Raw genomic sequence first — 113,391 nt, forward strand, 5'->3', positions numbered from 1 at the left:
GGGCCGGAGTTGTCCGCGGCCGACGCCGACCGGATCGCCGACCGCCTCGACGACGTGCCGATGGCCCTCGACCTGGCGGCCGCCGTCCGGGACGCCACCGGCCGGAGCGCCGCCGCCTACCTGTCCGACTTTGATCGCCGCGCCGCCGAAGCCACCCCGATCCGGGTGGCCTGGGGGCTGGCCGCCGAGGCGCTCGGCGCCGGTGTCCCGGGCGACCGGATGCTGCTGGAGCTGTGCACCTTCCTGGCCAGCGCGCCGATCTCCTGGCGGCTGCTGTGGGCGGCCCGCACCCTGCCGCTGGAGCCGGAGCTGGCCGGCATCGTCCGGGTGGAGCGCCGGCTGCGAGCCGCGATGCGCCGGATCAGCCGGTACGGCCTGGCCGAGCTCGACCCGGCCGGGGAGCGGCTCACCGTGCACCCGCTGATCCGGGGCATGTTCGGCCAGGAGCTCAGCCCGGAGCGGCACGAGGCGCTCCAGCGTACGGTCCGGGGCATGCTGGCGGCCGCCGATCCGGGCGACCCCGACGACCCGGCCGGCTGGTACCGGTACGCCGAGCTGGCCCCGCACCTGATCCAGTCCGACCTGCTCGGCGGCGACGCCGAGGAGGTCCGCCAGCTGGTGGTCAACTGCGTCCGGTACCACTTCGCCCGCGGCGACTACGACTCCAGCCGGGATCTGGCCGGCTCGGCCGCGGCCCGCTGGCGCGACGCGCTGGGCGAATCCGCCGAGCAGACCCTGTTGGCCTCGTTCCACCTGGCCAACGCGCTGCGGGCGGTCGGGCGCACGGCCGACGCGCGGAACCTGAACCTGCAAACCCTGCGCACCCAGCGGGAGGTGGCCGGCGCCGACGACGAGGCCACCCTGACCACCGCCAACAGCGTCGGCGGCGACCTGCGGATCCAGGGCCACTTCGGGCAGGCCCGGCAGCTGGACGCGGACAATCTGGTCCGCTACCGCCGGCTGTTCGGCGAGGGCTACCCGACCGCGCTGCGCTGCGCCAACAACCTCGCCGCCGACCTGCGGCTGCTCGGCGACTTCCGGGGCGCCCGGGTGCTGGACGAGCAGGTGCTGCGGCACCGGCAGGCGATCTTCGTGGACGGCCATCCGGAGATCGTGGCGACCCGGGCCGGGCTGGCCTTCGACCTGTTCGGCCTCGGCGACTACGCGGGCGCCGCCGAGGTGCTGGCCGCCCGTGGCGCGGACCTGCCGGAGGACCACATCTTCGCGCTGTGGGCCGGCCGGGCCGCCGCGATGGTCGCCCGCCGCCGCGGCGACCCGTCGGCCCGCGCCCTGGCCGAGGCCAACCTGCGGGTCTGCCGGCAGCGGTTCGGTGAGCTGAGCGTCGACACCCTGGCCGCCGCCGTGTCGGCGGCACACTGCGCCCGCGCGGACGGCGACCTCGATCATGCCCACGAGCTGCTGGAACGCGCCGTCACCCGATATCACGCCGTGCTCGGCGACGAACATCCGTTCACGCTCGCCGCGTCGGCCGGGCTGGCCGGGATGATCCGGGCCGCGGGCCGGCACGCCGAGGCGCGGACCATCGGCGAGGAGGTTCTCGGCGGGCTGCGGCGCAGCGTCGGGGCCGATCATCCGTTCGCGCTGGGCTGCGCGAACGGGCTGGCCGCCGATCTCGCCGCGGTGGGCCGGGCGCAGCAGGCCCGGGAACTGGCCGCCGACACGCTGCGCCGCTCCCGGGCGGTCCGCGGGCCGGATCATCCGGACACCGTGGCCTGCTCGTGGAACCTGGCGCTCACCGGCGGCGACGACGCGGCTCGGCAGCAGGCGCTCGACGCGTTCACCAAGGCGTACGGCGACGGCCACCCGGTGTTCCGGGTGACCGCCGCCGGTCATGCCGTGGAGACGGAGATCGATCTGCCGCCGCTATAGGATCTCCGCCGACTGCTTGTCGAGCAGGTCCGTCACCTCGACGGCCGGCATCGGCCGGGCGAAGTGGAAGCCCTGGGCCCGGCCGCAGGCCAGCTCGCGCAGCCGCTCCGCCTGCCCGGCGTCCTCCACGCCCTCGGCCACCGGGTCCAGGTTGAAGGTCCGCGCGATGTGCAGCACCGCCTCGGCCACCGACGCCCCACCGGTCTCCGGCATGGCCTGCACGAACGAGCGGTCGATCTTGACCACGTCCACCGGCAGGGTGCTGAGGTGGCTGAGCGACGAGAAGCCGGTGCCGAAGTCGTCCAGCGCGATCCGTACGCCGAGCGCCTTCAGCGCGCTGAGCACCCGGGCCGACTCGACCAGGTCGGTGAGCGCCACCGACTCGGTCAGCTCCAGCACCAGGTCCTTCGGGGGCAGACCGGTACGGGCGAGCACCTCCCGTACCTCGTCCACGAGCCGCGGGTTGGTCAGCTGGGACGCCGACAGGTTGACGTTCATCTCGAAACCGGGGAACTGGTTCTGCCAGTTCGTCGCCTGCCGGCAGGCCTCCTCCAGAACCCAGCCGCCGAGCCGGGGCACCTGCCCGAGCTGTTCGGCCAGCTCCAGGAAGAGCGCGGGCGGGACCAGGCCCTTCTCCGGGTGCCGCCAGCGGACCAGGGCCTCCACACCGACGGTCATGCCGCCGGCGTTCAGGTCGACGATCGGCTGGTAGTGCACCTCGAACTCGCCGGCCTCCAGACCGCGCATCAGATCCTGCTCGGCCAGCCGCCGCTGCTCCGCCTTCGCGAACAGCACCGGGTCGAACCGCCGGGCCACCCCGCCGCCGTCCCGCTTGGCCCGGATCAGGGCCTGGTCGGCGCGGCGCAGCACACCGTCCAGCATGTCGCCGCTGTCGGAGATGGCGACGCCGGCGCTGGCCCGGATGCTGATCGCCAGCCCGTTCAGCTGCAACGGGCGGTGCAGTTCGGTGAGGACACGCTCGGCCACCCCGACGGCGGCGTGCTCGTCCTCCAGGCCGGACAGCAGCACCACGAACTCGTCGCCGTCCAGGCGGGCCACGGTGTCGTTGGCGCGCACGTTCTCGGCGAGCCGTTCGGCCGCGGCGCGCAGCAGGTCGTCGCCGACCGCGTGCCCGAACATCTCGTTGACGTCCTTCATGCCGTCCAGGTCCACCACGATCACCGCGGTCTTGGTGCGGGCCGGCTCGGCCAGGACGTCCTCGGCGTACTCGACGAACATCCGCCGGTTGCCGAGCCCGGTGAGCGGGTCGCGGAACGCCTGCTGCGCCAGCAGGGCCTGCTGCCGGTTCCGGTCCGGGTCGGCCCGGTGGCTGAGGAACTGCCGCAGCAGCCCGGCCGCCGCGAGCAGCAGCAACAACCAGATCGCGCCCGGGTGCAACCCGCCGGTGAGATGCCGGATGCCTACCGTGGTGAGCGCGGCGGCCACCGTGGCATACCGCAGCAGACCGCGCCGGGTGTCCAGCAGCAGCACGGCCGTGCCCAGGCAGAGCGCCGCGAGCAGCGGCACGATCCGGCCGGTCAGCCCGCCGGGCTGCGCGGGATCGGCCGCCGGCCAGGCCAGCAGAACCAGCGACGCGAGCACCACGGCGTCGTCGACGACGATCCGCACCCGATCCCACAGAGCATTGCGACCCATTTTGCACCTCCGGCGAGGAACATCGGTACCGGCGGGGCCTGGTTGAGTCATCCGCGGCGGGGTTTCCCGAGCCAGTCGGCGAGCACCGCGATCGGGGCCTCCGGGACGGCCTGGGCGACGGCGCGCATCACCTCGGGCCGGGCACGCACGGCCGGGTGCGGGGAGACCAGGGCGAGGCCCGCCCAGGCCGCGTCGTTCCCACGATCAACTTCAAGATCTATTTCGTACGCTCGTCGCGCGCTGCCGTGGGCACCCCGCAAGCAGGCGGCATCCGCGCCATTGCCGCGACCGCCGGGCGGAGCTGCCGACTCACCCTTCAGCAGCGCCTTCACCAGGCGCAACCGGGAACCGTCCGCCAGTTCCCGCCCCGACCACGGCACCTGAAGCGGCGTCACCTCCGGCGCGTCCCGCCCGGACCGCCAGGCCGCCACGAGCCGGGCCGTGTCCACCGGGCCGACGCGCAGGTTCCGTAGCCGCCAGCGCAGCCGGTGGTCGGCGTTGGCCAGGCCGGCCAGGCGTTCCACCTCGGGGTCCACCGGTTCGGCCAGCCACGGGCGCACCTCGTCGAGCAGGGCGGACACGAACCTGTCCCCGGCCGGGGTGAGCGCGCATGAGTCCCGCAACCCGGACGCGGCCTCCGCGACGGCCGTGCGCCAGCGGGCGAACTCGAACCCGGCGTACCGGTCCCGCCGCGCCCGCCCCCGCCAGAACCTGGTCACGGCCAGATACGCGTAGGCGCCGTGCAACACCCCGAAGGCCGGGCGCGGATCGTCCCGCCACGGCGAGTAACCCCTCGTGCCGTCCGGTTCGACCAGGTCGAAGAGCAGGCCGGCGGCGTTCAGGACGCTGTGCTGGGTCTCGTGCAGCAGGCCCACGGCCAGAGCCACCGGATCCGGCGGCGCCGACATGGCCACCGCGCCGAAGGCCTCCGCCGAGGTGGCGCTGATCCCGTCGGCGGTCGGGTCCGGCCGCACCGGGACGATCACCCGCAGCACCCCGGCCAGGGTGGTGGCGGCCGGGCGGTGCTCGCCGGCCAGCAGCGTCCAGGCCCGTTCCAGGCAGGACCGCCAGTGCGCCAGCTCCTCGGGGGTGACCGGGGCGGACGGGACCAGACCCAGGTGGGCGCGGACCGGATCGGTGTCCTCCAGGCGCACCGACAGGGTCAGGCCATCGTGGGAGGCGGTGAGCCGGTGGCCGTTGCGGGGAGCGGGGGCGGGCATCGCCGACGGGCCACGGCGCAGCGCCTCGGCCGCCCACAGGCCGGTCATCGGGTCGGCGATCCAATCCCGGGCGGAACCGGAGTCGCCGGCCGCGCTTTCCGCGTACCAGACAGGGGTTGACGGAAGGCCGCGCCGCACCTCGCGGAGGAGAAGCAGATGGCGGCTGAGCTCCGCGCGGCGCAACGCGCCGAGGGTGTCGCCGGAGGGACGCCCGGCGCCCAGCGCGGCGAAGGCGGCGTCGCCGAGCCGGAACGGTTGTACGGTCATGGGCGGACCGGCGCTCACAGTGCGGAGTTGAACCCGGCGATCGGCTCGCCGGACCGGCCGTCCCCGGTGACCCGGCGCAATGCCCGGGCGAGGGCCGAGTCGTCCTGCCCGGTCAGCTCGACCAAGTCCGCGAGGGAGGAATCGGAGAGGTCGATCATCACGGAGCGCCACTCCGCCGGCCCGCCGTCGTCCTGCCCCTCGTGCACTGTCTTCTCCTCCGCGAGCCGCTTGTGGCGATCGATGCGTTGCCTGAAGGTTACGGCGGTCGCCGGGTCGGGTGAGGGGTGGGCGTCATCGCGGTGGGTGCTCGCGGGGTTTGTACGGCCGTGATCTCATGGGGCATCACCGCAGTAACCAGGTAATGGAGGGCAAAGTGCTGGGTTTCGATGAGGCCGCCGCGCGGACCGGCGACGAGCCGGAGCCGGCCGGGTTCGTGGCCGACGTCGATGAGCCGGTGATGCCGGTTCCGGAGTTCCCGACCTTCCACCACACCCCCACGCTGCCGCATCAGTTGCCGGGCAACGGGTTCGAGAGCGGGCGGGACAGCCGTGCACGGTGAACCCGGGGCGTCACTGCCGCGGCGCGGGCCGGCGCCGGCCGTCGACCGGATGAGCAACGCCGAGTTGGCCCGGATGATCGAGTCCGAGCACCCCTACCGGGGGAGGGCCCTCTTCGAGCTCTGCGACCGGGTCGCGCTCGACGACGACGCGGCGACCAAGGTGGCGATGCTGTCGCGGCTCACGTCCCTGCGCCGGGCGCGGCTCTTCGACCGGGTCTCGCTGGCCTGGTCGGCGATCATCGCGCTGCTGGCGGCGGAGACCACGCACGCGCGGGAGGAGGCGTACGCGGCGTTCTTCGCGCTGGAGCCCGAGGGGCAGCGTGACCTGCTCGACTATCTGGAGGTCGGGAAGATCGAGGAGGCCCACCCCCGTATCACGTGAGCGGGCCTCCGAGGGTGGGTTCAGGCCTCTACTCGGACGTCTCTACGGAACGCCACCCGGTCGCGGACCGCCGAGGCATCCGGTTTCGGATCCGGGAAGAACCACGCGGCGTCCGGCGCGGTCTCGCCGTCCGCCCGGAGCGAGTAGTAGGACGCCCGGCCCTTCCAGGGGCAGACGGTGTGCGTGTCCGACGGGACGAGCACGTCCTCACGAACGCTGGCGAGGGGGAAGTAGTGGTTGCCCTCGAGTACCACCGTGTCGTCGCTCTCGGCGATCACTTCGTCGTTCCAGATGGCCTTCGGCATGCCCCGAACGTAGCGCGCTCGCGGCTTTGTGTCTGATATGTGCGATTTATTCACCTCCCGTGGGTGAATTGCCGCTTCGATTCCGACGTTCTAGAGTCGAGTTTCCGATCTTCAGGAACGGATCCGATGTCTCGTCTTGACCAGCTGCGCGGCTCCGGGCGGGCCAAGCGCCACAACGCGCGGACCATCGCCGCGCTCACCGGCAACCCCGGCTGCAACCGCCGGGCCGTCCTCGACGCGGCCGGCATCGACAAACTCAAGCTCGCCGAACGGGTCGGCTTCCCCGGCGGCTTCGGCCAGTCGCGGTTCGCCCTGACCCGCGGCAACGCCTTCGAGGCCATGCTCAAAGCCGACGACTGCGCGCTGCTGCGGTCCGTGCTGGAGGTCGACCTCGGCGTCGGCTACCAGGACCTGGGTGCGGACGACGACGACACCCTCGGTTCCCGGCACGACCGGACGGCCGGCCTGCTCGCCGGCGCCACGGCCGCCCTCATCGACCATCCGCTGCTCACCCTCGACGTCGCCGGGCAGACCGTCTACCTCGAACCGGACCTGATCGCGTACGCCCACCAGGGCCGCCTCCAGGTCGTCGAGATCAAGTCGTTCGCGATCGTCGACGGGCAGGCGGAGAGCGCCAAGGTGTCCGGCGCCGCCGTACAGGCCGCCGTCTACGTGCTCGCCCTGCGCGCCCTGCTGGAGCGGCTCGGCCTGGACCCGTCGCTGGTCAGCCACGAGGTCGTGCTCGTCTGCCCGGAGAACTTCTCGCTCCGGCCCGTCGCGGTCGTCCTCGACGTGCGCAAACAGCTCTCCACCCTGCGCCGCCAGCTCTCCCGGCTGGCCTCCGTCGACGCGCTGGCCGACGCCCTCCCCGACGACCTCAGCTTCGACCTGGCCCTCGACCCGGCGCTGCTGGTGACCGCCCTCGGGCACATCGAGCCGCGGTACGCGCCCGAATGCCTCTCCGCCTGCGAGCTCTCCGTCTTCTGTCGCAGCGAGGCGGCGGGCAGCACGGCGGCGCTCGGGCGTACGGTCCGGGAGTCGCTCGGCGGCATCGAGACCGTCGAGGAGGTGCTGGCGCTGGCCTCCGGTGAGCGCGAGCCCACCGAGGAACAGGCCGAGGCGGCGGCGATGCTGCGGGCCGCCCTCCGCCTCCGCACCGAGGTCCTGCCTTGACCCACCCTCTTTTCGTCGTGTTTCCGGTGGTGTTTCGGTGAGTACGCTGACCGCGCTCGCGCGGGCGCTGGCCGTCGCGGAAGGGCGGGCGCAGCCCATCGCGACCGTCCGCCACCTGCATGTGCACGACCATCCGCTGATCCTGATCCCGCTGGCCATGGCGGGCGAGGCGAACGCGCCCCTCGCCGCCCTGGTCGGCACCGACCCGGCACGGCCCCGGCTGCTGGCCGTCGCGCAGCCGCGGAACCGGGACGACCGGTTCGCCTTCGCTGCGGAACTCGCCGGAGTGCTGGTCCCGTACCTCGACTCGTTCACGGACCGGACCGAGGACGTCCCGGTAGATCGCGGTAAGGACGTCCGCCAGCGCTACGTCGACGCCCCGCAGATCTGGGTGCCCAACCCCGGCGGCATCGACTTCCTGCGGCTCTTCGGGCGATCCACCCGCTTCCGTACGGTCGACGGCGAGAACCCGGTTCCGGCCGCTGTGCCGCTGCTCGGCCGATGGCTCACCTTCTTCACCAACACCGCCGAGGTGCCCGGCTCATCGCTGCTGGTCAACGCGGTCCAGGCGCTCGGCCTGCACTGGGCGACCGGGCAGAGCGGCGCCGAGGACGCCCAGTTCGGCGCCCAGCTGGCGTGGATCGAGTCCGGCGCGGCGGCCGCCCGGGAAGCCGAGAACGGCCCGGTCGCGGGCCCCGCCACCGATCCCGACTTCGACAACCGGGTGCTGGCCCCGCTCATCGAACGGTCCGCCCCGGAACTCCCGGACGTACTCCGCGACCTGCTGCTCCCCACCTGGGAGCGGATGTGGCGCACGCTCACCCTGCTCCGCCGGCTCCCGGCCGGGGAACGGGTCCGGCTCCGCTGGGACACCGACCGCGACGCCTTCACCGCCTTCACCCAGCACCTGGCCGAAGGCGGTCCACCCCAGCCCCGCCGCGACGGGGCGGTCGCCGCCGCGGCCCGGTTGCAGCGCCTGGAGAACGCCGCCACCCGTTACGCGGTCCAGCGCGCCTTCGACGACCCGCTGGTCCTGGCCGAATACCGCCTCACCGGGACCGCCTTCGCCGGGGTCGTCACCCTGGCCAAAGCCGACCGCATCGACGACAGCGGCAAACGGCCCGTCCTCCGCCCGCGCATCATGGTCCACACCACCGAGCCGGTACGGATGGAACCCGGCACCTCCCTGACCTCGCCCACCCGCCCGTCCCAGAAGGCCCGGGTCGTCTCGGTGACCCCGGCGGCCCCCGAAGGCCACGACGTCCTCCTGGAGCTCTCCGGCGGGATGGGCCGCAAGCTGGTGGCCGAGCCGGGTTCGGTCCCCGCCGTCGGCGAACACCTCATACTCACCACCCTGAGCGAGGCCTACCGCCCGAGTGGCGTCCTGCCCGACCCCGCCGAAACCCCATGGACACACGGCGGCCCGCCAACCCCCACCGACCAGACCCCCACCCCTCAACCGGCACCCACTTCCGCCCCCGCCCCCGCCGCCGCCCCCGCCTCCGCCCCCGCCCCCGCCTCCGACCCCGCCTCCGACCCCGCCTCCGCCCCCGCCCCCGACGCCGCCCCCGACGCCGACCCAGCCCTCGCTACTGCCGCCGACGCAGAGCCCGAGGCCTCCCGGCACGCCGATCACCGCACCTGACAACTTCCAGGTGCCTCCGCGCCGTGGATCTCGTCACAGCTCTCAGGGCTGTTTCAACGGCCTCGAGACAGCGCTGAGAGCCAGCCGCGAAGATCCCCTCCCACGGAACGGTCACGCTGAGCTGGACGGCGGTGCACTCGACGTCCCCCCGCAAAACGCCGCCGGTGTCGAGGCAAGTGATCTCCCGACGCCAGCGGGGTTTGCTGGCGGCGGGAGATCACCTGCCTCGACACCGGTTACAAGGCGTTTTGCCGCGGAGCGAAGCGAAGCCATCAAGCACAGCTAGCCCAACCGGACCAGCAGTAGGGCTATGTCGTCGCTGCGGTGGGGGGCGACCTCCAGCAGGCGGGTGCACAGTTCCTCGCCGGGCCGGCCGGCGTGGGTGCGCAGGACCGCGGACAGGCGGTCGATGCCGTCGTCGAGGAACTGGTCGCGATCCTCGACGAGGCCGTCGGTGTAGAGGAGCAGCGTCGAGCCCGGTGGCACATCGCGATGGTCGGTGCTGCGTGGTTCGCGTGGCGGCAGGCCGAGCAACGGCTCCGGTGGCACCCACCAGACCTGGACCGAGCCGTCCGGCAGGAGCAGCAGCGGCGGTGGGTGGCCGGCGTTGCCGAAGCTGATCGCGTAACCGGTCGCGGACTTGCGGACCCGGGCCAGCACCATGGTGGCGGAGGCCGGGACCCGCAGGCCATGCAGCGTGTTGTCGAGCGCGGTGAGCAGGGCGCCGGGCTCCTCGTCCCGCCCGTAGGCATCTCCCCGGACCAGATTGCGCAGCTGCCCCATGGTCGCGGCGGCCTCGATGTCGTGCCCCGAGACGTCCCCGACCGCGACGATGACGCTGCCGTCGGGCTGGGCGAAGGCGTCATACCAGTCGCCGCCGACCGCCGCGCCGTCCTGCGCGGGAAGATATCGGGCGTGCAGCTCGACGCCGGGGATTTCCGGCAGATCGGTGAGCATGCTGCGCTGGAGCACCTCGGCGACGTGCCGCTGCTCCCGGTAGAGACGGCTGTTCTCCACGGCGAGCCCGGCCCGGCGGCCGATCTCGGCGGCGGTCCACTCCTCGGCGGCCGTGAAGCCCCGCCGCTCGGGGTGGTTGACCAACAGCACCGCGCCGAGCGCGCGCCGCCGCACCGGTGAGGTGATCGGAACGATCAGTGACGCCCCGAACCCGGCCCGGGTGGTGATCTCGGCCAGTTCGGTGTCGGTGATCCGGCTCCGCAGGTCGGCCGCCCCGTCGCCGCTGCGGAACGGCCGCCCGCCCCGCCGGACGGCGAGCAGCATCGAGCGCAGATCGTCGCGGGCGAAGTCGGCGAGTGCGGCGAGGCGGCCCATGTCGGCGGCGCGCTCCGGATCGCGGTGTGTGGCGACGACGGATGCCGGGCCGCCCGGATCGTCGGCGATCGCGACCACGCACCAGTCGGCGAGCCGGCTCGTGACGATGCCGCCGAGGCGGCGCATGGCCTCCTCCACGTCCATGGTGGCGGCCAGCGACTCGGTCAGCTCGGCCAGCAGCTCCAGTTGGTGGTGCGCCGACTCGGCGGTCCGCCGGGCCTCGTCCGCGGCGGCCCGGGCGATCCGCAGGCACACCTCCGAGGAGCAGACCGCGGCCAGCTCGCTGAGCAGGGCGATCTCACTCGGGGTCCAGACGCGGGGCTCGTGGTCGACGGCGCAGAGGGTGCCGACGATCAGCCCGTCCGGGTCGGTGATGGGCGCTCCCGCGTACGCGATGGCGCCGATCTCGGCGATGGCGGGGTTGTCCCGCATCCGCGGGTCGGTGCGCACATCCGACACGACCTGCATCTCTCCGGCGGTCACGACGTGGCGGCTGAAGGAGTGGGTGAGCGGCATCTCGCGGGTCGAGGCCAGCGGGTCCGGAACACCGACCTGACCGGCCAGCACCTGACGGTCCAGGTCGACCAGGCAGACCACGCCCATCGGAGCGTCGACCAGCTTGCGGACCAGCATGGCCACCCGGTCGAAGGCCTCGTCGGGCACCGGGCCACCGATCAGCCGGCGAACCGACCTGAGGCGTAACGGATCGGCGAGCACTCTCCGCTCGGCTTCGCCGATCAGGTCCCACTGAAGCACCATCGCCCCCCGGCCGGTCCGCTGCCAGGCTACCGGCGGGAGATGGGGAGTCGCCCCTCCAGCCCTGACCCGATCATCCGTTTCGCCTCGTCCGAACGGATGACCCGACCCCGCAGCCGGGACGTATCCGCCGGTCAGGCCGCGTGCGGTGGACCGTGCTCGAACGGGTGGCGCCGGCCGGCGGTCAGGCCGGACCGGAGCGTGCCGCGGATCTCCGCCCAGCCGAGCCCGGCGTGCCGCGCGGCCGCGGTCAACTCCCGGCACACCGTCGACTCCGCCAGCAGTCCGGCTCCGACCAGTCGCCCGAGGGCGAAGGCGGCCCGGTTGAGCGTGTCGTTCCGTGAACCGGCGGGGGCGCGGGCGACCCGGCCGGTCTCCGCCTCCAGGGCCGCTTCCGCATATCGCCCGGGATGCGCGACCGGATGCTCCCGCACGGGTGGCGGAGGGCCCGCGATCAGCGTCAGCAGCGTCGCCGGCCCGATCGGCAGGGCCACGGCCGGGCGCCGGATCCAGCGGTAGTCGCCGCCGGCGGCGTGCCTCGACGGCGGGGCCAGGACGTAACCGCCCGCCCCGCGCCAGTCGAGCCCGGGCAGCAGACGGACGCGATTGCCACAGCCGGTCGGGCGGAACCACAGATGACGGCCGCCGCCGCCGGTGCGCACCTGAGGGCCGGGTGGGACGTCGCCGCCGAGGAGGTGACGCAGCCCGTGCCAGCCCTCGGCGGAGTCGACGTCGGCCACGTCCATCACCACGCCGGTCCGCAGGCCCACGTTGGCACGTGGCCAGAACGTCCACCACAGCCTGATCTGATGGGGATCGGTGGACGCCTCGCTGAGGCCGTGCCGGAGACGGGGGTGCTTGCCGGGACTGTCGCATCGCGCTCCTCTGTGGCAGGAACAGACGCCACCCTGGTCAGGCGTGTGCACCGGCAGGACGGGGATGCCGTGCCGTGCGTACGCGAGGGCAGCCGTGAGCGACATTAGAACAACCGTACGACACTTCAGTGTCCCGGCAGAGCCCGCAGAACGTGCGCGATGTGGTGCGAGGTGCTCCACGCGATCCAGCTGGCCGAGCTGCCGGCGCCCCGCGCGGTCCGGGCCCGTTTGGCGATCTCGGCATCGCCCCAGGAGAAGCGCGCGCCCGCCGCCGGCCACTGCGGTGAGGTCACCAGCGTGCGGCAGAGGTCGTGGCACCGGTCGTCGCTACGGCCGCCACGCCGGGCCCAGCGGTAGATCCACCAATCCGACTCGGTGGTGTAGCGCAGGGTCGGCAGCTGCCGGTGATGCTGGACGCCGTGGCGCCGCACCGGTGAGGTGACGCCGTAGTCCGCGTACCCCACGCCGGGCTGGCCGAGCCGGGCCCAGACCCGGGCGTCCAGGCGGCCCACCGCGACCGGCCGGTCGGTCGGCAGGTCGTCGAGGTTGGGCGGCATGGCGCCGGAGGCCACGCTGATCGACCGCCACGGTGTCGCCCGGGCCCAGCGCAGCACCCGGCGGGCACGGTCCTCCACCTCGCTGGCGTGTGCCGAGCAGGCCGTCTCGGCCAGGTCGATGAGCAGGTGCACGTCGTCCGGATCGAGGGTGGAGGCGCGCAGCAGCCGCTCGGTGACGGCGTCGGCCTCGGCCGGGTTGCCGGCGTCGGCGTGCGGCCGTAGCCGGAGCACGGCCCGGCGCCGGTGCATCCGCGCGGCCCGGCCGTGTGCGGCCAGGCGCGGGCCGCTCTCGTCCGGCCGCAGCACCGGGATCAGGCCGAGGCCGAGGTCGGCCAGCCGCCCGGCGAGGTGCTCCGGGGCGTCGATCTCGGGCAACTGCCCGAAGTCGACGGCGATCGTCCCGGTACGCGGGCGGAGCTCCCGGAGCATGGCGAGTAGTCCGCTGTCCGGCTCCAGCTCGACGACCGGGATCACCCGGGCGGCCTCCTCCGCGGAGAGGTGCGCCAGCGCGGTCAGCTCACCCCGGCGGGGACGCAGGATCGGGAGGTAGGCCCCGTCGAACGGCATGCTCCCACGGTAGACGTATCGATGGTTACCGTTGGGTTACGTTCGGTGTAAATGGGCCAGCATCGACTGATTCGCCTCCCATCCGTCCGGGAACTTGACCGGCACGTTGAGATGGACCGGCTCGGTCGACGGGTGAGCGTCGAGCAGCTCGGCGATCCCGGCGCGGGCCACCAGCACGCAGGCGTGCCGGTGCCGTGAGGTCAGCACGCACAGCCGCCCGGACTCCAGGTGGAAGGCGGTGGCGTCGCGCCGGCCGGAGAGCGGGTGCAGCACGACGGTCAGGTCGTACTCCCGGCCCTGTAGACGGTTCGCCGTGTCCACGGTGACCTCGGCTGCCTCCGGTGGCAGCAGGGACCGGATCGCCGCCACCTGGTCGCGATGGGCCGCGCCGATCGCGATCCGCTCCGGCGTGAGCCGCCCGCTCCCGGCCTCGGAGACGGCGATCCCCTCCCGGGTCAGGGCACGTGCGGCCAGCTCGGCACATGCCGCGGCGGCCTCCGCATCGGTACGCACGGTGAAGCGCTCCGGCAACTCGTGCAGCCCCCAGCCGGTGGCCGCCGCGGTGTCCAGCACCGTGTCGAGCGCGTCCCGCGCGGGCTGCTCGAAAGTGAGCGTGCGATCGCCCGGCCCCGTGCCCGAGCGGAAGCCGGTGAACGGGTAGAAGGCGCGGGCCACCACCGGCGCCGCCGACGCGGGCAGTCGCCAGGAGACAGGCAGCCGGTGCACCGGAAGCTCCGGATTGTGCCGCAGCAGGACGGCCACCGCGCTCTGCATCGGGTCCCAGGAGAGGCCGATCCACCGGTCCACCTCGACGGTCGAGAACGGGTCGAGCTGTCCGGGGTCGCCGACGAACAGGGCCCGCTCGAACCGTGGCGCGACCCGCAACAACGCGTCCGAGCGCATCTGGTAGGCCTCGTCGACGATCGCCCACGGCCACCTGCCCTCGGTCACGGTGGCCCATTTCGCCGCCGTGCCGATGGTGACCGGTGGTGAGCCCAGATCGGCCACCTTGGCCGCCACCCGGCACCGCGGATGCGCCCGCACCCGGGCGGTCGGCTCGTAGTCGACCGCGGACAGCCGGCCCACCCCGATCTCCGGCGACCGGGTGCCGAGACGGTCGATCAGATCATCCACCTGCTCGTTGGTCTGCGCCACGATCATCAGTGGCGCGCCGGTGGCGGCCAGCTCGCCGGCCGCCCGGACCACCAGTGTCGACTTGCCGGCGCCCGGTGGGGAGTCGACCACCACCCCACGGTGGGCGCCGCTGAGCAGATCGCCCAGAACGGCGGCGATGACGGTGGCGGCCTCCTCGGCCGGCGTGACGAGCGCGTGCGAACTCACCCCGGCACGGTATCGCCCGCCCCCGACAGAACCACGGTTATCCACAGACCACGGTTGTCCACAGGCCCGTCCCCGGACTCGCGCCGCTCTCGCTACCGTCTGCCGCGAATTCGTCACGCTGGATGAGGAGGCGCCATGTTCGACGGCCGGGATCTGCACGAGGCCGAGCGGTGGATCGACGAGTGGCGGTGCGCCATCGACGAGCGGGCGGACCGGGCCCGCACCCTCTCCGTCCGCCTGGCACAGCTCGCCGAGACCGCCCGCAGTCCCGACGGCCTGGTCACCGTGACGGTCGGTGCGGGCGGCGACATGACGGCGCTCGACATCGGTGAGGGCATCCGCCGGCGGCCCGCGGGCGACACCGCGCGGGAGATCATGGCGACCCTGCGGGCCGCCCGGAGCCGGCTGCTCACGGCCGTGACGGCGGTTACCCAGGAAACGGTGGGCGCGGATTCCGCGACCGGTCGCGCGGTTATCGAGACCTATGCGGCCGGGGTGAACCGAACCGATTAAGCACGGAGCGGGCCGGCCGCACTCCGAAATGGCGTACGAATGGAATTCGTCGACTCGATTTCCGAAGTACTTTCCGGCGCAATTTTCCGGTACGAAATCAAATTACGCCTCGGTAGGTAAGGATCTTGCCTGCTGGGGCGCGGGTGGGGGTGATCGACGGAAAAGGGGAATGGGCGCGGGAAACGGCACGCAGGCGGTCCAGAAATGCGGCGACCGGTGCCGGGTTCGGGTGCGGTGGAAAGCGCTGCAACGTTTCCGCTGGTGACGACCCGTGAAGGGCGGTTCCCGGGCGGCTTAGGTTGCGGTGCGGAAAGCGTCCCGTGGGTGCGGTCCTTGCGTCCGGGAGAGGGGCCGGCTGTGAGCAACATGACAGGTGCCGCGCGTCCGGGTGGAGTCGCGCGCGACGGCCCGGCACATGATCGGCGAGGCGTGACCAGCCTCGTGTCGGAGAGCGTTTCCCGGTCCGCCCGCTCGCTTCATGAGCGAAGTGACGGGTATCCGACAGTTGGCCACCGCCGGTTGACGGTGCCGCCCGTCGATGGTCCGCGCGGGTCACGGCCCGGCGGCCGGGTGGTGAAAAGGGACGCGCGTACTGCAACGCATTTCATCGCTTCGAGGGTGCGCCAGCCGGGCTGCCGAGTGATCGATCAACTCGGGCTGTCGCAGGTCACACGGTATTTGATCACGCTATGTGAAACGATGTTTGCCTGTGTGTCACCACTCGGAAATAACTCTCGGCTTCACTGGCAAGTGTCGGCGAATAGTGAAGCGGGCGTGCAAGTTGCGCGCGCCCTTCATCGCGCAAGTTGCACGTTTCGCGGTTCGCCGCGCCGCCGCTCCATCGTTGTGGCAAAGCGTTGATCGACATGTTCGATTTCATTCAAGGTTGTTTTTGTGATCTCGCCGTTGCCCCTTCCAGTCGATCATTGGAAGTGCAACTCTTCTAGCCAGCAGTGACGTCGGCATCACGGACGGTGGTGGTGGAGAATGCGTCCAGACGTTCTCGTCGGTCCGAGCGATTGGCTGATCGAGCAGTTCGGCGACAAGGTCGCCGACGAGCTGTGGACCCGGGTGCCGGAGGCCTTGAGCACGGCGATCGACCGCGAGGTCCACGCTCACCCAGCCATGACGCAGACCATGGAGCGTGTGCTCGCCAATCCCCGCTGGCCTCTTCCCTACGAGGAGTTGGTCCTCTTCCTGGGCACACTGCCCGGGGCGGAGATCATCAGCGTGCCGCGCTCGGTCTATCAGCTGGTCCTGATCAACGGGCATGTGGTCGTGCCGTGGTGCTACGGCCAATCCGCCCGGATCTCCATGCGGGACGCCGAGGTGGGCCGCTCGTTCGGCCGCCTCGCCCGCGAGCTCCTGCGCCGCTTCGGCCCGCCGTGGCGCCGCTCCCCGGTCGAGGCCCCGCTACCGCTCGACGCCGTCGACGAGCGCGAGGTCGCCAAGATCTGCGCGGCGATCGCCGGCATCGAGCCGAAACCCGAGGTGATCATCGCCGGATACGCGGGAGCGCCCAACCTGGGTCTGCTCCGCGCCTGCCTCGGCGAGATCAAGTCCACCGACAACGGCACCCTCAACTGGAGCCACCTCGACGATCTGCCGCTCCCGCCGCCGGTGATCCCCCGGCCGCGCCGCATGCAGTTCCCCTGACGGTAGGCAGAGGAAGGCCGCGGGCCGCCCCCGGACGGGGAGCGGCCCGCGGCCTTCGTGACGGCCGAACAGCGGCCCGCGGACAGGAAGGGCTGCGGGCCGGCCTGCGTAGCCCGCAGGGGGCCGGGCCGCGGGGTCGCAGGCCGCGGGTGGCAGGGGCCGCGGGTGGCAGGCCGCGGGGTGGCAGGGCTTCGGGGTGGCAAGGGCCGCGGGTGGCAGCGGCCGCGGGGTGGGTGACGGAGGGATCAGGCGGCGGGGTGCTCGGCCTGCGGCGTGAGGTAAGCGGTGGAGAACGGCTCCCGGCGCGCCCGCATGTCCGCATACGCGGTGACCAGCAGCGGTGTGATGTAGATGCCGGCGACCAGGTAGTACAGGCCACTCCACAGGCTGGACACGACCGCACCGGGCGTTCCGCCGATGGTCAGCTCCAGCGCGGCCCCGATCGAGGCCAGCACCATCGAGGCGCCGATGGTGACCGCCCAGATGCTGCCGATCCGGGCCAGGCTGGCGCCGATGTCGGCGTGGAAGAGGGAGAAGCTGCGCCCGATTCCCACACCCCGCTCGATGGTGACCACCACCGGGAGGATCATGAGCGCCGCGCCGACGTACAGGATCGGCAGGAAGCAGGCGAGCAGCGCCAGGACGCCGAGGAAGCCGCCGAGGATCTGCCATCCGATCACCGCCGGGCCGCGGCGCAGCGCGGTGCGGAGCGCCTCGCGCAGGCTGACCGGCTGGCCGGTGGCCGCGAGGACGACGAGCCGGACGGTGGCCGAGGTGACCACCGCGGACACCAGCGCGGCGACCAGGGTGGCGGCCAGGAGCCAGCCGATCGCCGTCATGAACCCGCTCAGTGCCGAGAGGCCCGGCGGATCGGTCTGGTTGAGCGTCGCCGCCTGGAGTTCCCGCTGCTCGGTGGTCAGCATGACGTTGGCGGGCACGGTCAGCGCGAGCAGCGGCAGGAGGGCGACCGCGTTCAGCTTCAGCGCCGGCTTCCAGATCTTCTTCGCCAGTGCTCCGGCCCGCGCCCACCAGCCCTCATAGCTCGGGCTGACCAGCGGGTCATCCGGCATGGCGTAGTACGACGGAGGAATCGCCGGCGGCTGTGCCGGCCAATAGTGACCGTTGCCGTCCAACTCCGCCCACCCCTGATTCACGTGTATCCCCAAGACCATCGATGCAAGATCAGCGGGCGTCACCTTAGCGGTTCCTCATGCCTGCGCGCCGCCCCCGAAACGGCCTGGTACGCACACTCACAGGATCAATCTCACGCCCTAGACTCCCGAGGATGGCCGAGCAGCGCGAATCGCCCTCCACGATCCGGGATCGGGCCGTTGCGGTCGCCGACTATCTGCTCGCCGTCCGGGCCCAGATGGACCGTCCGGCGCGCACCGTTCCGGGTGACGCGCACTGGCTGCACACGCTGCCCCGGCACCCGGAGTGCCAGATCGGCCCGGATGCTGATGGCTCCTCCTGGCTCCGCGTCGGCCGTCCCGAACTGCCCGCCCCGGTGGCGGTCCCGGCCGCGCTGCGCCGGCGCCTGCGCGGTGAGGTGCTCGCGGGCGCGGAGCCGTCCGAGGAGCCGTCCGAGGAGCCGACCGCGGAGGGCGCCGGCGACGACTTCGAGACCTGGCGCGACGAGGTCTGGCGTCCCTGGTCGCTGCTCACCGCGGCCGCCGAGCAGACCCGTGAGCTGCACCGCCGCCTCTTCGACCGGATGCACCAGCTGGACATGGCGACCGCCACCACCGAGCTGGTCTGGGGCCACGGCATCGTGGAGACCGTGATCGACGGCACGCGGGTCCGCTATCCGCTGGTCGCCACCCCGGTGCTGATCGAGTACGACGCCGACCGCGCCCTGGTCACCGTCTCCCCGGCCGGACCGTCCCGCCTCCAGGTGGAGGCTCTCGCCGGGCTGGACGACCGCTACCTGGCCCAGTTGACCGCCCTGACCGGTCCGGGCGGCACCGTCGAGGTCGACCTGTGGAACGACATCGACCGCCGCGAGCTGTTCGAACGCGCCCTCTCCCGGCTGGGTTTCGACCGGGCGATCGTGGACGGCCCGGAGAAGGAGGAACAGAGGGAGCCGGAGAGGAAGGCGTTCGTCCGGGACGTCGCCGTGCTCTTCGCCCGGCCCCGCCAGCGCCACCTACGCGGCTTCCTGGAGAACCTGCGCGACGGCCTGACCGGCGGCGACATGCACCGGGTGGGTGCACTGGCCGCGGTGGTGGCGCACGAGCCGAGCCGCCTGCTGATGCCGGACGACCGCCCGGAGACCTGGGAACGGGTGGGGGAGCGGCTGCTCATGCCGCTGCCGACGAACGAGGCGCAGGAGTCGATCGCGCGCCGTCTCGCCCACCACCGCAACGTCGCGGTGCAGGGCCCGCCCGGCACCGGCAAGACGCACACGATCCGCAATCTGATCTGCCATCTCATGGCGAACGGCAAGCGGGTGCTGGTGGTCGCGCAGAAGGAGGAGCCGCTGCGGGTGCTCCGGGACGGCCTTCCCGAGGAGGTGCAGCCGCTCTGCCTCGCCGTTCTCGGGCGGACCACGGACCAGCTGGTGCAGTTGCAGCTGGCGGCACGCGAGTTGTCCGACCGGGCCGCCACTCTGGACAAGGAGGCCGAGGGGCGCCGGGTGGATCTGTTGACCCGGAACCTGGAGGAGGCGGAGCGGGAGCTGGCGGCGGCCATGGCCGGGTTGCGGCTGATCGCCGAGAGCGAGGCTCAGACGTACCAGATCGGTGGGGTTGCTCTGATGCCCGCCGAGGTGGGCGCGTGGTTGCGTGAGCGCGCCGCCGCGCACGGCGGCATCCCGGATCCGGTCTCCGGTCCGCCGCCGCTGACCATCGAGGAGTTCGCCACCCTGCTGAAGCTGGCCGCCCGGCTGACGCCGGAGGATCGTGCGGCCGCGATGCGCCCGCTTCCGGAGATCTCGGATCTTCCGGACGCCGCTTCCGCGGCTGCAGCCCGGGCGAAGACGGCGGAGACCGAGGAGCGCATGTCGCTCCTGGCGGATCAGGGCGTCGACATGGCAGCGGTACGCGGTGAGCGCCGGACCGGCATGTCGGACCTGCTGGCCGACCTGCGCGAGGCGGTGTCCTGGCTGAAGCGCCGCGAGGGGACCTGGACCGACCGTCTCGGCCGGCTGCTGGACGATCCGCACTGGCGCCTCCTGTGGAACGACCAGGTGGTGACCACCGAGACCCTCTTCGCGGAGCTGGCCACGCTGGCCCGGGAGGTGACCGGGCACCGGATCGCGATCCCCGGCCCGATTCTGGCGGAGCCGAAGCTGCTGCTGTCCCGGCTGGCCGAGGTGCGTCAGCGGTTCGCCGCCGGGAGGAGCCTGAACCGGCTGCTCCAGCCTGGTCTGTTCCGGCTGGCCGACGAGGTCCGGGTCGACGGGGAGCCGCTGCGCACGGTGGCCGACGTCGATCTGGCGACCGCCGGGGTGCGCCGTGAGCAGGCCCGCCGCCGTCTGGGCGACGCCTGGTCGGAGTGGGTGGACCGGTTGCAGGTCCCGGAGCCGCCGGGCGGCTGGGGCGACCCGGAGGTGTGGGCCGGCACGCTGCTCGCCGAGGCGAACCAGTCTCTCGACTTCGATCTGAACCGCTGGCCGCCGCTGGCCCGGCGGATCGCCCCGCTGATGCCGCAGCGGGAGCTGGTCGTGGACGCCGCCGGCCTGGCCGAGGTGGCCGACGCGTGCGAGGCGGCGGCCGAGGTGTTCGGCCTGGAGCAGGCGCGGGCCGTGGAGAATGCGGTCGCCGAGCGGGTGGCGGCCTGGCCGGAGCTGGCCGAGTCGTGGCGCACCCTGGACGACTGGGATGAGGCGATCGGCGAGGTGCGCCGGCTGGTGCTGCTCCAGCCGGACGTGATGCGGTTCGACGCCGCCTTCCACCGGCTGGTGGTGGCCGCGCCGGAGTGGGCCGCGATGATCGCCGGCGGCGAGCACCCGGTGCTCTCCGGTCAGGCGGTCCTGTCGGCGTGGGAGTGGCGGCGCGCCCAGACCTGGTTCGACGGGGTGGTCGGCGAGGTCGATCCGGCGGTGCTGTCCCGCCGGGTGGAGCGGGCCCGGTCCCGGATCCGGAGCCTGACCGCCGAGCTGGTGGTGGCGTCGGCGTGGCTGGAGGTGTCCCGGGCGCTGGACGACCGGCGACGGGCCGCGCTGGCCGACTGGGCCACCGCGCTCCGCAAGATCGGCAAGGGCACCGGGCGGGGCGCCGCGGCCTGGCAGGCGCACGCTCAGCGGGCCATGGAGTCGGCCGTGTCGGCGGTGCCGGTCTGGGTCATGTCGGTGGACCGGGCGATCGAGCAGTTCGCCGGCGGCGCCCGGTTCGACGTGGTGATCGTCGACGAGGCGTCCCAGGCCGACCTCTTCTCCCTGCCGGTGCTCACGCTCGCCGAGCGGGCCGTGGTGGTCGGCGACGACCAGCAGATCGGCCCGCAGCTCGGGTTCGTCGGCCCGGTCACCGGCCTGATCCGGCGGCATCTGGACGGGGTGCCCTCGGCCGAGCACTTCGACCCCGAGTCCTCCCTGTACGACCACGCGGTCCGCCGTTCACCGGAGCGGATCCTGCTGACCGAGCATTTCCGCTGTGTCCCGCAGATCATCGAGTTCTCGTCGCGGCACTACTACGACGGCAGGATCCGGCCGTTGCGGGCGGACCGTCCGTCCCTGCCCCCGATTCAGACGGTGTTCTGCGAGAGCGGGGAGCGCCGGCCGCTGGCCGGGTACGGCGACGTGAACCTCGAGGAGGCCACCGCGCTGGTCGACCGGGTCACCAAGATCGTGGCCGATCCGCGGTACGACGGCCGCACCCTCGGCGTGATCAGCCTGCTCTCCAGCAGTGGGCAGGCCGCCTACCTGCTGGAGCAGCTGCGCGAGGCGATCGGCGAGGACGAGATCCAGGCACGGCGGCTGCGGGTCGGTGACGCGTACACGTTCCAGGGCGACGAACGTGACGTGGTGCTGATCTCCACCGTGGTGTCGGAGCGGGATCCCCGGATCGCGGCGTTCACCAAGCGCGACTACCACCGGCGGATCAACGTGGCCGCCTCCCGGGCCCGGGACCAGCTCTGGATCTTCCACTCGGTGCGGCCCGGGGCGCTGCTCGCCGACGACGCCCGGGGACGGCTCCTGTCGTACGCCGTCGATCTGCCCGCGGAGGCCGCGGCGGCCGATCCGGCCGTGCACTGCGAGACCGATTTCGAGAGGGACGTGCTCAAGCTCCTGGTGGGCCGTGGGTACCGGCCGATTCCGCAGTTCCGGATCGGGGACTACCGGATCGACTTCGTGCTGAACGCGCCGGACGGGCGGCGGCTGGCGATCGAGTGTGACGGCGACGCCTACCGGGGGCCGGAGCAGTGGGAGAGCGACATGCGGCGGCAGTCCGTCCTGGAACGGGTGGGGAATTGCGTCTTCGTCCGCATCCGTGGCAGTGTCTTCGCGCGCGAGCCGGAGGTGGCGATCCGTCCGGTCTGGCAGCGGATCAATGAGCTGGAGATCACCACGGTCGACGGTGACTGATCCGTCACGCACCGCGCGAGCGTCGTCGCGCTGGGTGCATGTTCGGGCCTGGATTCAGGTAGGGAAATGCGGAAGGTTCCACAGCAAATACACGTAGTGACTGTCTGTCATGGATTAGGCGAAGCCATTTCGGTGGAATTGTAAGGGAACGAGGTCGTCCATTCGGTTGTTTCGTTACTCTGGATGGGCGATAATTCCCTGCTCATGGCCTTGCCTGCGGATACGTCAAAACTTTGACGCTTGCGTCCACTGTTACTACGGCCCGGTGACAGGTCGTAATAGGTGAGGGGTCTTGGTGGCTGCGGGAACAGCCGTGCACAAGGGGGGAGGTGGCGGCATATGACGGTGCCCGAAGAACGGGAGCTCTGGACTCCCGCACCGCCGCACACCCTGCCGGAGCCACGGCAGCCCGCCGACGACCGGGCCGCGTGGTTCACGTACACCGCCGCCGGTGACCAGATCGTCTGGTCCGCGGCCCTCTCCGCGATGGTCGGCCGCACCCCCACCGAGAAGGGGATGACCCGGCAGATCCTCGCCCGGCACGTCCACCGCGACGACCACGCCAAGGCCCTGGGCGCCATCACCGAAGCCTGGACCAGCCAGAACACCGTGCTCATCACGGTCCGGCTGATGCGCGCCGACGGCGGCTGGTTCGACGTCGACTGCACTCTCGAACCGATGGCCGGGCCGGACGGCACGGTGCGCGGCATCCGCGGCACGATCCGCGACGTCTCGGCCCGCGAGCGGGCCCGCCGCGAGTCGGCCCGCCTCACCCGGCGCGGCGAGACCGTCCAGGCCTCGCTCGTCGAGCCGGATCCGGCCACCGGTCTACTCACCCGGGCGCGGTTCGCCGACGAGGTCGACCGCGCCCTGCGCGGAGCCGGGGGCGCGCTCCTGGTGCTCCGGATCCAGGCCGGGGAAACCGATGGGGTACGCCCGGAGCACAACGCCGATCTGCTGCACCGCACCGCCCGGCTGCTCGAGGACCGGGTCCGCCCGGAGCACCTGCTCGGGCGGGTCGGCCCCAACGAGATCGCCGTGCTGTTCGCCCGGACCACCTGGCGGGCCGCCCGTGAGCAGGCCCGGGTGCTGGTCGAGGCGCTGCGCGAGCCGGCGTGCGTCTGGGGTGGCCTGGTCCGGTTCGAGCAGGACGCCGAGGCCGGCAGTCACGGCCTGCTGATCGACGCCGAACAGGCCTGGCGGCAGTCCCGGGACGCGGACCGCCCGCTGACCCTGGTGGCGCACCCGGTCCCGGTCCGCGACCGGCAGGGCTCCTACCGCTCCCGGGTCGCCGACGCGCTCGGCACCGACCGGTTCACCCTCTACTCGCAGCCGATCCTGGAGTTGCAGACCAACCGGGTGACCCGGCACGAGCTGCTGCTGCGGGTGATCGACGAGAGCGACGGCCCGCAGTCGCCGATCCAGGTGCTGGACGCCGCCGAGCGGCTCGACGCGGTCTTCGACATCGATCTCTGGGTGGTGGAGCGGGCCATGCGGCTCGCCGCCGAGCAGCCCGGCCTGTGCCTGCAGGTCAACCTGTCCGGCCGGTCGGTCGGTGATCCGCGGCTGACCAACGAGGTGGAGAAGCTGCTGGACCGCTACCGGGTGGATCCGGCGCAGCTCACCTTCGAGATCACCGAGACGGCGCTGATCGGCAACCTGAGCGAGGCCCGCCGGTTCGCCGACCGGGTCCGCGACCTGGGCTGCGGTCTGGCGCTGGACGACTTCGGCTCCGGCTACGCCTCGTTCCGCTACCTGCGGCTCTTCCCGATCGACCTCGTCAAGATCGACGGCGAGTACGTGGTGGACCTGGTCGACAACCCGCAGGACCAGGTGCTGGTCCGGGCCCTGGTGCAGGTCTGCCAGGCGTACGGCATCCACACCGTCGCCGAGTTCGTGCAGGACGAGGCCACCCTGCGGATGCTGCGGGAGCTCGGCGTCGACTACGTGCAGGGCTACCTCATCGGCCGTCCGGAGCCGGTGATTCCGGGCCGATTGCGGAGGGCCTGACCCGGGTAACGTCCGGACATGGAGCACTTCACCATTGCCACTGTCGCTGAGCAGAGCCCCGATTTCCGCCGTGTGCTCTGGACCGGGAAGCACACCCAGCTCGTGATCATGACGGTCCCGCCGGGCGGCGAGATCGGCGAGGAGATCCACGAGGTGGACCAGATCCTGACCTTCGTGAGCGGGATCGGCAAGGCCGTCGTCGGCGGCCGGACCCGCAAGGTCGAGCAGGGAGACCTGGTCGTGGTGCCCGCCGGCACGAAGCACAACTTCGTCAACGACGGCGCGAACCCGCTTGTCCTCTACACCGTCTACGGCCCGCCGGAGCACGCCGACGGGGCGGTGCACAAGACCAAGGAAGAGGCTGACGCGGCTGAGGAGGCCGGCAAGGACGAGCCGCCCGCCGCATAGGAACCCTTAGGCACACGGCGCCGGAACCGGCCGAGGCCCCCCAGCCAGCCGGTTCCGGCGCCGTGTCGGGGTGAAAGTCCCCGGACAGCGTACCCGGCCAGGTTCACGTAAGTCGATCGAATCCAGGGCCGATCCGTAACGCGTTGGCGTGGATCTCGGCTGTCCGGCCACTACCGTAGCCGTCGATCGCCACTAACCTGCCAGCATGGACGAGCCTCGCTGGTTGACCGATGAGCAACAGCAAGCCTGGCGGCAGGTGATCGAAGTCCTCGTCCGGGTGCCGGCGGCGCTGGAGGCCCAACTCCAGCGGGACGCCGGCCTGACCCACATGGGCTACCTGGTCCTGATGACCCTCTCCGAGCGGTCCGATCGCCGTCTGTCGATGAGCAACCTGGCGAAACGGGCCAGCGCCTCGCTGTCCCGGCTCTCCCATGTGGTGGCCCGGCTGGAGGAGAAGGGCTGGGTCCAGCGGGAACGCGACGCCGCGGACGGCCGGGTCCAGATCGCCGTGCTCACCGATGCCGGCTGGGAGAAGGTGGTGGAGTCGGCGCCCGGGCACGCGGAGGCCGTACAGCAATTGATCTTCGATCGGCTCACCCCCGGGCAGGCCCGCCAGCTGGCCAAGGTCGCCGAGGCGCTGCTGGAGACGCCACTGGAGGTTCGTTCCCGTCCCGTTTCCCGGTGAGATCTGCGAGGCTGTCCTGATCGGACCAGCCACCGGTGAAGGGTCGTGGGAAACATGAGTCAGCGGGTGCGGGGCGTGATCGCCCGGGAGAAGGGCAAGCCGGTCGAGGTGGCCACCATCGTGGTGCCCGACCCAGGGCCGGGCGAGGCGGTCGTGAAGATCCAGGCCTGCGGGGTCTGCCACACCGACCTGCACTATCGCGAGGGCGGGATCAACGACGAGTTCCCGTTCCTGCTCGGCCACGAGGCGGCCGGAGTGGTCGAGGCGGTCGGCGCCGGGGTCACCGATGTGGCGCCGGGCGACTTCGTGGTGCTCAACTGGCGGGCCGTCTGCGGCAACTGCCGGGCCTGTCACAAGGGCAAGCCGTGGTACTGCTTCGCCACCCACAACGCGGCCCAGAGGATGACGCTGGAGGACGGCACCGAGCTGTCCCCGGCCCTGGGCATCGGCGCGTTCGTGGAGAAGACGCTGGTGCACGCCGGCCAGTGCACCAAGGTCGACCCGGCGGCCCGGGCCGCCGCGGTCGGTCTGCTCGGCTGCGGCGTGATGGCCGGCATCGGCGCGGCCATCAACACCGGCGGCGTGACCCGTGGCGACTCGGTCGCGGTGATCGGCTGCGGCGGGGTCGGCGACGGCGCGGTGGCCGGGGCGGCCCTGGCCGGCGCGACCACGATCATCGCGATCGACACCGACGACCGGAAACTGGAGTGGGCCCGCGGGTTCGGGGCGACCCACACGATCAACGCGCGCGAGCACGACGTGGTGGAGAAGGTGCGCGAGCTGACCGGCGGGTTCGGCGCCGACGTGGTGGTCGAGGCGGTGGGCCGGCCGGAGACGTACCGGCAGGCCTTCTACGCCCGCGACCTGGCCGGGACCGTGGTGCTGGTCGGCGTGCCGACCCCGGAGATGACCATCGAGCTGCCGCTGCTCGACGTCTTCGGCCGGGGCGGCGCCCTCAAGTCCAGCTGGTACGGCGACTGCCTGCCCACCCGCGACTTCCCGCTGCTCACCGAGCTCTACCGGCAGGGCCGGCTCGACCTGGACGCCTTCGTGACCGAGGAGATCGCGCTGGACGAGGTCGAGCAGGCCTTCGCGAAGATGCACACCGGCGACGTGCTTCGCTCAGTGGTGATCTTCTAAGCGGCCGTTCTCTCAGGCGGCGCGGGCGTAGGCCGGGGCGGACCGGTCGGCCAGCAGGTCCAGGCAGAGGGCGGCGGTCCGGCTGAAGGCGGAGGTGCCGAGGCCACCGCCCTCCTCCGGGTGGAAGCACTCGAAGTGGCCGCTGTGGTGCACCAACCGGACCAGGCGGCGGCGCAGCTCCTCCGCCTCGTCCCGCCGGCCGTGCACCAGCAGGCCCCGGCGCAGCAGCCAGTTCACGTTGATCCAGACCGGGCCGCGCCGGTAGCGGTGGGCGTCGAACTCACGCGCGGTCCGGTCGTGGCTGGGCGCCGGCAGCCCGAACCGTTCCGACCGCAGCTCGGCCAGGATCCCGTCGACCTGGTCCGGCTCCAGATCCGGCAGCATGAGCGGCAGCAGCCCGGAGACGCAGCGTGCCGGGCTGAGCCGCCCGGTCCGGACGTCACGCGCGTGGAAGGTGCGGGTCTCCGGGTTCCACAGCCGCCGCCCGATGGCCGCCGTGACATCGCGCGCCCGCTCCCGGTGCCGGCGCGCCTCGGACGGGCGGCCCAGTACCCCGGCGATCTGCGCGAGAGCCAGCTCGGCGGTGGCCAGCACGGCGTTGAAGCCGGGACATTCGACGACGAAGGCGTGCCGCTCGGCGAGCCCGGTGTCGGAGTAGCCCCCGGCCTGGTAGTCCAGCACGAGACCGGCGTACCGGGCATGGTCCGTGTCGGCCGGAGGGTGAGCCGCGCCGGAGACCGCGCGGTCCAGCAGGCCGGGGTTCGCCGGCACGGCGGCCAGCGCCTCGTCCCAGGCCGGGCTGTCGTCCAGCCCGGACTCCCAGGGGTGCACGATGGACGCCAGCCCACCGCCGCCCGCGTCCCGCCGGTCGCCGAGGTACTCCTGCTGCGCCACCAGCCGTGGGTAGAGCCGGTCGAGTTCGATCCGGGCCTGCTGGACGGCGTCCGCGCCGTGCGCCGCGGCATGCCGGTAGACCTCCCACGCGGCGAGCGCGTGCAGCGGCGGCTGGACCAGGCCGGTGCTGCTCCGGGCGGGCCGCCCGGCGTAGGCGGGCACGTTCCAGAACCGGGGCCCGGGGAAGTGGGCGTCCTCCGGGGTGTCCGGGTCGAAGGCGATGTGCGGCACCCGGCCGTCCGGCCACTGGGCCGCGAAGAGGCTGCCCAGATCCCGCCAGGCACGCGGCTGGTTCACGTAGGCCAGCCCGATCGCCGTGAACGCCGTGTCCCAGCTCCGCTGATGCGGGTGGAGCGTGCGCGACGGCACCGTGTGGTCACCCACCCAGTTGGCGTCGAGCACCCGGACCGCGGAGGTCCACAGCTCCGCGCTCACCTCCGGGATCACCGGCAGGGACGGGGACAGGTCGGGGTGCATCAGACAATTGGCCTTTCCGCTGGGCCGCCCGGTGAGACCCACTCATCGGCCGTCAGCGACCGGCCCGCAGGGAAATGGGCGCACGCATTCTGGCGTCGCCGGCCCTTTTCGATCAAGCGCTGATGTGCCGCCACAACCGGCTGCGACGGCCGGGTAGATAGGGGGAGTCCAGGCGCTTCGCGACGACTCCCGGCAGGCCCTGGTCGCGTGCCGCCTCCCGGGCGAACTCGCCGCCGCCCGGGAAGTACGGCGGCGTCTGCCAGTGGTCGCCGGCCAGGGACAGGCCCTCCAGCAGTTCACGGCGCTCGGCGTACCGGACCACCTCGATCGTCGCGTGCCCCTCCAGCCACAGCAGGTCGTAGAGCAGCAGATGCGCGGGCGTGCGCTCGGCCGCCCGCCGCGCCGCCGCGGAGTCCTTCGGCGCCTCGCGCCGGGCGAGCAGCGCGGGATCGGGCCGGGCGCCGTCGAACGTGACGATCTCCCCGTCCAGCACGGCCTCGACCGGCGCGAGCGCCGGGCCCAACGGCCGGATCTCCGGAAACCACGAGGTCACATCATCGCCGCCGGCTTCGGTGAGACGCACTCTTCCCCCGGAGACGTACGCGAGGACGCGCCGCCCGCCCCACGCCATCTCATAGCCCCAGTCCGGGTCGTCGGACGGGAGCCCGGCGGCCGGGGTGGTCAGCATCGGCCGCAGCGCCTCGGGCATCGGCTCCCAGCCCGGCTCGGCGGGGTCCATCCGGCGCACCATCCAGTCCCGGTCGCCGGTCCGGAAGAAGACGTAACGCCCGCTCGTGCGCTCCCCGTGGAAGGTGACACCGATCTCATCGTCGCGCCACTTGTCGGCCTCGTAGGTGCCGCGGTCGAAGATCGTCATCCGGCCGCCGCCGTACTGGCCGGCCGGGATCTCACCGGCGAAGTCCAGGTATTCCAGCGGGTGGTCCTCGGTGTGCCTGGCCAGGTTGTTGCGGGCCCGGTCGCGGGGCAGCCCGCGCGGCACGGCGAACGAGACCAGCACGCCGTCCCGTTCCAGCCGGACGTCCCAGTGCAGACTGCGGGCGTGGTGCTGCTGGATGACGAACCGGCGCCAGCCGCTCGGCTCGGGGCGGGAGCGGGGCACCGGCTCGGGCGTGCGCCGGGCGTCCCGCTTGCGGCGGTACTCGTCGAGGCGGTCCGTCATACCCGGATTGTCTGCCCCTACCCGGAGCGAAATACACCGGTGTAACTCGATCGGCGGGCGAAACTGTCGTACCCCGGTGGTTTGCTCTCGTCATGCACACCGCACTGCACCGTCACTACCGGCACCGCCGGGCCGTGGCCCTGGCCCGCGCGGGCCGCGCGTTCGCGGTTCTGACCGCAGTGGACGGTCCAGACCGGACGGACAGTGCGGACTGTCCAAGTAGCTTGACTCTGCGTGGCGTGCAACCTCAGGTGCTGTACAAATCGGACCAGATGCTGACCGAGGGTGTTCCCCGGGTCAGTCGCTGCCGGTAGTGTTCTGGCTCCGACGCGTATCCATCGACAGGAAGGCGTTGGTGCGATGACCTTGCGCATCCTCGTGGTGGGCGCCGGCATCGCCGGCCTGGCCGCGGCCCGTGGGCTGCGAGTCGCCGGCTTCCGGCCGGAGGTGGTGGAGGCTCTGCCCGCCACCGTCGTCCCGGGCGCCGGCATCTACCTACCAGGCAATGCCTCCCGCGCGTTGCGCCTGCTCGGGCTCGACGTTCCGTTACGCCCGCTCGGTGACCTGATCTTCCGCCAGGTCTTCCTCGACCAGCGCGGCCGCCAACTGTTCGAGATGGACGTCGCGGGTCTCTGGGCCGGGGTCGGCGAGTCCCGCGCGCTCTCCCGCGCCGACCTCCAGCAGGTCCTGCTCACCGGGGTCGGCGGCGAGGTGCGTTTCGACACCGAGGTGCGCGACCTGCAGGTCGTCGACGGCGCCGCCAAGGTGGAGTTCGCAAGCGGCGGCATCTCGGAGTACGACCTGGTCGTCGGCGCCGACGGCCGGCGGTCGATGATCCGGGGCCGGGTGGGCCTGGGCGGCCCGGCCGTGCCGACCGGGCAGATCGTCTATCGCGCCGTGGTCAGCGGCGGCCCACCGCTCACCGACTGGACAGCGGTGCTCGGCCGGCGGTCGCAGTTCGTGGCCATGCCGATGGGTGGGCGGCGGCTCTACTGCTACGCCGACGAGACCGCGCCGGACACCCCCAACCCGGACGACCCGCGGGCCCGCCTGCGTGAGCTCTTCGAGGGGTTCGGCGGACCCGTCCCGGCCATCCTCGACAAGATCGAGAAGGTGCAGGTCGCCCGCACCGACGAGGTGGTCCTGCCGGCCTGGTCCAAGGGGCCGGTCGTGCTGGTCGGCGACGCGGCGCACGCCACCGCGCCGACTCTGGCCCAGGGCGCCGCGATGTCCTTCGAGGACGGTTACGTGCTCGGGCAGGAGCTGCGGTCGGCCGGTGGCGACATCCCCAAGGCCCTTCGGGCGTACGAGGATCGTCGCCGCCGGCGCTGCGCCGAGGTGCGCGAGCGGACCCGGGAGCGGGACCGGACCCGGGACGTGCCACCCGCCCTGCGCGACCCGATGCTGCGGCGTCGCGGGGTCCGCATCTTCACCGACCACTGCCGGGCGCTGGTGGCTCCGGTCTGACCGGGCGGCGCGGCCGCCGTGTCCGTTGGTCACCCCGCGAAGGCCGAAAGTAGGTGGGGGACTATTCTGCCACCGGAGTACGCCCGATCATCGGGATATCCCGAGAGGGACGAACGAGACAACGGAGGCAATTCGTGACGACCGTTGCGCCGTCGCCGATCGCGACCCGGCCGTATCCGGTGCGGCGACCGGTCAAGGGCTCGGCGTTTGCTCGGATCCTGCGCACGACGGACGCGAAGCAGATCGGGATCATGTACATGATCACGGCCTTCGTGTTCTTCCTGCTGGGTGGCCTGATGGCCCTTCTGATGCGCGCCGAACTGGCCCGGCCGGGCATGCAGGTGCTCTCGCCGGAGCAGTTCAACCAGCTCTTCACCATGCACGGCACGATCATGCTGCTGTTCTTCGCGACGCCGATCGTGTTCGCGTTCGGCAACTACGTCGTGCCCATCCAGATCGGCGCGCCGGACGTGTCGTTCCCGCGGCTGAACGCCTTCGCCTACTGGCTGTACCTGTTCGGCGGTCTGATCACCATCGGCGGGTTCCTCACGCCGGGTGGCGCCGCCGACTTCGGCTGGTTCGCGTACACGCCGCTGAGCAACTCGCTGCACTCGCCGGGCATCGGCGGCAACATGTGGGTGGTCGGCCTGGCCATCTCGGGTCTGGGCACGATCCTCGGCTCGGTCAACCTGATCACCACGATCCTGACCCTGCGTGCCCCGGGCATGACCATGTTCCGGATGCCGATCATGACGTGGAACATGCTGGTCACCGCGCTCCTCGCGGTCATGGTGTTCCCGTTCCTGGCGGCCGCGCTCTTCGCTCTCGCCGCCGACCGCGTGCTCGGCGCCCACGTCTTCGACGTGGAGACCGGCGGGCCGATGCTCTGGCAGCACCTCTTCTGGTTCTTCGGCCACCCCGAGGTGTACATCATCGCGCTCCCGTTCTTCGGCATCATCACCGAGGTCATCCCGGTGTTCAGCCGCAAGCCGGTGTTCGGCTACAAGGGCCTGGTCGCGGCCACCCTGCTGATCGGCGCGCTGTCGATGTCGGTGTGGGCGCACCACATGTTCGCCACCGGCCAGGTGCTGCTGCCGTTCTTCTCGTTCCTGAGCTTCCTGATCGCGGTCCCGACCGGCATGAAGTTCTTCGTCTGGATCGGCACCATGTGGCGCGGCCAGATCAGCTTCGAGTCGCCGATGCTCTTCGCGATCGGCTTCCTGGTGACGTTCCTCTTCGGTGGTCTGTCCGGCGTCCTGCTGGCCTCGCCGCCGATCGACTTCCACGTCTCCGACTCGTACTTCGTGATCGCCCACTTCCACTACGTGCTCTTCGGCACGATCGTGTTCGCGGTGTTCGCCGGCATCTATTTCTGGTTCCCGAAGATGTTCGGCCGGATGCTGGACGAGAAGCTCGCCCGGATCCACTTCTGGCTCACGATGATCGGCTTCCACGGCACGTTCCTGGTGCAGCACTGGCTCGGCACCCAGGGCATGCCCCGCCGGTACGCCGACTACCTGCCGGACGACGGGTTCACCTTCCTCAACACGTTCTCCACGATCGGCTCCTTCATCCTGGGCCTGTCGACCCTGCCGTTCATCTACAACGTGTGGAAGTCGTACAAGGTCGGCAAGCTCGTGACGGCCGACGACCCGTGGGGTCACGGCAACTCGCTCGAGTGGGCCACCAGCACCCCGCCGCCGCTGCGTAACTTCGACCGCATGCCGCGGATCCGCTCCGAGCGGCCCGCCTTCGACCTGAAGTTCCCGCACCTGGCCGCCGGGGAGCAGTCCCTTGCCGGCCCGCCGGAGGGCGGCGCCCGGCCGCTCACCAGCGAGTCCGACGGTGGCGCGACCTACCAGGAAGACGTGAGCACCGACCGCGATCGCTGATCGCCCGGCGTTCCCCGAACGGCCCGCACTCCCCGGAGCGCGGGCCGTTCGACGTTTCTGCGGCGCTCGTCACAGCCCCCGCTGGAGGGCCGGTAACGCGTTGGATTTGTGTCGTACCCCCGCGGCAGGATGGGCGGCGGAGGTCAGGATCCGACATGTTGCTCACGCCTTACCGCGAAACACTGGCGCTGCCGAAGATCACGTCCCTGCTGGTCGTCGCCACGCTGGCCCGCGTGCCGATCGCGGCGGGCACGGTGGTGCTCACCCTGCACGTCGTCCAGGGCCTCGGCATGAAATATGTGGCGGCCGGGCTGGTCGGTGCGGCGTCGACGATCGGTGGCTCGATCGGTGCGCCGGTGATCGGGCGGCTCATCGACCGCTGGGGGCTGCGGCCGATCCTGCTCCTGACGACGATCGCCGAGGTGATCTACTGGCTCGTCGCGCCGTCCCTGCCCTATTCGGCGCTGCTGCCGGTCGCCGCGGTCGGTGGGTTCCTGGCCCTGCCCGCCTTCTCGGTGGCCCGGCAGGCGATCGCGGCGCTCACCCCCGAGTCGCACCGGCTGCCCGCGTTCGCGCTCGACTCGATGACCACCGAGCTGTCCTTCATGGCCGGTCCCGCGCTCGGCGTGCTGATCGTGACGACCGCCGGCTCGCACGCCGCGATGCTCTCCCTGGCCGTCGGCATCCTGCTGGCCGGCATCGGCCTGTGGCTGCTGAATCCGCCGGTCCGGGGCGCTCACGAGGCCCCGGTGGCGAGCGGTGAGCGGCCACCGCGGCGCAGCTGGCTCAAGCCCCGGTTCGTCGCCGTCCTGGCCGTCACGATGGCGGCCACCCTGGTCCTCTCCGGCACCGACGTGGCGGTGGTCGCTACGCTCCGGGCCTCCGGTGAGGTGGAGTGGGCGGGCCTGGTGCTCTCCCTGTGGGCCTTCTTCTCCCTGGTGGGCGGCTTCCTCTACGGCACCGTCCGGCGCGGCCTGCCCACCCTGGTGATCTTCGCCCCGATGGCCGTGCTGACCATCCCGGTCGGCCTCGGCGGCGACCACTGGTGGCTGCTGGCCCTGCTCCTGATCCCGGCGGGCGCCCTCTGCGCCCCCACCATCACGGCGAGCTCCGACGCCATCAGCCGGATGATCCCGGCCGCGGCGCGCGGCGAGGCCATGGGCATGCACAACTCGGCCCTGACCGTCGGCGTCGCCCTCGGCGCCCCGCTGGCCGGCCTGGCCATCGACCACCGCGGCCCGGCCTGGGGCTTCGTCGCGGTCGGCGCGGTCGGCGTCCTGGTCGCCCTCCTGGTGCTGCCCACCGAGTTCCGCCGCCGCCGAACCCCGGCGACCCCTGACCCGGCCCCGCCCGCCGGCTCCGCACCGATCCCCGATGCGGTGCGCTCCGCTGACTCCTCATCAACCCCGGACCCGGAGTCCTTCCCGGACCCGGAGTCCTTCCCGGACCCGGAGTCCTTCCCGGACCCGGTAGCCGCCACCGGCTCCGTGCCGGTCTCCGGCAGCCGACCCGTGGGGTCCGCGTAGCCGGGTCGTCTCAACCGTCAGCGCCCTCTCTCCAGGGCCGGCCTTTCCACCGCGACCCCGGTGATCCGGGCGCAGCCGAGTCCCGAAGCAGTCGGTGCCGATGAACGCACCTCTCCCTCCGTGCCGGTTCCAGCCCACGGCCTTGTCCCTCGGGGTGGCCGCGCGTTACGGCTGATCTTGTCCGGCTGGCCGTGAGCGCTGTCTCGAAGCGTTCGAACAGCACTGACAGCCAGCCGGATCGGTGGGCCGGTTGTGGGTGCTGTTTGGGGGGTGCTGAGGGCCAGCCGGACAAGATCGGCGGCTGGCGGGGCGACCTCTGCGCGGGTGGGGAGTGGCAGTGGCCGGTGTGGGCCGCCGAAGAGGATCCGGAGCGGCGGGCTGACGGCGGCGTAGGGGCCGGAGGTCCGGAAAGCGGTGTCGCGTCAGGCGCGGTCGAATTCGTGGTACATGACGTGCAGGCCGACTGGGCCGTGGGCCGGGTGCCGGAAGGACCGGGGGACGGTGCCGATGATCCGGAAGCCCTCCCGCTGGTACAGGGAGACGGCGGCCGTGTTGGTCTCGACCACGGCGTTGAACTGCATGCTCGCGAACCCCTGCCGGCGAGCCCAGCCGAGGGCGTAGCGGCACAGCGCCGTCCCGGCCCCGCGGCCACGGGCGGCGGCCGCGACCATGAAGCTGGCGGTGGCCACGTGCGATCCCGGGCCGGGGCGGTTGGCGCCCATCTTGGCGGTGCCCACGACCCGGCCGTCGAGCATGGCCACGACGGTCAGGCCCGGCGGCCGCTCCACCCAGATGTCACGGGCGACCGTCTCGCTCATGGCCGGGTCGTAGGGGAACGTCTCCTGGGCCTGGATCACATCCCGGACGACGGGCCACACCGCGGGCCAGTCGGCCCCGGTGAACGGCCGGATCTCAGGCGTCAACGACGGGCTTGCCGGTCATGGCGATCGAGGCGGCACGGAACTGTTCCAGGGCGGCGTCGGTGGTGCCGCGGGCCACGCCGGCGGTGAGTTCCAGCAGCACGGTGGTGGTGAAGCCCTCCGCTGCGGCGTCCAGCGCGGTCGCGCGTACGCAATGGTCTGTCGCGATGCCCACGACCTCGACCTCGGTGACTCCCCGGCCCCGCAGCCAGCCGGCGAGGGTTTCGCCGTCCTCGGTCTTCCCCTCGAAGCCGGAGTAGGCCGCCTGGTGGGCGCCCTTGTGGAAGATCGCCTCGATCCGGTCGGTGACCAGCTCGGGGTGGAACTCGGACCCGGTGGTGCCGACCACGCAGTGCGCCGGCCAGGTGTCCATGTAGTCGGGGTGCTCGCTGAAGTGCGCCCCCGGGTCGACGTGGTAGTCCTTGGTGGCGACCACGTGCTCCCAGCGGTCGCCGGCCCGGTCGAGCACCAGCGAGATGCCCTTGGCGACCGCGGCGCCCCCGGTGACCGGGAGCGAGCCGCCCTCGCAGAAGTCGTTCTGCACGTCCACGATGATCAATGCGCGTGACATGGTGCCCCCTAGGCGGTGGGAACGATGACGACGGGGATCGCGGGGTCACCCGCGGAGAGCTTGAGGCCCTCCCACGGGATTGAGATCAGATTCTGCCGCAGGTGTTCCCGGGACTCCTGGAGGCTCGGCGTGTGGAGCACCTCGCCGTCGGCGATCCAGGTGAGCTGGAGCAACCGGTCGTTGGTCTGATGGTCGGGCACGCCCTGGGAGAAGATGATCTCCTCGGTGGCGGTGCCGGTGGGCTTGTGCCGCCGGATCGCGGTCTTGCGGCCGCCGACGGTCGCCTTGTTCTCCGAGCGCTTGACCACCGGGCGGCCCTCCACCTCGACCAGTTTGTAGACCAGGCCGGCGGTGGGCGCGCCGGAGCCGGTGACCACGGCGGTGCCGGCGCCGTACATGTCGACGGGCTCGGCGGCGAGCGTGGCGATCGAGTACTCGTCCATGTCGCCGGAGACGATGATCTTGGTTTCGGTGGCGCCGAGCGAGTCCAGCAGCTCCCGGGACTGCTGGGCCAGAACGGACAGGTCGCCCGAGTCGATGCGGATGGCCCGCAGGTCCGGCCCGGCGATCGCGATGGCGTTCCGGATGCCCTGGCTGATGTCGTACGTGTCGACCAGCAACGTCGTGTTCTTGCCCAGGGCGGCCACCTGCGACCCGAACGCGGCCGGCTCGTCGTCGTGCAGGAGGGTGAACGCGTGCGCCGACGTGCCGGTGGTGGGGATGCCGTACGCCCGGCCCGCCGCGAGGTTGGACGTGGACGCGAACCCGGCCAGGTAGGCGGCCCGGGCAGCGGCGACCGCGGCCTGCTCATGGGTGCGCCGGGACCCCATCTCGATGATCGGGCGCCCGCGGGCCGCGGTGACCATCCGGGCGGCGGCGGCCGCGATGGCGCTGTCGTGGTTGAGCACGGAGAGGATGAGCGTCTCCAGCACCACGCATTCGGCGAAGGTGCCGGAAACGGTCAGGATCGGTGAGCCGGGGAAGAACAGCTCGCCTTCCGCGTACCCCTCGATCTCGCCGGTGAAGCGGTATTCCGAGAGCCATTTGGCGCAGGTCTCGTCGACGATCCCGGCCGAGCGCAGGAACTCGACCTCGCCCGGGGTGAAGCGGAAGTCGCGGATCATCTCGACCAGGCGGCCGGTGCCCGCCACCACGCCATAGCGCCGTCCGGTGGGCAGCCGCCGGGCGAACACCTCGAAGACGCAGTGGCGGTCGGCGGTGCCGTCCCGAAGTGCGGCGCTGACCATGGTCAGCTCGTACTGATCGGTCATCAGGGCCGGCGCGATGGTCTCCACGGGCAACACCCTATTGCGCTCGCCGCCGCAGCGTCGCCCGTGGGGCTCGACGCGGCTGTTGACCAGCGGTTCGATGCTCCGGTTCACCGGTTGGCCGAATCCGGTGGCAACATGGGGGCATGGCGTTGCCTCAGGTTGTTCCCGTCGAGACGCCGGAGATCGAGGAAGTACCGGCCGGGGACCGGCCGTGGGTGACCATCGTCTGGGACGACCCGGTCAACCTCATGTCATATGTGACCTGGGTCTTCCAGAAGCTCTTCGGATACAGCAAGGAGAAGGCCGAGAGACTGATGATGGACGTGCACACGAAGGGCAAGGCGGTGGTCTCGACAGGTGCGCGTGAGCGCATGGAGATGGACGCCAACCAACTGCACGGATACGGTCTCTGGGCCACGGTCGACCGGAGTTGACCGTCCGGCGGTCCCGACAAGCGGGTGGGGAAGAAGATGTTCCGACGCAGCGGTGGCCAGTGTGTCGCCACGTTCGCGCACGATGAGGTGCGGGTCCTGCGGAAGGTGGCCGCTGAGGTGGTCGGCCTGCTGACCGACGGGATGGATCACACCGATCCGGTGGTGTCCCGCCTCTTCCCGGACATCTATCCCGAGCGCCCGGAGGACTCGCAGGAGTTCCGCCTCTACACCGAGGGCGATCTCAAGACCAGCAAGATCGACCAGGCCGGCGCGATCCTCGCGGCCCTGCCCGACGAGGGTGAGGGCGAGGTCCGGCTGGACGGCGAGGCGGCCGAGGCCTGGCTGCGGGCGATCAACGACGCCCGGCTGGCCATGGGCACCCGGCTGGAGATCCAGGCCGACACCGACCTGGGCGAGGAGCTGGACAACGCGGTCCTGGAGGATCCGGGTTCGAGCCGGGTGTTCCAGCTGTCGGTCTACGCCTATCTCGGCTATCTCCAGGAGTCGCTGCTCAACGCGCTTCCCGAGATCCGGTAGGTGTGTGAACCGCCACGGTGGGGCCCGGGAAATCTCACGGTAATGTGAACGGCGTGCTGACCATCGACCGAGCGATCATCGACGCGATCGTCGCCCATTCCCGCCGGGACCACCCCGACGAGGCCTGTGGCGTCGTGGCCGGAGCGATCGGCAGTGACGTGCCCCGCCGGCACATCCCGATGGACAATGCCGCGCGTTCGATGACGTTCTACGAGTTCGACTCGATGGAGCACCTGCGGGTGTGGCGCGAGATGGACGACCTCGACGAGGAGCCGGTGGTCATCTACCACTCGCACACCGCGACCGAGGCATATCCCTCCCGGACCGACATCTCGTTCGCCGGCGAGCCGAACGCGCATTATCTCCTGGTCTCCACCCGCGAGCCGGACTCCGAGGAGATCCGGTCGTTCCGTATCGTGGACGGTGTGGTGACCGAGGAAGAGGTCAACATCGTGGATGCGACGGTGAAGGCGTGATTTCCACAGCTGTGCAGTCGTACATGTTCGGGCAGAGCCCGGCGTCGGTCTTCTACGAGTGTCGCTGCCGGTAAAGCGACCAGGTAAAAGCCCGTCACGTTCGACTTCTCTAGGAGATTCCAGCCATGGCTATCGAAGTTCGCGTCCCCACCATCCTGCGCAGCTACACCGGCGGTGCCAAGATCGTCGAGGGCGCCGGTGACACCCTCATCGAGCTCATCGACGACCTCGACGCCAAGCACAACGGCCTCAAGGGCCGGCTGATCACCGCCGAGGGTGGCCTGCACCGGTTCGTCAACATCTACGTCAACGACGAGGACGTCCGCTTCCTCGGCGCGCTCGACGCCAAGCTCAAGGACGGCGACTCGATCACCATCCTCCCGGCCGTGGCCGGTGGCGCGCTCGGCTTTGCCGCCGCTGCCGCCCTCATGGGCAAGTAACGGAGCCCGACTGATGGCTCGTTACGAGAGCCTGCTGGACGCGTGCGGGGGCACGCCGCTCGTCGGCCTGCCCCGCCTCTCACCGGCGGTGCCCGAAGGGGCGCCGCCGGTGCGGCTCTGGGCCAAGCTGGAGGACCGCAACCCGACCGGCAGCATCAAGGATCGCGCCGCCCTGTTCATGGTCCGGGAGGCCGAGGAGTCCGGGCATCTGCGCCCGGGCGACACCATCCTGGAGCCGACCAGCGGCAACACCGGGATCGCCCTGGCCATGGTGGCCAAGCTGCGGGGCTACCGGCTGGTCTGCGTGATGCCGGAGAACGTGTCGGCCGAGCGGACCCAGCTGCTGCGAATGTACGGCGCGGAGATCATCTTCTCGCCGGCCGCCGGGGGCTCCAACCAGGCCGTGGCGACCGCCAAGCAGATCGCCGCCGAGCACCCGGACTGGAAGATGCTGTTCCAGTACGGCAACCCGGCGAACGCCCGCGCCCACTACGAGACCACCGGTCCCGAGCTGCTGCACGACCTGCCCACGATCACGCACTTCGTGGCCGGGCTGGGCACCACCGGCACGCTGATGGGCACCGGCCGGTTCCTCCGGGAGAAGATCGAGGGCATCCAGATCATCGCCGCCGAGCCACGGTACGGCGAACTCGTCTACGGCCTGCGCAACATCGACGAGGGCTACGTCCCCGAGCTGTACGATGCCTCGGTGCTGACCCGGCGCTTCTCGGTCGGCACCCGGGACGCGGTCCTGCGTACCCGGCAGTTGATCGAGGTGGAGGGCATCTTCGCCGGCTTCTCCACCGGCGCGGTGCTGCACGCGGCGCTGGCCGTGGCGCACGAGGCGGTTCGCGCCGGCAACCGGGCCGACGTCGCCTTCGTGGTGCCCGACGCCGGCTGGAAGTACCTCTCGACCGGGGCGTACGGCGGCACGCTGAACGAGGCCGAGGAGGCTCTCGAGGGTCAACTGTGGGCGTGAGCCCTCAGTAGGCCAACGCCACCATCACGTCGGCCGCCATCGGCGGGGCGGCGGCCAGCAGCAGGAACCAGGGCAGGATGCGCCGGTGGATGGAGAGGAAGGCGCCCACCACCGGCGCCACGCTCAGCATGGTGAGTGCGGCCAGGGCGGGCAGATACCAGGCCGGCGCCCCACCGAAGACGGCGATCACGGCGTAGAAGCCGACGCCGACCCCGCAGACCCCGAGCACGGTCCCGTAGAGGGCGATCGCGAGCACCCGGGCGGCGCCGGGCGGTGGATCATCCGGGGTGGGGAAGCGGAAGACCGCCGGTTCCTCCGGGAACCGTTGCGGCGGCACCACGACGCGGGTGGTATGGGCCTGTTTCAGAGCGGTCATGCCGCCTCCGTCCGACGACCTTCTCCGGCGTTCACCCAGAGCAACGCGGATAGATCACCGGACGTGACGGTGCAAAGGTGATTAGCTGGTCGAAGGTGCTCTGACGTGCGTTGTCGATTTAGCGACAAATCGATCAGTTGTTAACGCGAGACACTGGTCGGGGCGTACGCTTCGCACCGTGATTGACTGGTCGGTGGGGGCGTGGACGGCGATTCCGGAGCCGACCCAGTGTGAGTCAGAGGGACCCGGATGCGACTAACCGTTCTCGGTTGTGCCGGCAGTTTTCCCGGCCCCGAGTCGGCGTGTTCGGCCTATCTCGTGGAGGCCGACGGGTTCCGGCTTCTGATCGACTTCGGTTCCGGGGCGCTCTCCGCCCTCCAGCGATACTCGGACATGCGGCGCGTCGACGCCATCCTTCTCACCCATCTGCACTGCGATCACATGCTCGACGCGTGCACCTATGTGGTGGTCCGCCGCTACGACCCGGCCGGGCCGCTGCCGGCCGTGCCGGTCTACGCCCCGATGGGCGCGGCCGAGCGGATCGCCGCCGCCTACAGCACCGAGGGTGAGCCGGTCGACGACGTCTACACCTTCTACGGCCTCCAGCCGGGGACGTTCCCGATCGGGCCGCTGACGATCACCGTCGATCGGGTCAATCACCCCATCGAGACGTACGGCGTACGCGTCGAACACAACGGCCGGGTGCTGACCTACTCGGCGGACACCGCACCCTGCGAGGCGCTGCTGCGCCTGGCCGCCGGCGCCGACCTGTTCCTCTGCGAGGCCAGCTATCAGGACGGTGTGGTCAATCCGCCCGACCTGCACCTGACCGGTGGAGAGGCGGGCGAGGCGGCCACCAAGGCGGATGTCGGAAAGCTGCTGTTGACCCATCTCGTCCCGGCGTGGGCGAGTGAGGCATCTATTGTGGAAGCGGCCACCGCCGCCTATGCGGGGCCGGTCGAAGTCGTCCGCCCCGGTGCCAGATACGATCTCTAGGCCGGACGGGGGGTAGACCGGGTAGTACGTGACCTTGGAGTTGTTGCATGCGTATCGTTCGCCTGGCCAACTTCGTCACGGTTCACACCGGTGGCCTGCGTACGGCACTGCGCCAGCTCGGCCGCGGCTACCAGGCCGCCGGTCACGAGGCGGTCCTCGTCATCCCCGGCCGCCGCTACTCCGACAAGATGACCAAGCAGGGCCGTGTCATCACGCTGCCCAGCGCCCCGCTGCCCCGCACCGGCGGCTACCGGGTCCTGGCCGGCCGCCGTGAGCTGGTCAAACTGCTGGACAGCCTGGAGCCGGACCGGATCGAGGTCTCCGACCGCACCACCCTGCGCTGGACCGGCAACTGGGCCCGGCAGCGCGGTGTCCGGTCGATGATGGTGTCCCACGAGAGCCTGGCCGGCCTGCTCGGCGTCTGGGGCATGCCGAAACGGGACGCCCTCGCCGACCGGTTCAACCGGCGCACCGCAGAGGCGTTCGACACGATCGTCTGCACCACCTCGTTCGCCGCCGCCGAGTTCCGCCGGCTGGACGTGCCGAACCTGGTGGAGGTGCCGCTCGGGGTCGACCTCAAACTGTTCCACCCGAGCCGGATGGACGTCGCGGTGCGGTCCCGCTACGCCCGGCCGGACGAGCTGCTGATGGTCTACTGCAGTCGGCTGTCCGCTGCGAAACGGCCCGAGCTGGCCGTCGACACGGTGGCCTCGCTGCGCAACGGCAAGGTGCCGGCGGTCCTGGTGATGGCCGGCGACGGGACCCGGCGGACCGCCCTGGCGTACCGGGCGGCCCGGCTGCCGGTCCGCTTCGCCGGGCACATCTCCGACCGCTCGGCCGTGGCCGCGCTGCTGGCCAGCGCCGACGTGGCGCTCTCACCCGGTCCGGTGGAGACGTTCGGACTGGCGGCGCTGGAGGCGATGGCCTGCGGCACGCCGGTGGTGGTGAACGAGCAGAGCGCCCTTCCCGAGGTGGTCGGCGGCGGCGGGATCGCGGCGGCCGGCACCGCGGAGGCGTTTGCCGACGCGGTCAGCCGGCTTATGGAACGACCCCGGGTGGAGCGCCGGGGAGCCGCCCGTGAGCAGGCCGAACAGTACGGCTGGCCGAAGGCGGTCGCCGGCTTCCTCCAGGCGCACGAGGCGGTGCCCGCGCCGGCGCCCGCGCCCGCGCTGATCAGGCCCGCGGTGCCCGCCCGGCCGTACCTCCCGTCGCCGCGGCGCACCACACCCGTTCGGGAGGCCGGGGCGGACGAAGCCGGTGCGGCCCGCTACGCATAGGGTTGGGGGCATGGCGCGACCCGACGGCCGAGCGGCCGACCAGCTGCGGCCGGTGACCCTGTCCCGGCGATGGAGCATCCACCCCGAAGGTTCGGTGCTGGTGGAGTTCGGCAACACCCGGGTGCTGTGCACCGCGAGCGTCACCGAGGGGGTGCCGCGCTGGCGCAAGGGCTCCGGGCTCGGCTGGGTGACCGCGGAGTACGCGATGTTGCCCCGGGCCACGAACACCCGCGGCGACCGGGAGAGCGTCAAGGGCAAGGTGGGCGGGCGCACCCAGGAGATCTCCCGACTGATCGGCCGCAGCCTGCGCGCCTGCATCGACCTGAAGGCGCTGGGGGAGAACTCGATCGTTCTCGACTGCGACGTGCTCCAGGCCGACGGCGGCACCCGCACCGCGGCGATCACCGGGGCCTATGTGGCGTTGCACGACGCCGTCACCTGGCTGGCCGAGCGCAAGAGTCTGGCCGGGAAGATCGAGAAGGTGCTGCACACCTCCATCCAGGCGGTCAGCGTCGGCATCATCGACGGCGAGGCCCGGCTCGATCTGATGTACGACGAGGACGTGACCGCCGAGGTCGACATGAATGTGGTCTGCACCGGCGCGGGCGACTTCGTCGAGGTGCAGGGGACGGGGGAGAACGGCGTGTTCCGCAGGGCCCAGTTGGACGCGATGCTCGACCTCGGCGTGCTCGGGTGCGCCGACCTGGCCGCCGCGCAGGCGAAGGCACTGGCCTCATGAGCGAGCTTGCGAGCGAATCATTCGGCTCAGTCTTGAACTCATGCCGGCGCCGGAGCGAAGCGGAGGTGACGGCGTGAGCGCCCGGCTGTTGCTGGCCACCGCAAACAAGAAGAAGCTCGTCGAGTTGCAGCGCATCCTCGACGCGGCGCTCGGCGTGGCACAGATCGAGCTGGTCGGCCTCGGCGACTTCCCGAACTACCCGGACGTGCCGGAGACCGGCCTGACGTTCGGGGAGAACGCGCTGATCAAGGCCCGGGAGGGCGCGAAGCGCACCGGCCTGGCGACCGTCGCCGACGACTCCGGCCTGGCGGTGACCGCGCTCAACGGCATGCCCGGCGTGTTCAGCGCCCGCTGGTCCGGCGGGCACGGCGACGACCAGGCCAACCTGGACCTGGTGCTGGCCCAGGTCAGTGACCTGCCGGACGAGCACCGGGGCGCCGCGTTCGTGTGCGCGGCCGCCCTGGTCCTGCCGAACGGGCGCGAGCACCTGGTCGAGGGCCGCCAGACCGGCCGGCTGCTGCGGTCCGGCCGCGGCGACGGCGGTTTCGGCTACGATCCGATCTTCGTGGGCGACGGCCAGGACCGGACCAACGCCGAGCTCAGCGCGGGCGAGAAGGACGCCATCAGCCACCGTGGGAAGGCCTTCCGCGAGCTGGCCAAGGTGATCGCCAAGGAACTGCCCCGCTAGCTATTCGCGGACCATGGTCAGGAGCCGGTCCAGGACGCGTTCCTCCCGGCCCAGACCGTCGTGGGCGTACTCGTTGCTGATCCACGGTCGCAGGTTCCCGATCGCGGCCGCGGTGGCCAGCGACATGTCCCGGTCCACGTACATGTCGTCGTGGTAGATCGCGGCCGCCACCGGAACCTCGTTGGAGGCCAGCCGCGCCGGGTCGTAGAGGGCCGGCCAGTCGGCCTTCCCGGCGATCCGGTCCGCGGCGCCGGCGAGCGGCGCCAGGGCCGGATCCTCGGTGAAGTGCCAGGGAAAGATCATCTCCCCGGTGAACCGTACCGGCCCGTCCCGGTCCAGGTCGAACGCACCGAACTCGGCCCGCACCCGCTGCGCCGCCCACCCGGTCGCCGCGCCTTGCCCGTAGATCGCCTCGTGCAGCACGGCGTAGAGCGGGTCCTCGGCGAAGGAGACCACGGCGTCGACCCGGCGCAGGAACACCTCGGACAGCTCGGGCCCGGCGAACGCCTCCTCCAGCAGGTGGTGCAACCGGTCGAAACGGGCCGCCGACCCCAGACCGATGCCGAGCGTCTGGAACCGGTGCGGGGTGAGCCGGTCCCCGCCCGGCAGCCGCGCGTCCTGCTCCCGCAGCGCGTCCACCACCCGGCGGGCGATCGCCTCGTCCTCCGGATAGCGGGCGAAGTACCGTTCGTTCTGCGCCAGCACCCGCGGGTAGGCGGCCCGGTACACGTCGTCCGCGGTCGCGGTCAGCCCCGGCAGCCCACCCGTGATGACCACCTCGCGCAGCCCTTCCGGCGCGAAACTCAGGTAGGTGACCGCACAGAACCCGCCGAAGCTCTGCCCCAGCACACTCCACGGCCGGTCGCCGGTCAGATGCCGCCGGAGCAGTTCGGCGTCGGCCACGATGGCGTCCGCCCGGAACCGGGCGAGATGGGCGGCCGGGTCGTCGATCCGCGCCAGCGTCTGCCGGGTGAGCGGCGTGCTGCGCCCGGTGCCGCGCTGGTCGAGCAGCACCACCCGGTAGTCGCGGGCCGCCCGGCGCAGCCACACCGGCAGCTCCCGGGGCGCCCGGTGTCCCGGGCCACCCTGGAGAAAGAGCAGGAACGGCCGGCCTTCGGCCGCCGGATCGGCTTCCCGCGCCTCCCGCGCGAAGATCTCGATGCGCGGTCCGTCCGGGTCCCCATGAATCAGGGGTACGGCCAGCGTGTGCTCGGCGAAGACCAGCCCCGAATGACGATGGATCACTCCCCGATCCTGCCGTATCCGCGGCCCTCATCAGCGACAGGCGACCGATCATTTCGTCGCGAAACGAAAGGCCGCTCCTCGCGAATCGAAGGAGCAAAGTTCCGCAAATCGAAAGGCTCAGGCTCGCGAAGCGAAAGTTGAGGTGCGTAAGGTGGGCGTTGTGAACCGGCAGCGGCAGGTGGTCGCCATCGAGGTCAAAGCCGCGTCCACGGTTCGCTCCGACGACTTCACCGGGTTGCGCAAGATCGCCGGCCGGCTCGGTGACGACCTGATCGCCGGGATCGTCCTCTACACCGGGACCAGCACGCTGCCGTTCGGTGATCGGATGCGCGCGGTCCCGGTGAGTGCCCTCTGGGAGGTCAGCTGAGCGGGCCGACGGTCGTCTCGATGGCGGCGCGCAGGGCCGGGCCGGCGACCACGGCGCGGGCCTGTTCCAGGACCGGGGCCAGGAACACGTCCGGGCCGGGCGTGCCGGCGAACGGCTCGACGGCGGCCAGCGCGGCCCGTCCGGCCGGGGAGGCGGTGAGCGGGGCGCGCAGTTGCAGGCCACGGACGGCGGAGAGCAGTTCCACGGCGAGCAGACTGGTCAGGTTGTCCAGGACGGTGCGCAGCTTCTTGGCCGCCGCCCAGCCCATCGACACGTGGTCCTCCTGCATGCCGCTGGTCGGCAGCGAGTCCACCGAGGCCGGCGACGCGAGCCGGCGGTTCTCGGCGACGATCCCGGCCGCCGTGTACTGGGCGATCATCAGGCCCGAGTTGACGCCCGCGTCCGGCGACAGGAACGGCGGCAGGTCGCGGGAGCGGGTCACGTCGAGCAGCCGGTCCACCCGGCGTTCGGCGATCGAGCCCACCTCGGCGGCCGCGATGGCCAGGAAGTCGGCGGCGAACCCGAGGGGCGCCCCGTGGAAGTTGCCGGTCGATTCGACCCGCCCGTCCGGCAGCATCACCGGGTTGTCCACCACCGACACCAGCTCGCGGGAGCTGATCAGAAGCGCGAAGTCGAGGGTGTCCCGGGCCGCGCCGGCCACCTGCGGCGCGCACCGTATCGAGTAGGCGTCCTGTACGGCGTGCGCCAGGTCGTCGCGGTGCGAGTCCATGATCGCCGAGCCCTGGAGCAGCCGGTGGATGTTCGCGGCCGACGCGGCCTGCCCCGGATGCGGCCGAATCTCGTGCAACTCCGGCAGGAACGGCCGTTCCGAGCCGAGCATCGCCTCGATGGCGAGCGCCGCCGTCACGTCGGCCATGGTGAACAGGTGCCGGGCGTCGGTGATCGCCAGCAGCAGCATGCCGAGCATGCCGTCGGTGCCGTTGATCAGCGCGAGGCCCTCCTTCGCGGCCAGGTCGAGCGGCCGCAGCCCGGCGGCGCGCAGCGCCTCCGCCCCGGCGATCCGGGAGCCGTCCTTGCCGACCACCCAGCCCTCGCCGAGCAGCACCAGCGCGCAGTGCGCGAGCGGCGCCAGGTCACCGGAGGCGCCGAGTGAGCCGTGCTCCGGCACCCACGGCGTGATGTCGTGGTTGAGCAGGTCCACGAGGCCCTGCGCGAGCACCGGCCGCACCCCGGAACGGCCCAGCGCCAGCGACCGGACCCGCAGCAGCATCATGGCCCGCACCACCTCCCGGGGCATCGGCGCGCCGATCCCGGCGGCGTGCGAACGGATCAGCGCGTGCTGGAGCTCGGCCCGCCGGGACGGGGCGATCGACGTGCTGGCGAGCGCGCCGAAACCGGTCGACACGCCGTAGACGGGCCGCCCGGACGCCTCGATGCCGTCGACGATGGCCCGGCTCGCGGCCATCGCCTCGACGGCGGCGGGTGCGATCTCGACCCGGGCGTCGGTGCGGGCCACGGCGACGACGTCGGCGGCCGAGACCCCGGTGGACTGAACTATGACGATCATTGCGGCACTCCGTGGTGCAGAACGGTTCGGATCAGGGGGACACCCGGCCGGTAGGCCAGGTGCAGGTGCGAGGGCGCGTCCAGGACGATCAGGTCGGCGCGGGCGCCGATCGAGACCCGGCCCAGGTCGGTGCGGCGCAGGGCGGTCGCGCCACCCAGGGTCGCCGCCGCGACCGCTTCGCTCGGTGTCAACCGCATCTCCCGTACGGCGAGAGCGATGCAGAACGGCATCGACGACGTGTACGACGACCCGGGATTGCAGTCGGTGGCCAGCGCGACGGTGACGCCCGCGTCCAGCAGCCGCCGCCCGTCCGGATAGGGCGACCGGGTGGAGAACTCGGCGCCCGGCAGCAGCGTGGCCACCGTGTCCGAGGAGGCGAGCGCGTCCACGTCGGCGTCGTCCAGGTGGGTGCAGTGGTCGGCGCTGGCCGCCCCCAGCTCCACGGCCAGCCGCACGCCCGGCCCGGGGCCCAGTTGGTTGGCGTGCAGCCGCAGGCCCAGCCCGTGCTTCGCGCCGGCCAGCAGGACGGCGCGGGCCTGATCGGCGTCGAAGGCGCCGCGCTCACAGAACACGTCGACCCATTTCGCGTACGGCGCGACGGCCTCCACCATCTCCCCGCACACCAGGTCCACATAGTCGCCCGGGCGGTCCGCGTACTCGGCCGGCACCACGTGCGCCCCGAGGAACGTGGTCTCCTCGGCGATCTCGGCGGCCACCCGCAGGGACCGCTGCTCGTCGGCGACGCTCAGGCCGTACCCCGATTTGATCTCGATCGTCGTGGTGCCCTGCCGCAGCGCCTCGCCTACCAGGCGCCGCGCATTGCGGCGCAGCTCGTCGTCGGACGCGGCGCGGGTGGCGGCGACCGTGGTCCGGATGCCGCCGCCGGTGTACGCCGCCCCGGCCATCCGCGCCCCGAACTCGGCCGCCCGGTCACCCGCGAAGACCAGGTGCGCGTGGCTGTCCACGAAGCCGGGCAGCACGGCGGCGCCGTCCGCGTCCAGCGCCGAGTCGGCGGCCGGAGCGGACGACACCGGCCCGATCCAGGCGATCCGGTCGTCCTCCACCACCACGGCGACGTCGTGCACGATCCCCAGCCCGGGATCGTTGGTGAACAGCTCACCGATATTGGTGACGAGAAGGCTCATGAGAGCACCTTCGCCAGCTCGCGGGGCACGTCGACCAGGGTGTGCCGGCCCTCGGAGACGATCCGCCGCCCACCGGAGATCACGTGGGTGACGTCGGCCGCGGTGGCCGCGAAGATCGCCTGATCGGGCCGGGCGCCCACGGTCCGGACACCGTCCAGGCTCACCGCCACCAGGTCGGCGCGCTGACCGGGCCCGATCGTCCCGGCGTCGTCCCAGCCCAGGGCCGCGTGCCGGGCCGCGACCGCGACCAGTTCGGCGGCCGGGAAGTGGCCGCGGCTCTCGCTGGCCAGCCGCTCGTTCATCTCCAGCCCGCGGATCTCCTCGAACGGGTCGATCACCGCGTTGCTATCACTGCCCAGGCTCAACGGCACACCCGCGTCGGCGAGCCGCCGGGCCGGGCCGATGCCGTCGGCCAGGTCGCGTTCGGTGGTGGGGCACAGGCACACCCCGGCGCCGCTGCCGCCGAGCAGCTTGATGTCACCGTCGGTCAGGTGGGTGGCGTGCACCGCCGTGGTGCCCGGTCCCAGGACGCCGTGCCGGTCCAGCAGCTCGGTCGGCGTGCAGCCGTGCACGGCCTGGCACTGCTCGTTCTCGGCCCGCTGCTCGGAGAGGTGCACGTGCAAGGGTGTCCGCCCGGCCAGGACGGCCAGCTGATCGGCGGGCACCGCCCGTACCGAATGGAGGGCGGCCCCGATCCGGGCGTGCGGCGTGGCGGTCAGCGCGCCCACCCGCTCGGCCCAGCGTTCCGCGTCGCCGTCACCGAACCGCTCCTGCACCCCCTCCAGCGGCGCCCCGTCCACCCGCGACGTCAGGTAGAGCGTGTCCAGCAGGGTGATCCGGATTCCGGCCTCGTCGGCGGCCTGCAGCAGCGCCGCGCCCATCGCGTTCGGATCGTCGTAGCGGACCCCGCCGGGCGCGTGATGCAGGTAGTGGAACTCGCCCACGCAGGTGATGCCGGCCAGCGCCATCTCGGCGTAGACGGCCCGCGCCAGCGCCAGATAGCCGTCCGGGTCGAGGGCGCCGGCGACCGCGTACATCTGCTCCCGCCACGTCCAGAAGCTGCCCGTGCCGGTGTGCGTACGCCCGCGCAGCACCCGGTGGAAGGCGTGCGAGTGGGCGTTGGCGAGACCGGGTAGCACCAGGCCGGGCAGACGCTCGCCCACGGCCGGGGCGCCCGGGGTGACCGCGGTGAACCGGCCGTCCGCCACCTCGATCCGGACGTCCTCCGCCACCCGGTCACCCAACCAGGCGTACCGGGCGTGGTAGACGCTCATGTCAAGGCCTCCAGCACCCGGGCCAGCGCTTCGACGCCCGCCTCGCAGTCGGCGTCGGAGGCGTGCTCGGCGGGGGAGTGCGACACCCCGGTCGGGTTGCGGACGAACAGCATGGCGGTCGGCACGTGCGCGGACAGCACCCCGGCGTCGTGGCCGGCGCCGGTCGGCAGGATCGGCGCGCCGCCCAGCAGGTCACTCAACCGCACGGCCAGAGCGTTGTCGAAGGCCACCTCCCCGGTCACCGACTCGGCGGTCACCTCCACCCCGGTGCCGTCCCGGCTGGCCCGCTCGGTCGCCTCCCGCACCACCGACCCGACCAGCCGATCGAGGGTGCCGGTGTCCGCGGCCCGGGCGTCCAGCCAGCCCCGGACCAGCGACGGAATGGCGTTCGTGGCGTTCGGCTCGACCTGCACCCGGCCCATCGTGGCGTGCGCGCCGGCCAGCCGGGCCTCCCGGTCGGCGACCAGCACGGTGAACGCGAACGTCTGCATCGGATCACGCCGGTCGGCCATCAACGTCGTGCCGGCATGGTCACCGACGCCGGTGAAGTCCATCCGCCAGCGGCCGTGCGGCCAGATCGCGCTGGCCACCCCGACCGGGACGGTCAGCGCCCGCCCCTGCTCGATGTGCAGCTCCACGGCCGCCGACAGGTTCCGGATCCGCGGATCGGCGCCGGCCGGGCTGTACCCGAGCGCCTCCGCGAAGGTGACCCCGTCGCGATCCCGCAGCGCGGCGGCCTTCTCCGGCGCGATCGCGCCGGTCAGCAGACGAGAACCCAGACAGGGTACGCCGAAGCGCCCACCCTCCTCCTCGGCGAACGCCGCGACCACCACCTTGCGGCCCCGCGGGAGCTCGTCGACGGCGAGGAAGGCGCTCACGATCCCGAGCGGCCCGTCGTAGCCGCCACCGTGCGGCACCGAGTCGAAATGCGATCCGGTCAGCACGGTCCCCGGCGCCCACGGCTCGGCCCGCCACGCGAACAGGTTGCCGTTGCCGTCCTCGGTGACCGTCATGTCCCGCTGGGCGGCCTGCCCGCGGAACCAGTCGCGCAGGGTCAGCTCGGGTGCGGTCAGCGCGTACCTCAGATAGCCGCCGCCGGCCGCCCGCCCGACCGGCGCGATCTCCGCCCAGACCTTCCCGAACTCGCTCATGTCGTCACCTCCGCTTCGCTCCGGCGCCGACATGAGTTCAAGACTGAGCCTGATGATTCGCTCGCAAGCTCGCTCATGGCCGCATCGGGATCTGCACGTCGTCCGCGCACCCGGACTCGTAGCCGGCGTCGACGTGCCGCAGCACCCCCATCGCCGGGTCGTTGGTCAGCACCCGCTCGATCTTCTGCCCGGCCAGCGCCGTCCCGTCGGCCACGCACACCTGCCCGGCGTGGATGCTGCGCCCGATGCCCACCCCGCCACCGTGGTGGATCGACACCCAGCTCGCCCCGGACGCCGTGTTGACCAGCGCGTTCAGCAGCGGCCAGTCGGCGATCGCATCGGAGCCGTCGAGCATCGCCTCGGTCTCCCGGTACGGCGACGCCACCGACCCGGAGTCCAGGTGGTCCCGCCCGATGACGATCGGCGCGCTGACGTCTCCACGCGCGACCATGTCGTTGAAGCGCACCCCGGCCTTGTCGCGTTCGCCGTACCCCAGCCAGCAGATCCGAGCCGGCAGCCCCTGGAAGGCGACCCGTTCCCCGGCCATCCGGATCCACCGCGCGAGCGGCTCGTTCTCCGGGAACAGGTCCAGCACGGCGCGGTCGGTGGCGGCGATGTCGGCCGGGTCCCCGGAGAGCGCGGCCCACCGGAACGGCCCCTTGCCCTCGGCGAACAGCGGCCGGATGTACGCCGGAACGAACCCGGGGAAGTCGAAGGCCCGCTCGTATCCGGCCAGTTTCGCCTCACCGCGGATCGAGTTGCCGTAGTCGAACACCTCGGCCCCCGCGTCCTGGAACCCGACCATGGCCTCGACGTGCCTGGCCATGCTCTCCCGGGACCGGTCGGTGAACTCCTCCGGCTTCGTCCGCGCGTACTCGGCCATGTCGTCCAGCTCGACGCCGAGCGGCAGATAGCTGAGCGGGTCATGGGCGCTGGTCTGGTCGGTGACGATGTCGATCGCGACACCGTTGCGCAACAGCGTCGGGAAGACCTCGGCCGCGTTGCCGACCACGCCGACGGACAGCGCCTTCCGGTCGGCCTTCGCCTGGAGCGCGATCGACACCGCCTCGTCCAGACTTCCGGCGATGACGTCCAGGTAGCGGGTGTCGACCCGGCGCTGCAGACGGGTGCGGTCCACGTCGACGATCAGGCAGACGCCGCCGTTCATCGTCACGGCCAGCGGCTGTGCGCCGCCCATGCCACCGCAGCCGCCGGTCAGCGTCAACGTCCCGGCCAGATCGCCGGCGAACCGCTTGGCGGCCACCGCGGCGAACGTCTCGTACGTGCCCTGGAGGATGCCCTGCGTCCCGATGTAGATCCACGAACCGGCCGTCATCTGCCCGTACATGGTCAGGCCCAGCTGCTCCAGGCGCCGGAACTCCGGCCAGGTCGCCCAGTCGCCGACCAGATTCGAGTTCGCGATCAGCACCCGGGGCGCCCACTCGTGGGTGCGCAGCACGCCGACCGGCTTACCGGACTGCACCAGCAGCGTCTCGTCGCCGCGCAGCGTGTCCAGCTCCCGCACGATCGCGTGGAACGACGGCCAGTCCCGCGCGGCCCGGCCGGTGCCTCCGTAGACCACCAGATCCTGTGGCCGTTCGGCCACATCCGGGTCCAGGTTGTTCATCAACATGCGCTTGGCGGCCTCCTGCGGCCAACCCATGGCGGTGTACGCCGTACCGCGCGGCGCCCGGATCTCGGACATCGAAGTCTCCTCCCTCAGGCCAGGAAAACGTGCCGGCGAGCGGCTGTCGCCTCGAACTCCTCGAGACGGCGCTGCACCGGCTCGGGGGCCGCGTCACACATCGCCTGCAACAGCACCATGGCCATCGCCATCGGGCCGGTGTGCAGGTCGAAGACGAGTTGCGTGCCCACCGCGGCGGGCAGTACGACGTCGGCGTGCTCGGCCACCGGGCTGATCGCCGAATCGGTGATCGCGACCACCGCGAGACCGGCCGCCCTCGCCTCGCGGACGGCCTCCACCGACTCGCGCGGATAGCGGGGAAGCACCATGGCCAGCATGGCACCGGCGCCGTCCGCGCGGGCCTGATCCAGCCGGTCCAGCAGGCTCGTCCCGCCCTCGTCCAGCACCCGCACGCCGGGGAACACCTTCGCCGCGAAGTACCCGAAATACGCCGCCAGTGGCGCCGCGGCCCGCAGGCCCAGCACCGGAAGCGGGCGGCTGCCGATCAGCAGGGCGGCCGCACGGCGGACCTCGTCGAGGTCGTGCAACTGCTCGCCGAGCCGCCGCAGATGCTCGGTCTCCGCATGCACCGCGCGCTGCATCGGGTTCTGCTCGGCCGGCAGGCCGGGCTCGTCCACGGTCAGCTCACGCAGCTCCCGCCGCAGCGCCGGATAACCCGAATAGCCCAGAGCCATCGCGAACCGGGTCACCGACGGCTGGCTCACCCCGGCCAGATCGGCCACCTCGGCGGCGGACAGATACGCCGCCTTCGCCGCATGCTCCACCAGGCAGTGTGCGATCCGCCGCTGGGTGGGCGTCAGGCGCGCGCCCTGGAACAGACTCAGCAACCCAGCCGATCTGACCGCTCCGTCATTCACGAAAGCAGCTTATGCATAAAATCTTTCAGAAAGCCAGGGTCCTCACCCGATGCAACACCCTGGAGCCGCAAAACGAGACGGGCCGGACCCCCGAGGGGATCCGGCCCGTCCAGGCTGATCTGCGTCAGGCGACGCCGTTCGCCTTCCGCACCTGGCCCGGCAGGGTGAACAGGTCGTACAGCAGGCCGAAGCCCAGGAGGCCCAGGGTGAAGATGTAGGCGATGCCCAGGCCGGTCTTGCCCAGGTAGAACTTGTGCACGCCGATCGCGCCGAAGAAGAACCAGAGCACGTACGCGATGCCGACCTGCTTCTGAGCCGGAGCCGCAGTCGTCTGAGTCATGAAAATCTCCCGTAAAAAGATGCCCAGCCCGACCGGGCTGAAATCGATCAGTTGAAGGCGCGAGCCTAGTCGATCTAGGGAGGTTGGGAAACCCCGTTCCCACCGGCCGCTGTGGCAGGCTGGGCGGCATGCGGATCGCCTCGCTCCACACGTACCCCGTCAAGGGTTGCCACCGGCTGAACCACGACGAAGCGCAAGTTGAACCATGGGGCCTCGCCGGCGACCGCCGATGGATGATCGTGGATGCCGAAGGCGTCGGCATCACCCAGCGGGACGCGCCGCTGCTGACCCGGCTGACCGCCCGGCCGCGGCCCGGCGGCCTCCACCTCAGTGCACCCGGACTGTCCGATATCGACATCTCCGAACCCGGTGCCGACGCCACCGCCAAGGTCCGCATCTTCCGCAACAAGACGCCCATTCCGGCCCGCGTCGCCGACACCACCTGGGTCTCCACCCTGCTCGGCCGCGACGCCCGCCTGGTCTGGCAGGCCGACCCCACCACCCGCGCCCTGACCGATTCCGTCCTTTTCGGCGACAGCGTCAACCTCGCCGACGGCTACCCCGTCCTGCTCGCCAACACCGCCTCCCTCGACGCCCTCAACGACCGGCTCGTGGAGGGCGGCGACGAACCCGTCCCCATCCACCGCTTCCGGCCCAACATCGTCGTCACCGGCGCCCCCGCCTGGGCCGAGGACGACTGGCACGGCCGCCGCCTGCGCATCGGCGACCTCACCTTCCGCGTCGCCGGAGGATGCGCCCGCTGCCTCGTCACCACCATCGACCAGGAAACCGGCGAAACCGGCCGGCAGCCGCTGCACATCCTCGGCCGCCACCGGCGCTTCGGCACCCAACTCCTCTTCGCCGTCAACCTCATCCCCGACCTGCCCGGCGTCATCCACGTCGGCGACCCGGTCACCCCACCGGGCGACCGCGTCTTAGGAGAGTCTTAGAAGAATTGCCCCCACCCGTCCGGGGCGACCAGGATGCCTGGTCGTGAGTGCTCATCGACCGAAGTTCACCGCCCGATGGCTCGCCGCCGGCGGCGCCGCCGTCCTCGCCGGCATCATCGGCGTCGCCATGATGCTGACCAACGGCGGATCCGCGTGCGCCGCGCCACCGAGCACCACGACCAAGACCGGCAAGGCCACCTTCTACGACCTCGCGGGCACCAGCGGAAACTGCTCCTTCGAAGTCCCGGCCGACGACCTCTACGTCGCGCTCGGCCCCAGCCAGTACTCCGAGGGCGCCTCCTGCGGCGCCTACCTCGACGTCACCGGCCCCAAGGGCAAGGTCCGCGTCAAGGTCTTCGACTCCTGCCCCGAATGCCCGGCCGGGCACCTCGACCTGAGCCGTACCGCGTTCAAGAAGATCGGCGACGAGATCGACGGCATCATCCCGATCAAGTACAAGCTGGTCACCAACCCGTCCACCCCGGCGCCGATCAGCGTGCGCATCAAGGAGGGCGCGTCGCAGTACTGGTTCGCGGCCCGCATCGACAACCACGCCAACCTGCTCTCCTCGGTCAAGGTCGCGAGCGGCGGCGGCTTCAAGACCGCCCACCGCACCGACTACAACTACTGGCTCATCGACGCGGGCGCGGGCCCCGGCCCCTACAAGATCAAAATCACCGATGTGTACGGCAACACCGCCACCCTCACCGGCATCAGGATGAGCCCCGGCACCGTCCAGAGGACCGGCGTCCGCATCACCGGCGGTTCCACCACGGTGACCTCGAAGACCACCGCCCCCACTCCCACGGCGAAGGCCACCACGTCCCCCGCCGCGAAGAAGCCGGCCGCCGCCACCCCGCCCCCGTCGGTGCCGGCCTCCGTCGCGGCCGGCCCGCTGCTCGAGTCGGCGGTCGCCGAGCCCGAACCCACCCAGCCTCTCGTCGACCTGGCCGCCGCACCGAGCAGTTGCTGACGTCCCCCACGGAAAGACGTCCCCCACGGAAAGACGTCCCCCACGGAAACGGCCCGGTCCACTGGACCGGGCCGTTCCTCATGCGGTGCGGAAGAGGGGACTTGAACCCCTACACCCTTTCGGGCACCGGGACCTAAACCCGGCGCGTCTGCCTATTTCGCCACTTCCGCCCTATTTGCCCCTCCGGGCAATGCGTTGTGAAGAGTGTAATCGGTCGCCCGCGCCCATGGCGCCTCGCTAACCGCCGATCTGAAGCCGTCTCGGGTGGCTCGGTGCGTATCACGCCGCCCCGGCGACGGACCGTCACACCTGCCGGTGCGGTAAGACTCTCCGTCGACCCGCTCCGTGCCAGCCCGGCTGAGGTCACGGGCCGGCGGCTTCTTCCCGCAGACGCCGTCGGCCGTGGCAGGCGGCCGTGCTCATCGCTCCGTCTCAGGGCGCCCACGGTTGCAGTGTCGTGTGCGCTCGTGTGGTGTATGGCGTTGGTGGTCGCACGCGAGACGTGTTTTGTGTGCGGTGGCTTTGCTGGGGTGGGGTGGGCGCCCACGGTTGGGGTGTCGTGTGCGCTTGTGCGGTGTATGGCCGTGGTGGTTGCACACGCAGCACCTTTTGTGTGCGGGGGCCTCGGCTTTGGCGGCCTGGGCGTGTGTGCTTACCCACGTCGCAGCCCGGCGTGTGCGCCCACCCATTCTGGTGGACCCGTGAGTGACGCCTCGCCGAAACGGGCGTCACGGGGGCGAAACCGGGGTCTGGCTGCGGAGCCGCCACCACGCGACCGGCGCAGAGGGGCGGAAGCCGATCATGACCGTGACCGGCGGCCGGGCCTGCCCGGCCACCGATTTCAGCCCGGTGGGCGCGGCGCGGGCCGCGAGTGGGCAGCGACATCGCGCTGTCCGGACGGGACGGTCCGAACGAGGCGGCACGAGGTCGCGCGTACCGGAAGAAGCCGGAAGCGACACGCGGACCTGAACGCCCGCACGGCGGCCGCCTTGCGGGTTGGTACCGCATGACGACCGCCGTGAGTCCCGGACCGCCGTGCCGGCGATTGAACTGCTCATCGGCGGAGGCGGCCCGGACCTGTAGGTTTTCGCCCGGCTATTTCGGTGCCGGGATCAGTCGAGGCCCAGGTCGCGGCGGAGCTTGGCGACGTGGCCGGTGGCCTTGACGTTGTAGAGGGCGCGCTCGATGACACCGTTCTCGTCGATGACGAAGGTGGAGCGGATGACGCCGGTGACCGTCTTGCCGTAGAGCTGCTTTTCGCCGTACGCCCCGTAGGCCGTGAGGGTGCTCTTGTCCTCGTCGGCGACCAGCGGGAACGTGATGGCGTCGTGCTCGCGGAACTTGGCGAGCTTGGCCGGCTTGTCGGGGGAGATGCCGACGACCTCGTACCCGGCGGCCTGGAGTGAGGCCAGGGAGTCGCGGAAGTCGCACGCCTGCTTGGTGCAGCCGGGCGTCATCGCGGCCGGGTAGGCGTACAGCACGACCCTGCGCCCGCGCAGGTCCTTGAGGGAGAGGCTGTCGCCGGTGTCGGTGGGAAGGGTGAAGTCGGGCGCGGCGTCGCCGGCGCTGAGACGCACGTTTTCAGTCATGGACCCGACGATAGTGCGGATCAGCCGGGCACCCGTTGACCGCTCCACAGACGGCGTGCGGCGGTGAGATCGCGGGGCCATTCCTCACCGCGGCGAGTGAGGGAGTGTTCGGTGATCCGGAAGTCGCCGACGAGGCGGTGGAATTCGTCGAGCACGTCGTTTTCGTGAAACGGCTTGCAGGAGAAGACGTTGATGAGGATCTCGCGCAGTTGGGGGTAGGTGTGGATGGCGGCGTGTGATTCGGCGAGGATCACCACCGCGGATTTTCCGGCCTTTTCGGGCGGGCCGGTCTCGGTGGCGACCAGGGGGCCGGCGATGACCGTCATGCCGATGCGATCGACCAGGTCGCGCATGAACCGGGTGAGGGCCGCGTCGTCGTCGAGGGCGCTCGTGTCGGCGATGCCGGAGAGCCGGAGAGTGAGTTCGTCGCCGTAGTGGGACATAACCGTAAGTTAGCAATTGAAAACGGTCTGTGACAATCGATGGGCATGCCAACCCGAACGGCCCCGGGAATCCGTTTCCGGAGTCATTCCGGTCACCGTTTTCCGGTGCTTCGCGCATATCGTGAGAACGGAAACAACGGCGGTCGGCAGCGTGTTCTGCGCATCGAGTATCAGCCTTGTGTCACCCGGGAGGGTACGCTCCCGGCATCGACGTCGAGAGTGGAGATCAGCGCAGATGAGCGAGGTTACGGACGGCACCACGCAGGCGGGCACCACCACCGTCTCCAGCGAGGTCGTCGAGAAGATCACGGTCGCGGCGGTCAAGGCCGTGCCGGGTGTCGCGGACCTGGGTGGCGACGTGGCCCGGTTCTTCAACAACGTGCTGGACCGGGTGGGTCTGGACCAGGTCGGCGACGCGAGCCGCGGTGTCTCGGCGAAGGTCAGCGGCAGCGACGTGACGGTGACCGTGGTGCTGGTCCTGGAGGCCGGCCGGGTGGTGGCCGAGGTGACCACCGCCGTCCAGCAGGCGGTGACCGCCGCGCTCCAGGGTTACGGCCTGAACGTGCTGGCCGTGAATGTGAAGGTGGACGACATCGCCGGAGTCTGATCAAGCGGGGACGGTGGCGCGGAGCCGGAGCACACCGGTGAGCGCCAGCCCGGCGCCCGCCCCGATGGCGATCGCCACGGCGGCCCGGGGGAGCCAGCCCGGTCCGGCGGCGGGGACGACCGCGGCGAAAAAGACGTCGGCGCTGCCGAAACCGGCGAAGGCGGCCAGGATGAAGCCGGAGAGCGCCAGGTAGAACGGCGGGTGACGGTAGGCGGCCGCGCAGGCCAGCAGACCCGCGACGATCGGTACGCCGGACCAGCCCCCGCCGTCCAGAGCGCGCGCTACCGCGTACCCCAGGGTGGGGAGCCCCGCGACGAGGGCGAGGACGCGCACCGAGCCGGACCACCGCCGGGCGATGAGGGTGACGGCGAAGCCGATGAGGGCCGCGCCGGCCCACCAGGCCCAGGCGGCCGGGGGTGGCTCGTAGTCGAGGGTGCCCTGGATGTCGAAGGTCCGCACCTGGTCGCGCAGCGGGACCACCCACTCGCGGAGCCGGTGCGGCTGATCGGGCCGGACCCCGGCGGGCAGTGCCGGTTCGGTCCACTGAGTGCGCTGGTCGTGCCAGCGGACCGTGGTGTCGCTGGAGATCTTGCGCCAGGTGGGCGCCGCGGTGGGGTCGGCGGCGGGTGGGAGAGCGGTGCCGCCGGCACGGGTCTCGTTGAGGTACGTGGCCGGCGAGCCGGTGTTCTGATAGGTGCCGTCCGGCCGGACCTCCAGGTAGGGCTCGCCGGAGTAGCCGAGGATCTCGATGGCCCGGCCGGTGTCGTTGCTGAGTTCGAGACGGGCGCCGCCCTCGACGACCCGGACCCGGAGCCCGTCCATCGGATTGCTGAGCCCGGTGACGGTGACCCGGTAGGAGCTGACCTCGGTGGTGTCGCCGGCGTGGGCGAACGCCGGAGTGGCCGGCGCGAGGACCGCGACGGCCACTGCCAGGACGTAACCGAGGATCCGTCTCATCCGGCGGCCTTCTCGACGGTCTGGGTGATCAGTTCGGCGCTGGGCACGGTGTTGTTCTCCCCGGTGAGGGTCTTGCCGTCGACGACGATCGTCGGGGTGCCGGTGTGGCCGCGCTCGGAGAACGTCTCGGTGACCTGGGTGGCCCACGCCTTGTACGTTCCCTCGTTCACCGCGTTCTTGAAGGTGTCGCTGGTGAGGCCGACCGTGGCGGCCAGCTCGATCATCTCGGCGTCGCTGAGGCCGTCGGTGTTCTCCTCCGGCTGGTTGGCGTAGAGCACGTCGTGGAACTCGATGAATTTGCCCTCCTCCGCGGCGGCGGCGGACGCGGCGGCGGAGCGGGTCGAGTACTCGGTGCCGTTGGAGAAGCGGTCCAGGATGGCGACCGGGTGGAACCGGAGGGTGATCTTGCCGTCGGTGGCCAGCTGCTTCAGCGTGGGCCCGGTGGCCGCCTCGAAGTTGCCGCAGGACGGGCACATGAAGTCTTCGTAGACGTCGACGGTCACCGGCCCGGCGCCGGTGGCGAAGGCGGTGCCCTCGTCGACGGCCGAGGCAGGCGTGGTGACCTTGCCCTCGTCCTGCCCGGACAGCACGGTGTAACCGATCAGGCCGGCCACGAAGAGGACCAGGACCACGGCGACCGAGGTCCACAGCGTCACGGTGCGGCGCCGCTCGGCGGCCTTCTGACTGGCGACGATCTGCCGCGCCTTGATCGCCCGGTCCCTGCTGCCCTTGCTCATCGTTCCCCCATGAGTACGCCGTCGAGTGAGAACCGGGTGCGGGGACGCCACACCAGGATCCCGCAGAGTGCCAGGAACGCCAGGTCACGCAGGATGTCGATGCCGTACCCGGGGGTCTCGCCGGCGCCCAGCTCGCCGCCGGTGCTGAAGCAGCCGCAGTCGATGCGCAGGCCCTTGGCCCAGGCCCAGACGATGCCGGCGATGAAGATCGTGATCAGTGCGGCGGAGATCGCCGCGGTGAACCGGGTGGCGAGGCCGATCAGCAGGAGCAGCCCGAGGGCGATCTCCAGGAACGGCTGCACCGCGCCGACGATCTTGGCGGTGTCGTACGACATGAGCTGGTAGGCGTAGACCGCGCGCGCCGAGGCGGCGAGGTCGCCGATCTTGAGTGAGCCGGCGACGAGCCAGACGGCGGCCAGGCCGAGCCGGGCTCCCGTGGAGATCCACGGCCAGGCTGCGGCCATCCGGATCTGCCGTGTGGTTTCCATGGTCACATCCGGTTAGTCGGACTTCGCGGCGCTTCGGTTCCCCGAGATCACGATCCGCAGCATGTTCACAGGAAGCTAGCTCGCCCGTGCCCGCGCCACCGCGGTGATCAGCTCGTCGCGCGCGCGGGCCACCCGGGAGCGGATGGTGCCGACCGGGACCGACTCGACCTCGGCCGCCTCCGCGTACGACAGGCCGAGCACCTGGGTCAGCAGGAAGGCGGTCCGGCGCTCCTCGCTGAGGCGGCTGAGCAGGTCGGCGCTGCTGAGCCGGTGCGCCGGGTCGGGCGCCGGCAGATCGGTGACCGCCTGCGCGGCGAGCCGGGCGTCGAGGCGGCGCCGGCGGACCACCGACCGCAGGTGGTCGGCGCAGGTGCGCCGGGCGATGCCGAGCAGCCAGGTGCGGACACTGGACCGGCCGGCGAAGGTGTCCAGCGCGCGGAAGGCCCGCAGGAACGTCTCCTGGGTCAGGTCGTCGGCCGTGCCCGGATCGACCAGGGCGGCGGTGAAGCGCCAGACCTCGGTCTGGGTGGCGTGCACGAACGCCGCCTGCGCCGCCGGGTCGCCGTCACGGGCGGCCAGGGCCAGCGCGGTGGTCTCGTCCGTCTCCGCGTCACCAGCCGTCACGAGGCGTCATGGTACGCGCTCCGCCGTTCCCGGTGCGGATCTGGAACCATGCAGGCATGCCAGTCAAGACCATTGAGCGACGTCGGGTACTCGCCGTGCTGGCCGGGCTACTTCTCGGATTGTTCGGGCCGCTGCTGGCCGCGGCGCCGGCGAGTGCGCATGCCGCTCTGGTCGGCAGCGATCCGGCCAACGGCTCGGTGGTCCCGGACGCGCCGAACCGGGTGACGCTCACGTTCAGCGAGTCGGTGCAGCTCATCAGCGACAAGATCCAGGTGCTGGCGCCGGACGGCTCCCGCGCCGACCAGGGCGAGCCGACGGTCAGCGGCTCCCAGGTGACGGTCCCGCTGCGCTCCGGCGGCGGCCGCGGCACGTACCTGGTCAGCTACCGGGTCACCTCGGCGGACAGCCACCCGGTCGCCGGCACGATCACCTACTCGGTGGGCGCGGCCTCGACCCCGCCGGCGCCTACTCAGGAAACCGACGTCGAGGTCGATCCGGTGGTCGGCGCGCTCATTCCGATCGGCAAATATCTGGGGTACGCCGGACTCGTGCTCCTGGTGGGCCCGGTCCTCGTGCTCGCCCTGCTGTGGCCGCACCGGCTGGACCGGCGCGGACCGGGCCGGGTCATCTGGACCGGCATCGGGCTGGTCGCCGGCAGCACCCTGCTCGGACTGTGGCTCCAGGCGCCGTACACGCTGGGCACCGGCCTGTTCGAGGTGACCGTCGACGACCTGCGTGACGTGCTGGCCAGCACGTTCGGTGCGGTCATGCTGGTCCGGCTCGGCGTGATCGTGGCCGCCGCGTTCCTGCTGCGGCCACTGCTGACCGGCCCGGCCGGCGGCGAGTCACGGCTCGACCTGGCGCTGCTCGGCGTCCTCGGGGTGACGGCGCTGGCCACCTGGCCGCTGACCGGGCACCCGACCGCCTCACCGGTGCCCGGGGTGTCGGTGGTGATCGACGCGCTGCACCTAGGGGCCATGGCGGTCTGGCTGGGCGGCCTCGTGATGCTCTTCGCCTTCCTGCTGCCCCGGGCCGACGCCCGTGAGCTGGGCGCCATCCTGCCGATCTGGTCCCGCTGGGCCGCCGCCGCGGTCGGTGCGCTGATCTTCGCCGGGGTGGTGCAGGCGCTCATCGAGGTGTCGACCCTGGACGGGCTGATCAACAGCACGTACGGCCGGATGATCCTGGCCAAGGTCGGGCTCGCCGCGGCCGTGCTCACGGTCGCCGCCTTCTCCCGCAAGCTGGTCAAGTCGCGGGCCGCCGCCGAGACGCCCGGCCCGCTGCGCCGCATCGTGCTGGCCGAGCTGGCGATCACCGCGGTGGTGCTCGGCGTCACGTCGCTGCTGGTCCAGGAGCCGCCGCCGCGGACCGCCCAGGCGGTCGAGTCCGGCCCGGTCAGCACCACCGTGGACCAGACGCTGACGTCCGAGAAGATGTCCCTCCAGGTGTCCATCTTCCCGGCCCAGGCCGGCAACAACTCGATCCATCTGTACGCGTACACGCCGGACAGCAAGCCGCTGCCGGTCGTCGAGTGGAAGGCGACCGCGTCGCTGCCGGCCAAGAACCTGGAGAACATCGAGGTCCCGCTGCTGCGGATCACCGACTTCCACGCCATCGGGGACGTCAACCTGCCGTACCCCGGGGACTGGGAGTTCAAGTTCACCGCCCGTACCACGGAGATCGATCAGAGCACCCTGACCATGACCGCCAAGATCTCCTGACTCCGGCTCGTCCGCGAGGCCCGGCCCGGTGGGCCGGGCCTCGTTGCGTATCTATCGGGGATTCGCGTCCAATTCGACCACTTTGGGGTTATTTGCATCTGTATGGTCCTCGCAGTACGGCTCGGGAAGGGGGCGAGACAGATGCGGGTGTTCCGCACGATCCTCGGCATGCTGTTACTGACCATCGGACTGCCCGCGCTGCTGGCCGGCGGCGGACTGTGGGCCGTCATGCAGCACCGCGATCCGGGAGGCGCCTTCACCGGCGAACTCCAACGGCTCACCGTGCCCGGGTACGCGGTCGTCGTCCCCGACATCGACCGGCTGCTGCGCGACGACGTCCCGTTCGCCCGGATGACCGGCACCCAGATGCGGCTCTCCGCGGCCACCGCCGACGGCCCGGCCTTCCTCGGGATCGCCCCGTCCGACGCGGTCGCCCGATACCTCGCCGGAGTCCCGTACAACCGGGTCGACGGCGTCGACCTCGGCACCGGCATCCTCCCGGTCACCGCCGTCCGCTCCGGCGGCCGCCGAACCCCCGACGGCGTACCCGACCGGCAGACCTTCTGGACCGCGAGCGGAGCCGGACTGCTCGCCTTCACCCCCGCCGAACTGGGCGACCGTCCGCACAGCCTGGTCCTCATGAACCCCGGCGGCGCACCCGTCACCCGGCTCGCCACCGTCGCCGAGGTCCGCCCCGGCTGGCTCAACAGCGGCACCTGGGGCCTGCTCACCCTCGGCACCCTGCTCGTCATGGCCGGCGTGATCGTCCTGACCTGGCCGGGCCGCCGCCGCGAGGTCGTCTACGTCGTCGAACCCAGCCAGGTCCCGGAACTCATGCACGCCATCGGCGCGCCGCTGCCCCTGCCCGGCGGGCGCGCCTACCACGCCGGGGCGCGCGGCGGGGCACACCGTCCGCGTACGCTCGCCGACTCCCGCCCCAGCCGCCCGCCCGCGCTGCCGCAGTTCGCCTGGCCCCCGAAGCGGCCGGCCGGCCCGTTCCCACCGCTCCTCACCACCACCCTCGACGGTCCCGAACCCACCTCCGGCCCGGCCTTTCCCGACGGCGGGGCTTCCGGTTCGCCTCTTCCCGACGGCGCGGCGGCTTCCGTCGATGCTCTTCCCGGCCCGGAGTCTCCGGGTGGCAGCGGCGCCTCCGCTCCGGGCGGGCGGGCCCCGGCGCCCGGTCAGCCGCTGAGCCTGCTCGGCGACACACCCACCCTCGCCGGATCACAACCCGGCACGGTTCCGGCCCGCCGCGGCGATCGCCGTAACTCACCGTCCAGCCCGGACGCGCCCGGCTTCCAGGCCACCGCGGTGGGCGCCTGGGTGGCGGCCACCGCCCCGGAACGAGCCCGCCAGACCGAGGCACGAGCCGCCGCCCGGCTGGCCGAGGCGGCCCGCCGCAACGCCGGAAAGTTCACCCCCGCCCAGACCGGCAAGACCAACATGCCGGGCGCGACGATCCCGATCGCGCCTCGCCGCGGCCAAACAACCGCGAACCCCGAAGACGCGCCAACCGTCGACACGACGGCGAAGCCGGACGCCTCGGCCGCGACCGAGAGCGTCGCCGAGGAATCAGCTCCGCTGACCGCCGCCGTGGAGCCGGCGGCTCAGGCCACAGCCGTGGAGGAGCCAACCGGCCGGGCATCGGATGCCGTCGACGGGCAGACCGAAAAGCACTCTGACGATGCGGATCGCGCCACCACGCCGCCGAAGACCCTCGCTCAGCGCCCGGAATCAGCGGCCCCGCAAACCCCCGACCAGGGCAAGCCGACCGCGAAACTCACGGTCACAAACCCTGATCCGGTACGCCCGGACGACAGCCCGACAACCGCGAGACTCACGGTCACAGACCTCGATCCGGTACGCCCGGACGACGGCCCGACAACCGCGGCCGGACCGTCCCGGGTGGTCCTCCGAACCGGACCAGCCGCCACCGACTGGACCGCCACCGGCCTGACCCGCCTCGAGCTCCGCCGCGCCCCGGCACCCGAGGCCACAACAGTCACCGAGCCCGGCCCGCAACCGTCCTCGCCCGGGGATGTGCCCGCCGAGCCGGAGGCCAAGCGCACGACGGAGGCGACCACCACGGAGGAGGAGGAACCCGGGAAGCGCCCGATCATTCCGTTCCCGAGCCGTCCGGCGCCGACCGGTTCGCCTACCGATGATCGCGGGGAAGCGGCCCCGGCCGACGGCGAACAGCGCGCCTCGATCCATGCCCTCGAAGCCGGAATCCCGGTTCTCGAGGAGGCCGCGGCCCCGGAGACCGTGGAGTCCGTCGCCGCCCCGACCCCGTCCGTGGCGGACAGCGCCCAGGTCGAGGCCTCGGATCCCGCCCCGGTGACGACGGATCCGGGTCAGGGCGAGGCCGGCCGTTCCGAGCCGGAGCAGCCGCCCACCCGGCCGGGGCGGTCCAAGCGGGCATCGATGCACGCGGTGGAGGCCGGCGGGCTGACGCTCAGCAAGAAGCCGGCGCCCGTGCCGACCCAGGGCCTCGCGACCCCGTCGCGGCCCGCCTCCGAAAGTCCCGCCTCCGGAAGCGTGGCCGAGTCGGCTCCCGAACCCGCGACCAAGGCGGAGACTCCGAACGACGGGCCGGCCGAGCGGAACGCCTCCTCGAAACCGGTGAAGACCACAGCGAAAGCGGGCGGCGCAGCAAAGGCGAACCCCACCGAGGGCGTGAAGACACCGAAGGCGAAGACCAGCCGGTCCCGGACCACCGAGCCCGGCGACGACAACCCGATGGCGAGGGCCCAGAGCCGTCTCTCCGGGGGCAACCCCACCCCGCCCCGCCAGGCCCCGGCCACACGGCGGACACCGGCTTCCTGGGTCCGGGCGGCCGAGTCGGTGGCGGCCCGAACCGGGGCGCAGGAGCCGGACGGGACGGCTCAGCCCGTACCCCCGAAGGCCCGGACGGCCGAAACCCGGACCGCCGGAGATCCGAAACCGGAGCTGAAACCAGAGCCGAGGCCGGAGCCGGAGCTGAAACCGGAGCTGAAACCGGAGGCGAAGCCGCAGCCGAAGGCGGCCGGGGCCCAGCCGTTGAGCTATCGCGAGGAAGCCGCCAAACTCCTGGCCGGAGGTTCCGAACAGCGTCGCCGCCGGAGCCCCGCCGCCCGCAATCGCCCCAAGGACGGCGACGAGAAGAGCTGACACCATGGCGGGCCACCCCGGACGGGGTGGCCCGCCTCGTCATTGCGGACAGAACCTGACCGCATGAGAACCTAGCGTCGTACGCATGCGAGTTCTCCCCACGCGCGTGCTGAACCGGACCTACCTGCGCCGCCAGTTGCTGGCCGAGCGCCTGCCCAGAACCGCCGACGACATCGTGCGGCATCTCGTGGCCGTGCAGGGTCAGGAGCCGGACTCGCCCTACCTGGGGCTGTGGGCGCGGTCGTCGGCCTTCCAGCGGGAGGACCTGACCGCCCTGCTGCACGACCGGACCGTGGTGCGCGGGGCCATGCTGCGCGGGACCCAGCATCTGAGCACCGGCGACGATTTCGGCTGGCTGCGCCCGACGGTGCAGCCGATGCTGGACCGTTTGGCCGGGAGGCTGAGCCGGGTCGCTGATCCGGTGGCGTTCACCGCGGCGGCGCGGGAGATCCTGGCGGCGGGCCCGCTGACCCGGCCGGAGATCGCCCGGCGGCTGACGGCCCGGTTCCCGGACGTGGATCTGAGCGGGTTGACGCTGGGGGCGCATCTGCGGCTGGCGCTGCTGCATCCGCCGCCGTCCGGTACGTGGGGACACCGGGGCCGGGTGACCTGTGTGCTGGCGGACGACTATCTGGGCCGCCCGCTGGCCGACGGCGCGGCCATGGAGACGCTGGTGTGGCGCTATCTGGCCGCGTTCGGCCCGGCGTCGGCCAAGGATCTGCAGGTGTGGTCGGGCCTGACCCGGCTCGCGGGGGTGCTGGCGGGACTGCGAGAGCGGCTGCGGGTCTTCCGGGACGAGGCGGGCACCGACCTGTACGACCTTCCGGACGCCCCGATCGCCGACCCGGACGAGCCGGCGCCGGTGGTGTTCCTGCCGGAGTTCGACAACGCGGTGCTGGGTCATGCCGACCGGGCCCGGATCATCCGTCCGGGTGACCGGCCGCTGGTGACGCCGGGGTGGTCGATCGTCCGCCCGACCGTGCTGGTCGACGGTTTCGTGGCGGCGATCTGGTCCCGCCGGGGTGGGACGCTGACCGTCGAGCCGTTTCGCCCGCTGGCGCCGGGGGACCGGGCGGCGGTGGAGGCGCGGGCGGCGTGCCTTCTCGAGTTCGCGGCGCCGGGTGATGCCCACGAGGTGCGCTGGGCATGAAAGGGCCCTCCATGCTGCCGACACGGAGGGCCCTTTACCGGGGGGAACGGAGTAACCGAAGGGGGGCTTCGTCCGTTAAGTTCACTTTACCCGGCAACCAGCCAAGTGGGAAGTCCGGGTAGCAAACCGGACAAACAACCCGTACATGAGGGTCCGGGGGCGAACGGCGGCTCGGCGCCCGGCGTAGGCTGTCGGCGTGGCGGATCTTCTGGTGTGGATCGATTGTGAGATGACCGGTCTCGACCTGGGCAAGGACAAGCTCATCGAGGTGGCGGCGCTGGTCACCGATCCGGAGCTGAACGTGTTGGGCGAGGGCGTCGATCTGGTCATCCACGCCGACGAGGCGTCGCTTGACGCGATGCCTCCCGTGGTGCGCGACATGCACGCCAAGTCGGGGCTCACCGACGAGGTCCGCCGTTCGGCCATCACCATGGCCGAGGCGGAGGAGGCGGTGCTGGCCTATATCAAGGAGTACGTGCCGAACCCCCGGACCGCCCCGCTCTGCGGCAACTCGATCGCCACCGACCGCGGCTTCCTGGCCCGGGACATGCCGGCGCTCGACGCCCACCTGCACTACCGGATGATCGACGTCTCCTCGATCAAGGAGCTGTGCCGCCGGTGGTACCCGCGGGTGTATTTCGGTCAGCCGGCCAAGGGCCTGTCCCACCGGGCGCTCGCCGACATCCGGGAGAGCATCCGCGAGCTGGAGTACTACCGTCGCACGATCTTCGTCCCGCAGCCCGGCCCGGACGTGGAGGCGGCCAGGGCCGTCGCCGCCGAACTGTAGGTAACCCGCTCGACGGCCTCCCGGGACGTGTGGCTATGATTGTCCAGCGCCGCCGGTAAAAGGGCGGCCATGGTGGTCGTAGCTCAGTAGGTAGAGCACCGGGTTGTGGTCCCGGGTGTCGCGGGTTCGAATCCCGTCGATCACCCCATGTGAAAGGCCCCGTCGAGAGACGGGGCCTTCTTCGTTTCCCGCCCTTCGGAACACCGGAAGATTTCTCGCGGGATCGGGCAACCTTTTCGGCTCGGCGGGCCACAGGGGTGTGGATCATTCGTCGTCCCCAGGAGTCTCCTCCTCATGCCCCGCATCCCCTGACGGACAGGAACAGTCACTTGTCCGACCTTGGCATCGAATACGCCTTCCGGCGGTTCTTCGACGAGCATCACGCCGACATGTCCCGGCTCGCCTACCTGGTGACCGGCGACACGCAGGCCGCCGACGACCTGGCGGCCGACGCGTTCGTGGAGGTGTGGCGGCACTGGGAACGCGTCCAGGCGGCGGACAGCCCGGTCGCGTACGCGCGCGGCATCGTGACCAACCTGGCCCGCCAGTGGATCAAGAAGCAGAGCCGGGAGCGGTCCGGTCTGCTGCGGCTCGGCCTGCTGCGCCGCGACCGGGCGGAGAGCGACACCCCCGCGGTCCTCGACGTGCGAGCGGCGCTGCAGCGCCTTCCGCAGCGGCGTCGCGAGTGCGTCATCCTCCGGTACGCGTTCGACGTGCCGGAACGTGAGGTCGCCACCATCCTCGGCATCTCGGTCGGCGCCGTGAAGAGCCACACCTCGCGGGGCGCCGCCCAGTTGAGCGAGTTCCTGCGCGGGATGCCGCTGGCGACGGGACGTCATCATGGCTGAGCATCTCCAGCCCGAGCTGGGTGCGGCGCTGCGCCGGGAGGCCGAGCGGCACACGCCGGACCGGGTCGCGATGCTCACCCGGATCGGCCGGCGCCGTGCCGAGCCGGCCCGCGGCCGGTGGGCGTTCTCGTTGCGCCCGGTGGCCGCCGCGGCGTCGGTGGCCGCCACCATCGTGGTGGGTTTCACCGGGATCCGGATGGCCGGTGACGAGCCCACCCCGGAGCCCGTGCCGGCCGCCACCGGTTCACCGGCGCCGTCGGAGTCCGGGGCCGCGCCGCCGCAGCCCGGCCGTACCCCGAAGGGGAAGCCCACGGAGACCGGCCGCCGTCCGGACCGGGGCACCGTCCCCACCCCCGGTACGGCGCCGGTGGTTCCGGTGTGGAAGCCGGCCGACGGCTTCCTGAGATCCAGCGCCGTCCTCGACGAACACTCGGCCGGCACCTGGGCGCAGGGCAATGTCACCCTGACCACCACCGAACCGGTGACCGAACTCGACGTGGTGATCGGCGTGGCCCGGACCGGGGGTGTCCAGGAGGCCGGGAAGTGGACGTCGATCCCGGCGGCGATGATCTTCATGGCCGTGACCACGGAGAAGGACGTGCTCTACTACCGCTTCACCCTCAAGCCGGGCGCCCCACTGGCCCCGGGCAGCTACGTCTTCGCGGCGCAGTACACGCACGCCGCGGGCGACCGGGACCCGAGCGGCGACAACTACGGCGCGGTCGCCACCGCCGGCCCGAAGAAGGCCGCGGTGACCGGGGCGTTCCCGGCCGCCTGAGCGGAGACGAACGTGGGCCCCGATGCGATCCGCACCGGGGCCCACGTCGTCGTTCCGGGTCTAGAGGTAGCTGCCCTTCTTGTACTCCGCGTAGCTCATGTTCCAGTCGGTCCAGCCGTTGCCGTTCTTCAGCTTGTCCTCGGTGCCGGTGACGGTGATCACGTCACCCATCATGGTGCGCTGGAACAGCCACTCGCCGAGCGCCTCGGAGACGTTGACGCAGCCGTGCGAGACGTTGCGCTTGCCCTGCACGCCCTCGGACCACGGGGCGGCGTGGATGAACTGGCCACTGTAGGTGATCCGCTGAGCCCAGTCGATCGGGGTCTTGTAGCCGTTCACCGGGTCCTCGTCGGTGGTGTCGAAGACGGTGTGCGCCGCCTTCTCCATGATCACCATGGTGCCGCTGGAGGACGGGGTGCTCGGCTTGCCCAGGCTCACCGGGATCGTCTTGATGACCTTGCCGTCCTGCTTGACGGTCATCTTCTTGGTCTTGTTGGAGACCGTGAGGATCATCTCGCGGCCGATCTTCAGGTCCACTGTGAGGTCGGACCGGCCGTACCACCCGTCGCCGAGCTCCACGCCCTTGAGCTTCACGTCGTAGAAGACCTTGGAACCGGCCTTCCAGTACGCCTGCGGCCGGAAGTGCACCTCGGTGGAGCTGATCCAGCGCCAGGTGCCCTCCTGCGCGGGCGTGGCGGTGACCACCATCCGGCGCTCGACCTCGGCACGGTACTTCTCCGGGATGGCCCGCCCGAACTTCATGATCAGCGGCATGCCGACGCCGACGCTCTGCCCGTCGCCCAGGAAGCTGGTCACCCGCACCAGGTTCGACGGCTGCTTCATCGTCGTGAACGAGCTGGTGGCGGAGTTGTTCTTGCCCTCGGCCGCCGGGGTGGTGACGGTCACTGTGTACTTCGTGCCCCAGGCCAGCGACTCGGCGGGACGCCAGAGATTCTGGTCCTTGTCCAGGGTGCCCTCGACCTCGTCGCCCTTGGCGTTGGTGACCTTGACCTCGGTGTTGTCCGGGTCCTCGCTGTCGAACTTCACCTCGGACCAGAGCTCGACGCTCTTCGCGTCCTGCGCGGGGGAGGTCACCGCGACGGTGCTCAACGTGGGCGCGGAGGGAGCCGATGACGCACCGGCGGCCCCGTCGCCGCCACCCTGCCAGGACGGCTCGTCCTTGCCGCCGCTGCACGCGGCGGTCAGCAGCAGGGTGCCCGCGAGCATCGCGGCCAGGGTCAGGCGCAACCGGCTCCGGCCACTTCGGGCAGCCGGACCGGCCTGCTCCGCCGACCGAATTCCATCCATCTCCATGGTCTCCTCACGGCGTCGTTCTCCCCCGGCGCCCAATAGTGCCCCGCGAAACAGCGTCGCACCAATACCGGTTTCGTGCCGTGACCGGTGCAACGCCATCGATGTACCCCACCGGGTAGGAAGAACCACGCCGGGTGATCAGAGAGCGCTGCCCTCCTTGAACTTCTCCCAGCTCACGTCCCACGGCGTCCAGCCGTTGCCGTACTCCAGCTCGTCACCGGTGCCCTTCACGGTGACCGGGTCGCCGATCAGGGTCTTGCCGAACAGCCACCGGGCGTTCGAGGGGGACACGTTGACACAGCCGTGTGACACATTCGTGCGTCCCTGTGCGCCGGTGGACCACGGGGCCGAGTGGATGTACTGACCGCTCCAGGTGAGTCGCTGCGCGTACTCGATGTCGGTGCGGTAACCGGAGGCGCCGTCGGTGTCGGTGGTGTCGAAGACGGTCGCGGCCTTTTTCTCCATGACCACCATGTGGCCGCTGGACGACGGCGTGCTCTTCTTGCCGAGGCTCACCGGGATGGTCTTGACGACCTTGTCGTCCTGGAGCACGGTCATCTTCTTCGAGGCGTTGTCGACCTTCATCTCGAACTTGCGGCCGATCTTGACCTTGGCCGAGCGGTCCTGGTCGCCGTGGCGGCCGCCGCCGGTGGGCAGCCCGCCGACCGCGATCCGGACGGTCATCTCGGTGCCGGTCTGCCAGTAGTCGGGCGCCCGGTAGTAGGCCTGGGTGCCGCTCGACGTCCACGACCAGGTGCCCGGCTGCGACGGCGAGGTCTCGACGAACATCCGCTTCTGGACGGCGGCGCGATCCGCCTTCTTGATGCCCGGGTTGAACTCGACGACCACCGGCATGGCCACGCCGTACGTGTTGCCGTCGAAGAGGTAGAGCCCGGTGCCCGTCTCCCGGGCCGGCGCGCCCATCGTGGTGAAGGTGGTGTTCGCCGTCGTGGTCTGTCCGTCACTTCCGGTGGCGACGACCTTGGCGGCGTACGTCTGTTTGGTCTTGAGGGGTTTGGCCGGCACCCAGGACGAGCCGTCCTCGCGCAGCTTGCCCGCGACGGCCTTGCCCTTGGCGTCGGTCAGGGTGACCGAGGTGACCTCGCCGCCGCTGACCTTGAGCCCGATCTCCGCGCTCACCGGCACGTTCTTCTTGTCGGCGGCGGGTGTGATGGTCAGGGTGACCGGGCCGCCCGCCGCGGACGTGCTCTCGGTCACCGGCGCGCCGGAAGCGCCGGGGGTGGTGCTCGCCGTCGCGGCCGGGTCGGCGAAGGCGGGTTTGGCATTGTCGTCGCCGCAGGCAGCGAGGGGTGCGATCAGGCCAAGCGCCATGATCGCCGCCAGGGAGCGGCGGAGGTGAACCATCGTCGGGCCCCGTTCTGGAGTTCTCAGCGCTGACATCCTGACGCATGGACGCAAGCCGTGCCTCCCCCTTCGGGTGACCGGTGGCCGATTACAAGGATCTTCCGAGGTCGTGCTAACGTTTTCCCCGTTGTACGGCGAGCGTCGCTAGCTCAACTGGCAGAGCAGCGGACTCTTAATCCGCGGGTTGTAGGTTCAAGTCCTACGCGACGCACTCTCCAAGCACACGAAGCCCCAGCCCTCGGCTGGGGCTTTTTCGTGCCCTCCGCCGGTGTTTCCGGGATCACATCGATAGTTGCGGCCAGCCAAAGCAAGATCCATCGCCTAACTACTGTTCCCGCGCGCCGAAAGTTTCGAAAATTTACCGGCACTTAACGGTTGACTCGGTCCCGGTGGCTCCGAACAATGAGTCAGCGACGGTCGTCGATCCCTTCCCTGTTCCCCGACACGAAGGTGGATCCCCCATGCGCAAGCTCAGAGTCGTGCTCTGCGGAGTGGCCGGCGTGCTGGCCGCGTCCGGCGCCGTCCTGGTTCCCCTCACCCAGACGGCCACCGCCGCCCCCGCCGCCTGCAGCAGTGGCTACGTCGGTCTCACCTACGACGACGGGCCGAACGCCGGCAACACCAACAACCTGCTCAACGCGCTGCGGCAGAACGGGCTGCGGGCCACCATGTTCAACACCGGCCAGAACGCGGCGGCCAACCCCGGCCTGGTCCGGGCGCAGGTGGACGCCGGCATGTGGGTCGCCAACCACAGCTACACCCACCCGCACATGCTGACCCTCTCCTCGGCGCAGATGAGCTCGGAGCTGTCCCGCACGCAGAGCGCCATCCAGGCCGGCGGCGGGGGCACCCCGGTGCTCTTCCGGCCGCCGTACGGGGAGACGAACGCCACCCTCCAGTCCGCCGCGTCGGCCCTGGGCATGCGGACGATCATCTGGGACGTCGACTCCCAGGACTGGAACGGCGCCACCACGGCCCAGATCGCGCAGCGGGCCGGCACGCTCACCAACGGCCAGATCATCCTGATGCACGACCAGTACGCCACCACCGTCGCCGCCATCCCGCAGATCGCCGCCGACCTGCGCAACCGCGGCCTGTGCGCCGGCATGATCTCGCCCACCACCGGCCGGGCCGTGGCGCCGGGCGGCGGAACGAACCCCACCACCCCGCCGCCGACCGGTGGTTCCTGCACGGCCACCTACTCCGAGGGCCAGAAGTGGACCGACCGGTTCAACGGTCAGGTGGCGGTCACCGGGACGAACAACTGGGCGGTCACCGTCACGTTCCGTGCTCCGCAGAGGGTCATCGCGACCTGGAACACCACGGTCACCTGGGACGCCACCGGCTACGTGATGACCGCCCGGCCCAACGGCAACGGCAACACCTTCGGCTTCACCGTCCAGCACGGCGGCAACTGGACCTGGCCGTCGCTGACCTGCACCGCGACCTGACCCGTTCCCCGCGGCCGCGGGCGCTCCCCAGCGCCCGCGGCCACCCCCCGGCCGAAAATCGGGGCCGAGATGGTGTGTTAGTCTTCCTCCCGTCGAAAGGCGCTGCTAGCTCAACTGGCAGAGCAGCGGACTCTTAATCCGCGGGTTGTAGGTTCGAGTCCTACGCGGCGCACGACCGACCGAGGCCCCACCTGATTCAGGTGGGGCCTCGGTGCTTTCTGTGACTTACGGTGAACCCGGGCGAAGCCCTGCCTGCCGACGATATTGTTGACAATCATGTGGCGGGTGAGACGGATCGCGGTGCTCCTGGCCGTACCCCTGATGGTGTTTCCCGGCGCGAAGCCGGCGGCGGCCCACCCGATGCCGAACTCGGTGGTCCTTCTCGACGTGCATCAGGGGTCGGTGACAGCGTCGCTCCACCTGCCCGCCGGCGACCTGGCCTTGGCCAGCGGCATCGCCCCGGCCGAGCTGCCGGCCCGGGCCGGGGAGCTGCGCACCTATCTGACCGGGCACATCCGGCCCACCGGCCCCGACGGCGCCGCCTGGACGGTCGCCGCCGGGGATCTCGACGTCAGCACGGCCGAGCCGACCGGCGCCGGGCCGTACCAGGAGGTGATCGCGACCCTCACGCTCACCCCACCGGCCGGCGGCGATGTGCGGCACTTCACCCTCGGTTACGACGTGATCGTCCACCAGGTGGTGACGCACACCGCGCTGGTGTCGGTCCGGCAGGACTGGGCGGCCGGCCGGGTGACCGAGGGTGACGACGCCGAGCAGGTCGGCGCGATCGCCGTCGACAACCGCACGATGACCGTCCCGCCGCTCGCCGTCGACCTCGGCACAGGCGGCTCCTGGCCGGGCTTCCGGGCCATGCTCGAACTCGGCGGCCGGCACATCCTGGAGGGCACCGACCACCTGCTGTTCCTGCTCATCCTGCTGCTCCCGGCGCCGCTGTTGGCCCGGGGCGGGCGCTGGCGGGAACTGTCCGGGGCGCGACCGGCGATCCGGCGGATCGCCGGGATCACCCTGGCCTTCACCCTCGGTCACTCCGCGGCGCTCGCGCTCAGTGCCCTGACCCGGGTCGCGATCCCGGCCCGGCCGGTCGAGGTCTTCATCGCGGTGAGCATCCTGATCGGCGCCGTCCACGCGATCCGCCCGCTCTTCCCCGGGCGTGAGGCGCTGGTCGCCGGACTGTTCGGGCTGGGCCACGGGATGGCCTTCTCGCTCACCCTGGCCGACCTGCGCCTGTCCACCACGCAGCTCGTGCTCAGCCTGTTCGGCTTCAACCTCGGTATCGAGCTGGTCCAGCTCCTGCTGGTGGCGCTCGCCCTGCCCGCACTGCTGGCCCTGGCCCGGCTCCCGGTGCAGCCGTGGCTGCGGACCGGCGGCGCGCTGCTCACCGCGGCCGCCGCGGTCGGCTGGGCGCTGGACCGGCTCGGCGTGCCGAACGTGGTGGCCGAGACCGCCGACGGCGCCGGCGCCGACCACGGCCTGATGCTGGCGGTCCTGACCGTCCTGGCGGTGGCCGGAACCGGCTGGATGCTCCGGGAGCGGAGACCGGCGGCCGGGTAATCCCTTCGGGCGTCCGAACCGGGGCCCCGCGCGCCGTATCGTCGCGGAATGACCCGTGTCCTGCTGATCTCGGGAAGCACCCGGGAGGGTTCCCTGCACACCGCCGCCCTGCGGACCGCGGCCCGGTTCGCGCCACCGGAGATCACCACCACCCGGTACGAGGACCTGCGCCACCTGCCCGCCTTCGTCCCCGGCGAACTGCCGACGGGCCCGGTCGCCGAGCTGCGTTCCCTGGTCGACGCCGCCGACGCCGTGCTGTTCAGCACCCCGGAGTACGCCGGCTCGCTGCCCGGCAGCCTGAAGAACCTGCTCGACTGGCTGGTCGACGGCGGCGACCTGGGCGGCAAACCGGCCGCCTGGCTGTCCGTGGTGCGGCCCGGCCTGGACGACGGCGCCCGGGCCGGCCTGGAGTCGGTGCTCGACCACGCGGGCGCCCGGCTGCTGCGGCCCGCGTGCGTCCGGATCCCGCTGGAGATGGCGTCGATCGACAGCGCCGGCATCGTCACCGACGACCGCCTGCACATGGCCCTCCAGGACATGCTGCAGGCGCTCGCCCGGGCCCTCGCCGACTCCCGGCCCCGCCCGCAGCCGTCCTGGCAGGCGCACTCCAGCGTCTACCCGATCGTGCCGGACCAGGGCCCGACCGGGCGACCGTTCATCTGGCCGGGCGGGGTCAGCTGACCGCCCGGGAGACCTTCCCACAGGCGTCCGCGCCGACGCAGGTGGCCAGCCCGTGCAGCGCGGTGCTCAGCTCGGCGAGCCGTTCCGGGGCCAGCGTGCCGACGATGTTGGTCAACATGTACGGGTCGGTCTTCCGGTCGAAGTACTCCCGGGTCCCGTCCACGTACTCGATGTAGGTGAACCGCTCGGTGCGCATCGCGTCGTACGACGGCGGGATGTTCTTGCTGTCGTACTGGAAGTCCGGGTCCTTCGGGTCGGTGGCCGGATCGTGGTGCTCGATCAGCGTCGCGTGCCGCCAGTCGGCCGGCGCCTCCCCGCTGAGCAGCGCCTTGAAGCTGCGGCCGTCGCACTCCGGCGACGGCGGCGCTCCGGCCAGGTCGGTGAAGGTGGGCCGCAGGTCGATGTTCGCCACCACCGAGCTGACGCTGCGCCCGGCGCCCACCCCGTGCCCGGCGACGATCAGCGGGACGTTGACGTCGGTGTCGAAGGCGGTCTGCTTGCCGGAGGGCAGCGCGTACTCGCCCATGTGGTAGCCGTTGTCCGAGCTGAAGATCACCACGGTGTCGTCGGACACCCCGGACTTGGCCAGGGTGTCGCGCAGCGTGCCGATCATGCGGTCCACCGACTGCACCGACTGCACCCGTTTGCGGAACTCCTCGTCCACCCGCCGCGCCTGGTCCTTGGTGAGCTTGAGGTTCGGGGGCAGCCACGCCGAGCCGGCGGGCACCTTGTCGTAGGCCGCGGTGCGCGGCGCCTTCAGCCCGGGGAAGAGCTTCTCGTCCCGCGGCGCCGGCGTGTACGGGCTGTGCGGGGTGTACGTGGAGACCTCGACCATGAACGGCTGCCCGGTCGCCGCCGTGGTGCTGATGAAGTTCGCCGCCTTGCCCGCGATCACGTCGGTGAGGTAGTCCTGCGGCTTCTTGCCGTACCTCTTGACCTGGCCGTTCTCGTTGAGGTCGTAGTCGAAGTTGTCGTACGCGTTGCCGCCGCCGAACCACTGGTCCCAGCCCGGCGGCACGTAGGGCTTGCCGGTGCCCATGGTCTTCTTGGGGAAGTACTCGTTGAGGTACTTGCCGAGGAACGCGGTGCGGTAACCGGCCGCCTGGAGGTCGGTCGCGATCGTCGACTTCTCCTGGCCACGGCTGTGGAAGAGCCGGAAGCCGCCGTCCGACCCGTGGTTCTTGACGATGCCGGTGTTGTGCGGGAACTGTCCCTTGAGGATCGAGGCGCGCGACGGGCAGCAGAGCGAGTCGGTGACCGTGTAGTTGGTGAAGGTGGTGCCGTCCCGCTGCATCCTCTGCACGTTCGGCATGTACTGCACGAGGTTCATCGACAGGTCGTCAACCAGCACGAAGACGATGTTCGGCCGGGTCGGGACACTTTCCGTGGGGCTGCCCGGCACCGCCGCGGACGACCTCGAGGAGGCCGCCGGATGAGCTTCGGCGGGGTCTCCGGCGGGTGCGGCGGGAGAGCCGCATCCGGCCATGGCCAGCAGCGACGTGACGGCGGCGAGGACGCCCAGGGTGCGGAAGGACATGGTGGCGCGGCTACTCCATCTACGAGTGGTCCCAAGGAGGGTAATCGGCCGGTGCCCACCGGTCTTGCGGTGGTTGCTTACCTCTTTCTCAGATGATCTTTAAGAAAGTATGAACAGCCGGGGGCCGGTCATCGTACCGGCGGATAGTGGACACCTTCCCTGGAGGTGATCCGTACCAGTGGCCAGTACCACCGAACCGCACCGGGCGTACGTCGTCGTCGTGGTGGCGTCCCCGGAGCCGCGACCGCGCCGGTTGCGGCGGCCCACCGCCCGCCGGCCGCACCTGCCGATCCGCCCGCCCCGCGCGCCCCGGGTGCCGCGCCGCCCCGCCGCCTGACCGGGGCTGCCGGGAACCCCATCGACACGTATTGTCGGAATTCGGTTCCCGGCGGCCTGGAGGGGCGAAATGATCGATTTCACCGATTCGGCGTTCCAGAACGACCCCCACCCGACGTACGCCCGGATGCGCCGCACCGGCCCGGTGCGCCGCGTCCGCCTGCCCAGCGGCCTGGACGCCTGGCTCGTCACCCGGTATGAGGACGCCCGCCGCGTGCTGGCCGACCCCCGGCTGTCCAAGTCGGTGGCGGCCCTCGGCTCCGCGGCCGGTCAGTCCGCGGCCGGCGGCGCCCTGTCCCGGCACATGCTGGCCGTCGACCCGCCCGACCACACCCGGCTGCGCCGCCTGGTCTCGGCCGCCTTCACGGTCCGCCGGATCGAGGCGCTGCGCCCGCGGATCGAGGTGATCGCCACCGAGCTGCTGGACGCCCTCGACGGCCGGGACCGGGCCGACCTGATCGACGCCTTCGCCTTCCCGCTGCCCATCCAGGTGATCTGCGAGCTGCTCGGGGTGCCGGCCGCCGACCAGGGCTCGTTCCGCGCCTGGTCCAACGTCATCGTCGCGGGCGCGATGTCCGGCGACCGGCTGGGCCCGGCCATCGAGTCGATGATCGGCTACATCCGGACCCTGCTCGCCGAGCGCCGCGAGCACGGCGGCGACGACCTGCTGACCGGGCTGATCCAGGTCCGCGACTCCGGGGACGGTCTGACCGAGGAGGAACTCACCTCGATGGTCTTCCTGCTGCTGCTGGCCGGCCACGAGACCACCGTCAACCTGATCGGCAACGGCGCCTACCTGCTGCTGCGTGACCGCGAGCGATGGGAGCGGTTGCGCGCCGACCGCGCGTTGCTGCCGTCCGCCATCGAGGAGTTCCTGCGGTACGAGGGACCCGTCGAGACGTCCACCTTCCGGGTCGCCACCGAGGACCTGGAGATCGGCGGGGAGAAGGTGGCCGCCGGCGACCCGATCGTGGTCGTGCTGCTGTCCGCCAACCGGGACGACGACCGCTTCCCCGGCGCCGACGAGCTGCGGCTGGACCGTCCGCAGAACCCGCATCTGGCCTTCGGGCACGGCATCCACTACTGCCTGGGAGCACCGCTGGCCCGGCTGGAGGCGCAGATCGCGTTCACCGCTCTGCTCGACCGTTTCCCCGATCTGCGGCTGGCCGTCGAGCCGGAGGAGCTGATCTGGCGGCCCGGCACCCTGCTGCGCGGGCTGACCGAACTTCCGGTCCGCCTCTGACCTGTCGCCTGGCATGATGGCCGCCGTGCCGGATCCTCATGACCTCTACCAGCCGACGGCCCCGATGCCGGTGGTGGAGCAGCAGCGCGGCGTCTACCGGGCCGCCGACCATCGCCGGGTGGCCCTGCTCGCCGCCGCGGGCTCCGCGGTCGTCCTGGCCGCGCTCGCGGTCTGGCTGTTCTCCGGCGACGACGACACCCCGCCTCCGGTGGCCGCGCCGCCCGCTGTGGTGGTGACCTCGGCGGCGCCGGTAGAGACGCCGGAGCCCTCGCTTGCGGAAACAGAGGCGGCCACGACGACCGTTCCGGTCACCGTGCGCCCGGCTCAACCGGCCGAGTTGATTGCCGCCCTGAGGGCCGTCGTCGACTCGCTGGAGGACCAGGGCGAGATCGACGACGACGGCGCCGAGGCGCTGGACCGCCGGCTCAAGTCCGCCGCCGACCGGCTGGAACGAGGTAAGGCGAAGGACGCCGCCCGCAAGATGGACGAGTTCGCCGAGAAGCTCGTCGACCTGCGCGAGGACGACGACATCAGCCAGTCCGCCTTCAACGCCCTGGCCTCCGGCGCGACCCAGGTCAGGGCGGCGCTGCCGGCCCGCTGAGTCAGCTCACACCCAGCTCGGCCATCCGCTGGATCTCGACCAGCTGCTCGATCGCCGTCTCCTTGGCCATCTTGGCGAGCCGTTCCTCCGACCCGGTACGCAGCAGCTCGCCCACCATCGTCTCGGCCCCACGGTGGTGTTCGGTCATCATCGCGATGAACCGGCGGTCGAAGTCGGCGCCCCGGGCCGCGGCCAGACCGGTGAGAGCCGTCTCGGACTGCATGCCGGGCATCGAGGCGTGGTCGTGGGCCGGGTCCGACTCCGGCTCTCCGCGGTCGGCCAGCCAGGTCCGCAGCACCGAGATCTCCGGGCCCTGTGCGGCGGTGATCCGGCCGGCGATGTTCTTCACGCCCTGGTTCGTGGCCCGCTCGGGCACCAGATCGGCCATCTGCAACGCCTGCGCGTGGTGGGCGATCATCATCTGGGCATAGGTGACGTCGGCCTTGTTGTAGGTGGACGCGGCGGGCGCCTGCACGTGATCGGAGTCGGTGACGCCGGCCGACTCGCCGGGGCGGCCCGGTACGACGACGCGGACCGGGGAGGCCGAGGAGGCCGGCGCGCTCACCGGATCGGCCGGGCCGGATGCACGGGCGGCCAGCACCGCACCCACGGTGCCGAGAAGGACCACAGTTGCGGCGGTCAGGGCCCATGCGCGTCGGTGTTGCATGTATTTCCTTTCCGGCAGGCGGCCCCCACGATCAGGCTTCGACGGTTATCGTAACGACCGACATCGCTGTCACCGATAGTGCGGACGACACAACTCGCCGTGCGTCATCGGTGCTCCGAAACCGGAAGGAGCTTCATGAAGCATCCTGCCTCACGAGGGCGGTTAAAGCGCCTGGCCTGTATCGGGGCGGCGGCGGTCCTGTCCACTCTGGTCATGGCCGCGCCGGTCCAAGCGGACCCGGCCGGCATCCCAGGCGTGGACCAGATCGTCAGCAGCCCAAACATCAGGCAGATCGCCAACGAGCCCAAGGTGGGCCCGTTCGCCGCGGAGAACGCGCTCAACAGCGACCTGGCCTTCCAGGGGAAGTACGCGTACGCCGGCAACTACAACGGCTTCAGCGTCTACGACATCAGCAGGCCGAGTGACCCGGTGCCGGTCACCCAGGTGCTCTGCCCCGGCTCGCAGAACGACATCTCGATCTGGGGGGACCTGCTCTTCCTGGCGACCGACTCGATCCGCAACGACGACTCCTGCAACAGCGTCTCGGTGCCGAACTCGGAGCCGTCCACCGCGCCCCGCTGGGAAGGCGTCAAGATCTTCGACGTCAGCGATCCGCGCAACCCGAAGTACGTCAAGGCGGTCAAGACCGACTGCGGCTCACACACCCTGACGCTGGTTCCGGGCAAGGGCCACGATCGCTCGGTGTACGTCTACGTCTCGTCGTACAACCTCGACGTGGTGGACCTGCCGAACTGCGCGCAGCCGCACGACAGGATCTCGATCATCAAGGTGCCGCTGAAGAAGCCGGACACCGCGAGCCTGATCGCCGCGCCGGTGCTCTTCCCGGACGGCGGTTTCGAGGGTGACGCGGACAGCCGACGGACCACCGGCTGCCACGACATCACCGCCTACCCGGCCAAGGACATCGCGGCCGGCGCGTGCATGGGCGACGGCGTCCTGCTGGACATCTCCCGCCCGGCGTCGCCCAAGGTGATCACCACCGTGCGGGACGCGGAGAACTTCGCGTTCTGGCACTCGGCGACCTTCAACAACGATGCCACCAAGGTCGTCTTCACCGACGAGCTCGGCGGCGGCGGTGGCGCGGAGTGCCTGCCGTCCATCGGCGCGAACAGGGGCGCCGACGCGATCTACGACATCACCGGCAAGGGCCGGCACCGCAAGCTCGAGTTCCGCAGCTACTTCAAGATCCCCCGGGAGAACGCCACCACCGAGAACTGCGTGGCCCACAACGGCTCGCTGATCCCGGTCAAGGGCCGCGACATCATGGTCCAGGCGTGGTATCAGGGTGGCATCTCGATCTGGGACTTCACCAACTCCCGCAAGCCGGTGGAGATCGCCTACTGGGAGCGCGGCCCGCTCAGCCTCGACCGGCTGATCGTCGGCGGTTCCTGGTCGGCGTACTGGTACAACGGCCACATCTACTCCAACGACATCCAGAAGGGCTTCGACGTCCTGGAGGTCAGCGACCGCCGCATCGACAAGGCGGAGCGGGAGCGGACGTGGCAGTTCAACGCACAGACCCAGACCGACTACCGCAAGTGGTGATCGGCTAGAGAGGCCCGGTGTGACCGCCCATCACACCGGGCCCCGCCATGTGTGCAGCGCCCACCACCAGCGGACGGTCTCCAACACGGTGAGCCGCTCGCCGAACCCGGTCAGCTCCCGCAGCCGCCGCAGCCGGTAACGCACCGTGTTCGGGTGCAGGTGCAGCGCACTCGCCGTGAGGTCCAGCCGCTGTCCGTGGTCCAGATAGGCCAGCGCCGTGCCGGCCAGCTCCCGGTGGAAATCGTCGGCCGGGTCCAGCGCCGCCAGCAGCCCGTGCCGCAGGAATCCGGCCAACATCGGCTGCGCCGCCAGCGCCGTCTCCCCGGCCACCTCGGTCACCTCGCACGGCCCGGTCACCCCCCGGGCGCGAGCCGCGTGCAGCGCCAGGCGGGCGAGGCGGTGCGCCTCCGTCGCCTTTTCCAGGGGTACGGGCGGAGTCGTCACCACCACGGCCGGAGCGACAGTGGTCAGTTCCGGCAGTCGTGGGGTGAGCCCGCACAGCCGGCCCCGTACCGGCCCGAGGATCCCGCCGCACCGGGCGAACGCCTGCTCCAGCTCCCGCACCCGGCCCGGCTCGGCCACGTCCGAGACGGCGCAGTGGTACCGGCCGCCGGGAGTGAGCCCGAACCGGGCCGGATCCACGCCGTCACTCTCCACGCCGTCGCTCTTCTCCCCGAGCAGCAGGTGACGCAGCAGCCGGACCCGGGCGGCCCGCCGGTCGCTGTCGAGCTGCCGCTCCGCCGTCCGGTAGCCGTCCAGCACGTGCCGTTCCAGCGCGCTGCCGTACCGGTCGAGCCGGAGCAGCCCCTGGAGCAGCACGTGGTCGGGCAGGCCGGCGGTCCGGCCGCGAGCGATCGCGATCTCCAGGATCCGGCTGCGGCCGGCGTGTACCCCGGACAGCAGCGCCGCCATCGGCACGCCGAGCGCCGCGCCCTCGGCTCCGAACCGGGCCGCCTCGGCGAAGTCCTCACCGGCCGGCTCGCCGGGGCGCAGGAAGGTTGCGCACCCGGCCCGGATCAGCGCGGCGACGTACCGGCGGCTCTCCGCCTTGGGCAGCCGGGCGGCCTCCGGGGACTGGGCGCGGGCCGCGGCCACCACGTCGTCGACCAGCCGGGCGTCGTCGGCCAGCCCGTGCACCAGGGCGGCGAGCGGGTCGGGTTGTGTCCGGGCGACAACGGGGAGCGTCCGCATTGGGTCTCACAACCTATCGATGTGAGTCATCCTCTTGTTCTCCTGGTGTTACCGCAAAGTAACAGGTCACGATATCGATGGGAATCACATGAAGACTCATCTCGTACCCCTCGCTCTCGGCCTTCTGCTCGCCGCGGGCGCGACCGTGGCGCCCGAGCCGGCGGCCGCCGCCCCCGCCCTGCGCCAGGTCATGTTCGTCGGCAACAACTGGGACGGCACCGTCGACGTGATCGAGGCCGGTGGCTCCTACAGCCGAGTCGGCCGGCTCAACGTGGTGCCGGACCGCACCCAGCGGCTCACCGAGATCTACCTCAACCCGATCCGGCTGGCCTTCTACCTCGGCATCCAGCAGGGGCCGGGGGAGGGGCACGACCAGCTCGTCGACGACATGTACACCACCCCGGCCGGCGACGCCCTGGTGATCTCCCGGCCCAGCTTCGCCGACGTGGTCTCGATCGACCTGACCACCGGGAAGCTGCGCTGGCGGTTCCCGGTCAGCGGCTTCCGCTCCGACCACATGGCGGTCAGCCCGGACGGTCGTTCGGTCGCCGTCTCCGCCTCCACCGGCAACACCGTGCACGTACTCGACATCGTCACCGGCCGGCAGCTCGGCTCCTTCGCGACCGGCGACAAACCGCACGAGAACATCTACACCGGCGGTGGCCGCTACCTGTGGAACATGTCGATCGGTGAGGTCAACACCGACCTCGACGCCCCCTGGCTGGACTTCACCAAGGGGGACCGGAAGATCACCGTCGCCGACACGGGCACCTTCCAGGTGGCCCGCACCATCGACATGCGGAACCGCCTGGACGCCTTCGGCCGCAGCGACCTCTCCGACGCGGTCCGCCCGGCCGTCTTCACCCCGGACGAGTCGAAGCTCTACTTCCAGGTGTCGTTCTTCGCCGGCCTGGTCGAGTACGACGTGGCCACCGACAAGATCACCCGGATCCGGGACCTGCCGCAGAACCCGGCCACCGACCCGGACCGCACCACCTGGGTCAACGACTCCCGCCACCACGGCCTGTCGATCAGCCGGGACGGCGCCAAGCTCTGCGTCGCCGGGACCATGGACGACTACGCCACCGTCGTCGACCGGGCCACCCTCACCCCGGGGCCGCTGGTCACCGCGATCAAGCCGTACTGGGCCACGGTGAGCGCGGACGGCCTCGACTGCGTGATCTCCGAGGCCGGCGCCGACCGGGTCACCGCGATCAGCTTCGCCACCGGACAGGCCGTCGCCTCGGTGCCGGTCGGTGACCACCCGCAGCGCGTACGGATCGGCAACGTCCCGGTCGGCTGGACCGCCCCCTGAGCCCGTTTCCGGCGTGCCGAAACGGACCTAAGATCACAATCGGGTACTTTCAGGAAATGGCAACGATCCGACGCAGCGCGCTGCTCCGGTCGTTGCCATTCCTGTTCGCGCTCTTCCTCGCCCTCTTCACGGCGGCCGGCCACGGCGCCGGCGAGTCATCCCATCACTCGGCCCACGCGGTCCACGCCATCGGCGACACCGCGCACCCGGCCCGGACGACCGGTGTCATCGCGGATCCCGCCGCCGGTCCGGCCCATGACGCGCATCTGAGCGTGGGGACCGATTCCGTGACGCCCCCGGCCGGGGATGCCTCCTACATCGACGCGGAGCTCGTACGGCGTACCGCTGAGGGAAGCGCGACCCACCGGGTGCCGGACCGGACCGGCCTGCTGGCCACGCGGCACGCCGCCGGGATCCTCACCCCGCGCGCGCCGCCCGCGGCCGTCCTCTTCTGACGAACCCGTCTCCCGCGGCCGCCGCGGGCTTCCGCTCCCGTTGATCGTTTCCGGGCAGATCGTCCCGGCGATCCGCGAGCCCGCCGACCGCCAGCTTCGCCCTGATTCACGCCGCGCACCGAGCCGAACCGAACGGACCACCGTGAACATTCTCTCCGACATGCTGCTGTCCGAGCCCGCCCCGATCGCCGTCTGGGCCGTCCTGATGCTCCTTGCCCTGCCCGCCCTGGTCGTCCTGGCCAGCCCGGACGGTGTCCGCAACCCGCGCCTCGAGCTGGTCGAGACGATCACCTGGGTGCGCCTGACCGGGCAGCGGCGAAAGGAGCGGCGGGCCCGGCGGGCGGCGGAGGTGGCGCACGCGCTGCGGTTCGCCGGTGAGGTGCGGGTGGCGGCCACGCAGGCCGGTGAGGCGGTCGACCGCTGGCAGGGGCACTGGCAGGCGGCCGCCGACCGGGTGGAGGCGGCCTTCGCGGCGTGGCAGGCCGCGGACGCGCGCTGGGCTCGCTGCCGGGCGACAGCGGCCTTCGGCACGCCCTGGACCCCACAGAACCCCGCGGAGTACGCGTCTCGCGAGCGTTTCCTGCACGATGCGGTCCGTGCCGCCGCCGATCGGGGTGAGCTGCCGGCCGCCGCCGTGGTCGGCGCGCTGACCGGTGGCGGCGGGTGGGACGCCTGGCTGCACCCGGCGGAGCAGGAGGTGGCGGTGTCCCGGGCGTCGGCGGCGCACCTGGCGCTGGTCTACCGGGAGGCGGTGGCCGCGGAACGGGCCGCCTGGCACGACGTCCAGTTGGCCCGCCGGAGCCGGGACAGTCTGCGGCGGGAGGCGGTGCGCGCCGAGGCCCGGGCCACCGTGGTCCGGTCGGCCGCGCCGCCGGCCGGGGCGGGAGAGTTGCGGCGTTCGGCGTTCGCCCAGGCGGCGTGACCCCGATTGCTCACGCTCAGTGGTGCGCGATCAACCCGGGGTCAGCGATTCTGGCCGATCCTCATCAGTAACGAGAGAAGCATTCGTGAATAGTCGGGAATGGAGCGTGAATAGTGATAGCCCTGCCACGGAAAGTGGCAGGGCCGGTGCCGATGCCACGGCGCCCGCGTGAGCGGATCACCGCGATATCCCTCAAGGTGCAGATGACGAAAGTCGACCTTGGCTCAGGCCTTCCATCGGCTCGCACCTATCGGTAGGCTCTCACGAAACGATGTCGAATTCGCCGTCCTTGGCAGAGTCCACGAAGGCGGTCCACTCCGCTGGTGTGAACATGAGGGCCGGTCCACTCCGGTCCTTGCTGTCACGGACGGCAATTCCACCACCGTCGAGGAATGCGACCTCGACGCAGTTGCTGCCGCCTGTACCGTTACTACGGCTGCCCTTCTTCCAGACGGCCCCGTTGATTTGGTGCGCAAGCAACTCAAGCACCTCCCTTCGATGTGATTGTTCGTCGGGAGTGCTAAGCGACGAGCAGACTCTCGATCATCTTGATGGTCGTGCGATGGTCAAGCGCCATGGCGCTCAATCGCTCGAACTCCTGCCGATACCAGTCAACCATGTCTGGTTGTTCCTCGTACAAGTCTCCCGCAAGGCCTTCCATGTAAACAACATCCAAATGGGTGGTCTCTCGGAACTCCAAAAGCGCCGCCGGGCCGCTCAGGAAGGGGTGCCCACCAGCGGTGAAGGGCAAAATCTGCAGGAAAACATTCGGTAATTTAGCTACCTCGATTAAATGGCGAAGCTGCTCCGCCATGACCTCCGCGCCACCGATCACATGGTGCAGTACGGCCTCGTCCATGAAGGCCGACAACTCGAGCGGGCGCTCACTGGTCAGCCGGCCCTGACGGGTCAGGCGCAGCGTGATCCGCCGGTCGATGTGCTCCTCGGGATCGGTCGGGCGTCCGCTTCTCATCAGTGACCGCATGTAGGCGGGAGTCTGGAGGAGGCCGGGCACGAGCACCGGCTCCCACGTCCGCATCGCCGAGGCGGCGGCCTCCAGGCCCACGAAGTTGCCCGGCCGCATGATGTCGCGGTAGTCGGTCCACCAGGTCCGCTCGCGGGACTGCCGGGCCAGCTCGACCAGCGCCTCGCGATAGCTCTGATCCCGCACGTTGTAGAGAGTGAGCAGGTCACGCACGTCCCGCGGGGTGACCGCCACCCGGGCGGTCTCGATGCGGGTCACCTTGGCCGAATGCCACTCGAAGTGGCGTGACACGTCCTGCTGGGTGAGGCCCGCGGCCTCCCGGCATCGTTTGAGCTCCGCCCCCAGCCGGCGGCGACGCAGCGTCGGACCCTCGATATCGGACACCTGGACTCCCCTACGGTCCTGATGGAGTCGATATTACGACCGCTCCCTGACGATCCAGTAACCCATTCATGATCGCTATTTCGAAAAGATCAATAAAGTGGACCTCGGCACCGAGGACTGAATAAGAAGTCTAGTACTTCTTGTATTGACCTTGGTGTTGGGTACATGATGCTCCGGACATCGAGTTCTGTCTTGTTTCCTACATAGGTAAAAGATCATTGGAACTTGCGTCTAAGGGGCGTGACGCAGTGTTGGCTGACCAGTACTACCTGATCGCGCACGAGGACCGGACCGGGCGCTCCCGTCTCCACCCTCGTGCGACCGGCCTGGGTCTGGCCGCCGCTTTACTAGCGGAGTTGGTCCTCGAAGGTCGCATCGGCGTCAATGACGGGGACCTGCTCGTACTGGACCGGCGACCGCCACGGGACGCGCTCAATCACGACATTCTGGACCTTCTCAATGCCCAGCCACAACACCGTGACCTGCGGACGTGGCTCGCCTTTCTCGCCCAGGACGCCGGACTGCGCGTGGCGGAGCGGCTGATGCGGGTAGGGGCCGTGGAACTCGTGACCCGGCGCAGGATGCTGGGCACCACGCAGACGCTCTACATGCCCAATAGTGCCCGGCAGCGCAATGCCGCGGCCTGGGCCTCGACCCGGGTCGCCAACATGCTGGTCCGCGGGTTGGATCTCAACCTCACCGACCGCATGCTCGTCGGCCTCGTGGTGGCGACCGGGCTCACACGTCATGTCATGTACGGCTTCGAGAACTATCCGCACATCTACCACGGGTTGCCGAGCATGATCGCCTCCCTCCCCAGCGACCTCCGCGAGCTCGTGGAGTGCACCGAGTCCTCGGTGGGCTCTGCCCTCACGGTCGGTCGGCGGTGAGCCCGGCCGGCCGCCATCAACGCCGACGTGACAACGTCGACATGTGGGCCGAACGGGTGTTGATGGAGCGCAGACGCGCGACTGAACCGGATCTGATCTCGCGTGCGCTGGCCAGCAACCGACTCGGTGTACCGTCGGTGGTCTTCTTCGGCGTGGCTGGCGCGGCACCGCTGACCGTAATCATCGGTGGGATCTCGACGGTCTATGCGGTGATAGGCCAGACGGCGGCCCCGGTGGTCTACATCGTGGTTGCCGCGATTCTGTCGATCTTCACGGTCGGCTTCGTGGCGATGAGCCGGCACATTGTCAATTCCGGGGCCTTTTACTCCTACATCAGCCACGGCTTCGGTCGTCAGCTGGGGGTGTCCGCGGCGTTCGTGGCCCTGCCCGCATACGCCATGATGCAGATCGGTCTTTTCGGGCTCTTCGGTGTGGTCGCCTCGGGTGTTCTGGACGCGTTCGGCGTGCAGGCGTCCTGGGTGATCTGTGCCCTCGTCGCCTGGGCGCTCGTGGCCGTGCTCGGCATCCTCTGGGTCGACCTCAGCGGCAAGGTGCTCGGCGTGCTGCTGGCCGCTGAGATCGCCGTGGTCCTGGTCTACGACCTGATCATGGTTACCCACCCGGCCGGCGGTACGGTCAGCTTCGCGACGCTGGAGCCGGTCCAGCTCCTCACCCCCGAGGTGGCGGCCATGATGGTGCTGGCCATCGCCGGGTTCGTCGGTTTCGAGGCGACCGTCGTGCTCTCCGAAGAGGCGAAGGACCCGAAGCGGACAGTCGCCCGTGCCACCCACTTCTCGGTGATCGTGGCCGGTCTTCTCCTCGGTGCCTCGGCCTGGGCCATGTCGGTCAGCACAGGGCCGGAGCGTATCGTCGCGGTCGCTCAGGAAGAGAAGACCGACCTGGTCTTCACCCTGGTCGCGCCGCACGTCCCGGAAATCCTGGTCAGCATCGGCTATCTGCTCTTCATGACCAGCATTTTCGCGGCGCTGCTGGCCTTCCATGCCGCGGTCGCGCGTTACCAGTTCGCGCTGGGCCGTGAGGGCGTGCTGCCGAGCATCTGGGGCTACACGCATCCGCGGACCGGCGCACCGGTGGTCGGCTCGATCGCGCAGAGCATCCTCGCGCTCGGCGTGATCATCCTGTACGCGTTCCTCGGCGCGGATCCGCTGGTGTATCTGTTCGCCTGGCTGACCACGGTCGGCGGGCTGGGCGTGCTCATTCTTATGTGGAGCGCGTCGGCAGCGGTGGTTGCGTTCTTCCTGCGAAATCCGGGCCGGGAGAACGTCTGGCGCTCGATGGTCGCGCCCATCATGGCGTTCTTCCTGCTCAGCATCGTCCTCGACGCCACTGTCATCGGCCTGGGGGACATCCTGCAGGTGCCTGAAGGCTCGCCGTTCCGATGGATCTTCCCGGTCGCATACCTCGTCTGTGCGGTGCTGGGCATCTTCTGGGCGCTGGCGATGCGACGGTGGCGCCCGCACTCCTACGCCATGATCGGGCGCGGCGGCGCCGGACGGTCCGTTTTCGATCTAGCGGACCTCAACCGGCCACATTCTCACGCGCTCGCGGGCAACAGTCACATGCAGTCGATCAGGTAGGGAAACGTTCATGACCTATGCCATTCAGGAACTCGTGGTCCGGCACGTTTCGCCGCTGGACACCGCCGAGATCACCGGACTCGTGGCAGACGCCATGTGGGACGGCCCAGTCGCGCGTTGGCTCCACCCGGATCCGATGGCACGACGTAGCAACGCCCCCCGATACTTCGAGATCTTCGTCGAGCACGCGGTGCAATACGGGGAGGTGTACGGCACCACCGATGAGACCGGACGGATGGACGGCGTCGCTCTCTGGTTCCCGCTGACCTCCATGATCCCGCCACCGGCTGACTACGACCGCCGGGTGAAGGAGGCCGCGGAGGACGCGACTGACCGCGTTCACCAACTTGACGCCGCTCTCGACGCCGACCATCCGCTGGAGCCGCACCACTATCTCGCTTTCCTGGCCGTGCGCCCGAGCCGGCAGAACCGGGGCGTCGGCAGCGCCCTGCTCGGCCGGCATCACGCCAGGCTCGATCGTGCCGGTATCCCCGCCTACCTGGAGGCGAACGATCCCCGCAACCGTGACCTCTACCTCCGGCACGGATACCGGGTCCGGTCCGTGATCGAACTACCCGACGGACCGCCGCTCTGGGCGATGTGGAGGGAGCCTATGGTCTGACCGGGGCGGCCAAGTCATGCGGCCGCTGGGAACTCGTAAGCCCAGAACTGCTCCTCGTCCATGCGTTTGGCACGCATCGTGCCGCCGGCGAACCGGTTCAGGATCCGCTCGGTGGCGCGGCCCATGTTGCGCTTGACGTCGTTGTACCGGCAGAAGTCGAGGGCGATGATGCCGTTCTGAGCGGCGGCGGTGTTGAACATCGCCTCCATCAGTTCCAGCAGTGCCCGGGATGCGCGGGATGCGCGACCGACCGCGACGAACCCGGCGTACCAGATCCGGCGTTGCCGGTACAGTTCCGGCCAATGCCGTTCAAAGTACTCCGGTGAGATCAGCGGCATCGCGTAAAGATCGTTGCTGAACGTGGCGAGACCGCAGAGGTTGCCCTCCTCATCGAAGCAGACGAACTTTTCCACTCGCGGGTCCGACATGACGTCGTCGAACTCCGACTGGTACATGAGGTGGCGCTGTACCGCCAGTGACCGCATCTCGCCGAGAGCGCTTTCGTAGAGCTCCCAAGCGGCCTTGTGCATGTCGTCGTCGGTGATCTGGTCGAGCACTTTGACAAGCATGGCTGCTCCCCTCCGGGCCCCGTGTCAGCCGGCCCGCTGCATCGTACTTACGAAGGTCGATTGCAGTTGACCATCAGAGTACGAACCGTAATAGGGTTACGACAATGCGTTGCCGAGAATTCGACGTGCCAATTCCAGTTAGGAGGGATGGTTATTGGATGATCTTGTGCAACTTGCAAAGTTGCAGGTAGCAGCGCTGGACAAACCCGCCGGAGTTCTGGTTGGCAATTCTTGCGAGGGTTGCTGGAATCGGTTCTGGAAAGTGCATGATTCCGTGAGTCTGCCTTTCTGCGGAATGCACCGAGTACTAGCCTCCGTGCGATTGGCGTCCTGTTGACGCCTCGCCGCCGGGACTCCCCTTCGACGACGCGGCGGGCACCTCCAGCGAGTCTGCGGACCACCGCCGGGCGAGGAGCGCATCCCCCGCTCGCCCCGGGTGGTCCGCAGTCATGTGTGGACATCGATTGACATAGTTTGGCGTCCATACATAGTCTGCCGAGGTGAAGCGGGAGCGCTCCCAATCCCCGTACTCCCGCGCGTCCTAGCTAGGAGCGTCATGTCGCGACTACTCGGCAGGTTGCTCGCGTTCGCCCTGATCCTCGGTGGGATGGCGTGGGCCGGTCCGGCACAGGCGGCGCCCACCGCCGCCGCGATAACGAAAGCCATGCAACCGGGCTGGAACCTCGGCAACACCCTGGACGCCACCGGCGCCGACGAGACCTCGTGGGGCAACCCGCGCGTCACCCGGGAGCTGCTGAGAGGCATCCGCGCCCAGGGCTTCAAGAGCATCCGCATCCCGGTCACCTGGGGACAGCACCAGGGCCCGGCGCCGGACTACACGATCGATCCCGCCTACCTGGCCCGCGTACAGGAGGTGGTGGGCTGGGCGCTCGACGAGGGCTTCTACGTGATGATCAATAGCCACCACGACTCGTGGCAGTGGATCGCCACCATGCCCACCGACCACGACAACGTGCTGGCCCGCTACAACGCCATCTGGACACAGGTGGCCGGCGCCTTCCGGGACACCTCGCCCAGGCTGCTGCTGGAGAGCGTCAACGAGCCGCAGTTCTGGGGCAGCACCGGTGACACCGAGAACTACGCGCTGCTCGCCGAGCTGAACACGTCCTTCCACCGGATCGTGCGCGGCACCGGCGGCGGCAACGCCAAGCGGCTCCTGGTCCTGCCGACCCTGCACACCAACGCCGACCAGGGCCGCCTCGACGCGCTGGCCGGCGAGTTCACCGCGCTGAACGACCCGAACCTGATCGCTACCGTGCACTACTACGGCTACTGGCCGTTCAGCGTCAACGTGGCCGGCGGCTACCGGTTCGACGCGACCGCCCAGCAGGACCTGCTCGGCACCTTCCAGCGGCTCCGCGACAGCCTGATCAGCAAGGGAATCCCGGTGATCCTGGGCGAATACGGTCTGCTCGGCTTCGACCGGCACACCGGCACCATCGAGCAGGGCGAGAAGCTCAAGTTCTTCGAGCTCTTCGGGCAGCAGGCCCGTGCGTCCGGGGTCACCACGATGCTCTGGGACAACGGCCAGCACTACGACCGTACCGCCGGGGTCTGGCGCGACGCCGAACTGTTCGGCCAGATCTCGTCGAGCTGGCGCACCCGCTCCGGCACCGCGGCGAGCGACCTGGTGTTCGTCCGGCGATCCGCGCCGGTCACCGCGCAGACCATCACGCTCAACCTCAACGGCCTCGGCTTCACCCACGTCCGCCTCGGCGAGACGACGCTGCGGCGCGGCCCCGACTACCAGGTCTCCGGCGATCAGCTCACCCTCACTGCCGGGTTGCTCCAGCGACTGACCAGGACCGAGGGGTACGGAGTGAAGGCGTCGCTGTCACTGCGGTTCTCCCGTGGCGTCCCGTGGCGGCTCGACGTGGTCAGTTCCGACACCCCGCAGCTGGCCGCCGTGACCGGGGAGACCAGCGCGTTCGCGATCCCCACCACGTTCAACGGGGACCGTCTCGCCACCATGACGGCCACCTACGCGGACGGCAGCAACGCCGGGCCGCACGGATGGACGCCGTACAAGGAGTTCGACCGGGCCTTCGCCCCCGACTACCCGGCCGGCACCATCAGGTTGACCCCGGACTTCTTCGCCGAGGTCACCGACGGCGCACCCGTGAACCTGCGGTTCTACCTCTGGAGCGGGGAGACCGTGACGTACCAGGTCACCCGTACCGGAACCGCGGTGAGCGGAACGCTCGCAGGGTGAGAGAACGTCCGGGCGGCGCGGTGGTTGGGCCACCGTCGCGCCGCCCGGCGCTGAAATACCGGCCGCCGGCCCCCAACCATGGGGCCGGCGGCCGGCGTTCTAGAGGATTGTGAATGTGGGAGTCGGCGAGGATCGATATCCGGGCTTCCGGGACTTCGTCTCGGCGCGCGGGCCGGCGCTGTCGCGTGCCGCCTATCTGCTGACCGGCGATCACCACGCCGCCGAGGACCTGGTCCAGTCGGCGCTGGCCCGGGTGCTCCGGCACTGGCGGAAGGTCCGGGACGGCGACCCCGAGGGTTACGTCCGCCGGACCATGTACCACCTTCAGATGTCCTGGTGGCGCCGCCGCCGGGTGCCGGAGCGGCTGGCCGCCGCCCCACCCGATCGGGGCGGTCCGGATCCGCACCGCACCACCGCCCTGCGGATGACCCTGGACCAGGCCCTCGACGGGCTCAGCCCGAGGCAGCGCGCGGTGCTCGTGCTGCGCTTCTACGAAGACATGACCGAGGCGCAGGCGGCCGCGATGCTGGGCTGCTCGGTCGGCACGGTCAAACGGCACACCCACGACGCCCTGGCCCGGCTGCGGACCACGGCGCCACATCTGGTCGACGAGGATCGGCCGGCGCCGGCCGAACGAGCCGTGAGGGGACGGTCGTGACAGCCCGGTTGCGTGGAGCCCTGCGGGAGCGGGCCGACCAGGTCGAGCCCTACGACCTCTACCGCGGCGCGATCGACCTGGCCCGGCGCCGTCGCCGCCGGGGCCGGATCCTCGCCGCGGCGGCCGCCGTCCTGGCCGTCGCGCTGACCGTGATCGTCCCGCTGGACCGGCCGGGCCAGGATCTCCCCGCGGCGCCACCCGGCACGCCGGGCTCCCTGCCGGACGAGGTCGGCGTTCCGCTGTGGGGGACCTCCGAAGTGGAGGCGGAACCGATCGGCGCGGCGAGCGTCGTCTTCGGCGCGCCGGACTGGTGGCCGCTCGGCAGCAAGGGCGACCTGGCCCTGGTCGGTGCGCACGAGGACGTCTACGGCATCTCCCACGATCCCGAGAACTTCCGGTACGCCGGGGAGCATGCCGTGCTGTCCCCGGACGGGACCCGGCTCGCCACGGTCGGCTCGGTGATCGATCTCGGTACCGGCGACCACACGCCCCTGCCCCGCCTCGGCGCCGACCTGGTCGTGCCGCAGGCCTGGTCCCCGGGCGGCCGGTTGCTGGCGGTGACCGCCTACACGACCGACGATGAGATTCTCACGAGCGCCTCCCTGTACCTGGTGGATCCGGGGGCCGGAACCTTCCGGGTGATCAGAGACCTCGACCCGCGAACCGACCGGGACGGCTACACCGTGGCGTTCTCCCGCGACGGGGGGAAGCTGGCATACCAGACCGGCGCGATCGTCGCGGTCACCACGGTGGACGGGCAGTCGATCAGCCGGTTTACCGCGGCCGACGGCAGCCACCTCGCGGGGAAGGGGGCCTGGACCCCGGACGGCGCCGGGCTCACCCTCCTCCGGCAGAGCCGCTGCTGTGACGGCGCCGACTATCCGTCCCGTTGGAAGCTGACCATGGTCGACGCGATCACCGGTGAGGAGCGGTCCGTACCCGCCATCCGCGAGTTGACCGACCTGGTGGCTGTCCGGCTGCTCGGTTGGTCGCGTACCGGGGAGGCGGTGGTGACGGCGTCGCACCCGTTCGCGGGAATCGACGTCGCCGGTTTCGAGACCGGTGGCGCACGTCTCGGGGAGGGGCTCACCGACTACGAGTGGGTCCGCAAGACCGAGGTGTGGGCGGTCAGCCCGTTCACCACCCCGCGCACCCTGCTCACCGGCCCCGACCTGCAGATCCGCTCGGTCGACGTGGCCGACGACGTGATCAGCGGCGGCCTGATCCGAGCCGCCCGTCCCCCGAGCGGCCTGGGCCCGCACCTCCGCAACGCCCTGATCCTCACGGTCGCGGGCCTCCTCGCCCTGCTGGCGATCAGACTGCGGAAAAGGCGGCGGGGCGATCCTCGATCGTGATCAGGGCACGGGGGAGGCGGCCCGGCGGACGCGGGTCGTGGTCAGGGGGCGGTGGAGGCGGCTTGGCGGACGCGGGTCGTGGTCAGGGGGCGGTGGAGGCGGCTCGGCGGACGCGGGTCGTGGTCAGGGCGTGGGGGAGGCGGCGAGGCGGATCCCGATCGTGATCAGGACGGCGCCGGTGACGGCGTCCAGGGCGCGGCGCACCATCGGCCGGGACAGCACCCGGCGCAGAGCCGCGACCAGGTTCGCCACCACGACGAACCAGGCCACCGTCACCGCGACCGCCACCACCGAGAGCAGCAACACGTCGGCGGCGGCGCCGTCCACCGGCGCGAACTGCGGCAGCACCGCCACGAAGAACACGCCGCACTTGGGATTGAGCACATTGGTCACCAGGCCGTCCCGGAACGACGCCCACAGCCGCTTCTCCGGACGCCCACCCGCTGCCGGCTCGATCTCACCGCCGCCGCGCCGGGCCGCGAGCAGAGCGCTCACCCCCAGCCAGAGCAGGTACGCCGCACCGGCCAGCTTCACGACGGTGAACGCCACCGCCGACGCGGCCAGAAGCGCGGCCACCCCCACCGCGGCGGCCACCGACCACACGAACACCCCCGCGGCGACCCCTGCGGCCGCGGCCATCCCATGCCATCGCCCGGCCGCCACCGAACGCCGCACCACCACCGCGAAGTCCGGCCCCGGCGACACCGCCGCCAGCCCGATCACACCCGCGAACGCCAGTGCCTGCCCGAGACCAGTCATCCCCCTATCCTCCTGCGCCTGATTGCTCCGCGGCAATCGTCCAAGGTGGGTGGTGCGGCCTCCCTGTCCGGATCTTGGACGTCTTCCTGCCGTGAGTGGTTGTCGATCGTCCAAGATCGGCGGGGTGATGGGGGTGGCGGCAAGGCGGACGTTGAGTGCGCCGCCGTCCGGTGGGAAGGCGGGGTCAGCGGGTGAAGGTGATGGTGGTGACTGTGGTGTCGGGGGTTGAGTAGAGGACGAACAGGTCGTGGGTGCCGGTTACCGGGGGGATCCGGGTTGAGGCCGTCGTGCTGAGGGTGGCCAGGATCGGGCCGGAGAGCGGGTCGTCGAGGCGGAGGACGATCTCGCCTGGGGTGGGGAGGGCGGCGCGGACCCGGGACGGGCCGGTGGAGCCGAAGTCGACCTGGTCGAAGACCGCCCACGCCCCGGGGCGGTCGCCGCGCAGGGCCTCGCCGGGGTGGTCCGGGACGGCTACGGGTGTCGTTTCCGCGTACCCATCGTTGTCGATGAGATGGAGTGGCGACCAGGGTGAGCGGTCCGGGATGCGCTCGCCGTCGACGCGCAGCGTCCTGGTCAGGCGCCAATCGGTGCTGGACCGGCCCACCGCGATGGTGTGGGTGGCCTCCTCGATCACCCAGCGGGAGCGGGTCACGTCCCAGAACGCCAGTTCGGCGGCGGGCAGCAGGAACTCCACCGTGGACCGCTCGCCGGGTTCGAGCCGGACCTGCCGGTAGCCGCGCAGGCGCCGCAGCGGCTGCTTGACCCGGGAACGCTGCTGACGGGTGTAGAGCTGCACCGTCTCGACGCCGGGCCGGTGTCCGGTATTGATCACATCGACGGTGACCGTGACCTCGCCGTCCAGGCCGATCGACGCCGCGCTGACGCGCAAGTTCTCGTAGCGGAACGAGGTGTACGACAGCCCGTGCCCGAACGGGAACAGCGGCGTGCCCCGGTAGTAGAGGTAGGTGGCGTCGGTGGCGATGATGTCGTAGTCGAGCAGGTCCGGCAGGTCGCCGGCATCGGTGTACCAGGTCTGGGTGAGCCGTCCGGCCGGGTCGACGGGCACACCCGACGGGTCGCTGCCGAAGAGCACGTCGGCGAGGGCCGTCCCGTGTTCCTGGCCGCCGTGCGCCGACCACACGATCGCCGGCAGAAGATCAAGAGCATGACCGATCGCGTACGGGTAGCTGCTGCTCAACGCCAGCACGGTCCGCGGGTTGGCGGCCTGGACGGCGCGCAGCAGATCGTCCTGGGTGCCGGGCAGCGCCAGGTCCCGGCGGTCGGCGGTCTCCCGGCCGGTGACCAGCGGATGGTTGCCGAGCGCCAACACCACCATGTCGGCCCCCGCGGCCACCGTGGCGGCCGCCGCCACCCCGTCGATCAGCAGGTCGACGGTGAAGACGGTGGCGTCCGCGGCCCGATTGGCGCCGGTACGCACGAGCCCGTCCCCGCCGGCCGAAAGGTACCGCCCGCTCTGCACGTGGAACAAAACCACACCGTCGCCGGCCGGCTCGAAGCGGAACGTCTCCCGCACCTCCCAGCCGTTCGGGCCGGGCCGGTCGTTGATCAGCAGGTGGGGTTCGGGGCCGAGCCCGTCGGCGCCGGCGCACCGGCCGTTGACGACAGCCCGCAGCGAGAACGTCTCCTCGCCCCAGTCGAGCACGTCGAACAGCGCGGTGTTCTCGTCCTCAGGCGAGCCGATCCGCAGTGGACCGCCCTCCGGGTCCGCCGACAGCAGGCCCGCCGGGCAGCGCAGCGCCACCCGGTCGGCGCCCTCGTGGAAGAGCACCGCGTCCGCGCCGACCCGCTCGGCCAGGGCGTCGCGCAGTGTCCGGCGGTACGGCGGGGTGCCGCTGTACCAGTCGTCGAAGGTGGTGTCGCCGAGCGGGCCGAGCAGCGCGATCCGCCGGGTGGCCGCCGGGTCGAGGGGGAGCAGGCCGTCGTTGCCGAGCAGCACCACCGAGGCGCGGGCCGCCTCCCGGGCCAGCGTGCGGTGCTCCGGGCAGTCGATCACCTCGGGGCCGGTCTCCCGGTACGGGTCCTCCTCCGGGTTGAACTCGCCGAGCCGTACGCGTACCGAAAGGATGTGCCGAACCGCGGCGTCCACGTCGGACTCGGTGATCAGGCCACGGTCCAGGGCGGTGGTGAACGACTCCTCGGACAGCGGCCCCGGCTCGGTGACACAGTCGATGCCGGAGCGCAGCGCGGCCGCGAACCCGGCGGGATGGTCCTCGAACAGGTTCTGGTCGCCGGCCAGGTTCTGGACCGCGTACGCGTCGCCGACCACCATCACGTCGTCCTCGGCCCAGCCGCGCAGCACCTCGTTGATGAGCGGGCTGAGATGCGTGGGCCGTCCGTTGATCAGGTTGTAGGAGGCCATCACGGCGACCGCGGCGCCGGCGGCCAGGGCCGGGCGGAAGGCGGGCAGCTCGTACTCGTGCAGCACCCGCGGCGGCAGGTTGCTGGAGGTCAGGCACCGGTCGGTCTCGTTGTTGTAGGCCAGGAAGTGCTTCAGCGTGGGGGCGGTGCGCAGCCAGCGGGGGTCGTCGCCGCGCAGCCCGTTCGAGTACGCCGTGCTCAGCACCCCGGTGAGCCAGGGGTCCTCGGCGTACCCCTCCTCGTTGCGGCCCCAGCGTGGGTCGCGCAGCAGGTTGACCACCGGCGCCCAGACGTTGAGGCCGACGTTCTCCGGGTCGCGGTGGTGCATGGCGCGGACCTCGGTGCCGACCGCGGCGCCGACCCGGCGGAGCAGGTCCGGGTCCCAGCTGCTGGCGAGACCGACCGCCTGGGGGAAGGCGGTGGCGACGCCGAGCCACGCGACGCCGTGTAGCGCCTCGGTCCCGGTGCGGAAGGAGGCGACGCCGAGCCGGGGCACGGCGGCCTGGTGCTGGTGCAGCAGGGCGATCTTCTCCGCCAGGTCGAGCCGCTCCAGAAGGTCGGACACCCGCGTGGCGAGCTTCTGCTGCGGGTCGCGAAAGACGATGCGAGAGGGGGATTCGGTCACAACGTGTTCCTTCGGGCCAAGCCGGTCGTCGAAGCGCTTCGACTACGCGGCGAAAGAAGCCTCCGCGAGTGGTTTCGCGAATGTTTCGAACGGAGTTCCCTGAGGCTCGCACCACAGTCACGCCTCGGTCAAGGCGCGCGGGGCATGTTTGGTCATCGATTGTTACGTGCGGGATCCGCCCGGGGTGCGGCCCCGGGCGGATCCGGTCACCGCTTCGCCGGCAGGCTGCCGGTGTCCACCCGGTCCAAGTGGGACACCGCGCCGCCGAGGGCCGCGGCGTGCAGGCCCAGGCTCGACGCGGTCAACCGGACCCCGCCCGCGTCCGGCGCCAGGGTGTTGCGGGTGAGCTCGGCCTCGGCCGCCGGGATCAGCCACTCGGCCAGTGCCGCGTAGTGGTCGCCGAGCACGATGAGCTCGGGATTCACCAGGTTCGCCAGCAGTGCCAGCCCTTGGCCCAGATGGCGGCCGGTGTCGCCCAGGGCGGCCAGCGCTCCCGGGTCGCCGGAGCGGGCCAGCACGGCCACCTGCTCGACGGCCGGCGCCAGGTCGGTCAGCGACTCCGGATCGAAGCCGGGCAGGGCACGCCGGACCAGCGGCTCGACGCCGGCCAGGTCCTGGAGCGTGGGCGAGCCGGCCGTGCCGAGCGCGAAACGGCCGATCTGCCCGGTGAAGCCACGGGAGCCGTGCAGCAGGCGGCCGTCGACCACGATGCCGGCCTCGACCCCGGCCACGCCGGAGACGTACGTGAGATCGAGTTCGACCTGGTGCCCGCCGTAGCGCAGCTCGGCGACGGCGGCCAGGCCGGCGTGGTTGGCCACCGCGACGTCCAGCCCCGGCTGGCGCAGCGATCCGGAGAGCAGGCCGCGCAGGTCGACGTCGGACCAGCCGAGCGGCGGCGAGAGGCGGACCGTGCCGCCGTCGGCGACCAGGCCGGGCACCGCCACGGTCAGGCCGAGCACCTGGCGGCCCTGCTGGCGGACCCGGGTCGCGGCCCGCTGGGCCAGGGCGGCGATCGCGCTGACCGCCCGGCCCGCCCCGGTGGTGGCCGGCTCGCCGTCGAACGCCCGGTGCCACAGCAGCAGTTGGTCGCCCGCGAAGTCGACGGCCAGCGCGGTGAGCCGGTCGGCGGAGACCTGGAGGCCGATCGCCGCGTACGCCGAGCCGTCGAGGGCCAGCGTCGTCCCGGGGCGGCCGATCCGGTTGCTGGTCAGGCCGGACTCGCGCAGCAGCCGCTGCCGGATCAGGTCGCCGGTCAGGCTGGACACGGTCGCCTTGTTGAGCCCGGTCGAGGCGGCGATCGCGGCGCGCGAGCTGGGGCCGTGGGCGCGCAGGTGCCGCAGCACCACGGCCAGGTTGGTGGCACGCACATCGGTGAAGTCGGCCGGTTGTGGATCGGCCCGGGTGGTCTTCACATCAAGCTCCGCTCTCGGCCGGGCGCCTGCTGTCCGCCTGGTCATCTTGCCGCATCACCGCGGTTCGTCGTCTCCCCTGATCGGTGCCCGCCGGATGGGTGCGCTCCCATTTGCTTCTTGTCGGGCCGTCACCGTGTCGGTTAGCTTGTCTTCGATGTACTTAGTTTAGACGCTAACCAAACTAAACCCATAACGGAAGGGTGGTGCGCCGTGGCGAATACGCTTCCGGGCGCGTCGACGAACAGGCGGAACTTCCTGGGGCTGGTCGGCCTCGGCGCGGCCTCGCTCGCCAGCGGCGGGATGCTGTCCGGGTGCAGCAAGGAGCCGGGCACCAGCGGCTCGGCCACCAACGCCGAACAGGCCGCCGGGCTGGTCCCGAAATTCAAGGACTCCACCCTGGTGCAGCCCGATGTCAAGGGCGTGCGGCCGATGGCGGACGGCTACATCAAGTACCCGACCTCGCTGGCCGACGCCGTCTCCGAGAAGGCGATCACCAGCGGCAAGCCGGTCACCGCCAGCACCCCGTGGTGGGGTCCGGCCCCGCCCACCGCCAACAAGCTGGTCGAGGCGGTCAGCGCCGACATGGGTGGCACGATCCAGTTCAGCATCCAGGACGGCAACACCTACGGCGACAAGCTCAACACCATGCTCGGCGCCCGTGACGTGCCCGAGCTGACCTGCATCCCGGGCTGGGAGGTCGACAAGCTGGCCCGGTTCTCCGAGGGCGTGCACGCGATCTTCGAGGATCTGACGCCGCACCTGTCCGGGGACAAGGTGAGCGCCTACCCGCTGCTCGCCGGCCTCGACTCGGTCGCCTGGCAGGAGTCGGTGTGGGGCGGCAAACTGATGGGCGTCCCGTTCCCGGTCGACGCGCCCTTCCCGTCGGTGCTGTTCTACCGCAAGGACGTCGCCGACGAGCGTGGCATCGCGGCGCCGACCACGCTGGACGAGCTCTACGAGTTCGGTAAGAAGTTCACCAACGCCGACAAGGGCGAGTGGGCCTTCGGTGACATCTGGCTCGAGGTGCAGCAGATCTGCGGCGCCGGCGGCTCGGAGAACGGATGGCTCAAGAGCCCCGACGGCAAGGTCGTCCACCGCATGGAGCTTCCGGAGTACAAGCAGGCCGTCGAGTTCATGGCCAAGCTCTACGCCGAGAAGCTGGTCCACCCCGACATCGCCAGTAGCAAGGGCGGTGACGTCACCACCCTCTTCAAGGGCGGCAAGATCTTCATGTACGCCACCGGCGGCGGCTCCTGGAAGGAGACCTGGCGTCCGGCCGTGCAGACCAACCCCAAGTTCAACATGCAGGCCGTCAAGGTCTTCGGCGCGGAGCAGGGCAAGGCGCCGGTCCGCTGGAAGGCCCGTTCGGCGATCATCTGGACCTTCATCAAGAAGGACCTCGGCCAGGAGCGTACGCAGGAGCTGTTGCGCGTGCTGAACTACACCGCGGCGCCGTTCGGCACCAAGGAGTGGGAGCTGCAGAACTACGGCGCCGAGGGAACCCACTTCAAGCGGGACGCCAACGGCACCCCGGTCACCAACGACCTGTGGGTCAAGGAGTTCGCGAACCAGTACATCTTCCTCGGCGGCCGCCCGCCGGTCGTGGTCGGTGGCCCGGACATCCCCACCTACGCCAACGATTTCGTGACCTGGGGCAACGACGCCACGCAGTACCTGGAGAAGAACCCGTGGGAGGGCATCAAGGTCGAGACGCCGAGTTCCCAGGCGGCCCTCGCCAAGCCCACCGAGGACAAGATCACCGACGTGCTGCGCGGCCGCACCCCGCTGAGTGAATACGACAAGATCGTCTCGGACTGGCGGGCCGCCGGTGGCGACGCCGCGCGTGACTTCTACGCCAAGGTCCTGGCTGACAACGGACGATGAGTGCTCCACTGGTCGCCGCCGAGCCGCAGGCCGCGGTGAAGAAGGCGAAGTCGATCTCGCGGCAGCGGCTGTCCTTCGGGCAGCGGCTGCGGCGGGACTGGCCGCTGCTGCTCATGTGCCTGCCGGCGATGCTGTTGCTGCTGGTCTTCCACTACATCCCGGCACTCGGCAACATCATCGCCTTCCAGGACTACAACCCGTTCGTCGGGGACGACCCGCTCGAGGCGTTCCTCTACAGCGAGTGGATCGGGTTCGGGAACTTCGAGTATCTGTTCAAGAACGCGGCGTTCTGGGACTCGGTGATCAACACCCTGTCGATCACCGCGTTCCAGCTGGTGTTCTACTTCCCGATCCCGATCTTCCTGGCCATGCTGCTGAACAGCATCATGTCGCCGCGCATCCGGTCGCTGGTGCAGAGCGTCGTCTACCTGCCGCACTTCTTCAGCTGGGTGCTGGTGGTCTCGCTGTTCCAGATGATGATCGGTGGCGCCGGCCTGCTCGCGCAGACCCTGCGCCACGCCGGCTACACGCCGCCGGACATGATGACCAACCCCGAGACGTTCATGTTCCTGATCACCTCGCAGGCGCTCTGGAAGGACGCCGGCTGGGGCATGATCGTCTTCCTGGCGGCGCTCGTGGCCATCGACACCTCCCTGTACGAGGCGGCCGCCGCCGACGGCGCCGGCCGCTGGCGGCGGATGTGGCACATCACCCTGCCCGGTCTGCGGTCGGTCATCATCCTGCTGCTGATCCTGCGCCTGGGCGACGCGCTCAACGTCGGCTTCGAGCAGTTCGTGCTGCAACGGGAGATGGTCGGACGGGAAGCCGCCGAGGTGGTCGACACCTACGTCTACTACCAGGGCATCGCCGTCCAGCAGTGGGGCGTCGGCGCGGCCGCCGGCCTGTTCAAGGCGGTGGTCGGCATCCTTCTGATCGTGGGCGCCAACAAGCTGGCACACCGGTTCGGCGAGCAAGGGATCTACTCCAAATCATGAGCGCAGACACCGCGATCCGGCCCCGCCGCAACTCGCTCCGCCCGGCGTGGGAGGAGAAACCCACGCTGATCGGCCAGTTCGGCAAGGGCACGATCCTCACCCTCGTGGTGGCGGCCGTGCTGATTCCGCTCTGGACGGTCCTGGTCACCAGCCTCTCGTCGGAGAAGACGATCAACGAGGCCGGCGGCTACGTCTTCATCCCGCGCGAGTTCAACCCGGCCGCGTACGTGGTGATCTTCTCGGGCGGGCAGGTCACCGACGCGATCCTGGTCAGCACGTTCGTCACGATCGTCGGCACGGCCCTCAGCCTGGTCGTCACGGTGCTCGCCGCCTACGGCCTGTCCCGGCCGGGCACCCTGTGGCACCGGTCGATCCTGTTCTACTTCCTGCTGACGTTCCTGATCTACCCCGGCATGATCCCGAGCTACCTGGTGGTCACCGGCCTCGGCCTCAAGGACAACCTGCTCGCCCTGATCCTGCCGACCGCGATCAGCGCCTTCAACCTGGTGGTCCTGCGGGCGTTCTTCATGAGCATCCCCGGCGAGCTGTACGACAGCGCCCGCATCGACGGCGCCGGCGAACTGCGCATCCTGTGGCGGATCGTGCTGCCGCTCTCCAAGGCGGTCACCGCGGTGGTCGGCCTGTTCTACGCGGTCGGCTACTGGAACGCGTTCTTCAACGCGATCCTCTACATCGACCGCAACGACCTGCAACCGGTCCAGCGGGTGCTCCAGCAGTTCATCCTGGCCGGCCAGTCCCCGACCAGCTCGGGCACGGCGGTCGCCATCCCGGGCCTCGGCTCGACGATGCCCCCCAGCCTGGCGATCAAGATGGCCGTCGTGGTGGTGACGATCGTGCCGGCCCTGATCGTCTACCCGTTCATCCAGCGCCACTTCACCAAGGGCGTGATCATCGGCGCGGTCAAGGGCTGATCGGCTCGCTGCCGTCCCGGTGTGCCGGGACGGCAGCGGTTTCGCCGAATCAGACGATCGTCTCGCAGCCGATGAACATGCCGAACGACGCGGAGCAGGTGTCACCGGGAGATGGTGACGTTGCTGCCGCCGTTCAACCGCTCCCTGACGGTGGTGCTCTCCGCCGGCCCCGCGTAGAGCTTGTCGTCGCCCGCGTCGCCGATCAGGTTGTCGATGCCCGTCCCGCCGTAGATGACGTCGTTGCCGGCCGCGCCCCAGAGCGCGTCCCTGCCGGCGCCACCGAGCAGCGTGTCGGCGCTGCGGCCGCCGTAGAGGGCGTCGTCACCGGATCCGCCGTCGATGGCGTTCTTTCCGGAGCCGCCGTAGATCTGATCGGCGCCGGTCCCGCCGGTGACGCTGGTCGGGATGGCGGTCCGGTTCACCAGGCGGTCGTTTCCGGCGCCGAGCGCCGCCCGGACCAGCTTGGGGTTGCTCTTGGTGGTGCACTTGACCTTGGTCTTGTCACCCGAGACGGCCGTGCAACCGGCGCCGGCCTTGATGGCGACGCGGTCGTCGATCGTCACCGTGCGGCCGGACCGGGTGATGATGACGTCGTTCTTGGTGGCCGCGCCGGCGGTGAAGATCACCGTGGTGCCGGAGACCTTCGCGCTCCCGGCGGAGGCGGCGTACGCGGGAGTGGTGGCGTAAGCGGTGGCCGCGATGGTCGCAGCGGTGGCCGCGAGCACGGTGAAACCGCGCCGAAGAAGAATCACGGGAATCCCTGGGAATGAGTGAGAGCCGATCATGATCGGCATCTGGGGATCCTAGAGGCCACCGGTGTCGGGAAGAAGGGCCGAACGGGGGAACCGCTCCTAAAGACCCGCCGCAGGTGCTGTGAACCGCGGAAACGATATTTCGTGCGGGATGTGGGCGGATAGCCGGAGGGCCTGCCGTCCGCCCGGATGGGAGAGCCGTACGACACGGTCGGCCGACGAGGTCAGCACCGTTTCGAGGGAACCCGGCGACCAGGTCAGGTCGACCGTCACCGGGCCTCGGGCGACCAGGCCGCGGATGCTGCCGGTGGGCCAGGCGGACGGCAGCGCCGGGAGCAGGTCGATGTGGGCCACGCCGTCCGGGCCGACATCGCGGCTGCGCAGGAGCATCGCCACCACCAGGGCGGGGAGGCCGCCCGCCAGGTCGACGTTGAACATGTGGTCCCGGTTGTGGGTGGGCACCCGGTTGGGCCGCCAGTATGCCTCGGAGATCCGTTCCAGGGCCGCGTACGCCTCCTCGCCCAGCCCCAGATGTGCCGCCGCGACGCCGAGCAGCGCGAGCCCGTACCCCATCTCGTCGGAGGCCTCGCTCAACCACCACCGCAACCGGGACCGCACGGCCCGCACCGCGGCGGCGCGCAGCGCCGGATCCTCCTCGAACGCCGGATCGCCGCCATAGAGGAACGGGAACAGGTGACTGCAGTGGCGGTGCTCGTGGTTGTCCGGGAAGCGCGGGTCGATCCACTCGGCGAGCTCACCGGCGTCGTTGATCCGGTACGGCGGCAGCGCGGCGAGCAGTCTCCGCCAGCGGCCCTCGTCCGGGTCGGTGATCCCCAGCGTGCGAGTGATCTCCAGCAGCCCCTGGAGCAGGGCGGACACCGCCTGGACATCCAGTGCGGCATCGACCGTGGCCTGGTGCCGGCCGCGGCCGGGATCGTTCTCCGGCGAGTAGGACGGGCTGAACCGGGCCCGCCCGTCGACGATCTCGGCGAACCCCAGGTGGAACTCGGCGACCTCGCGCAGGAACGGCAGCGCCCGGTCGGCCAGGAACGTGCGGTCGCCGGTGTGCTGCCAGTGCTCCAGGTAGAGGCGGCCCAGCCAGGCGGCGCCGGCGGTCCAGAAGGTGAGGCACCAGACCGGGCCGAAGTGGTTCTGCCGCCCGTGCGTGCCGAGGTGGGCGGGTGCGTACAGGCCGGGCAGCCCGTAGAGCCGGCGCGCGTTCTCCCGGAAGTCCTCGCGCAGGCTGTCCAGCAGGTCGAACAGCGGCGGCATCAATTCCGGGACGCCGGTCGGGTGGACCGCCAGCAGGGCGGCCTGGAGGTTGCCGTCGATGGTCCAGCCGCTGCGCCACGGCGGCGACCAGGTGCCGCTCCAGACGCCCTGGAGCGTGGGCGGGCGGGTGCCGGTGCTGCTGATGATCGCGTACCGGCCGGCGTCGAAGAGGTGTTGCGCCCGGATTCCGCCAAGGTCCAGGGAGACCCGTTCGAACAGGTCGCGGTGGATCTCGGCGTGCTCCTTCAGCAGGTCCTCGAAACCGCCGTCGGGCAGCGCGGCGAGGGCCTCGGCGGGTGGGCGCAGGCCGGGCGCCACCCGGGCCACGATCAACACCGATTCGGGGGTACGCCGTACGCGCACCGCCACGGTCCAGCCGTCCGGTGCGCCCGGCCAGCGGGAGCCGCCGAACCGTCCGGTGAGGACCAGGTCGTCACCGAAGTGGTCGACGGTGAACGCGATCGGGCTCTCCGGGACGCCGTCGACCGGGGCGATCCGGACCGTGCCGCCGGTGCCGGTGATCCGGACCGCCAGCACGTCCGCCGACCGGGAGACGACCGCGTCGGCCACCACCCCGGACCACTCCTGCCGCACTACGCCGGTGGTGAAGTCGGTGCCCCGGAGGTAGCCGTCGCCGGGCCGGTCCGGGATGACGGCGATCGTGCCGGCGCCGATGAGTGGATCGATCCAGCGCGTCTCGGCGTACCCCGGATGATCCTGAACGGCGAGGTCGCAGACCGCTCGCGCCGCGTCGCCGAAGCGCCCGGTGGCGAGCATCTCGCGCAGCCGTGGCAGGGCCGCGGCGGTGGCCGGCGCCGGAAGCGGTTCGGTGACCGGCTGGAAGAGGTCCTCGTGGGCGAGGGTGAAGCGCAGCCCGGCGGGGGAGCCGTAGCAGAGCGCGCCCTGCCGCCCGTTGCCGCTGATCAGGGCGTGTTCCCAGTCCTCGGTGGACGTGCTGTCACGGAAGGACGGATTGACTTGGCTCTCCACGAGTGAATACTTTGTTTAGAGGTCAAACTAATGTCAAGGGTGGTGCGATGCTCTTCTTCGGCGGCGACTACAACCCGGAGCAATGGCCGGAGGAGGTCTGGGCGGAGGACGTCGCACTGATGCGGCAGGCCGGGGTGAACATCGCCACGGTCGGCGTGTTCTCCTGGTCGAACCTGGAGCCCGAGCCGGGGCGCTACGAGTTCGGCTGGCTGGACCGGGTGCTGGACCGGCTGCACGAGGGCGGCGTCCGGGTCGCGCTGGCCACCCCGACCGCCTCGCCGCCGCCCTGGTTCACCCTCGCCCACCCGGAGGCCATGCCGGCCGGCGCCGACGGGATCCGGCTCACCCACGGCAGCCGGGACACCTACTGCGTGTCGGCGCCCGCCTACCGGGCCGCGGCGCGGAACATCGCGGAACGCCTGGCCGAGCGGTACGCCCACCATCCGGCGCTGGCCATGTGGCACGTGCACAACGAGTACGGCACCGACTGCCGCTGCGACACCACGGCCGCGGCGTTCCGGGCCTGGCTGGAGAAGAGGCACGGCGACCTGGACGCGCTGAACGAGTCGTGGACCACGGCGTTCTGGAGCCAGCGTTACTCGGGCTGGGCGCAGATCACGCCGCCGCGCGCCACCCAGTACCTGCCGAACCCCGCGCAGGTGCTCGACTTCCGCCGGTTCCTCTCCGACGAGTTGCTCGGGGCGTACGTGGAACAGCGCGACCTGCTGCGCGCCGCCAACCCGGACGTGCCGGTCACCACCAACTTCGTGCAGGGCGGCTGGGTGAGCGTCGACCACGCGCGCTGGGCGGCCGAGGTGGACGTGGTGGCGGTCGACCACTACCCGGACGACGCCGGGCCGGGCGCCGAGGAGGAGACCGCCTTCGCCGGGGACCTGGCCCGCGGCTGGGGCGGCGGATCCTGGCTGCTCATGGAGACCGCGCCGAACCTGATCTACACGCGCGGCCGGATGCACGCCAAGGAGCCGGGGCGGCTCACCCGGCACAGCCTCGGCTACGTGGCCCGGGGATCGCGCGGGGCCATGTACTTCCAGTGGCGCCAGCCGCGCGGCGGGGCGGAGCTGTTCCACTCCGCCCTGGTCCCGCACGCCGGCCCGGACAGCCCGGTCTTCCGGGAGGCGATCGGGCTCGGGCGGACCCTGCGCGGATTGGCGCCCGTCGCCTCAGCTCTTCCGCCGCTCGCGCAGGTGGCCCTGACCTGGGACGCGCCGTCCTGGTGGGCGTTGCAGGCACCGGCCCTGCCGTCCGCCGACATCGACTACCCGGGCGCGGTCCGGCAGGCGCACCGGGCGCTGTTCCGCGCCAAGATCCAGACCGATTTCGTCTTCCCCGGAGTGTCCACCGACCTCGGGTCGTACCGGCTCATCGTGGTGCCGCACCTCTATCTGGTCTCAGACGAGGCGGCGGCCGCCTTCCGGGACTACGTGGCGGCCGGCGGGCATCTGGTGGTGACCTACCTGAGCGGGATCGCCGAACCCGACACCCGGATCCGGCTGGGCGGCTACCCGGGCGCGTTCCGCGAGGTCCTCGGCGTCCGGGTGGTCGAGTGGCATCCGCAGCCCGCCGACGCGACGTTCGCCCTGGACGACGGCACGCCGGTGAGCCGCTGGATCGAACGGGTCGAGACGGCCGGCGCTCTCACCGTCAGCCGCTACGCGGACGGGCCACTGGCCGGGGCGCCCGCTGTCACCCGGCACCGGTACGGGCAGGGCAGCGCCTGGTACGTGTCGACCTGTTTCAGCGACGACGGGTTGCGGGCCCTGCTGACCCGGATCGCCACGGAGGCCGGGGTGGAGCCGGTGCTGCCCGGCCTGCCCGATCAGGTGGAGGCGGTCCGCCGGGGCGACCTCATGTTCCTGTTCAACCACGGGATCACCCCGGTCCGGGTCGGCGAGGTCACCATCCCCGCCGGCGGCGTGCGTTTCATTCCGGCGCGGTGAAGGCCCGCCGGTAGGCCGACGGTGACGTGCGCATCGTCTGTCCGAAGTGGTGACGGTAGGTCACGGCGGTCTCGAAACCGACCGCCGTGGCGATCGCCTCGATCGGGGTCCGGGTCGTCTCCAGCAGTGGCAGGCTGGCGTGCACCCGCCGGTCGATCAGCCAGCGGATCGGCGTGCTCCCGGTCGCGCGGGCGAAATGCCGCAGGTAGGTGCGCTCGGACATGTGCGCGTGCCGGGCCAGCGTGGCGACCGTGATCGGCTCGGCCAGGTTGCCGAGCGCCCAGTCCATGCTGCGGGCCACCCGGGCGTCCTCCGGGTCGGCCGCCACCGGCGCCTCCACGAACTGGGCCTGCCCGCCGTCCCGGTGCGGCTGGACGACCAGCCGGCGGGCCACCGCGTTGGCGATCGACGGGCCGTGGTCGAGGCGGACCACGTGCAGGCAGAGATCCAGGCCGGCGGCGCTGCCCGCGCTGGTCAGCACGTCGCCGTGGTCGATGTAGAGGACGTCGGCGTCGACCTCCACGGCCGGATGGCGCTCCCGGAGGGCGTCCGCGTACCGCCAGTGGGTGGTGGCCCGGCGGCCGTCCAGCAGACCCGCCGCGGCCAGGGCGAACGCGCCCGAGCAGATGGACATGATCCGTGCGCCCCGGGCGTGGGCGGCCCGCAGCGCGGCGATCAGCTCCGGCGAGACGCCGGAGTTGACCCCTGGCACGATCACCGTTTCGGCGGCGGCGAACACGTCCAGCCCGTGCTCGGTGTGCAGGGTCGCGCCGCCGACCACCCGGACCGGGCCGGGCGTCTCGGCGCAGATGGTCAGCTCGTACCACGGCCGGTCGAACTCCGGCCGGGGCAGCCCGAAGACCTCGCTCACGATGCCCAGTTCGAAGACCGACATGCCGTCGTACGCCAGGACCGCCACCGTTCGCATGGCGGGATCTTAGCGGTCGGCGTCGTTCACGCCACTGTGCGGGTTGCCGCGCGGGCGGCACGATCAATGCCATGACCAGCGCGATCGAGCACTTCCAGAACCGGCTCCGCTTCGAGACCGACGTGAGCGACGTCCACCACGACCTGGAAGCCGGCACCCCCGGCCTCGTGGTGATCGACTCCCGCAGCACCGAGTCGTGGGACCAGGGCCACATCCCCGGCGCCGTCCACCTGCCGACCCGCCAGATCGCGGCCCGCGCCGCCGAACTCGTCCCGCCGGGCAGCGCGGTCGTCACCTACTGCTGGGGCCCGGGTTGCAACGGCGCGACCCGGGCGGCGCTGGAGTTCGCCAAGCTGGGCTACCCGGTCAAGGAGATGATCGGCGGCTACGAGTACTGGGTCCGCGAAGGCTTCCCCACCGACGGCCCGGCCGGCCGCTCCAGCCGCCCGGTCGACGACCTGACCGCCCCGGTCGGCGCCGCCTGTGGTTGCGCCTGACCCCAAGACCCCTTTCCGGTACGCCCGACGCCGTCCCCGTTCTTTCAGGACAGCCCCGCCCTGCCACGCGATCTCGCTGCCTCGCTGTCATCCGCCGCCGCGCTTGCGGCCGCGGGCGTTCACGTAGCGCCGTCCGTGTGCCCGGCCTCCGGCCATGACGCGGGCGGGCGACCACGGAGACCGTTACGTGTGCGCTGGTCGGCGCAAACGAGCCGGAGGGACGGACAGAGGACCGATTGACCAGCAGGGTCACAGGTGGACGCACACCGTCAGGCATCGAAGACCAGCGGGCGCACAAGATTCGGGTTGCAAGCGCGGGTGACCACACACGGAAGACGTCCCGTGTGCGATCGCCAAGGTCATATGCCAGGCGAACGCGCACGACACCGCGAATGTGTGCACCCACCCACCCTGCAACCACAGCCGACCGCCCACAACCGCGGGCGCTCGGCCCGAGAGCCGGCACGCCGCACGCCTGGGCGGCAGACCGCGACGGGTGTTGTGGCGGAGAGTGGGCGACCCTCGTCACCGGTCACCAGGCGTTTCGCCGCGGAGCGAAGCGGAGCAATCAAGCAAGGAGTCCAACCAGGCGTTGCGGAACATCCCCTGTGGATCGAAGCGGTGCGCCAGGGCGGCGAAGTCACCGAATCGGGGGTAGGCGCCGCGCACGTCGGACGGGGCGGTCGTGAAGATCTTGCCCCAGTGCGGCCGGGCGCCGTGCGGCGCCAGGGCCTTCTCCAGGTCGGCGACGACCGGGAGCACCGCGTCGGTGTCGGCGATCCAGGTGAAGTGCAGGGCCAGGCTGTCCTGTTCGTGGTTGGGGCTGAGCCAGAGGCCGTCGGCGGCGATCGTCCGGATCTCGCAGACCTGGAGGACGGCCGCGACCCGCTCCCGTAGTCCGGCCACCGCCGCGATCGCGGCCCGCCCGGCCGTGCGCGGCACGTGCCACTCGGACTGGAGTTCCTCGCCGCTGCTCGGGGTGAACTCCATCCGGAAGTGCGGCAGCCGTTCGTGCCACGGGCCGGGGACGCCGCCCTGCCCGGTGCAGTTCTCGGCCGGCATGCCGGGCACCGGGTGACGGGGGCCGTCCGCGGGGCGGGCGCCGAACAGGTCCCCGGTCAGCGGCGCGTCCCGCTTCAGCCACACCTGGTCGATGTCCGGGCCGGTCCAGCGGGTGAAGAGGCTGACGCTGTATCCGGCCGACAGAATCTCGTCGAGGTGCTCGTCCAGGGCGGCGGCGGGCAGGTTCTCGTAGACGTACTGCCGCAGCTCGAAGGCCGGCACGACGTCGAGGGTGAGCGCGGTGACCACGCCGAGCGCGCCGAGGCCGACCACGGCGCCGGCGAGGTCCGGGTGGTCGCGGTCCAGGACGGCTGTCGAGCCGTCGGCGCGGAGGATCTCCAGGCCGGAGACCGCGGTCGCCAGGTTGCCGTGGCGCACGCCCGAGCCGTGGGTCGCGGTGGCCACCGCGCCGGCCACCGAGATGTGCGGCAGCGACGCCATGTTGTGCAGGGCCAGGCCCTCGGCGGCGAGGCGGGCGGCCAGTTCGCCGTACCGGATTCCGCCGTCGATCCGCACGCTCCGTCGATCCGGCGCGATCTCGACGGTGCGCGGGAGACCGGCCAGCGAGACGAGATCCCCGTCGGTGTCGGCGAGCCGGTTGAACGAGTGACCGCTGCCGAGGACCCGCAGCCGGTCGGCCCCGGCGAGCACCGCACGCAGCTCGGCCACCGATTCCGGACGGTGCAGCCGCCGCGCCCCGAAGGTGATGTTGCCGGCCCAGTTCGTCAGACGCTCCCGCATCAGCACACCCTATGTCGCCCCGGCCGGGGGACACGGTGTGTGATCAACGAGACTTCGGGCACCCGCACCGGGGTCGCCGTGCGGCGCTGTCATAATTTCATACCTGTTACGGAAAGTTATATAGGCATCTTTGTGTCTGTGTGGTCACTGTCAGGTGCATCTGTGCCGATATGGCCTGAACAAGGCCACTCAATATTCAGTAGATCCAAATCGAGACGCGCTGCTCGTTCTCTCGTAACGCAACCTGCGTCACAATCAGTCACGCCCATGGCGGGGGTGAGGGCAGGATTCAGCCCGGCGGAATCGCGAACGAGAGGAACGGCGCGAGATGGCGCAGATCCATCACTTCGAGTACGGGGCCATAACCCCCACGGTCAGCTACATCCTCTCCGTGCTCGGGTCACTACTGGGGCTCACCAGCGCGGTGCGCCTGCGATCGGCGCGCAGCGGCGGCGAACGGTTCTGGTGGCTGACCCTGGCGGCGGTGGCCATCGGCGCCACCGGCATCTGGAGCATGCACTTCGTGGCGATGCTCGGCTTCGACGTGGACGGCACGCCGATCCGGTACGACATCGGCCTCACCGTGGCGAGCGCGGTCATCGCCCTCGCGTCGGTCGGCGTCGGCCTGGCGATCGCTCTGCTCGGCAAAACGGCCCCGCGGCTCCGGATCCTGATCGGTGGCGTGCTCGCCGGCCTGGGCGTCGGCGCGATGCACTACACCGGCATGGCCGCCATGCGGCTGCGCGGCGAGATCCACTACTCCGGCCGTGAGGTGATCGCCTCGATCGCCATCGCCGTGGTCGCCGCGACCGTCGCGCTCTGGCTCACCCTGATCGTCAGCAAGCCGATCGCCATCTTCGGCTCGGCCCTGGTGATGGGTGTCGCGGTCAACGGCATGCACTTCACCGGCATGCTCGCCATGTCCGTGACGCCGGAGGGCGAGGCGTTCGGCTCGGTCGAGGGCGCCACCGCCACCAACCTGCTCGTCCCGGTCGGCGCGGCGGTCGTCTTCGCGATCGTCGGCATGGGCTACGCCCTGGTCTCCGCGCCCACCGAGGAGGACCGGGATGCCGCCGAGTACCTGCGCCAGCGGATCGAGAACCGTGCCGCGGCCCCGGCCGCCCCGGCCCAGCCTCAGTTCGGCGGGCAGCCCGCCGGCCAGCAGCCGCCGAACCGTTCCACCGGCCGCGGCACCCTCGGTGACGCCTCGTGGACCTACCGGGACCGTGGCCGCCAGTAGCCCGACTCGCGGCCGATGACCCTCTGACGGACTGTCCGGCATTTATCAGCCGAACCGTCAACTGTTCGATCCGCATGTTCCCGCCCTGCATGGATAGGGTTTGCGGGGCGGGACGTGAAACGTGAAAAGCAATGAACGGCAAGACCTGGGGGATAGGCGTGGCAGTAGGGATTCTCGGAACCGGCTCCTATCTACCGACACGGGTCGTCACCAATGTGGACCTGCTGGCCCTGGTGCCGGACGCGGATCCGGAGTGGGTGTCCCGGAAGACCATGATCGAGGCGCGCCGATTCGCCGCTCCCGATGAGGCGGCCTCCGACCTCGCGGCGAACGCGGCCCGGGCGGCCCTCGAGCGGGCCGGTGTCACGGCGGCCGAAATCGACTACATCGTCCTGTCCACTTCGACCGGTGACTCGCCCCAGCCGCCGACGTCCAAT

General features: G+C 71.0%; 99 protein-coding genes, 4 tRNA genes and 2 pseudogenes (2 of these 105 running past the window's edge). 60 read left to right on the top strand and 45 right to left on the bottom strand.

What is annotated here, in order from left to right; genetic code table 11:
- Positions 1-1,890, top strand: the 3' portion of a protein-coding gene (fxsT, locus tag IEZ13_RS30700) for an FxSxx-COOH system tetratricopeptide repeat protein (RefSeq protein ID WP_183224924.1). It extends 522 nt beyond the left edge of the window; 1,890 of the gene's 2,412 nt are visible here — the last part of the coding sequence; its start codon lies beyond the left edge, outside the window; its stop codon occupies positions 1,888-1,890.
- On the opposite strand, the gene IEZ13_RS30705 is transcribed toward fxsT, so the two are convergent.
- The 3 genes from IEZ13_RS30705 to fxsA are packed head-to-tail and all read right to left on the bottom strand — an operon-like array spanning position 1,885 to position 5,239.
- Positions 1,885-3,546: a putative bifunctional diguanylate cyclase/phosphodiesterase gene (locus IEZ13_RS30705; protein ID WP_183224923.1), complete on the bottom strand. Its 1,662-nt coding sequence runs from the start codon at positions 3,544-3,546 to the stop codon at positions 1,885-1,887. The two genes, fxsT and IEZ13_RS30705, sit on opposite strands and share 6 nt — an antisense overlap.
- A 47-nt stretch (positions 3,547-3,593) precedes the next feature.
- Positions 3,594-5,033 (bottom strand): aKG-HExxH-type peptide beta-hydroxylase, encoded by a 1,440-nt coding sequence (locus tag IEZ13_RS30710; protein WP_183224922.1) that lies wholly within the window; start codon positions 5,031-5,033, stop codon positions 3,594-3,596.
- 14 nt (positions 5,034-5,047) lie between these two features.
- Entirely contained in the window at positions 5,048-5,239 is a 192-nt protein-coding gene (gene fxsA / locus IEZ13_RS30715; RefSeq protein ID WP_229795255.1) for an FxSxx-COOH cyclophane-containing RiPP peptide, read from the bottom strand.
- Between the two features lie 167 nt (positions 5,240-5,406).
- On the opposite strand from fxsA, the gene IEZ13_RS30720 reads away from it, so the two are divergent.
- The gene (locus tag IEZ13_RS30720; RefSeq protein WP_183224921.1) at positions 5,407-5,592 is read left to right on the top strand and encodes a hypothetical protein; all 186 of its coding nucleotides are present in this window, start codon (positions 5,407-5,409) and stop codon (positions 5,590-5,592) included.
- Entirely contained in the window at positions 5,582-5,974 is a 393-nt protein-coding gene (locus IEZ13_RS30725; RefSeq protein WP_229795257.1) for a hypothetical protein, read from the top strand. Before IEZ13_RS30720 ends, IEZ13_RS30725 begins: the two co-directional genes overlap by 11 nt.
- 20 nt (positions 5,975-5,994) lie before the next feature.
- Here IEZ13_RS30725 and IEZ13_RS30730 read toward each other — a convergent pair whose 3' ends face one another.
- On the bottom strand, positions 5,995-6,279 hold the full coding sequence (locus tag IEZ13_RS30730) for a DUF427 domain-containing protein (RefSeq protein WP_183224920.1): 285 nt from the start codon (positions 6,277-6,279) through the stop codon (positions 5,995-5,997).
- A 126-nt stretch (positions 6,280-6,405) separates the two neighbouring features.
- Between IEZ13_RS30730 and IEZ13_RS30735 the strand changes: the two genes are divergently transcribed.
- Both IEZ13_RS30735 and IEZ13_RS30740 read left to right on the top strand, forming a co-directional pair.
- Positions 6,406-7,452, top strand: a complete 1,047-nt coding sequence (locus tag IEZ13_RS30735) for a hypothetical protein (protein WP_183224919.1) — start codon at positions 6,406-6,408, stop codon at positions 7,450-7,452.
- A gap of 37 nt (positions 7,453-7,489) precedes the next feature.
- Positions 7,490-9,097: a hypothetical protein gene (locus IEZ13_RS30740; protein ID WP_229795258.1), complete on the top strand. Its 1,608-nt coding sequence runs from the start codon at positions 7,490-7,492 to the stop codon at positions 9,095-9,097.
- Between the two features lie 282 nt (positions 9,098-9,379).
- Here the strand turns inward: IEZ13_RS30740 and IEZ13_RS30745 are convergent, their stop codons facing one another.
- From IEZ13_RS30745 to IEZ13_RS30760, 4 genes are all read right to left on the bottom strand, one after another.
- Entirely contained in the window at positions 9,380-11,188 is a 1,809-nt protein-coding gene (locus IEZ13_RS30745; RefSeq protein WP_183224918.1) for a SpoIIE family protein phosphatase, read from the bottom strand.
- Between the two features lie 131 nt (positions 11,189-11,319).
- Positions 11,320-12,165, bottom strand: coding sequence for a bifunctional DNA primase/polymerase (locus IEZ13_RS30750; protein ID WP_183224917.1), 846 nt, complete (start codon positions 12,163-12,165; stop codon positions 11,320-11,322).
- Positions 12,166-12,185: 20 nt separating this feature from the next.
- A complete protein-coding gene (locus IEZ13_RS30755) occupies positions 12,186-13,184 on the bottom strand; it encodes a beta family protein (protein ID WP_183224916.1) in 999 nt (332 codons plus the stop codon).
- 36 nt (positions 13,185-13,220) lie between these two features.
- Positions 13,221-14,525 carry an AAA family ATPase gene (locus tag IEZ13_RS30760; protein ID WP_183224915.1) on the bottom strand — a complete coding sequence of 435 codons (1,305 nt, stop codon included), beginning with the start codon at positions 14,523-14,525 and terminating at the stop codon, positions 13,221-13,223.
- Positions 14,526-14,660: 135 nt separating this feature from the next.
- Here IEZ13_RS30760 and IEZ13_RS30765 point away from each other — a divergent pair, with 135 nt between their 5' ends.
- Complete coding sequence (locus tag IEZ13_RS30765) at positions 14,661-15,038, top strand: YbaB/EbfC family nucleoid-associated protein (protein ID WP_183224914.1); 378 nt, start codon at positions 14,661-14,663, stop codon at positions 15,036-15,038.
- Positions 15,039-16,025: 987 nt separating this feature from the next.
- The gene (locus tag IEZ13_RS30770; protein ID WP_183224913.1) at positions 16,026-16,694 is read left to right on the top strand and encodes a hypothetical protein; all 669 of its coding nucleotides are present in this window, start codon (positions 16,026-16,028) and stop codon (positions 16,692-16,694) included.
- A 245-nt stretch (positions 16,695-16,939) separates the two neighbouring features.
- On the opposite strand, the gene IEZ13_RS30775 is transcribed toward IEZ13_RS30770, so the two are convergent.
- Positions 16,940-17,848, bottom strand: a complete 909-nt coding sequence (locus IEZ13_RS30775) for a hypothetical protein (RefSeq protein ID WP_183224912.1) — start codon at positions 17,846-17,848, stop codon at positions 16,940-16,942.
- 131 nt (positions 17,849-17,979) lie between these two features.
- Between IEZ13_RS30775 and IEZ13_RS30780 the strand changes: the two genes are divergently transcribed.
- From IEZ13_RS30780 to IEZ13_RS30800, 5 genes are all read left to right on the top strand, one after another.
- Complete coding sequence (locus tag IEZ13_RS30780; RefSeq protein ID WP_183224911.1) at positions 17,980-22,218, top strand: AAA domain-containing protein; 4,239 nt, start codon at positions 17,980-17,982, stop codon at positions 22,216-22,218.
- 339 nt (positions 22,219-22,557) lie between these two features.
- Positions 22,558-24,228 carry an EAL domain-containing protein gene (locus tag IEZ13_RS30785; protein WP_183224910.1) on the top strand — a complete coding sequence of 557 codons (1,671 nt, stop codon included), beginning with the start codon at positions 22,558-22,560 and terminating at the stop codon, positions 24,226-24,228.
- Between the two features lie 18 nt (positions 24,229-24,246).
- Positions 24,247-24,636 (top strand): cupin domain-containing protein, encoded by a 390-nt coding sequence (locus tag IEZ13_RS30790; RefSeq protein WP_183224909.1) that lies wholly within the window; start codon positions 24,247-24,249, stop codon positions 24,634-24,636.
- Between the two features lie 205 nt (positions 24,637-24,841).
- Entirely contained in the window at positions 24,842-25,321 is a 480-nt protein-coding gene (locus tag IEZ13_RS30795) for a MarR family winged helix-turn-helix transcriptional regulator (protein ID WP_183224908.1), read from the top strand.
- Positions 25,322-25,375: 54 nt separating this feature from the next.
- Positions 25,376-26,461, top strand: a complete 1,086-nt coding sequence (locus IEZ13_RS30800; RefSeq protein WP_183224907.1) for an S-(hydroxymethyl)mycothiol dehydrogenase — start codon at positions 25,376-25,378, stop codon at positions 26,459-26,461.
- 12 nt (positions 26,462-26,473) lie between these two features.
- Here IEZ13_RS30800 and IEZ13_RS30805 read toward each other — a convergent pair whose 3' ends face one another.
- On the bottom strand, positions 26,474-27,832 hold the full coding sequence (locus IEZ13_RS30805; RefSeq protein ID WP_183224906.1) for an MGH1-like glycoside hydrolase domain-containing protein: 1,359 nt from the start codon (positions 27,830-27,832) through the stop codon (positions 26,474-26,476).
- A 112-nt stretch (positions 27,833-27,944) separates the two neighbouring features.
- Positions 27,945-29,012 carry a DNA polymerase ligase N-terminal domain-containing protein gene (locus IEZ13_RS30810; RefSeq protein WP_183224905.1) on the bottom strand — a complete coding sequence of 356 codons (1,068 nt, stop codon included), beginning with the start codon at positions 29,010-29,012 and terminating at the stop codon, positions 27,945-27,947.
- Between the two features lie 360 nt (positions 29,013-29,372).
- On the opposite strand from IEZ13_RS30810, the gene IEZ13_RS30815 reads away from it, so the two are divergent.
- From IEZ13_RS30815 to IEZ13_RS30825, 3 genes are all read left to right on the top strand, one after another.
- The gene (locus IEZ13_RS30815) at positions 29,373-30,479 is read left to right on the top strand and encodes an FAD-dependent monooxygenase (RefSeq protein ID WP_183224904.1); all 1,107 of its coding nucleotides are present in this window, start codon (positions 29,373-29,375) and stop codon (positions 30,477-30,479) included.
- Positions 30,480-30,613: 134 nt separating this feature from the next.
- On the top strand, positions 30,614-32,371 hold the full coding sequence (ctaD, locus tag IEZ13_RS30820) for an aa3-type cytochrome oxidase subunit I (RefSeq protein WP_183224903.1): 1,758 nt from the start codon (positions 30,614-30,616) through the stop codon (positions 32,369-32,371).
- Between the two features lie 155 nt (positions 32,372-32,526).
- Positions 32,527-33,897: an MFS transporter gene (locus IEZ13_RS30825; protein WP_183224902.1), complete on the top strand. Its 1,371-nt coding sequence runs from the start codon at positions 32,527-32,529 to the stop codon at positions 33,895-33,897.
- A gap of 422 nt (positions 33,898-34,319) precedes the next feature.
- Here the strand turns inward: IEZ13_RS30825 and IEZ13_RS30830 are convergent, their stop codons facing one another.
- The 3 genes from IEZ13_RS30830 to IEZ13_RS30840 are packed head-to-tail and all read right to left on the bottom strand — an operon-like array spanning position 34,320 to position 36,683.
- On the bottom strand, positions 34,320-34,820 hold the full coding sequence (locus IEZ13_RS30830; protein ID WP_183224901.1) for a GNAT family N-acetyltransferase: 501 nt from the start codon (positions 34,818-34,820) through the stop codon (positions 34,320-34,322).
- On the bottom strand, positions 34,810-35,388 hold the full coding sequence (locus IEZ13_RS30835) for a nicotinamidase (protein ID WP_183224900.1): 579 nt from the start codon (positions 35,386-35,388) through the stop codon (positions 34,810-34,812). Before IEZ13_RS30835 ends, IEZ13_RS30830 begins: the two co-directional genes overlap by 11 nt.
- 8 nt (positions 35,389-35,396) lie before the next feature.
- On the bottom strand, positions 35,397-36,683 hold the full coding sequence (locus IEZ13_RS30840; protein ID WP_183224899.1) for a nicotinate phosphoribosyltransferase: 1,287 nt from the start codon (positions 36,681-36,683) through the stop codon (positions 35,397-35,399).
- A gap of 119 nt (positions 36,684-36,802) precedes the next feature.
- On the opposite strand from IEZ13_RS30840, the gene clpS reads away from it, so the two are divergent.
- The 5 genes and pseudogenes from clpS to IEZ13_RS30865 all read left to right on the top strand — a co-directional run bounded on the left by clpS (position 36,803) and on the right by IEZ13_RS30865 (position 39,525).
- Positions 36,803-37,093 (top strand): ATP-dependent Clp protease adapter ClpS, encoded by a 291-nt coding sequence (gene clpS / locus IEZ13_RS30845; RefSeq protein ID WP_183224898.1) that lies wholly within the window; start codon positions 36,803-36,805, stop codon positions 37,091-37,093.
- A 36-nt stretch (positions 37,094-37,129) separates the two neighbouring features.
- On the top strand, positions 37,130-37,630 hold the full coding sequence (locus tag IEZ13_RS30850; RefSeq protein ID WP_183224897.1) for a DUF2017 domain-containing protein: 501 nt from the start codon (positions 37,130-37,132) through the stop codon (positions 37,628-37,630).
- 53 nt (positions 37,631-37,683) lie between these two features.
- A pseudogene (locus tag IEZ13_RS30855) lies at positions 37,684-38,180 on the top strand (M67 family metallopeptidase).
- A 51-nt stretch (positions 38,181-38,231) separates the two neighbouring features.
- On the top strand, positions 38,232-38,546 hold the full coding sequence (locus IEZ13_RS30860) for a MoaD family protein (RefSeq protein WP_183224895.1): 315 nt from the start codon (positions 38,232-38,234) through the stop codon (positions 38,544-38,546).
- A gap of 13 nt (positions 38,547-38,559) precedes the next feature.
- Entirely contained in the window at positions 38,560-39,525 is a 966-nt protein-coding gene (locus IEZ13_RS30865; RefSeq protein WP_183224894.1) for a PLP-dependent cysteine synthase family protein, read from the top strand.
- Positions 39,526-39,529: 4 nt separating this feature from the next.
- Here the strand turns inward: IEZ13_RS30865 and IEZ13_RS30870 are convergent, their stop codons facing one another.
- On the bottom strand, positions 39,530-39,901 hold the full coding sequence (locus IEZ13_RS30870; protein ID WP_183224893.1) for a hypothetical protein: 372 nt from the start codon (positions 39,899-39,901) through the stop codon (positions 39,530-39,532).
- Between the two features lie 249 nt (positions 39,902-40,150).
- Here IEZ13_RS30870 and IEZ13_RS30875 point away from each other — a divergent pair, with 249 nt between their 5' ends.
- From IEZ13_RS30875 to rdgB, 4 genes are read left to right on the top strand one after another with little or no spacing between them, the layout of a single operon-like run.
- Entirely contained in the window at positions 40,151-40,897 is a 747-nt protein-coding gene (locus IEZ13_RS30875) for an MBL fold metallo-hydrolase (RefSeq protein WP_183224892.1), read from the top strand.
- 47 nt (positions 40,898-40,944) lie between these two features.
- A complete protein-coding gene (locus IEZ13_RS30880) occupies positions 40,945-42,174 on the top strand; it encodes a glycosyltransferase (RefSeq protein ID WP_183224891.1) in 1,230 nt (409 codons plus the stop codon).
- 10 nt (positions 42,175-42,184) lie between these two features.
- Positions 42,185-42,913: a ribonuclease PH gene (gene rph, locus IEZ13_RS30885; RefSeq protein WP_183224890.1), complete on the top strand. Its 729-nt coding sequence runs from the start codon at positions 42,185-42,187 to the stop codon at positions 42,911-42,913.
- Between the two features lie 40 nt (positions 42,914-42,953).
- Positions 42,954-43,601 carry an RdgB/HAM1 family non-canonical purine NTP pyrophosphatase gene (rdgB, locus tag IEZ13_RS30890; protein ID WP_183224889.1) on the top strand — a complete coding sequence of 216 codons (648 nt, stop codon included), beginning with the start codon at positions 42,954-42,956 and terminating at the stop codon, positions 43,599-43,601.
- Here rdgB and IEZ13_RS30895 read toward each other — a convergent pair whose 3' ends face one another.
- The gene (locus IEZ13_RS30895) at positions 43,602-44,846 is read right to left on the bottom strand and encodes an alpha/beta fold hydrolase (protein WP_183224888.1); all 1,245 of its coding nucleotides are present in this window, start codon (positions 44,844-44,846) and stop codon (positions 43,602-43,604) included.
- Between the two features lie 163 nt (positions 44,847-45,009).
- On the opposite strand from IEZ13_RS30895, the pseudogene IEZ13_RS30900 reads away from it, so the two are divergent.
- A pseudogene (locus IEZ13_RS30900) lies at positions 45,010-45,213 on the top strand (hypothetical protein); the annotation flags it as partial.
- On the opposite strand, the gene hutH reads toward IEZ13_RS30900, so the two are convergent.
- The 7 genes from hutH to IEZ13_RS30935 all read right to left on the bottom strand — a co-directional run bounded on the left by hutH (position 45,206) and on the right by IEZ13_RS30935 (position 53,213).
- On the bottom strand, positions 45,206-46,741 hold the full coding sequence (gene hutH / locus IEZ13_RS30905; RefSeq protein ID WP_183224887.1) for a histidine ammonia-lyase: 1,536 nt from the start codon (positions 46,739-46,741) through the stop codon (positions 45,206-45,208). The pseudogene IEZ13_RS30900 and the gene hutH overlap by 8 nt on opposite strands.
- On the bottom strand, positions 46,738-47,886 hold the full coding sequence (gene hutI / locus IEZ13_RS30910; RefSeq protein WP_183224886.1) for an imidazolonepropionase: 1,149 nt from the start codon (positions 47,884-47,886) through the stop codon (positions 46,738-46,740). The genes hutH and hutI overlap by 4 nt, the downstream gene beginning before the upstream one ends.
- Entirely contained in the window at positions 47,883-49,160 is a 1,278-nt protein-coding gene (locus tag IEZ13_RS30915) for a formimidoylglutamate deiminase (protein ID WP_183224885.1), read from the bottom strand. Before IEZ13_RS30915 ends, hutI begins: the two co-directional genes overlap by 4 nt.
- Positions 49,157-50,311, bottom strand: a complete 1,155-nt coding sequence (locus IEZ13_RS30920; protein ID WP_183224884.1) for an allantoate amidohydrolase — start codon at positions 50,309-50,311, stop codon at positions 49,157-49,159. Before IEZ13_RS30920 ends, IEZ13_RS30915 begins: the two co-directional genes overlap by 4 nt.
- 73 nt (positions 50,312-50,384) lie before the next feature.
- Positions 50,385-52,016: a urocanate hydratase gene (gene hutU, locus IEZ13_RS30925; protein WP_183224883.1), complete on the bottom strand. Its 1,632-nt coding sequence runs from the start codon at positions 52,014-52,016 to the stop codon at positions 50,385-50,387.
- Between the two features lie 14 nt (positions 52,017-52,030).
- Positions 52,031-52,873 (bottom strand): MurR/RpiR family transcriptional regulator, encoded by an 843-nt coding sequence (locus IEZ13_RS30930; protein ID WP_183224882.1) that lies wholly within the window; start codon positions 52,871-52,873, stop codon positions 52,031-52,033.
- 124 nt (positions 52,874-52,997) lie between these two features.
- On the bottom strand, positions 52,998-53,213 hold the full coding sequence (locus IEZ13_RS30935; RefSeq protein ID WP_183224881.1) for a TM2 domain-containing protein: 216 nt from the start codon (positions 53,211-53,213) through the stop codon (positions 52,998-53,000).
- Positions 53,214-53,341: 128 nt separating this feature from the next.
- On the opposite strand from IEZ13_RS30935, the gene IEZ13_RS30940 reads away from it, so the two are divergent.
- The gene (locus tag IEZ13_RS30940) at positions 53,342-54,163 is read left to right on the top strand and encodes an MOSC domain-containing protein (RefSeq protein WP_183224880.1); all 822 of its coding nucleotides are present in this window, start codon (positions 53,342-53,344) and stop codon (positions 54,161-54,163) included.
- Between the two features lie 43 nt (positions 54,164-54,206).
- Positions 54,207-55,136, top strand: a complete 930-nt coding sequence (locus tag IEZ13_RS47620) for an expansin EXLX1 family cellulose-binding protein (protein ID WP_268240163.1) — start codon at positions 54,207-54,209, stop codon at positions 55,134-55,136.
- Between the two features lie 86 nt (positions 55,137-55,222).
- On the opposite strand, the gene IEZ13_RS30950 is transcribed toward IEZ13_RS47620, so the two are convergent.
- The 3 genes from IEZ13_RS30950 to speD all read right to left on the bottom strand — a co-directional run bounded on the left by IEZ13_RS30950 (position 55,223) and on the right by speD (position 57,168).
- Positions 55,223-55,306, bottom strand: a tRNA-Leu gene (locus IEZ13_RS30950).
- Positions 55,307-56,248: 942 nt separating this feature from the next.
- Complete coding sequence (gene bcp / locus IEZ13_RS30955; RefSeq protein ID WP_183224879.1) at positions 56,249-56,725, bottom strand: thioredoxin-dependent thiol peroxidase; 477 nt, start codon at positions 56,723-56,725, stop codon at positions 56,249-56,251.
- A 20-nt stretch (positions 56,726-56,745) separates the two neighbouring features.
- Positions 56,746-57,168: an S-adenosylmethionine decarboxylase gene (gene speD, locus IEZ13_RS30960; protein WP_183224878.1), complete on the bottom strand. Its 423-nt coding sequence runs from the start codon at positions 57,166-57,168 to the stop codon at positions 56,746-56,748.
- 235 nt (positions 57,169-57,403) lie between these two features.
- On the opposite strand from speD, the gene IEZ13_RS30965 reads away from it, so the two are divergent.
- Positions 57,404-57,775, top strand: a complete 372-nt coding sequence (locus tag IEZ13_RS30965) for an Asp23/Gls24 family envelope stress response protein (RefSeq protein WP_183224877.1) — start codon at positions 57,404-57,406, stop codon at positions 57,773-57,775.
- On the opposite strand, the gene IEZ13_RS30970 is transcribed toward IEZ13_RS30965, so the two are convergent.
- The 4 genes from IEZ13_RS30970 to IEZ13_RS30985 all read right to left on the bottom strand — a co-directional run bounded on the left by IEZ13_RS30970 (position 57,776) and on the right by IEZ13_RS30985 (position 60,581).
- Positions 57,776-58,732 (bottom strand): hypothetical protein, encoded by a 957-nt coding sequence (locus tag IEZ13_RS30970; protein WP_183224876.1) that lies wholly within the window; start codon positions 58,730-58,732, stop codon positions 57,776-57,778.
- Entirely contained in the window at positions 58,729-59,469 is a 741-nt protein-coding gene (locus IEZ13_RS30975) for a DsbA family protein (RefSeq protein ID WP_183224875.1), read from the bottom strand. Before IEZ13_RS30975 ends, IEZ13_RS30970 begins: the two co-directional genes overlap by 4 nt.
- Complete coding sequence (locus IEZ13_RS30980; protein WP_183224874.1) at positions 59,466-59,957, bottom strand: MauE/DoxX family redox-associated membrane protein; 492 nt, start codon at positions 59,955-59,957, stop codon at positions 59,466-59,468. Before IEZ13_RS30980 ends, IEZ13_RS30975 begins: the two co-directional genes overlap by 4 nt.
- A 75-nt stretch (positions 59,958-60,032) precedes the next feature.
- On the bottom strand, positions 60,033-60,581 hold the full coding sequence (locus IEZ13_RS30985) for a sigma-70 family RNA polymerase sigma factor (RefSeq protein WP_183224873.1): 549 nt from the start codon (positions 60,579-60,581) through the stop codon (positions 60,033-60,035).
- 56 nt (positions 60,582-60,637) lie between these two features.
- Between IEZ13_RS30985 and IEZ13_RS30990 the strand changes: the two genes are divergently transcribed.
- From IEZ13_RS30990 to IEZ13_RS31020, 7 genes are all read left to right on the top strand, one after another.
- Positions 60,638-62,302, top strand: a complete 1,665-nt coding sequence (locus tag IEZ13_RS30990) for a copper resistance CopC/CopD family protein (protein WP_183224872.1) — start codon at positions 60,638-60,640, stop codon at positions 62,300-62,302.
- 168 nt (positions 62,303-62,470) lie between these two features.
- Complete coding sequence (locus IEZ13_RS30995) at positions 62,471-65,455, top strand: hypothetical protein (RefSeq protein ID WP_183224871.1); 2,985 nt, start codon at positions 62,471-62,473, stop codon at positions 65,453-65,455.
- Between the two features lie 85 nt (positions 65,456-65,540).
- Positions 65,541-66,605: a winged helix DNA-binding domain-containing protein gene (locus IEZ13_RS31000; protein WP_183224870.1), complete on the top strand. Its 1,065-nt coding sequence runs from the start codon at positions 65,541-65,543 to the stop codon at positions 66,603-66,605.
- Positions 66,606-66,801: 196 nt separating this feature from the next.
- Complete coding sequence (gene orn, locus IEZ13_RS31005) at positions 66,802-67,392, top strand: oligoribonuclease (protein WP_183224869.1); 591 nt, start codon at positions 66,802-66,804, stop codon at positions 67,390-67,392.
- Between the two features lie 72 nt (positions 67,393-67,464).
- Positions 67,465-67,540 (top strand) — tRNA-His (locus IEZ13_RS31010).
- Between the two features lie 181 nt (positions 67,541-67,721).
- On the top strand, positions 67,722-68,240 hold the full coding sequence (locus IEZ13_RS31015) for a SigE family RNA polymerase sigma factor (RefSeq protein WP_183224868.1): 519 nt from the start codon (positions 67,722-67,724) through the stop codon (positions 68,238-68,240).
- Positions 68,233-69,018 (top strand): hypothetical protein, encoded by a 786-nt coding sequence (locus IEZ13_RS31020; protein ID WP_183224867.1) that lies wholly within the window; start codon positions 68,233-68,235, stop codon positions 69,016-69,018. Before IEZ13_RS31015 ends, IEZ13_RS31020 begins: the two co-directional genes overlap by 8 nt.
- A 60-nt stretch (positions 69,019-69,078) precedes the next feature.
- Here the strand turns inward: IEZ13_RS31020 and IEZ13_RS31025 are convergent, their stop codons facing one another.
- Both IEZ13_RS31025 and IEZ13_RS31030 read right to left on the bottom strand, forming a co-directional pair.
- Complete coding sequence (locus tag IEZ13_RS31025) at positions 69,079-70,317, bottom strand: L,D-transpeptidase (protein WP_372441923.1); 1,239 nt, start codon at positions 70,315-70,317, stop codon at positions 69,079-69,081.
- A 153-nt stretch (positions 70,318-70,470) separates the two neighbouring features.
- On the bottom strand, positions 70,471-71,697 hold the full coding sequence (locus IEZ13_RS31030; protein WP_183224865.1) for a L,D-transpeptidase: 1,227 nt from the start codon (positions 71,695-71,697) through the stop codon (positions 70,471-70,473).
- A 138-nt stretch (positions 71,698-71,835) separates the two neighbouring features.
- On the opposite strand from IEZ13_RS31030, the gene IEZ13_RS31035 reads away from it, so the two are divergent.
- The 5 genes from IEZ13_RS31035 to IEZ13_RS31055 all read left to right on the top strand — a co-directional run bounded on the left by IEZ13_RS31035 (position 71,836) and on the right by IEZ13_RS31055 (position 75,401).
- Positions 71,836-71,908 (top strand) — tRNA-Lys (locus IEZ13_RS31035).
- Between the two features lie 250 nt (positions 71,909-72,158).
- Positions 72,159-73,148 (top strand): polysaccharide deacetylase family protein, encoded by a 990-nt coding sequence (locus IEZ13_RS31040; RefSeq protein ID WP_183224864.1) that lies wholly within the window; start codon positions 72,159-72,161, stop codon positions 73,146-73,148.
- Positions 73,149-73,247: 99 nt separating this feature from the next.
- Positions 73,248-73,320: transfer RNA gene (locus IEZ13_RS31045), tRNA-Lys, on the top strand.
- Between the two features lie 113 nt (positions 73,321-73,433).
- Positions 73,434-74,720 carry a HupE/UreJ family protein gene (locus tag IEZ13_RS31050; protein WP_183224863.1) on the top strand — a complete coding sequence of 429 codons (1,287 nt, stop codon included), beginning with the start codon at positions 73,434-73,436 and terminating at the stop codon, positions 74,718-74,720.
- A gap of 48 nt (positions 74,721-74,768) precedes the next feature.
- Complete coding sequence (locus IEZ13_RS31055) at positions 74,769-75,401, top strand: NADPH-dependent FMN reductase (RefSeq protein ID WP_183224862.1); 633 nt, start codon at positions 74,769-74,771, stop codon at positions 75,399-75,401.
- Here the strand turns inward: IEZ13_RS31055 and IEZ13_RS31060 are convergent.
- On the bottom strand, positions 75,394-76,938 hold the full coding sequence (locus tag IEZ13_RS31060; RefSeq protein ID WP_229795264.1) for a sulfatase family protein: 1,545 nt from the start codon (positions 76,936-76,938) through the stop codon (positions 75,394-75,396). The genes IEZ13_RS31055 and IEZ13_RS31060 overlap by 8 nt on opposite strands.
- A 178-nt stretch (positions 76,939-77,116) precedes the next feature.
- Here IEZ13_RS31060 and IEZ13_RS31065 point away from each other — a divergent pair, with 178 nt between their 5' ends.
- The 3 genes from IEZ13_RS31065 (at position 77,117) to IEZ13_RS31075 (ending at position 79,118) form a co-directional block, all read left to right on the top strand.
- Positions 77,117-77,275, top strand: a complete 159-nt coding sequence (locus tag IEZ13_RS31065; RefSeq protein WP_183224861.1) for a hypothetical protein — start codon at positions 77,117-77,119, stop codon at positions 77,273-77,275.
- Between the two features lie 69 nt (positions 77,276-77,344).
- A complete protein-coding gene (locus IEZ13_RS31070; RefSeq protein ID WP_183224860.1) occupies positions 77,345-78,517 on the top strand; it encodes a cytochrome P450 family protein in 1,173 nt (390 codons plus the stop codon).
- Between the two features lie 25 nt (positions 78,518-78,542).
- Positions 78,543-79,118 carry an FIMAH domain-containing protein gene (locus tag IEZ13_RS31075; RefSeq protein WP_183224859.1) on the top strand — a complete coding sequence of 192 codons (576 nt, stop codon included), beginning with the start codon at positions 78,543-78,545 and terminating at the stop codon, positions 79,116-79,118.
- Position 79,119: 1 nt separating this feature from the next.
- On the opposite strand, the gene IEZ13_RS31080 is transcribed toward IEZ13_RS31075, so the two are convergent.
- Positions 79,120-79,785, bottom strand: coding sequence for a DUF305 domain-containing protein (locus IEZ13_RS31080; protein WP_183224858.1), 666 nt, complete (start codon positions 79,783-79,785; stop codon positions 79,120-79,122).
- Between the two features lie 135 nt (positions 79,786-79,920).
- On the opposite strand from IEZ13_RS31080, the gene IEZ13_RS31085 reads away from it, so the two are divergent.
- Positions 79,921-81,351 carry a hypothetical protein gene (locus tag IEZ13_RS31085; protein ID WP_183224857.1) on the top strand — a complete coding sequence of 477 codons (1,431 nt, stop codon included), beginning with the start codon at positions 79,921-79,923 and terminating at the stop codon, positions 81,349-81,351.
- A 30-nt stretch (positions 81,352-81,381) separates the two neighbouring features.
- On the opposite strand, the gene IEZ13_RS31090 is transcribed toward IEZ13_RS31085, so the two are convergent.
- Positions 81,382-82,542, bottom strand: a complete 1,161-nt coding sequence (locus tag IEZ13_RS31090) for an RsbRD N-terminal domain-containing protein (RefSeq protein WP_183224856.1) — start codon at positions 82,540-82,542, stop codon at positions 81,382-81,384.
- 88 nt (positions 82,543-82,630) lie between these two features.
- On the opposite strand from IEZ13_RS31090, the gene IEZ13_RS31095 reads away from it, so the two are divergent.
- From IEZ13_RS31095 to IEZ13_RS31105, 3 genes are all read left to right on the top strand, one after another.
- Positions 82,631-83,857, top strand: a complete 1,227-nt coding sequence (locus tag IEZ13_RS31095; protein ID WP_183224855.1) for a YncE family protein — start codon at positions 82,631-82,633, stop codon at positions 83,855-83,857.
- A 56-nt stretch (positions 83,858-83,913) separates the two neighbouring features.
- Positions 83,914-84,312, top strand: a complete 399-nt coding sequence (locus IEZ13_RS31100; protein ID WP_183224854.1) for a hypothetical protein — start codon at positions 83,914-83,916, stop codon at positions 84,310-84,312.
- Positions 84,313-84,454: 142 nt separating this feature from the next.
- Positions 84,455-85,234: a hypothetical protein gene (locus IEZ13_RS31105; RefSeq protein WP_183224853.1), complete on the top strand. Its 780-nt coding sequence runs from the start codon at positions 84,455-84,457 to the stop codon at positions 85,232-85,234.
- Between the two features lie 261 nt (positions 85,235-85,495).
- On the opposite strand, the gene IEZ13_RS31110 is transcribed toward IEZ13_RS31105, so the two are convergent.
- Together IEZ13_RS31110 and IEZ13_RS31115 are read right to left on the bottom strand one after the other, a co-directional pair.
- The gene (locus IEZ13_RS31110; protein ID WP_183224977.1) at positions 85,496-85,714 is read right to left on the bottom strand and encodes a DUF397 domain-containing protein; all 219 of its coding nucleotides are present in this window, start codon (positions 85,712-85,714) and stop codon (positions 85,496-85,498) included.
- 40 nt (positions 85,715-85,754) lie between these two features.
- A complete protein-coding gene (locus IEZ13_RS31115) occupies positions 85,755-86,603 on the bottom strand; it encodes a helix-turn-helix domain-containing protein (RefSeq protein WP_183224852.1) in 849 nt (282 codons plus the stop codon).
- 248 nt (positions 86,604-86,851) lie between these two features.
- Here IEZ13_RS31115 and IEZ13_RS31120 point away from each other — a divergent pair, with 248 nt between their 5' ends.
- The 3 genes from IEZ13_RS31120 to IEZ13_RS31130 all read left to right on the top strand — a co-directional run bounded on the left by IEZ13_RS31120 (position 86,852) and on the right by IEZ13_RS31130 (position 89,713).
- Entirely contained in the window at positions 86,852-87,493 is a 642-nt protein-coding gene (locus tag IEZ13_RS31120) for a GOLPH3/VPS74 family protein (RefSeq protein WP_183224851.1), read from the top strand.
- Between the two features lie 62 nt (positions 87,494-87,555).
- Positions 87,556-89,091 (top strand): APC family permease, encoded by a 1,536-nt coding sequence (locus tag IEZ13_RS31125; RefSeq protein ID WP_183224976.1) that lies wholly within the window; start codon positions 87,556-87,558, stop codon positions 89,089-89,091.
- Between the two features lie 10 nt (positions 89,092-89,101).
- Complete coding sequence (locus IEZ13_RS31130; RefSeq protein WP_183224850.1) at positions 89,102-89,713, top strand: GNAT family N-acetyltransferase; 612 nt, start codon at positions 89,102-89,104, stop codon at positions 89,711-89,713.
- A gap of 14 nt (positions 89,714-89,727) precedes the next feature.
- Here IEZ13_RS31130 and IEZ13_RS31135 read toward each other — a convergent pair whose 3' ends face one another.
- Positions 89,728-90,282 carry a hypothetical protein gene (locus IEZ13_RS31135; protein WP_183224849.1) on the bottom strand — a complete coding sequence of 185 codons (555 nt, stop codon included), beginning with the start codon at positions 90,280-90,282 and terminating at the stop codon, positions 89,728-89,730.
- A gap of 556 nt (positions 90,283-90,838) precedes the next feature.
- Here IEZ13_RS31135 and IEZ13_RS31140 point away from each other — a divergent pair.
- From IEZ13_RS31140 to IEZ13_RS31150, 3 genes are all read left to right on the top strand, one after another.
- Positions 90,839-92,515 (top strand): cellulase family glycosylhydrolase, encoded by a 1,677-nt coding sequence (locus tag IEZ13_RS31140; RefSeq protein ID WP_183224848.1) that lies wholly within the window; start codon positions 90,839-90,841, stop codon positions 92,513-92,515.
- 115 nt (positions 92,516-92,630) lie between these two features.
- Entirely contained in the window at positions 92,631-93,173 is a 543-nt protein-coding gene (locus IEZ13_RS31145) for a SigE family RNA polymerase sigma factor (protein ID WP_183224847.1), read from the top strand.
- Positions 93,170-94,528 (top strand): TolB-like translocation protein, encoded by a 1,359-nt coding sequence (locus tag IEZ13_RS31150; RefSeq protein ID WP_183224846.1) that lies wholly within the window; start codon positions 93,170-93,172, stop codon positions 94,526-94,528. Before IEZ13_RS31145 ends, IEZ13_RS31150 begins: the two co-directional genes overlap by 4 nt.
- Positions 94,529-94,651: 123 nt before the next feature.
- Here IEZ13_RS31150 and IEZ13_RS31155 read toward each other — a convergent pair whose 3' ends face one another.
- The 3 genes from IEZ13_RS31155 to IEZ13_RS31165 form a co-directional block, all read right to left on the bottom strand.
- A complete protein-coding gene (locus IEZ13_RS31155) occupies positions 94,652-95,287 on the bottom strand; it encodes a LysE family translocator (RefSeq protein WP_183224845.1) in 636 nt (211 codons plus the stop codon).
- Positions 95,288-95,471: 184 nt separating this feature from the next.
- Entirely contained in the window at positions 95,472-98,291 is a 2,820-nt protein-coding gene (locus tag IEZ13_RS31160; RefSeq protein WP_229795270.1) for a glycoside hydrolase family 3 C-terminal domain-containing protein, read from the bottom strand.
- A gap of 206 nt (positions 98,292-98,497) precedes the next feature.
- Positions 98,498-99,703 carry an ROK family protein gene (locus tag IEZ13_RS31165; protein ID WP_229795272.1) on the bottom strand — a complete coding sequence of 402 codons (1,206 nt, stop codon included), beginning with the start codon at positions 99,701-99,703 and terminating at the stop codon, positions 98,498-98,500.
- Between the two features lie 210 nt (positions 99,704-99,913).
- On the opposite strand from IEZ13_RS31165, the gene IEZ13_RS31170 reads away from it, so the two are divergent.
- From IEZ13_RS31170 to IEZ13_RS31180, 3 genes are read left to right on the top strand one after another with little or no spacing between them, the layout of a single operon-like run.
- A complete protein-coding gene (locus IEZ13_RS31170) occupies positions 99,914-101,587 on the top strand; it encodes an extracellular solute-binding protein (protein WP_183224843.1) in 1,674 nt (557 codons plus the stop codon).
- Positions 101,584-102,582, top strand: a complete 999-nt coding sequence (locus IEZ13_RS31175) for an ABC transporter permease (RefSeq protein ID WP_183224842.1) — start codon at positions 101,584-101,586, stop codon at positions 102,580-102,582. The genes IEZ13_RS31170 and IEZ13_RS31175 overlap by 4 nt, the downstream gene beginning before the upstream one ends.
- The gene (locus tag IEZ13_RS31180; RefSeq protein ID WP_183224841.1) at positions 102,579-103,514 is read left to right on the top strand and encodes a carbohydrate ABC transporter permease; all 936 of its coding nucleotides are present in this window, start codon (positions 102,579-102,581) and stop codon (positions 103,512-103,514) included. The genes IEZ13_RS31175 and IEZ13_RS31180 overlap by 4 nt, the downstream gene beginning before the upstream one ends.
- A 101-nt stretch (positions 103,515-103,615) precedes the next feature.
- On the opposite strand, the gene IEZ13_RS31185 is transcribed toward IEZ13_RS31180, so the two are convergent.
- Together IEZ13_RS31185 and IEZ13_RS31190 are read right to left on the bottom strand one after the other, a co-directional pair.
- Positions 103,616-104,266 carry a calcium-binding protein gene (locus IEZ13_RS31185; protein WP_183224840.1) on the bottom strand — a complete coding sequence of 217 codons (651 nt, stop codon included), beginning with the start codon at positions 104,264-104,266 and terminating at the stop codon, positions 103,616-103,618.
- A 99-nt stretch (positions 104,267-104,365) separates the two neighbouring features.
- On the bottom strand, positions 104,366-106,528 hold the full coding sequence (locus tag IEZ13_RS31190; RefSeq protein WP_183224839.1) for a glycosyl hydrolase family 95 catalytic domain-containing protein: 2,163 nt from the start codon (positions 106,526-106,528) through the stop codon (positions 104,366-104,368).
- Between the two features lie 47 nt (positions 106,529-106,575).
- On the opposite strand from IEZ13_RS31190, the gene IEZ13_RS31195 reads away from it, so the two are divergent.
- Positions 106,576-108,486, top strand: a complete 1,911-nt coding sequence (locus IEZ13_RS31195; protein WP_183224838.1) for a beta-galactosidase — start codon at positions 106,576-106,578, stop codon at positions 108,484-108,486.
- Here IEZ13_RS31195 and ftrA read toward each other — a convergent pair.
- Positions 108,470-109,414 (bottom strand): transcriptional regulator FtrA, encoded by a 945-nt coding sequence (gene ftrA / locus IEZ13_RS31200; RefSeq protein ID WP_183224837.1) that lies wholly within the window; start codon positions 109,412-109,414, stop codon positions 108,470-108,472. The genes IEZ13_RS31195 and ftrA overlap by 17 nt on opposite strands.
- 71 nt (positions 109,415-109,485) lie before the next feature.
- Here ftrA and IEZ13_RS31205 point away from each other — a divergent pair, with 71 nt between their 5' ends.
- The gene (locus IEZ13_RS31205) at positions 109,486-109,911 is read left to right on the top strand and encodes a rhodanese-like domain-containing protein (protein WP_183224836.1); all 426 of its coding nucleotides are present in this window, start codon (positions 109,486-109,488) and stop codon (positions 109,909-109,911) included.
- A gap of 525 nt (positions 109,912-110,436) precedes the next feature.
- Here IEZ13_RS31205 and IEZ13_RS31210 read toward each other — a convergent pair.
- On the bottom strand, positions 110,437-111,714 hold the full coding sequence (locus tag IEZ13_RS31210) for a D-arabinono-1,4-lactone oxidase (protein WP_183224835.1): 1,278 nt from the start codon (positions 111,712-111,714) through the stop codon (positions 110,437-110,439).
- A 328-nt stretch (positions 111,715-112,042) separates the two neighbouring features.
- Here IEZ13_RS31210 and IEZ13_RS31215 point away from each other — a divergent pair, with 328 nt between their 5' ends.
- Together IEZ13_RS31215 and IEZ13_RS31220 are read left to right on the top strand one after the other, a co-directional pair.
- The gene (locus IEZ13_RS31215) at positions 112,043-112,954 is read left to right on the top strand and encodes an MHYT domain-containing protein (RefSeq protein WP_183224834.1); all 912 of its coding nucleotides are present in this window, start codon (positions 112,043-112,045) and stop codon (positions 112,952-112,954) included.
- 158 nt (positions 112,955-113,112) lie between these two features.
- Positions 113,113-113,391: the 5' portion of a 3-oxoacyl-ACP synthase III family protein gene (locus IEZ13_RS31220; RefSeq protein WP_229795274.1), read on the top strand. 708 nt of this gene lie beyond the right edge of the window; only the first 279 of its 987 coding nucleotides appear in the window; it begins with the start codon at positions 113,113-113,115; the stop codon falls past the right edge of the window.

It is taken from the genome of Actinoplanes campanulatus (genome assembly GCF_014647795.1).
GTDB lineage: Bacteria > Actinomycetota > Actinomycetes > Mycobacteriales > Micromonosporaceae > Actinoplanes > Actinoplanes campanulatus.

What these genes read in the sequence shown, in the direction of transcription:
- IEZ13_RS31210 (WP_183224835.1), bottom strand. Translation starts at nt 111,714, where the DNA reads ATGCGGGAGCGTCTGACGAACTGGGCCGGCAACATCACCTTCGGGGCG.
- IEZ13_RS30825 (WP_183224902.1), top strand. Translation starts at nt 32,527, where the DNA reads ATGTTGCTCACGCCTTACCGCGAAACACTGGCGCTGCCGAAGATCACG.
- IEZ13_RS30730 (WP_183224920.1), bottom strand. Translation starts at nt 6,279, where the DNA reads ATGCCGAAGGCCATCTGGAACGACGAAGTGATCGCCGAGAGCGACGAC.
- IEZ13_RS30780 (WP_183224911.1), top strand. Translation starts at nt 17,980, where the DNA reads ATGGCCGAGCAGCGCGAATCGCCCTCCACGATCCGGGATCGGGCCGTT.
- IEZ13_RS31215 (WP_183224834.1), top strand. Translation starts at nt 112,043, where the DNA reads ATGGCGCAGATCCATCACTTCGAGTACGGGGCCATAACCCCCACGGTC.
- IEZ13_RS30990 (WP_183224872.1), top strand. Translation starts at nt 60,638, where the DNA reads ATGCCAGTCAAGACCATTGAGCGACGTCGGGTACTCGCCGTGCTGGCC.
- IEZ13_RS30940 (WP_183224880.1), top strand. Translation starts at nt 53,342, where the DNA reads ATGCGGATCGCCTCGCTCCACACGTACCCCGTCAAGGGTTGCCACCGG.
- IEZ13_RS30970 (WP_183224876.1), bottom strand. Translation starts at nt 58,732, where the DNA reads ATGAGACGGATCCTCGGTTACGTCCTGGCAGTGGCCGTCGCGGTCCTC.
- IEZ13_RS30865 (WP_183224894.1), top strand. Translation starts at nt 38,560, where the DNA reads ATGGCTCGTTACGAGAGCCTGCTGGACGCGTGCGGGGGCACGCCGCTC.
- IEZ13_RS30735 (WP_183224919.1), top strand. Translation starts at nt 6,406, where the DNA reads ATGTCTCGTCTTGACCAGCTGCGCGGCTCCGGGCGGGCCAAGCGCCAC.
- IEZ13_RS31205 (WP_183224836.1), top strand. Translation starts at nt 109,486, where the DNA reads ATGACCAGCGCGATCGAGCACTTCCAGAACCGGCTCCGCTTCGAGACC.
- IEZ13_RS30810 (WP_183224905.1), bottom strand. Translation starts at nt 29,012, where the DNA reads ATGACGGACCGCCTCGACGAGTACCGCCGCAAGCGGGACGCCCGGCGC.
- hutU (WP_183224883.1), bottom strand. Translation starts at nt 52,016, where the DNA reads ATGTCCGAGATCCGGGCGCCGCGCGGTACGGCGTACACCGCCATGGGT.
- IEZ13_RS31030 (WP_183224865.1), bottom strand. Translation starts at nt 71,697, where the DNA reads ATGGTTCACCTCCGCCGCTCCCTGGCGGCGATCATGGCGCTTGGCCTG.
- IEZ13_RS31085 (WP_183224857.1), top strand. Translation starts at nt 79,921, where the DNA reads ATGAAGCATCCTGCCTCACGAGGGCGGTTAAAGCGCCTGGCCTGTATC.
- IEZ13_RS30800 (WP_183224907.1), top strand. Translation starts at nt 25,376, where the DNA reads ATGAGTCAGCGGGTGCGGGGCGTGATCGCCCGGGAGAAGGGCAAGCCG.
- IEZ13_RS30875 (WP_183224892.1), top strand. Translation starts at nt 40,151, where the DNA reads ATGCGACTAACCGTTCTCGGTTGTGCCGGCAGTTTTCCCGGCCCCGAG.
- IEZ13_RS30765 (WP_183224914.1), top strand. Translation starts at nt 14,661, where the DNA reads ATGTTCGACGGCCGGGATCTGCACGAGGCCGAGCGGTGGATCGACGAG.
- IEZ13_RS30785 (WP_183224910.1), top strand. Translation starts at nt 22,558, where the DNA reads ATGACGGTGCCCGAAGAACGGGAGCTCTGGACTCCCGCACCGCCGCAC.
- IEZ13_RS30860 (WP_183224895.1), top strand. Translation starts at nt 38,232, where the DNA reads ATGGCTATCGAAGTTCGCGTCCCCACCATCCTGCGCAGCTACACCGGC.
- IEZ13_RS31095 (WP_183224855.1), top strand. Translation starts at nt 82,631, where the DNA reads ATGAAGACTCATCTCGTACCCCTCGCTCTCGGCCTTCTGCTCGCCGCG.
- IEZ13_RS30805 (WP_183224906.1), bottom strand. Translation starts at nt 27,832, where the DNA reads ATGCACCCCGACCTGTCCCCGTCCCTGCCGGTGATCCCGGAGGTGAGC.
- bcp (WP_183224879.1), bottom strand. Translation starts at nt 56,725, where the DNA reads ATGACTGAAAACGTGCGTCTCAGCGCCGGCGACGCCGCGCCCGACTTC.
- IEZ13_RS31080 (WP_183224858.1), bottom strand. Translation starts at nt 79,785, where the DNA reads ATGCAACACCGACGCGCATGGGCCCTGACCGCCGCAACTGTGGTCCTT.
- IEZ13_RS30975 (WP_183224875.1), bottom strand. Translation starts at nt 59,469, where the DNA reads ATGAGCAAGGGCAGCAGGGACCGGGCGATCAAGGCGCGGCAGATCGTC.
- IEZ13_RS31090 (WP_183224856.1), bottom strand. Translation starts at nt 82,542, where the DNA reads ATGCGGACGCTCCCCGTTGTCGCCCGGACACAACCCGACCCGCTCGCC.
- IEZ13_RS31055 (WP_183224862.1), top strand. Translation starts at nt 74,769, where the DNA reads ATGACCCGTGTCCTGCTGATCTCGGGAAGCACCCGGGAGGGTTCCCTG.
- IEZ13_RS31040 (WP_183224864.1), top strand. Translation starts at nt 72,159, where the DNA reads ATGCGCAAGCTCAGAGTCGTGCTCTGCGGAGTGGCCGGCGTGCTGGCC.
- IEZ13_RS30915 (WP_183224885.1), bottom strand. Translation starts at nt 49,160, where the DNA reads ATGAGCGTCTACCACGCCCGGTACGCCTGGTTGGGTGACCGGGTGGCG.
- IEZ13_RS31125 (WP_183224976.1), top strand. Translation starts at nt 87,556, where the DNA reads ATGGAGCGCAGACGCGCGACTGAACCGGATCTGATCTCGCGTGCGCTG.
- IEZ13_RS31060 (WP_229795264.1), bottom strand. Translation starts at nt 76,938, where the DNA reads ATGTCCTTCCGCACCCTGGGCGTCCTCGCCGCCGTCACGTCGCTGCTG.
- hutI (WP_183224886.1), bottom strand. Translation starts at nt 47,886, where the DNA reads ATGAGCCTTCTCGTCACCAATATCGGTGAGCTGTTCACCAACGATCCC.
- IEZ13_RS30965 (WP_183224877.1), top strand. Translation starts at nt 57,404, where the DNA reads ATGAGCGAGGTTACGGACGGCACCACGCAGGCGGGCACCACCACCGTC.
- IEZ13_RS30980 (WP_183224874.1), bottom strand. Translation starts at nt 59,957, where the DNA reads ATGGAAACCACACGGCAGATCCGGATGGCCGCAGCCTGGCCGTGGATC.
- IEZ13_RS30995 (WP_183224871.1), top strand. Translation starts at nt 62,471, where the DNA reads ATGCTGTTACTGACCATCGGACTGCCCGCGCTGCTGGCCGGCGGCGGA.
- IEZ13_RS31140 (WP_183224848.1), top strand. Translation starts at nt 90,839, where the DNA reads ATGTCGCGACTACTCGGCAGGTTGCTCGCGTTCGCCCTGATCCTCGGT.
- IEZ13_RS30745 (WP_183224918.1), bottom strand. Translation starts at nt 11,188, where the DNA reads ATGGTGCTTCAGTGGGACCTGATCGGCGAAGCCGAGCGGAGAGTGCTC.
- ftrA (WP_183224837.1), bottom strand. Translation starts at nt 109,414, where the DNA reads ATGCGAACGGTGGCGGTCCTGGCGTACGACGGCATGTCGGTCTTCGAA.
- IEZ13_RS30770 (WP_183224913.1), top strand. Translation starts at nt 16,026, where the DNA reads ATGCGTCCAGACGTTCTCGTCGGTCCGAGCGATTGGCTGATCGAGCAG.
- IEZ13_RS30835 (WP_183224900.1), bottom strand. Translation starts at nt 35,388, where the DNA reads ATGTCACGCGCATTGATCATCGTGGACGTGCAGAACGACTTCTGCGAG.
- clpS (WP_183224898.1), top strand. Translation starts at nt 36,803, where the DNA reads ATGGCGTTGCCTCAGGTTGTTCCCGTCGAGACGCCGGAGATCGAGGAA.
- IEZ13_RS31195 (WP_183224838.1), top strand. Translation starts at nt 106,576, where the DNA reads ATGCTCTTCTTCGGCGGCGACTACAACCCGGAGCAATGGCCGGAGGAG.
- IEZ13_RS30795 (WP_183224908.1), top strand. Translation starts at nt 24,842, where the DNA reads ATGGACGAGCCTCGCTGGTTGACCGATGAGCAACAGCAAGCCTGGCGG.
- IEZ13_RS30790 (WP_183224909.1), top strand. Translation starts at nt 24,247, where the DNA reads ATGGAGCACTTCACCATTGCCACTGTCGCTGAGCAGAGCCCCGATTTC.
- hutH (WP_183224887.1), bottom strand. Translation starts at nt 46,741, where the DNA reads ATGATCGTCATAGTTCAGTCCACCGGGGTCTCGGCCGCCGACGTCGTC.
- IEZ13_RS31135 (WP_183224849.1), bottom strand. Translation starts at nt 90,282, where the DNA reads ATGCTTGTCAAAGTGCTCGACCAGATCACCGACGACGACATGCACAAG.
- IEZ13_RS30870 (WP_183224893.1), bottom strand. Translation starts at nt 39,901, where the DNA reads ATGACCGCTCTGAAACAGGCCCATACCACCCGCGTCGTGGTGCCGCCG.
- IEZ13_RS31020 (WP_183224867.1), top strand. Translation starts at nt 68,233, where the DNA reads ATGGCTGAGCATCTCCAGCCCGAGCTGGGTGCGGCGCTGCGCCGGGAG.
- IEZ13_RS31130 (WP_183224850.1), top strand. Translation starts at nt 89,102, where the DNA reads ATGACCTATGCCATTCAGGAACTCGTGGTCCGGCACGTTTCGCCGCTG.
- rdgB (WP_183224889.1), top strand. Translation starts at nt 42,954, where the DNA reads ATGCCGGCGCCGGAGCGAAGCGGAGGTGACGGCGTGAGCGCCCGGCTG.
- IEZ13_RS31070 (WP_183224860.1), top strand. Translation starts at nt 77,345, where the DNA reads ATGATCGATTTCACCGATTCGGCGTTCCAGAACGACCCCCACCCGACG.
- IEZ13_RS30705 (WP_183224923.1), bottom strand. Translation starts at nt 3,546, where the DNA reads ATGGGTCGCAATGCTCTGTGGGATCGGGTGCGGATCGTCGTCGACGAC.
- IEZ13_RS30935 (WP_183224881.1), bottom strand. Translation starts at nt 53,213, where the DNA reads ATGACTCAGACGACTGCGGCTCCGGCTCAGAAGCAGGTCGGCATCGCG.
- IEZ13_RS30880 (WP_183224891.1), top strand. Translation starts at nt 40,945, where the DNA reads ATGCGTATCGTTCGCCTGGCCAACTTCGTCACGGTTCACACCGGTGGC.
- IEZ13_RS31000 (WP_183224870.1), top strand. Translation starts at nt 65,541, where the DNA reads ATGCGAGTTCTCCCCACGCGCGTGCTGAACCGGACCTACCTGCGCCGC.
- IEZ13_RS30815 (WP_183224904.1), top strand. Translation starts at nt 29,373, where the DNA reads ATGACCTTGCGCATCCTCGTGGTGGGCGCCGGCATCGCCGGCCTGGCC.
- rph (WP_183224890.1), top strand. Translation starts at nt 42,185, where the DNA reads ATGGCGCGACCCGACGGCCGAGCGGCCGACCAGCTGCGGCCGGTGACC.
- IEZ13_RS30750 (WP_183224917.1), bottom strand. Translation starts at nt 12,165, where the DNA reads ATGTCGCTCACGGCTGCCCTCGCGTACGCACGGCACGGCATCCCCGTC.
- IEZ13_RS30920 (WP_183224884.1), bottom strand. Translation starts at nt 50,311, where the DNA reads ATGAGCGAGTTCGGGAAGGTCTGGGCGGAGATCGCGCCGGTCGGGCGG.
- IEZ13_RS30710 (WP_183224922.1), bottom strand. Translation starts at nt 5,033, where the DNA reads ATGACCGTACAACCGTTCCGGCTCGGCGACGCCGCCTTCGCCGCGCTG.
- IEZ13_RS31175 (WP_183224842.1), top strand. Translation starts at nt 101,584, where the DNA reads ATGAGTGCTCCACTGGTCGCCGCCGAGCCGCAGGCCGCGGTGAAGAAG.
- IEZ13_RS30755 (WP_183224916.1), bottom strand. Translation starts at nt 13,184, where the DNA reads ATGCCGTTCGACGGGGCCTACCTCCCGATCCTGCGTCCCCGCCGGGGT.
- IEZ13_RS30850 (WP_183224897.1), top strand. Translation starts at nt 37,130, where the DNA reads ATGTTCCGACGCAGCGGTGGCCAGTGTGTCGCCACGTTCGCGCACGAT.
- IEZ13_RS31100 (WP_183224854.1), top strand. Translation starts at nt 83,914, where the DNA reads ATGGCAACGATCCGACGCAGCGCGCTGCTCCGGTCGTTGCCATTCCTG.
- IEZ13_RS31180 (WP_183224841.1), top strand. Translation starts at nt 102,579, where the DNA reads ATGAGCGCAGACACCGCGATCCGGCCCCGCCGCAACTCGCTCCGCCCG.
- speD (WP_183224878.1), bottom strand. Translation starts at nt 57,168, where the DNA reads ATGTCCCACTACGGCGACGAACTCACTCTCCGGCTCTCCGGCATCGCC.
- IEZ13_RS31155 (WP_183224845.1), bottom strand. Translation starts at nt 95,287, where the DNA reads ATGACTGGTCTCGGGCAGGCACTGGCGTTCGCGGGTGTGATCGGGCTG.